Annotated in this window: 118 protein-coding genes and 1 pseudogene (1 of these 119 running past the window's edge); 52 read left to right on the top strand and 67 right to left on the bottom strand. The window is 67.6% G+C overall.

From position 1 onward, the window contains the following. Positions 1-1,127 carry the 5' portion of a CaiB/BaiF CoA transferase family protein gene (locus BST44_RS04820; protein ID WP_083175326.1) on the bottom strand. The gene continues 79 nt to the left of window position 1, outside the view, so only the first 1,127 of its 1,206 coding nucleotides appear in the window; the start codon lies at positions 1,125-1,127; its stop codon lies beyond the left edge, outside the window. Then, positions 1,124-2,650 (bottom strand): aldehyde dehydrogenase family protein, encoded by a 1,527-nt coding sequence (locus BST44_RS04815; protein ID WP_083175324.1) that lies wholly within the window; start codon positions 2,648-2,650, stop codon positions 1,124-1,126. The genes BST44_RS04820 and BST44_RS04815 overlap by 4 nt, the downstream gene beginning before the upstream one ends. Before the next feature lie 279 nt (positions 2,651-2,929). Here BST44_RS04815 and BST44_RS04810 point away from each other — a divergent pair, with 279 nt between their 5' ends. The 6 genes from BST44_RS04810 (at position 2,930) to BST44_RS04785 (ending at position 7,228) form a co-directional block, all read left to right on the top strand. Beyond that, positions 2,930-3,631 carry an SDR family NAD(P)-dependent oxidoreductase gene (locus BST44_RS04810; protein WP_083175322.1) on the top strand — a complete coding sequence of 234 codons (702 nt, stop codon included), beginning with the start codon at positions 2,930-2,932 and terminating at the stop codon, positions 3,629-3,631. A 30-nt stretch (positions 3,632-3,661) separates the two neighbouring features. Further along, a complete protein-coding gene (locus BST44_RS04805; protein WP_065446173.1) occupies positions 3,662-3,856 on the top strand; it encodes a ferredoxin in 195 nt (64 codons plus the stop codon). A 21-nt stretch (positions 3,857-3,877) separates the two neighbouring features. Further along, on the top strand, positions 3,878-5,242 hold the full coding sequence (locus BST44_RS04800) for a cytochrome P450 (RefSeq protein ID WP_083175320.1): 1,365 nt from the start codon (positions 3,878-3,880) through the stop codon (positions 5,240-5,242). A 125-nt stretch (positions 5,243-5,367) separates the two neighbouring features. Beyond that, positions 5,368-5,814, top strand: coding sequence for a hypothetical protein (locus BST44_RS04795; RefSeq protein ID WP_083175319.1), 447 nt, complete (start codon positions 5,368-5,370; stop codon positions 5,812-5,814). A gap of 50 nt (positions 5,815-5,864) precedes the next feature. Further along, positions 5,865-6,659 (top strand): Rv1363c family protein, encoded by a 795-nt coding sequence (locus tag BST44_RS04790; RefSeq protein WP_083175318.1) that lies wholly within the window; start codon positions 5,865-5,867, stop codon positions 6,657-6,659. Further along, positions 6,656-7,228, top strand: a complete 573-nt coding sequence (locus tag BST44_RS04785; protein ID WP_083175316.1) for a hypothetical protein — start codon at positions 6,656-6,658, stop codon at positions 7,226-7,228. The genes BST44_RS04790 and BST44_RS04785 overlap by 4 nt, the downstream gene beginning before the upstream one ends. Positions 7,229-7,249: 21 nt before the next feature. Here BST44_RS04785 and BST44_RS04780 read toward each other — a convergent pair whose 3' ends face one another. Next, complete coding sequence (locus BST44_RS04780) at positions 7,250-8,425, bottom strand: acyl-CoA dehydrogenase family protein (protein WP_083175315.1); 1,176 nt, start codon at positions 8,423-8,425, stop codon at positions 7,250-7,252. Continuing rightward, positions 8,409-9,407: an acyl-CoA dehydrogenase family protein gene (locus tag BST44_RS04775; protein WP_083175415.1), complete on the bottom strand. Its 999-nt coding sequence runs from the start codon at positions 9,405-9,407 to the stop codon at positions 8,409-8,411. Before BST44_RS04775 ends, BST44_RS04780 begins: the two co-directional genes overlap by 17 nt. A gap of 212 nt (positions 9,408-9,619) precedes the next feature. On the opposite strand from BST44_RS04775, the gene BST44_RS04770 reads away from it, so the two are divergent. From BST44_RS04770 to BST44_RS04745, 6 genes are all read left to right on the top strand, one after another. After that, a complete protein-coding gene (locus BST44_RS04770; RefSeq protein ID WP_083175314.1) occupies positions 9,620-10,000 on the top strand; it encodes a carboxymuconolactone decarboxylase family protein in 381 nt (126 codons plus the stop codon). 9 nt (positions 10,001-10,009) lie between these two features. After that, complete coding sequence (locus BST44_RS04765) at positions 10,010-10,903, top strand: NAD(P)-dependent oxidoreductase (RefSeq protein WP_083175312.1); 894 nt, start codon at positions 10,010-10,012, stop codon at positions 10,901-10,903. A gap of 238 nt (positions 10,904-11,141) precedes the next feature. Further along, positions 11,142-12,233, top strand: a complete 1,092-nt coding sequence (locus BST44_RS04760; RefSeq protein ID WP_083175413.1) for an amidohydrolase family protein — start codon at positions 11,142-11,144, stop codon at positions 12,231-12,233. A 29-nt stretch (positions 12,234-12,262) separates the two neighbouring features. Next, a complete protein-coding gene (locus BST44_RS04755; RefSeq protein WP_083175311.1) occupies positions 12,263-13,408 on the top strand; it encodes an amidohydrolase family protein in 1,146 nt (381 codons plus the stop codon). 1 nt (position 13,409) lies between these two features. After that, on the top strand, positions 13,410-13,808 hold the full coding sequence (locus tag BST44_RS04750) for a Rieske (2Fe-2S) protein (protein WP_083175309.1): 399 nt from the start codon (positions 13,410-13,412) through the stop codon (positions 13,806-13,808). Between the two features lie 16 nt (positions 13,809-13,824). After that, positions 13,825-14,691, top strand: coding sequence for an alpha/beta fold hydrolase (locus tag BST44_RS04745; RefSeq protein ID WP_083175308.1), 867 nt, complete (start codon positions 13,825-13,827; stop codon positions 14,689-14,691). A 5-nt stretch (positions 14,692-14,696) separates the two neighbouring features. Here the strand turns inward: BST44_RS04745 and BST44_RS04740 are convergent, their stop codons facing one another. After that, on the bottom strand, positions 14,697-15,170 hold the full coding sequence (locus BST44_RS04740; RefSeq protein WP_083175306.1) for a hypothetical protein: 474 nt from the start codon (positions 15,168-15,170) through the stop codon (positions 14,697-14,699). Between the two features lie 36 nt (positions 15,171-15,206). Between BST44_RS04740 and BST44_RS04735 the strand changes: the two genes are divergently transcribed. Continuing rightward, positions 15,207-16,514 carry an NADH-ubiquinone oxidoreductase-F iron-sulfur binding region domain-containing protein gene (locus BST44_RS04735; RefSeq protein ID WP_083175412.1) on the top strand — a complete coding sequence of 436 codons (1,308 nt, stop codon included), beginning with the start codon at positions 15,207-15,209 and terminating at the stop codon, positions 16,512-16,514. Further along, positions 16,511-16,807, top strand: coding sequence for a ferredoxin (locus BST44_RS04730; protein WP_083175305.1), 297 nt, complete (start codon positions 16,511-16,513; stop codon positions 16,805-16,807). Before BST44_RS04735 ends, BST44_RS04730 begins: the two co-directional genes overlap by 4 nt. Before the next feature lie 14 nt (positions 16,808-16,821). Here the strand turns inward: BST44_RS04730 and BST44_RS04725 are convergent, their stop codons facing one another. From BST44_RS04725 to BST44_RS04715, 3 genes are read right to left on the bottom strand one after another with little or no spacing between them, the layout of a single operon-like run. Continuing rightward, on the bottom strand, positions 16,822-17,778 hold the full coding sequence (locus tag BST44_RS04725) for a TIGR03564 family F420-dependent LLM class oxidoreductase (protein ID WP_083175304.1): 957 nt from the start codon (positions 17,776-17,778) through the stop codon (positions 16,822-16,824). 12 nt (positions 17,779-17,790) lie between these two features. Beyond that, positions 17,791-18,534, bottom strand: coding sequence for a hypothetical protein (locus BST44_RS04720; RefSeq protein WP_083175303.1), 744 nt, complete (start codon positions 18,532-18,534; stop codon positions 17,791-17,793). A gap of 11 nt (positions 18,535-18,545) precedes the next feature. Continuing rightward, complete coding sequence (locus BST44_RS04715; RefSeq protein WP_083175301.1) at positions 18,546-19,463, bottom strand: NAD-dependent epimerase/dehydratase family protein; 918 nt, start codon at positions 19,461-19,463, stop codon at positions 18,546-18,548. Between the two features lie 186 nt (positions 19,464-19,649). Here BST44_RS04715 and BST44_RS04710 point away from each other — a divergent pair, with 186 nt between their 5' ends. From BST44_RS04710 to BST44_RS04685, 6 genes are all read left to right on the top strand, one after another. Then, entirely contained in the window at positions 19,650-19,970 is a 321-nt protein-coding gene (locus BST44_RS04710; RefSeq protein ID WP_083175300.1) for a hypothetical protein, read from the top strand. A gap of 106 nt (positions 19,971-20,076) precedes the next feature. Then, positions 20,077-21,732 carry a thiolase C-terminal domain-containing protein gene (locus BST44_RS04705; RefSeq protein ID WP_083175298.1) on the top strand — a complete coding sequence of 552 codons (1,656 nt, stop codon included), beginning with the start codon at positions 20,077-20,079 and terminating at the stop codon, positions 21,730-21,732. Continuing rightward, a complete protein-coding gene (locus tag BST44_RS04700; protein WP_083175297.1) occupies positions 21,729-22,628 on the top strand; it encodes an alpha/beta hydrolase in 900 nt (299 codons plus the stop codon). The genes BST44_RS04705 and BST44_RS04700 overlap by 4 nt, the downstream gene beginning before the upstream one ends. Next, entirely contained in the window at positions 22,625-23,431 is an 807-nt protein-coding gene (locus tag BST44_RS04695; protein ID WP_083175295.1) for an NAD(P)-dependent oxidoreductase, read from the top strand. The genes BST44_RS04700 and BST44_RS04695 overlap by 4 nt, the downstream gene beginning before the upstream one ends. A 112-nt stretch (positions 23,432-23,543) precedes the next feature. Continuing rightward, positions 23,544-24,749, top strand: a complete 1,206-nt coding sequence (locus tag BST44_RS04690; protein ID WP_083175294.1) for a cytochrome P450 — start codon at positions 23,544-23,546, stop codon at positions 24,747-24,749. A gap of 8 nt (positions 24,750-24,757) precedes the next feature. After that, a complete protein-coding gene (locus tag BST44_RS04685) occupies positions 24,758-24,958 on the top strand; it encodes a ferredoxin (RefSeq protein WP_007168596.1) in 201 nt (66 codons plus the stop codon). A gap of 3 nt (positions 24,959-24,961) precedes the next feature. Here BST44_RS04685 and BST44_RS04680 read toward each other — a convergent pair whose 3' ends face one another. The 9 genes from BST44_RS04680 to BST44_RS04640 form a co-directional block, all read right to left on the bottom strand. Next, positions 24,962-25,195: a DUF1330 domain-containing protein gene (locus BST44_RS04680; protein ID WP_244184728.1), complete on the bottom strand. Its 234-nt coding sequence runs from the start codon at positions 25,193-25,195 to the stop codon at positions 24,962-24,964. A gap of 69 nt (positions 25,196-25,264) precedes the next feature. After that, positions 25,265-25,453, bottom strand: a complete 189-nt coding sequence (locus BST44_RS04675) for a ferredoxin (RefSeq protein ID WP_083175291.1) — start codon at positions 25,451-25,453, stop codon at positions 25,265-25,267. Further along, positions 25,450-26,721 carry a cytochrome P450 gene (locus BST44_RS04670; protein ID WP_083175289.1) on the bottom strand — a complete coding sequence of 424 codons (1,272 nt, stop codon included), beginning with the start codon at positions 26,719-26,721 and terminating at the stop codon, positions 25,450-25,452. Before BST44_RS04670 ends, BST44_RS04675 begins: the two co-directional genes overlap by 4 nt. A 120-nt stretch (positions 26,722-26,841) precedes the next feature. Further along, the gene (locus BST44_RS04665; RefSeq protein WP_083175288.1) at positions 26,842-27,357 is read right to left on the bottom strand and encodes a hypothetical protein; all 516 of its coding nucleotides are present in this window, start codon (positions 27,355-27,357) and stop codon (positions 26,842-26,844) included. Between the two features lie 17 nt (positions 27,358-27,374). Next, positions 27,375-27,968 carry a TetR/AcrR family transcriptional regulator gene (locus BST44_RS04660; RefSeq protein WP_083175286.1) on the bottom strand — a complete coding sequence of 198 codons (594 nt, stop codon included), beginning with the start codon at positions 27,966-27,968 and terminating at the stop codon, positions 27,375-27,377. A 121-nt stretch (positions 27,969-28,089) separates the two neighbouring features. Next, positions 28,090-29,238 carry a thiolase family protein gene (locus tag BST44_RS04655; protein WP_083175285.1) on the bottom strand — a complete coding sequence of 383 codons (1,149 nt, stop codon included), beginning with the start codon at positions 29,236-29,238 and terminating at the stop codon, positions 28,090-28,092. 4 nt (positions 29,239-29,242) lie between these two features. Then, on the bottom strand, positions 29,243-30,052 hold the full coding sequence (locus BST44_RS04650; RefSeq protein ID WP_083175283.1) for an enoyl-CoA hydratase/isomerase family protein: 810 nt from the start codon (positions 30,050-30,052) through the stop codon (positions 29,243-29,245). Next, complete coding sequence (locus BST44_RS04645; protein WP_083175410.1) at positions 30,049-31,215, bottom strand: acyl-CoA dehydrogenase family protein; 1,167 nt, start codon at positions 31,213-31,215, stop codon at positions 30,049-30,051. Before BST44_RS04645 ends, BST44_RS04650 begins: the two co-directional genes overlap by 4 nt. A gap of 108 nt (positions 31,216-31,323) precedes the next feature. Further along, positions 31,324-32,622, bottom strand: a complete 1,299-nt coding sequence (locus tag BST44_RS04640) for an amidohydrolase family protein (RefSeq protein ID WP_083175282.1) — start codon at positions 32,620-32,622, stop codon at positions 31,324-31,326. Positions 32,623-33,055: 433 nt separating this feature from the next. Between BST44_RS04640 and BST44_RS04635 the strand changes: the two genes are divergently transcribed. From BST44_RS04635 to BST44_RS04600, 8 genes are all read left to right on the top strand, one after another. Beyond that, complete coding sequence (locus BST44_RS04635; RefSeq protein WP_083175280.1) at positions 33,056-33,592, top strand: carboxymuconolactone decarboxylase family protein; 537 nt, start codon at positions 33,056-33,058, stop codon at positions 33,590-33,592. Positions 33,593-33,605: 13 nt separating this feature from the next. After that, positions 33,606-34,898: an aromatic ring-hydroxylating oxygenase subunit alpha gene (locus tag BST44_RS04630; RefSeq protein ID WP_083175278.1), complete on the top strand. Its 1,293-nt coding sequence runs from the start codon at positions 33,606-33,608 to the stop codon at positions 34,896-34,898. Next, entirely contained in the window at positions 34,879-35,205 is a 327-nt protein-coding gene (locus tag BST44_RS04625; RefSeq protein WP_083175277.1) for a hypothetical protein, read from the top strand. Before BST44_RS04630 ends, BST44_RS04625 begins: the two co-directional genes overlap by 20 nt. A 3-nt stretch (positions 35,206-35,208) precedes the next feature. After that, complete coding sequence (locus BST44_RS04620) at positions 35,209-36,441, top strand: metal-dependent hydrolase family protein (protein ID WP_083175275.1); 1,233 nt, start codon at positions 35,209-35,211, stop codon at positions 36,439-36,441. Next, a complete protein-coding gene (locus tag BST44_RS04615; RefSeq protein ID WP_083175274.1) occupies positions 36,413-36,847 on the top strand; it encodes a nuclear transport factor 2 family protein in 435 nt (144 codons plus the stop codon). Before BST44_RS04620 ends, BST44_RS04615 begins: the two co-directional genes overlap by 29 nt. Continuing rightward, positions 36,844-37,941, top strand: coding sequence for an acyl-CoA dehydrogenase family protein (locus tag BST44_RS04610; RefSeq protein WP_083175272.1), 1,098 nt, complete (start codon positions 36,844-36,846; stop codon positions 37,939-37,941). Before BST44_RS04615 ends, BST44_RS04610 begins: the two co-directional genes overlap by 4 nt. Positions 37,942-38,004: 63 nt before the next feature. Then, on the top strand, positions 38,005-38,763 hold the full coding sequence (locus BST44_RS04605; protein WP_439330693.1) for an acyl-CoA dehydrogenase family protein: 759 nt from the start codon (positions 38,005-38,007) through the stop codon (positions 38,761-38,763). Positions 38,764-38,848: 85 nt separating this feature from the next. Continuing rightward, positions 38,849-39,112, top strand: a complete 264-nt coding sequence (locus BST44_RS04600) for a DUF4190 domain-containing protein (RefSeq protein WP_083175409.1) — start codon at positions 38,849-38,851, stop codon at positions 39,110-39,112. Here BST44_RS04600 and BST44_RS04595 read toward each other — a convergent pair. Continuing rightward, positions 39,109-40,284 carry an acyl-CoA dehydrogenase family protein gene (locus tag BST44_RS04595; RefSeq protein ID WP_083175269.1) on the bottom strand — a complete coding sequence of 392 codons (1,176 nt, stop codon included), beginning with the start codon at positions 40,282-40,284 and terminating at the stop codon, positions 39,109-39,111. The genes BST44_RS04600 and BST44_RS04595 overlap by 4 nt on opposite strands. Positions 40,285-40,526: 242 nt before the next feature. Here BST44_RS04595 and BST44_RS04590 point away from each other — a divergent pair, with 242 nt between their 5' ends. The 3 genes from BST44_RS04590 to BST44_RS04580 all read left to right on the top strand — a co-directional run bounded on the left by BST44_RS04590 (position 40,527) and on the right by BST44_RS04580 (position 43,107). Next, positions 40,527-41,177, top strand: coding sequence for a TetR/AcrR family transcriptional regulator (locus BST44_RS04590; protein WP_083175268.1), 651 nt, complete (start codon positions 40,527-40,529; stop codon positions 41,175-41,177). A 239-nt stretch (positions 41,178-41,416) separates the two neighbouring features. Then, positions 41,417-42,265: a mycofactocin-coupled SDR family oxidoreductase gene (locus BST44_RS04585; RefSeq protein WP_083175266.1), complete on the top strand. Its 849-nt coding sequence runs from the start codon at positions 41,417-41,419 to the stop codon at positions 42,263-42,265. Positions 42,266-42,276: 11 nt separating this feature from the next. Next, on the top strand, positions 42,277-43,107 hold the full coding sequence (locus tag BST44_RS04580; protein ID WP_083175265.1) for an SDR family NAD(P)-dependent oxidoreductase: 831 nt from the start codon (positions 42,277-42,279) through the stop codon (positions 43,105-43,107). Here BST44_RS04580 and BST44_RS04575 read toward each other — a convergent pair. The 9 genes from BST44_RS04575 to BST44_RS04535 all read right to left on the bottom strand — a co-directional run bounded on the left by BST44_RS04575 (position 43,104) and on the right by BST44_RS04535 (position 53,061). Beyond that, positions 43,104-43,913, bottom strand: coding sequence for an SDR family NAD(P)-dependent oxidoreductase (locus BST44_RS04575; RefSeq protein ID WP_083175263.1), 810 nt, complete (start codon positions 43,911-43,913; stop codon positions 43,104-43,106). The genes BST44_RS04580 and BST44_RS04575 overlap by 4 nt on opposite strands. Before the next feature lie 7 nt (positions 43,914-43,920). Further along, on the bottom strand, positions 43,921-46,344 hold the full coding sequence (locus BST44_RS04570) for a CaiB/BaiF CoA transferase family protein (protein ID WP_083175261.1): 2,424 nt from the start codon (positions 46,342-46,344) through the stop codon (positions 43,921-43,923). Continuing rightward, positions 46,344-47,336, bottom strand: a complete 993-nt coding sequence (locus BST44_RS04565) for an enoyl-CoA hydratase/isomerase family protein (protein WP_083175260.1) — start codon at positions 47,334-47,336, stop codon at positions 46,344-46,346. The genes BST44_RS04570 and BST44_RS04565 overlap by 1 nt, the downstream gene beginning before the upstream one ends. Positions 47,337-47,338: 2 nt before the next feature. After that, positions 47,339-48,469 (bottom strand): M24 family metallopeptidase, encoded by a 1,131-nt coding sequence (locus BST44_RS04560; protein ID WP_083175258.1) that lies wholly within the window; start codon positions 48,467-48,469, stop codon positions 47,339-47,341. Continuing rightward, positions 48,459-49,709: a M24 family metallopeptidase gene (locus BST44_RS04555; protein WP_083175256.1), complete on the bottom strand. Its 1,251-nt coding sequence runs from the start codon at positions 49,707-49,709 to the stop codon at positions 48,459-48,461. Before BST44_RS04555 ends, BST44_RS04560 begins: the two co-directional genes overlap by 11 nt. 10 nt (positions 49,710-49,719) lie before the next feature. Continuing rightward, the gene (locus BST44_RS04550) at positions 49,720-50,781 is read right to left on the bottom strand and encodes an amidohydrolase family protein (protein WP_208619726.1); all 1,062 of its coding nucleotides are present in this window, start codon (positions 50,779-50,781) and stop codon (positions 49,720-49,722) included. A gap of 159 nt (positions 50,782-50,940) precedes the next feature. Further along, positions 50,941-52,188, bottom strand: coding sequence for a cytochrome P450 (locus tag BST44_RS04545; protein WP_083175253.1), 1,248 nt, complete (start codon positions 52,186-52,188; stop codon positions 50,941-50,943). A 1-nt stretch (position 52,189) separates the two neighbouring features. After that, positions 52,190-52,384, bottom strand: coding sequence for a ferredoxin (locus BST44_RS04540; protein WP_083175407.1), 195 nt, complete (start codon positions 52,382-52,384; stop codon positions 52,190-52,192). A gap of 11 nt (positions 52,385-52,395) precedes the next feature. Continuing rightward, entirely contained in the window at positions 52,396-53,061 is a 666-nt protein-coding gene (locus tag BST44_RS04535) for a TetR/AcrR family transcriptional regulator (protein ID WP_083175252.1), read from the bottom strand. A gap of 198 nt (positions 53,062-53,259) precedes the next feature. Between BST44_RS04535 and BST44_RS04530 the strand changes: the two genes are divergently transcribed. Next, positions 53,260-53,904 (top strand): PAS domain-containing protein, encoded by a 645-nt coding sequence (locus BST44_RS04530; protein WP_083175250.1) that lies wholly within the window; start codon positions 53,260-53,262, stop codon positions 53,902-53,904. 8 nt (positions 53,905-53,912) lie between these two features. Here the strand turns inward: BST44_RS04530 and BST44_RS04525 are convergent, their stop codons facing one another. After that, positions 53,913-54,731: an SDR family NAD(P)-dependent oxidoreductase gene (locus tag BST44_RS04525; protein WP_083175248.1), complete on the bottom strand. Its 819-nt coding sequence runs from the start codon at positions 54,729-54,731 to the stop codon at positions 53,913-53,915. A 168-nt stretch (positions 54,732-54,899) separates the two neighbouring features. Between BST44_RS04525 and BST44_RS04520 the strand changes: the two genes are divergently transcribed. After that, on the top strand, positions 54,900-55,655 hold the full coding sequence (locus BST44_RS04520) for an SDR family oxidoreductase (protein ID WP_083175247.1): 756 nt from the start codon (positions 54,900-54,902) through the stop codon (positions 55,653-55,655). A 160-nt stretch (positions 55,656-55,815) separates the two neighbouring features. Continuing rightward, positions 55,816-57,465, top strand: a complete 1,650-nt coding sequence (locus tag BST44_RS04515) for a multicopper oxidase family protein (RefSeq protein WP_083175245.1) — start codon at positions 55,816-55,818, stop codon at positions 57,463-57,465. Here the strand turns inward: BST44_RS04515 and BST44_RS04510 are convergent. From BST44_RS04510 to BST44_RS04475, 8 genes are read right to left on the bottom strand one after another with little or no spacing between them, the layout of a single operon-like run. Continuing rightward, complete coding sequence (locus BST44_RS04510; protein WP_083175244.1) at positions 57,462-58,286, bottom strand: alpha/beta fold hydrolase; 825 nt, start codon at positions 58,284-58,286, stop codon at positions 57,462-57,464. The two genes, BST44_RS04515 and BST44_RS04510, sit on opposite strands and share 4 nt — an antisense overlap. Beyond that, positions 58,286-59,275, bottom strand: coding sequence for a cyclase family protein (locus tag BST44_RS04505; protein ID WP_083175242.1), 990 nt, complete (start codon positions 59,273-59,275; stop codon positions 58,286-58,288). The genes BST44_RS04510 and BST44_RS04505 overlap by 1 nt, the downstream gene beginning before the upstream one ends. Beyond that, positions 59,263-60,090 (bottom strand): coniferyl-alcohol dehydrogenase, encoded by an 828-nt coding sequence (locus BST44_RS04500; RefSeq protein ID WP_083175241.1) that lies wholly within the window; start codon positions 60,088-60,090, stop codon positions 59,263-59,265. Before BST44_RS04500 ends, BST44_RS04505 begins: the two co-directional genes overlap by 13 nt. Before the next feature lie 20 nt (positions 60,091-60,110). Further along, the gene (locus BST44_RS04495) at positions 60,111-61,415 is read right to left on the bottom strand and encodes an LLM class flavin-dependent oxidoreductase (protein ID WP_083175239.1); all 1,305 of its coding nucleotides are present in this window, start codon (positions 61,413-61,415) and stop codon (positions 60,111-60,113) included. Between the two features lie 2 nt (positions 61,416-61,417). Beyond that, a complete protein-coding gene (locus BST44_RS04490; protein WP_083175238.1) occupies positions 61,418-63,157 on the bottom strand; it encodes an FAD-binding protein in 1,740 nt (579 codons plus the stop codon). Next, entirely contained in the window at positions 63,154-64,071 is a 918-nt protein-coding gene (locus tag BST44_RS04485; RefSeq protein WP_244184723.1) for a 3-carboxyethylcatechol 2,3-dioxygenase, read from the bottom strand. The genes BST44_RS04490 and BST44_RS04485 overlap by 4 nt, the downstream gene beginning before the upstream one ends. Continuing rightward, positions 64,019-65,737, bottom strand: a complete 1,719-nt coding sequence (locus tag BST44_RS04480) for a bifunctional 3-(3-hydroxy-phenyl)propionate/3-hydroxycinnamic acid hydroxylase (RefSeq protein WP_083175234.1) — start codon at positions 65,735-65,737, stop codon at positions 64,019-64,021. Before BST44_RS04480 ends, BST44_RS04485 begins: the two co-directional genes overlap by 53 nt. Further along, complete coding sequence (locus tag BST44_RS04475; protein WP_083175232.1) at positions 65,737-66,600, bottom strand: alpha/beta fold hydrolase; 864 nt, start codon at positions 66,598-66,600, stop codon at positions 65,737-65,739. Before BST44_RS04475 ends, BST44_RS04480 begins: the two co-directional genes overlap by 1 nt. A gap of 124 nt (positions 66,601-66,724) precedes the next feature. Here BST44_RS04475 and BST44_RS04470 point away from each other — a divergent pair, with 124 nt between their 5' ends. Then, entirely contained in the window at positions 66,725-67,402 is a 678-nt protein-coding gene (locus tag BST44_RS04470; protein WP_083175231.1) for an IclR family transcriptional regulator, read from the top strand. A gap of 14 nt (positions 67,403-67,416) precedes the next feature. Then, positions 67,417-69,033 carry an FAD-dependent oxidoreductase gene (locus tag BST44_RS04465; RefSeq protein WP_083175229.1) on the top strand — a complete coding sequence of 539 codons (1,617 nt, stop codon included), beginning with the start codon at positions 67,417-67,419 and terminating at the stop codon, positions 69,031-69,033. Between the two features lie 52 nt (positions 69,034-69,085). Here BST44_RS04465 and BST44_RS04460 read toward each other — a convergent pair whose 3' ends face one another. Together BST44_RS04460 and BST44_RS04455 are read right to left on the bottom strand one after the other, a co-directional pair. Then, the gene (locus tag BST44_RS04460) at positions 69,086-69,517 is read right to left on the bottom strand and encodes an ester cyclase (RefSeq protein WP_083175228.1); all 432 of its coding nucleotides are present in this window, start codon (positions 69,515-69,517) and stop codon (positions 69,086-69,088) included. Between the two features lie 28 nt (positions 69,518-69,545). Next, on the bottom strand, positions 69,546-70,790 hold the full coding sequence (locus BST44_RS04455; protein ID WP_208619721.1) for a sensor histidine kinase: 1,245 nt from the start codon (positions 70,788-70,790) through the stop codon (positions 69,546-69,548). Positions 70,791-70,897: 107 nt separating this feature from the next. Between BST44_RS04455 and BST44_RS04450 the strand changes: the two genes are divergently transcribed. Beyond that, positions 70,898-71,551, top strand: a complete 654-nt coding sequence (locus BST44_RS04450) for a response regulator (protein ID WP_083175225.1) — start codon at positions 70,898-70,900, stop codon at positions 71,549-71,551. Here BST44_RS04450 and BST44_RS04445 read toward each other — a convergent pair. The 3 genes from BST44_RS04445 to BST44_RS04435 all read right to left on the bottom strand — a co-directional run bounded on the left by BST44_RS04445 (position 71,544) and on the right by BST44_RS04435 (position 74,620). Next, entirely contained in the window at positions 71,544-72,458 is a 915-nt protein-coding gene (locus BST44_RS04445) for a thiamine pyrophosphate-dependent enzyme (protein ID WP_208619720.1), read from the bottom strand. The two genes, BST44_RS04450 and BST44_RS04445, sit on opposite strands and share 8 nt — an antisense overlap. Positions 72,459-72,601: 143 nt before the next feature. Beyond that, positions 72,602-73,480: a methylmalonyl Co-A mutase-associated GTPase MeaB gene (gene meaB, locus BST44_RS04440; RefSeq protein WP_083175224.1), complete on the bottom strand. Its 879-nt coding sequence runs from the start codon at positions 73,478-73,480 to the stop codon at positions 72,602-72,604. After that, entirely contained in the window at positions 73,481-74,620 is a 1,140-nt protein-coding gene (locus BST44_RS04435) for a thiolase family protein (RefSeq protein ID WP_083175222.1), read from the bottom strand. 195 nt (positions 74,621-74,815) lie between these two features. On the opposite strand from BST44_RS04435, the gene BST44_RS04430 reads away from it, so the two are divergent. Beyond that, entirely contained in the window at positions 74,816-75,673 is an 858-nt protein-coding gene (locus BST44_RS04430) for a proline iminopeptidase-family hydrolase (RefSeq protein WP_083175220.1), read from the top strand. Positions 75,674-75,703: 30 nt separating this feature from the next. Here the strand turns inward: BST44_RS04430 and BST44_RS04425 are convergent, their stop codons facing one another. From BST44_RS04425 to BST44_RS04410, 4 genes are all read right to left on the bottom strand, one after another. Further along, the gene (locus BST44_RS04425) at positions 75,704-76,471 is read right to left on the bottom strand and encodes an enoyl-CoA hydratase/isomerase family protein (protein WP_083175219.1); all 768 of its coding nucleotides are present in this window, start codon (positions 76,469-76,471) and stop codon (positions 75,704-75,706) included. A gap of 111 nt (positions 76,472-76,582) precedes the next feature. Next, entirely contained in the window at positions 76,583-77,671 is a 1,089-nt protein-coding gene (locus BST44_RS04420; RefSeq protein ID WP_083175217.1) for an acyl-CoA dehydrogenase family protein, read from the bottom strand. Next, positions 77,658-78,563: an acyl-CoA dehydrogenase family protein gene (locus BST44_RS04415; protein ID WP_083175216.1), complete on the bottom strand. Its 906-nt coding sequence runs from the start codon at positions 78,561-78,563 to the stop codon at positions 77,658-77,660. Before BST44_RS04415 ends, BST44_RS04420 begins: the two co-directional genes overlap by 14 nt. Beyond that, positions 78,541-79,944 carry a class I adenylate-forming enzyme family protein gene (locus BST44_RS04410; protein ID WP_083175214.1) on the bottom strand — a complete coding sequence of 468 codons (1,404 nt, stop codon included), beginning with the start codon at positions 79,942-79,944 and terminating at the stop codon, positions 78,541-78,543. The genes BST44_RS04415 and BST44_RS04410 overlap by 23 nt, the downstream gene beginning before the upstream one ends. Before the next feature lie 122 nt (positions 79,945-80,066). Here BST44_RS04410 and BST44_RS04405 point away from each other — a divergent pair, with 122 nt between their 5' ends. The 3 genes from BST44_RS04405 to BST44_RS04395 are packed head-to-tail and all read left to right on the top strand — an operon-like array spanning position 80,067 to position 82,005. After that, complete coding sequence (locus BST44_RS04405; RefSeq protein WP_083175213.1) at positions 80,067-80,402, top strand: 2Fe-2S iron-sulfur cluster-binding protein; 336 nt, start codon at positions 80,067-80,069, stop codon at positions 80,400-80,402. A gap of 23 nt (positions 80,403-80,425) precedes the next feature. After that, a complete protein-coding gene (locus tag BST44_RS04400; RefSeq protein ID WP_083175211.1) occupies positions 80,426-80,743 on the top strand; it encodes a DUF4286 family protein in 318 nt (105 codons plus the stop codon). After that, positions 80,740-82,005: an amidohydrolase family protein gene (locus BST44_RS04395; RefSeq protein WP_083175210.1), complete on the top strand. Its 1,266-nt coding sequence runs from the start codon at positions 80,740-80,742 to the stop codon at positions 82,003-82,005. The genes BST44_RS04400 and BST44_RS04395 overlap by 4 nt, the downstream gene beginning before the upstream one ends. A gap of 59 nt (positions 82,006-82,064) precedes the next feature. Here BST44_RS04395 and BST44_RS04390 read toward each other — a convergent pair whose 3' ends face one another. The 6 genes from BST44_RS04390 to BST44_RS04365 are packed head-to-tail and all read right to left on the bottom strand — an operon-like array spanning position 82,065 to position 87,068. Then, positions 82,065-82,667 (bottom strand): carboxymuconolactone decarboxylase family protein, encoded by a 603-nt coding sequence (locus tag BST44_RS04390; protein ID WP_142274350.1) that lies wholly within the window; start codon positions 82,665-82,667, stop codon positions 82,065-82,067. Further along, entirely contained in the window at positions 82,664-83,419 is a 756-nt protein-coding gene (locus BST44_RS04385) for an SDR family NAD(P)-dependent oxidoreductase (protein ID WP_083175209.1), read from the bottom strand. Before BST44_RS04385 ends, BST44_RS04390 begins: the two co-directional genes overlap by 4 nt. A gap of 5 nt (positions 83,420-83,424) precedes the next feature. Next, a complete protein-coding gene (locus BST44_RS04380; protein ID WP_083175207.1) occupies positions 83,425-84,702 on the bottom strand; it encodes a cytochrome P450 in 1,278 nt (425 codons plus the stop codon). Then, complete coding sequence (locus BST44_RS04375) at positions 84,699-85,172, bottom strand: hypothetical protein (protein WP_083175206.1); 474 nt, start codon at positions 85,170-85,172, stop codon at positions 84,699-84,701. Before BST44_RS04375 ends, BST44_RS04380 begins: the two co-directional genes overlap by 4 nt. After that, entirely contained in the window at positions 85,169-85,693 is a 525-nt protein-coding gene (locus BST44_RS04370) for a hypothetical protein (RefSeq protein WP_083175205.1), read from the bottom strand. Before BST44_RS04370 ends, BST44_RS04375 begins: the two co-directional genes overlap by 4 nt. Positions 85,694-85,709: 16 nt before the next feature. Then, complete coding sequence (locus tag BST44_RS04365; protein ID WP_083175204.1) at positions 85,710-87,068, bottom strand: aromatic ring-hydroxylating oxygenase subunit alpha; 1,359 nt, start codon at positions 87,066-87,068, stop codon at positions 85,710-85,712. A 273-nt stretch (positions 87,069-87,341) separates the two neighbouring features. On the opposite strand from BST44_RS04365, the gene BST44_RS04360 reads away from it, so the two are divergent. Beyond that, positions 87,342-87,950, top strand: a complete 609-nt coding sequence (locus BST44_RS04360; RefSeq protein ID WP_083175403.1) for a TetR/AcrR family transcriptional regulator — start codon at positions 87,342-87,344, stop codon at positions 87,948-87,950. On the opposite strand, the gene BST44_RS04355 is transcribed toward BST44_RS04360, so the two are convergent. Both BST44_RS04355 and BST44_RS04350 read right to left on the bottom strand, forming a co-directional pair. After that, positions 87,951-88,856 carry an LLM class flavin-dependent oxidoreductase gene (locus BST44_RS04355; RefSeq protein WP_083175202.1) on the bottom strand — a complete coding sequence of 302 codons (906 nt, stop codon included), beginning with the start codon at positions 88,854-88,856 and terminating at the stop codon, positions 87,951-87,953. It abuts the gene before it with no gap. After that, positions 88,853-89,746, bottom strand: a complete 894-nt coding sequence (locus BST44_RS04350) for an SDR family oxidoreductase (RefSeq protein ID WP_083175201.1) — start codon at positions 89,744-89,746, stop codon at positions 88,853-88,855. The genes BST44_RS04355 and BST44_RS04350 overlap by 4 nt, the downstream gene beginning before the upstream one ends. A gap of 165 nt (positions 89,747-89,911) precedes the next feature. On the opposite strand from BST44_RS04350, the gene BST44_RS04345 reads away from it, so the two are divergent. After that, on the top strand, positions 89,912-90,814 hold the full coding sequence (locus BST44_RS04345) for a LysR family transcriptional regulator (protein WP_083175200.1): 903 nt from the start codon (positions 89,912-89,914) through the stop codon (positions 90,812-90,814). 29 nt (positions 90,815-90,843) lie between these two features. Here BST44_RS04345 and BST44_RS04340 read toward each other — a convergent pair whose 3' ends face one another. From BST44_RS04340 to BST44_RS04325, 4 genes are read right to left on the bottom strand one after another with little or no spacing between them, the layout of a single operon-like run. Next, on the bottom strand, positions 90,844-91,827 hold the full coding sequence (locus BST44_RS04340) for a CaiB/BaiF CoA transferase family protein (protein WP_244184726.1): 984 nt from the start codon (positions 91,825-91,827) through the stop codon (positions 90,844-90,846). Positions 91,828-91,874: 47 nt separating this feature from the next. After that, the gene (locus tag BST44_RS04335) at positions 91,875-92,831 is read right to left on the bottom strand and encodes an LLM class F420-dependent oxidoreductase (RefSeq protein WP_083175197.1); all 957 of its coding nucleotides are present in this window, start codon (positions 92,829-92,831) and stop codon (positions 91,875-91,877) included. Then, positions 92,816-93,238, bottom strand: a complete 423-nt coding sequence (locus BST44_RS04330; protein ID WP_007168511.1) for a cobalamin-dependent protein — start codon at positions 93,236-93,238, stop codon at positions 92,816-92,818. Before BST44_RS04330 ends, BST44_RS04335 begins: the two co-directional genes overlap by 16 nt. Beyond that, entirely contained in the window at positions 93,238-94,827 is a 1,590-nt protein-coding gene (locus BST44_RS04325; RefSeq protein WP_083175196.1) for a methylmalonyl-CoA mutase family protein, read from the bottom strand. The genes BST44_RS04330 and BST44_RS04325 overlap by 1 nt, the downstream gene beginning before the upstream one ends. 146 nt (positions 94,828-94,973) lie before the next feature. Between BST44_RS04325 and BST44_RS04320 the strand changes: the two genes are divergently transcribed. Then, on the top strand, positions 94,974-96,518 hold the full coding sequence (locus BST44_RS04320) for an amidase (RefSeq protein ID WP_083175401.1): 1,545 nt from the start codon (positions 94,974-94,976) through the stop codon (positions 96,516-96,518). A 12-nt stretch (positions 96,519-96,530) separates the two neighbouring features. Here the strand turns inward: BST44_RS04320 and BST44_RS04315 are convergent, their stop codons facing one another. Genes BST44_RS04315 through BST44_RS04305 form a run of 3 tightly spaced genes read right to left on the bottom strand, consistent with a single transcriptional unit; the run spans position 96,531 to position 98,742 of the window. Then, a complete protein-coding gene (locus BST44_RS04315; RefSeq protein WP_083175195.1) occupies positions 96,531-97,343 on the bottom strand; it encodes a class I SAM-dependent methyltransferase in 813 nt (270 codons plus the stop codon). A gap of 55 nt (positions 97,344-97,398) precedes the next feature. Continuing rightward, on the bottom strand, positions 97,399-98,100 hold the full coding sequence (locus tag BST44_RS04310) for a M15 family metallopeptidase (protein WP_083175193.1): 702 nt from the start codon (positions 98,098-98,100) through the stop codon (positions 97,399-97,401). A 42-nt stretch (positions 98,101-98,142) separates the two neighbouring features. Next, positions 98,143-98,742 (bottom strand): TetR/AcrR family transcriptional regulator, encoded by a 600-nt coding sequence (locus tag BST44_RS04305; RefSeq protein WP_142274349.1) that lies wholly within the window; start codon positions 98,740-98,742, stop codon positions 98,143-98,145. Positions 98,743-98,803: 61 nt separating this feature from the next. Here BST44_RS04305 and BST44_RS04300 point away from each other — a divergent pair, with 61 nt between their 5' ends. Further along, positions 98,804-100,513 carry a CocE/NonD family hydrolase gene (locus BST44_RS04300; RefSeq protein WP_083175192.1) on the top strand — a complete coding sequence of 570 codons (1,710 nt, stop codon included), beginning with the start codon at positions 98,804-98,806 and terminating at the stop codon, positions 100,511-100,513. Positions 100,514-100,535: 22 nt separating this feature from the next. Here BST44_RS04300 and BST44_RS04295 read toward each other — a convergent pair whose 3' ends face one another. Continuing rightward, positions 100,536-101,816, bottom strand: a complete 1,281-nt coding sequence (locus BST44_RS04295; protein WP_083175191.1) for a cytochrome P450 — start codon at positions 101,814-101,816, stop codon at positions 100,536-100,538. 186 nt (positions 101,817-102,002) lie between these two features. Between BST44_RS04295 and BST44_RS04290 the strand changes: the two genes are divergently transcribed. Both BST44_RS04290 and BST44_RS04285 read left to right on the top strand, forming a co-directional pair. Beyond that, on the top strand, positions 102,003-102,557 hold the full coding sequence (locus tag BST44_RS04290; RefSeq protein WP_083175398.1) for a TetR/AcrR family transcriptional regulator: 555 nt from the start codon (positions 102,003-102,005) through the stop codon (positions 102,555-102,557). Positions 102,558-102,740: 183 nt separating this feature from the next. Further along, the gene (locus BST44_RS04285) at positions 102,741-103,580 is read left to right on the top strand and encodes a mycofactocin-coupled SDR family oxidoreductase (RefSeq protein WP_083175190.1); all 840 of its coding nucleotides are present in this window, start codon (positions 102,741-102,743) and stop codon (positions 103,578-103,580) included. On the opposite strand, the gene BST44_RS04280 is transcribed toward BST44_RS04285, so the two are convergent. Genes BST44_RS04280 through BST44_RS04270 form a run of 3 tightly spaced genes read right to left on the bottom strand, consistent with a single transcriptional unit; the run spans position 103,573 to position 106,033 of the window. Then, on the bottom strand, positions 103,573-104,343 hold the full coding sequence (locus BST44_RS04280) for a carboxymuconolactone decarboxylase family protein (protein ID WP_083175396.1): 771 nt from the start codon (positions 104,341-104,343) through the stop codon (positions 103,573-103,575). The genes BST44_RS04285 and BST44_RS04280 overlap by 8 nt on opposite strands. A 32-nt stretch (positions 104,344-104,375) precedes the next feature. After that, the gene (locus BST44_RS04275; RefSeq protein ID WP_083175395.1) at positions 104,376-105,197 is read right to left on the bottom strand and encodes a mycofactocin-coupled SDR family oxidoreductase; all 822 of its coding nucleotides are present in this window, start codon (positions 105,195-105,197) and stop codon (positions 104,376-104,378) included. A 5-nt stretch (positions 105,198-105,202) separates the two neighbouring features. Then, positions 105,203-106,033, bottom strand: a complete 831-nt coding sequence (locus BST44_RS04270) for a mycofactocin-coupled SDR family oxidoreductase (protein WP_083175393.1) — start codon at positions 106,031-106,033, stop codon at positions 105,203-105,205. Between the two features lie 85 nt (positions 106,034-106,118). Between BST44_RS04270 and BST44_RS04265 the strand changes: the two genes are divergently transcribed. Continuing rightward, positions 106,119-106,727: a TetR/AcrR family transcriptional regulator gene (locus BST44_RS04265; protein WP_083175188.1), complete on the top strand. Its 609-nt coding sequence runs from the start codon at positions 106,119-106,121 to the stop codon at positions 106,725-106,727. Positions 106,728-106,873: 146 nt separating this feature from the next. Beyond that, complete coding sequence (locus tag BST44_RS04260; RefSeq protein WP_083175187.1) at positions 106,874-107,521, top strand: class I SAM-dependent methyltransferase; 648 nt, start codon at positions 106,874-106,876, stop codon at positions 107,519-107,521. Positions 107,522-108,010: 489 nt separating this feature from the next. Here the strand turns inward: BST44_RS04260 and BST44_RS04250 are convergent, their stop codons facing one another. Next, positions 108,011-108,682 carry an RES family NAD+ phosphorylase gene (locus tag BST44_RS04250; RefSeq protein WP_007168496.1) on the bottom strand — a complete coding sequence of 224 codons (672 nt, stop codon included), beginning with the start codon at positions 108,680-108,682 and terminating at the stop codon, positions 108,011-108,013. Continuing rightward, complete coding sequence (locus BST44_RS04245) at positions 108,679-109,074, bottom strand: hypothetical protein (protein WP_007168495.1); 396 nt, start codon at positions 109,072-109,074, stop codon at positions 108,679-108,681. The genes BST44_RS04250 and BST44_RS04245 overlap by 4 nt, the downstream gene beginning before the upstream one ends. A gap of 801 nt (positions 109,075-109,875) precedes the next feature. Here BST44_RS04245 and BST44_RS04235 point away from each other — a divergent pair. Together BST44_RS04235 and BST44_RS04230 are read left to right on the top strand one after the other, a co-directional pair. Further along, positions 109,876-110,127 carry a FitA-like ribbon-helix-helix domain-containing protein gene (locus BST44_RS04235; RefSeq protein ID WP_007168493.1) on the top strand — a complete coding sequence of 84 codons (252 nt, stop codon included), beginning with the start codon at positions 109,876-109,878 and terminating at the stop codon, positions 110,125-110,127. Beyond that, the gene (locus BST44_RS04230; protein WP_007168492.1) at positions 110,124-110,540 is read left to right on the top strand and encodes a type II toxin-antitoxin system VapC family toxin; all 417 of its coding nucleotides are present in this window, start codon (positions 110,124-110,126) and stop codon (positions 110,538-110,540) included. The genes BST44_RS04235 and BST44_RS04230 overlap by 4 nt, the downstream gene beginning before the upstream one ends. Before the next feature lie 73 nt (positions 110,541-110,613). Here BST44_RS04230 and BST44_RS29405 read toward each other — a convergent pair whose 3' ends face one another. After that, entirely contained in the window at positions 110,614-110,799 is a 186-nt protein-coding gene (locus BST44_RS29405; RefSeq protein WP_132160383.1) for a hypothetical protein, read from the bottom strand. A gap of 641 nt (positions 110,800-111,440) precedes the next feature. On the opposite strand from BST44_RS29405, the pseudogene BST44_RS04225 reads away from it, so the two are divergent. After that, a pseudogene (locus BST44_RS04225) lies at positions 111,441-112,454 on the top strand (IS256 family transposase); the annotation flags it as partial. Positions 112,455-112,532 lie beyond the last annotated feature (78 nt).

Here is a 112,532-nt window from a genome sequence, read left to right as displayed (position 1 = left end):
TGCTCGGCGAATCCGGGCGCCGGACCAGTGCGCGGCGCCGCGACGTCGAACTGGACCGGGTTGGCAACCAGCTCGAGTTCGCCCGCGCGCACCATGTACTCGTTTGCCCGAATCTGCGCGTCGTCGACGGCCTGGAGGGTGTCCTGGACCGGCGCCCACGGCCCCGCCAGCGTGGCGAAGCGTTCGCTCCACTCGGCAAGCGTGCGGGTTGCGATGGCCTTGGTCAAGAGCTCCACGGCGTCCGCCGTGTTGGCGGCGATCTTTTCCACGGTGGCGAATCGCGGGTCGTCCGCGAGCTCGGGCAGGCCGACGTGGCGGCACACGTCGGCCCAGAACTTGGTGGGCTGCATCATCACAAAGGAGATGTAGCGCCCGTCGGACGTGGTGTAGAGGCCCACCAACGGGTTGTTCGGGGCGCCGTGCACGCCCGGCGGTGGCGCTTGCAATCGCTGCCCCAGGTGCTTGGTCAGGGCGACCGTGTGCCCCATCGACCACAGCCCGCTGCCGAGCAGTGAAACGTCGACGACGGACGGTTCGCCGGTGCGTTCGCGCTTGAGCAAGGCCGCCGCGATCCCACCGGCGAGGTTGGTGCCGGAGATGGTGTCACCGTAGGCGGGACCGGGCGGCGCGATCATCCCGGGCATCCCCGCCGGGGTGATGGTCGCGGCGGTGCCGGCCCGGCACCAGAAGGCGGTCATGTCGTAGCCGCCCTTGGTGGCCTCTTCGCCGCGCGGGCCGAGCGCGCTGCCGCGCGCGTAGACGATGGTCGGGTTCACCGCGCGGATGTCGTCGACGTCGATCCCGAACTTCTGCCGGGCGCCGGGCAGGAAGCTGGTCAGGAACACATCCGACCGGCGGGCCAGCTCGTAGAGCACGTCCTTGCCCTCGGGCACCGACATGTCGAGCCCGATGCTGCGCTTGAGGCGGTTCGCATGTTCGATGTTCGGATTCGGGTCACCTTCGACCCGCAGCATGCCGGTCTGCCGCAGGCCGCGTTGCGGGTCGCCGGTGACCGCGTGCTCGACCTTGACGACGTCCGCGCCCCACTCGGCGAGCACGGCGCCCGCCGACGGGACGAACCCGTACATGGCGACTTCCAGGACGCGGATGCCCTCGAGCGGCCTCACCCGCGGGCCCCCGCCGCCGGCACCGCATAAGTCTTGCTCTCCAAGAACTCCTCCAGCCCGGCGACGCCCATCTCGCGGCCCACGCCCGACTGCTTGAAGCCCCCGAACGGGCTGTCCGCGCCGAAGTAGTTGCCGCCGTTGATGGAGAACGAACCGGTCCGGATGCGGCGCGCCACGGCGAGCGCCCGGTCCTGGTCGCGGCTGAAGACGGCGCCCGCCAGCCCGTAGATCGAGTTGTTGGCGATGCGCACCGCGTCGTCGTCATCGTCGAACGTGAGCACGACAAGCACCGGCCCGAAGATCTCGTCCTGCGCGATCTCGCTGTCGGGATCGACGTCGGTGAGCAGCGTCGGCGCATAGAAGTAGCCGGGATCCAACCGCTTGCCGCCGGTGACCAGGGTGGCTCCGGCGGCAACCGCCCGCTGGACCATGCCGTCGACCTTGTCCCGCTGGCGTTCGCTGATCAGCGGCCCCATGAAGGTTTTCGGGTCGGCCGGGTCACCGTGGCGCACCTTGGCGAAGTTATGCGCGATCAAATCGACGATCTCGTCGTGGTGCGACCTGGGCACCAGCAGCCGCGACGTCAGCGCGCACCCCTGCCCGGCGTGGGTCACCATGCTGAACGCCGCGAACATGGCCGCGCTGGTGAAGTCGGCGTCGTCGAGGACGATGGCTGCCGACTTGCCGCCCAATTCCAGGAAGACCCGCTTGACCGTGTCGCTCGCCGCGGCCATGATCTTGCGCCCGACGGCGGTCGATCCGGTGAAGGTGACGACGTCGACGTCGGCGCTGGTGGTCAGCGCCTCACCCGCTCCGGGACCCGACGAGCTCAGCACGTTGACCACGCCGGCGGGTATGTCGGTGTGGTCGGCGATCAGCTCACCGAGCGCCAGCGTGACCAACGGTGTGTCCGGCGCGCCCTTGAGGACGACGGTGCACCCGGCGGCCAGCGCCGGGGCCAGCTTCGCCAGCGCCAACTGGTTCGGGTAGTTGTAGGCGATGATCGCGGCAACCACCCCGGCCGCTTCCTTCTCCACCCAGCGGCGGTGGAGCATGCCCCGCGATTCCTTCTCGCCGAGGTCTTCGGAGAACGGATAGCCGCGAAGCAGATCCGCGTAGAAGCGCACGATGCCGATCGGTTCGTCGAGCTGAGCGCCCTGGGTCAGCGCCCGGGTGGCGCCGACCTCGGCGATGGTCAGCTCGCGCAACTCGTCGGCGTGGTCGGTCAGCACCCGGTGCAGCTGGTCGAGGCAGCGGATCCGCAACTCGACGTCGGTGGACCAACCGGTGGTGTCGAACGCACGCCGGGCCGCCGCGATCGCCGCTTCGGCCTCCCCGGCACCGGCGTCCGGAGCGTGTCCGATGACGGCTCCGGTGGCGGGGTTGACCGACGGAAATGTCTTGTCGGCGGTGACCAGGCGGCCACCGATCAACAGCCGGCGGTCGGCGTGTGACTCAGGCGCGGCGTCCGCGATGGCCGCTGTGGCTCCAGCGGCGGGCTCTGCCGTGTCCTGGGCAGGCATCCGACCCCCTAATGTGGTGACGGTCACGATAATTTGATTCTCTTCCCCGGCGAATCTTACATTCGTGTCTCGATAATTCAAGAAACTCTCAGGAATGAGGCCGGGCCCCTGACCAGCGAAGCAAACGCCCATCCGTCGCAGCGTAAGGCGCCCCGACGCAGGCCGAACAGGTTTTCCCGGGCGTGTTGCAACCCGCTCTTCCGCGAGAGTAAGGTTCTCATAATCGTAAGCGAGATTCTTTGTGGCTGAGACGGTCACCTTTGGAGTAGAGGTCTCAACGTGAAGACTGCGGTGGTCACCGGCGGCGGATCCGGTATCGGGCTTGCCGTGGCGCAGCGGTTGCGCGCCGACGGTCTGGACGTCGCCACGATCGACCTGCGACCGTCGGACGACGACCACTCGTTCACCGCGGACGTCACCGATCGGTCGCAGGTGGACGCCGCGGTCGCGGCCATCCGCGCCCAGCTGGGGCCGGTCACGGTTCTCGTCAATGCCGCGGGTCTGGACGGATTCAAGCGCTTCAACAACATCACGTTCGACGACTGGCAACGGGTGATCGACGTCAACCTCAACGGGGTCTTCCACACCATTCAGGCCGTGCTGCCCGACATGATCGCGGCGCAGTGGGGACGCATCGTCAACATCTCTTCGTCGAGCACGCACTCCGGCGCGCCGTACATGAGTCACTACGTGGCGGCCAAGTCCGCGGTCAACGGGCTCACCAAGTCCTTGGCCCTCGAGTACGGCCCCGCCGGCATCACGGTCAACGCGGTGCCGCCGGGCTTCATCGACACCCCGATGTTGCGCGCCGCGGAGAAGAACGGCTTCCTGGGCGACATCGAGGAGACCATCGCGCGGACCCCGGTGCGCCGGATGGGCAAGCCCGAAGACATCGCGGCGGCATGCGCTTTCCTGGTGTCCGAAGAGGCCGGCTACATCACTGGTCAGATCCTGGGCGTCAACGGCGGTCGCAACACCTGAGCCGGCAACGAACCACCGCAAGGAGACACCGTGAAGGTCTGGGTTGATCCAGAACGCTGTCAGGGCCACACCCTGTGCGCGATGATCGCGCCGGAGTCCTTTCAGCTCAGCGACATCGACGGCAGTTCGTCCGCGGTCGACGAAGTGGTGCCGGCCGAGCGTGAGGACCAGGTTCGCGAAGCCGCGCAGTCTTGCCCGGAGCAGGCCATCATCATCACCGAATGACACGTAAAGGGAGACAGAGCTTTGAGTGTCGGCGACGCGGTCAGCGATAGCGACCGCAAGAAGAAGCGGTATCAGTTCGAGCGGCATTCCCCGGAATACCGGTCGAACTTCAAGGCCATCACCGAAGAGATGCACGCCAAGTGCCCGATGGCCTGGAGCGACACCTACGGCGGCCATTGGGTGGCGGCCGGAAGCCACGAGGTGTTCGAACTGGCTCGCTGCCCCGCGGTGTCCAACGATCACGACGTCAACAACGAACGCCGCGGCTACAAAGGCATTTCGATTCCGACGGCCAGCCGGATCAACGGGGTGCGCGGCGGCATCCTGGAGATGGACGACCCCGAGCACCGCATCTACCGCAACGTGCTCAACCCGTACCTGTCACCGGCCGCCGTCAAACGCTGGAAGCCGTTCGTCGACGACGTGACCCGGGCCTGCCTCGACGAGAAGATCGGGGAAGGCCAGATCGACTTCGTCGACGACCTGGCCAATGTCGTGCCCGCGGTCCTGACACTGGCCATGCTGGGCATCCCACTGAAGAACTGGCAGATGTACAGCGAGCCCACCCACGCGGCCGTGTACACCCCCGAACATTCCCCGGACATCCAGCGAGTCACCGAGATGCATCGGCAGATGGGGCTCGACCTGGTCAACAACATGATCGAGATTCGCCAGAACCCGCGGCCCGGCATCGTCAACGCCCTGCTCGAGATGCGCATCGACGGCGAGCCCGCCCCCGACCTGGAGGTCCTCGGCAACCTCGGCCTGGTCATCGGTGGCGGCTTCGACACCACGACTGCGTTGACCGCGCATTCACTGGAATGGCTTTCGGAGCACCCCGATCAACGCGAGTTGCTCAGCAAGCAACGCGATACCCTGCTCGACCCGGCGACCGAGGAATTCCTGCGGTACTTCACCCCGGCCCCCGGCGACGGCCGAACCTTCTCCGACGACGTCGAACTCGACGGCACCCAGTTCAAGGAGGGGGAACGGCTGTGGATCTCGTGGGCCATGGCCAACCGGGACCCAGCGGTGTTCAAAGACCCGGACGAGATCGTGCTGGACCGAAAGGGTAATCGCCACTTCAGCTTTGGCCTCGGCGTCCACCGGTGCATCGGATCCAACGTGGCTCGCACCGTGTTCAAATCGATGCTGACGGCCGTTCTCGACCGGATGCCCGACTATCACTGCGACCCCGAGGGCACCATCCACTACGAGACCATCGGCGTCATCCAGGGCATGCGCAAGCTGCCGGCCGGCTTCACCCCCGGCCGCAAGATCGGGGCCGGCCTGGACGAGACGCTGGAGAAGCTGCAACGCATTTGCGACGAGCAAGAGCTGGCCAGACCGATCACCGAACGCAAGGAAGAGGCGGTCATCGACTGAGCCGCTCCCGGCCCGGGCCGGGTGAGTGCAGACACCGGAAGCGAGCCGTTGACTGCCGCAATTTTTCCGAGTAGGCCTGTGCAGCGTGGCGGCGCCCTATATTCAGGCCAGGCACGTGTGCAGAGATGGGAGACGCACCGGTGAAGACTGTTGCAGTGAGCCTTGCGCTCGCCACCGCCGCACTCACTCTTGAGCCGGTCGCCCACGCGGACATTCAGGTTGGCAACTACCGGCTGGACACGCCGCGCGACCCCGGCCACAGCTGGATCTGGGCGATCCGCCCGTGCCGGTACGACCAAGGACCGGAATGCCTCACCGTCCAAGCGATTGCGCAACCCAACGGGCAAGCGGCGCCGTGGAAGTCAGACGCACACCTGTCCAACGGCCGCTACACCATGGCGGTTGACGTGCCCGACGGTGTGCGCTGCGTGGTCCAGTTCTTTCCCTCGCACGACGTTTATTCGTGGGATGCGGCGACGATGGCGGGACAGGTCGATTCGACGTTCGACACCGGCTGCGGCGGCGGACCGGGGGGCACCAACAGCTGGCCGTTCTCGCTCGTGCGATGGTAGCCGCGTGACCCGCAGGCAGTCGATCCGGAAAGTGACGGGCAGTAAGCGCGATGGCTGAGGGCAAGGAACCGCCGCAAGATTCGGCTCCGTCGAAAGCCGACACGATGGCTTTGATCGCGGAAGCCGAGGCGGAAGCCGCCGAAGCCGAAGCACTCGCGGCCGCGGCGCGCGCCCGCGCACGTGCCGCCCGGCTCCGGCGCGAAGCGCAGGCCGCCGAAGCCCCCGGCGACGAATCTGCCGACGCCGACGCCGACGAGACCGCCGAAGCAACCGAGGACGCGGAGGCCGAAGAGGGCATCGCCGACGAGGCCGACGCCGAACCGGAAGCAGAGCCGGCCCGCTCCCGGCGCCGCGTGCCGCTGCCGCGGTTGTCCGTGGCGTGGAAGGCGGCGGTCATCGCCCTCATTTGCGCCTTCGTCGGGGCGAGCGGATTCATGGTGTGGCACCATCACGAAGCCACCGAGCGCAACCAGCGCGTCGCGAACTTCATCGCCGGGGCCCGACAAGGTGTCGTCAACATGTTCTCCATGGACTTCAACAGGGCCAAGGAGGACGTGCAGCGGGTGATCGACAGCTCGACCGGTCAGTTCAGGGACGACTTCCAGCAGCGCGCGAAGGACTTCACGACGGTCGTGGAGCAGTCCAAAGTGGTCACCCAGGGAACCGTGAACGCGGCGGCGGTGCAATCCATCGAGGGGGACTCCGCCTTGGTCCTCGTCGCGGCGTCGTCGCGGATCTCCAACGCCGCCGGTGCCAAAGACGAACCGCGCAACTGGCGGCTCAAGGTGACCGTCACCGACGACGGCGGGCAATACAAGATGTCCAAACTGGAGTTCGTTCCATGAGCGCGGTTGACCGGGACGCCGAGGCCGCCGACGACTCCGCCGAACGGACCGAGCGCACAAAGCGTAGTGCGGATCGCCCCGGACGCGGGGTGAAAGTCGTTCCGGTCGTGCTGATTTTGCTGCTGCTGATCTCCGGCGGCGCGGCGACGTGGTTGTACTTCAAGCAGTACCGGCCCGACAAACAAACCGACCCCGGCGTCGCGAACGCGGTCGTCGCTGCGGCGTCCGACGGAACGGTCGCGTTGCTGTCCTACTCGCCCGAGTCGCTCGACAAGGACTTCGCCGCCGCGAAGTCACACCTGTCCGGGGATTTCCTGTCGTACTACAACCAGTTCACCGAGCAGATCGTCGCTCCGGCGGCCAAACAGAAGTCGCTGAAGACCAGCGCCCGAGTGATCGGGGCCGCGGTCTCGGAGTTGCATCCGAATTCCGCCGTGGTGCTGGTGCTGGTCGACCAGAGCACCACCAGCAAGGACAACCCGGACCCCGCGATGGCGTCCAGCAGCGTGCTGGTGAGTCTGGCCCGGGTCAACGGCACCTGGCTGATCACCAAATTCGACCCGGTCTAGCGACTCCCGCCGCACAGCGAGCTAACCGCGCGGCAGACCGAGCACCCGCTGGGCGATGATGTTGCGCTGGATCTCCGACGTGCCCCCGGCGATCGTCCCCGAGAAGCTGCGGGCGTAGCGCTCGAACCAGCTGGCGAAATAGTGGTCGAGGTTCATGTGCGCGTACGGCCCGGTCTGTCCGGGGTGGACGAGCCCGTCGGATCCCGCCGACGTCAGCGCCAGCTCCATGCCGCGCAGCTCGGCCTCGGACCCGAGCAGCTTGAGCACCGAGATCGCGGCCACGTCGTCCTCGCCGCGCGAAGCACGCGCCAAGGCGGCCGAACCCAACAGGCGCAGCGCCTGCTTGTCCATGATGGTGCTCGCGTACCGGTCGCGCTCGACGTCGGTGCGTGGGTGGAAGTCGTCGATCATGTTCTCGAGCCGATCGGCGAAGCCCAGCCACATCATCGTGCGTTCGTGGCCCAGCGACCCGTTGGCCACCCGCCAGCCCTGGTCGATCTCGCCGACCAGGTTCTCGGCCGGCACCCGCACGTCGGTGAAGAAGACCTCGTTGAAATCCAGGTCCTCGGCGCCGCAGATCGACGGGAACGGCCGGCGCACGAGGCCCGGGCTGTCGGTGGGGATGACCAACGCGCTGATTCCCTTGTGCTTCGGCGCATCCGGGTTGGTGCGGACGAAGGTCAGCAGCACGTCGGCGTCGTGCGCTCCCGACGTCCACACCTTCTGGCCGTTGACCACGAAGTGATCGCCGTCCAGCACCGCGCGCGTGCGCAGCGACGCCAGGTCGGAGCCCGCGCTGGGCTCGCTCATCCCGAGCGACGCGGTGATCTCGGCCCGCAGGATCGGCACCGCCCAGCGCCGCTTCTGTTCGTCGCTGCCGAACGACAACAGCGACGCCGCAACGATATTCACGCCCTGCGGGTTGAAGCTGTGGTAGATGCGACGGCGGCTGAGTTCCTCGAGGTAGACGAACTGCTGAATCACCGTCGCGCTGCGACCGCCGAACTCGGGCGGCTGGCTCGGCAGGAGCCAGCCGTTGTCGAACAGCAGCCGCTGCCAGTCGCGCGCCCATTGCGGCATGTGCGATACCGACCGTGGGCGCTCGAACGTTTCGCTTGCGGGAGGGAGATTCTCGTCGAGGAAGGCCGCGAACTGCGCCCGGAACTCCTCGACGTCGGAATCAAAAGTCAGCTGCACGGTATTCCTCCGCGATGCGCGCCCGGTGCTCGGCCGCACCACCGAGCATCAGCTCGCCGGCTTTGGCGCGCTTCAGCGCGAACTGCAGATCGTTCTCCCACGTGAATCCCATTGCGCCATGGAGCTGTAACCCGTGGCGGAACACCAGCGACTGGCACTCCCCCGCCGACGCCTTGGCCATCGCCGCCGCCAGCCGGCGCCGCGGATCGTCGGCGGCAATCGTCAGCGCCGCGAAGTACGCGAGCGCCCGGGCCCGCTCCACCGCGACGTGCATGTCCGCGGCCTTGTGCTGAACGGCCTGGAACGAGCCGATCGGCACACCGAATTGCCGACGGCTGCGGACGTGTTCGAGCACCAGGTCGAGAATGCGTTGGCAGGCACCGACCATGGTGATCGCCATGCCGGTGAGCGCGACGTGGTGCGCGCGTTCGGAATCGACCGCGAGCCGGGCGGCATCGGGCACCCGGACCTCGCAGAACGACAGGTCGGCGACGTGCAGGACGGGGTCGAAGACCGCGGTCCGGCGCGCCGACACCTGGTTCGACGCGGTGAGGAACACCCCGGCGTCGGTCACCACCGCCAGCCGGTCGACGCGGTCACCGTCGAGCACGTGGCGGGCCGTACCGTCCAGCACCCAACCGTCGGCGTCCCGATGTGCGGCCACCCCGGCGTACACGGCGGTACCCGACTCGTGCGGGTCGAAGTGCGCGGCCGCCAACGGGGCGAACTGGCTCATCGTCGCCAGGAATGGGGTGGGGTCGGTCGCGCGTCCCAGCTCCTCGAGCACGACGGCCAGCTCGACGGCGCTTTCGGGATCGCTCAGCTCGGTCCAGCCCTGGTCCACGTAGGACTTCCACAACGGGCTGGGATCGACGCCGTCCTCGGCCACGCCGCGCACCAGCGAGGGCGGGCACTGCTTGGCGACGGCGTCGCGAACGGTCTTCTGCCACAGCCGCTGATCGGCATCGAACTCCAACAGCATGAAGGCCGCCTCCTGTCGTCACCGCCGCTGCGAGAATATCATTCTCCTCGACGGAAGTAATAATCTCGAAAACGGATTATGGGGTGACCGAGGCGGACGAGCGGATCACCGGAACATGGCACGTCGGGGCGCGGGTGCAGACCGCGCGGACGATGCAAGACTGCGGTCACGGCAATTCCGGCCGCCGATCTCCACGACGAAGGAGTAGACCATTGGAGCGCGAAACCTACCAGCGGGGCCTGCACATTCGCTCCGAAGTGCTCGGCGAGGACTACGTCAAACGCGCGCTGGCCGACGCGGACGAATTCACCGGACCCCTGCAGGATCTCGTCACCGAATACTGCTGGGGCGCGGTGTGGGGCCGCGAGGAGCTGCCCCGGAAAACGCGCAGCATGCTCAACCTGGCGATGATCTCGGTGCTCAATCGGCCGAACGAATTGCGGACGCACGTCAAGGCCGCGCTGACGAACGGCGTCACCCGTGAGGAGATCCGCGAGGTCTTCCTGCAGGTGGCTATCTACGCCGGTGTGCCCGCCGCGGTCGACAGCTTCCGCATCGCGCGTGAGGCGTTCGCCGAAGCCGACCGGGACTAGGGCCCCGTCGTGGAGGTCGGATTCATCGGGTTGGGCAACATGGGATTTCCCATGGCGCGCCGCCTGATTCAGGAAGGCCACGATGTCGTCGCCTTCGACACGCGCGCGGGGGCGCTCGAGCGCATCGTCGCCGTGGGGGCGCGCCCCGCGTCGTCGCCGAAAGAGGTCGCCGACCGCACCGAAACCGTCCTGGCGAGCCTGCCGACACCGCTCGCATCGCTCGAGGTGGCCGCCGGTGCGGCCGGCGTGATCGGGGGCGCCCGAGTCAAGCGCTATGTCGACCTGTCCACCGTCGGCAGCCGAGTGGCGGTGCAGATCCATGACCGGCTCGCCGAGCGGGGCATCGCGACGATCGACAGCCCGGTCAGCGGCGGGGTCGCTGGGGCCGAGCGGGGCGCGCTCGCGGTCATGGTGTCCGGTCCGCGCGCCGAATTCGACGCCGTCCGGACCGCGCTCGAGGCGATCGGCCGGCCCCTCTACGTCGGGGCCAAACCCGGTTCGGCGCAGACGATGAAGCTCGCCAACAACATCCTGGCGGCCAACGTGCTGGCCGCCACCGCCGAGGTTGTCGTCATGGGCGTCAAGGCCGGCCTCGACCCCGACGTGATGATCGAGGTGCTCAACGCCGGGTCGGGCGCCACCAGCGCGAGCAGGGACAAATTTCCCCGCGCGATCCTCAACCGGAGCTTCGACTACGGGTTCGCCACCGGCCTGATGGTCAAGGACGTGCGTCTGTACCTCGACGAGGCGGAAGCGCTCGCCGTGCCCACCGACGTCGCCGCAACGATCGGACGGCTCTGGGCGAAGGTCGCGGACGACCAGGGCCCCGATTCGGACTTCACGACGGTGATCAAACCACTGGAGAAGGCCGCCGGCGTGACCGTGGGCCGTCCCACCTCCTGACCGAGGACGCCAGCCCGTCCCGGCCGGTGACGACCCTGCCCAAGTCGCGAGAATGGTATTATCCGCATTTAAGAACGATATTGGCGCCGGCGGCCGGAAAACCGCGATGACCAGTGACGATGACTAAACGAAACGCTTACCGAAAACCCGTTGATTGACCACCGAGACGAATGTTAGGTTATCTATCATATGACCCGGCTGGGCGCGCGTCGGCGGTCCGAGTCGAAGGATGGCTTTCGTGATCGAACACGCTGACGGAACCCGCACCCCGCTCATCGACGCGAGCGTGCACATTTTCTTTCCGTCCAACAAGGCGCTGCGGAAGACGCTGCGCGAGCCGTTCAAAAGCCGCGGCTTCCCCGATTACGAGATGGATTGGTACGGCGCTCCGGGCGGTGAGTACGCGCCCAACACCGAGGGCCCGGACGGTCAGTATCCGGGTTCGGATCCGGAATTCGTTGCCCATGAGCTCTTTTCGAAGCGCGGGGTCGACGTGGCGGTTCTGCATCCGATGGGCCGCGGCATCATGCCGGACCGGCACCTGGGCAGCGCGCTGCACGCCGCCCACAACGAGATGATGGTGACGAACTGGCTGGAGTCGCGCGAGCACGGCGAGCGATTCCGCGGCACCATCCGGGTGAACCCCGACGACATCCCCGGCGCCTTGCGCGAGATCGAGCGGTGGCGGGCGCATCCCCGCGTGGTCCAGATCGGTGTGCCGCTGCAATCCCGCGAGCTCTACGGCAAGCCGCAATTCTGGCCGCTGTGGGAGGCCGCGGTCGACGCGGGACTTGCGGTGGCCGCGCACATCGAGGTGGGCAACGGGATCATGTTCCCGCCGACCCCGTCCGGGAACACCCGCACGTACGAGCAGTACGTGAGCTTCATGGCGCTGAACTACATCTACCACCAGATGAACATGATCGCCGAGGGAGTGTTCGAGCGCTTCGCCGGCCTGAAGTTCGTCTGGGCCGACGGCGCCGCCGACTTCCTGACGCCGTTCATCTGGCGGATGGACACCTTCGGCCGGCCGCACCTGGAACAGACGCCGTGGGCACCGCGGATTCCGAGCGACTACCTGCCCGGTCACGTGTATTTCGTTCAGGGCAGCCTCGACGGTCCCGGTGACGTCGAGTTCGCCGGCGAGTGGTTCGGCTTCACCGGCAAGGACGACATGGTGATGTTCGGCTCGAGCTATCCGCACTGGCAGTTCGGTGACGCCGGCAAACTCCCCCGGGCGCTGTCGGCCGCCCAGCGCGAGAAGGTGTGCTGGCGCAACGCGGCGCGGCTGTACGGGATAGACATCCCCGCCGAAGTGGGCGCACAGTAGGAGTAAGACGTGAGACCGAGGAGTTCAACATGACGTTGACCCATTCGCAGGAGCGGGTTCCCGCTGCCGAGCGCATCGCCGTCCGGTGCGTCGATTCGGACGTTCACCCGGCGCCCAAGCGGGGTGAGCTCGTTCCCTACATCCCCGAGCCGTGGCGCAGCAAGTACTTCCTCAACCGCAACGTGGGCGAGCTGATCTACTACGACGCTCCCGACTACGCGCACTCCTACGCGATGCGTGTGGACTCGTTCCCCGCCAATGGCGAGTTCCCTTGCAGCGACCCGGATATGGCGTTCCGCCAGCTCATCATGGAGGCGGGATCCGACATCGCGATCCTGGAACCCGCCGCCTACCCGGCCCGCCTTCCCGAGGCGCAGCACGCGATGTCGTACGCGCTCAACGACTGGCAGGCCAATCACTGGCTCGACAGCCACAACAACTGGCACGAACGCTGGCGGGGCTCGATCTGCCTGGCCATCGAGGAGCCGGAGGCGTCCGTGCGCGAAATCGAGCGCTGGGCCGGGCATCCCTTCATGGCGCAGATCCTGATCAAGGCGGAACCGAAGCCGTCCTGGGGCCATCCCAAATACGACCCCATCTGGGCCGCCGCCACCAAGCACGACATCACCGTCAGCTGTCACCTGTCGCGCAGCCAGTACGACGAGCTACCGATCCCGCCGGTCGGCTTCCCCAGCTACAACCACGACTTCATGGTCACCTACTCACTGCTGGCCGCCAACCAGGTGATGAGCCTGATCTTCGACGGCGTGTTCGACCGGTTCCCGACGCTGCGGATCGTGTTCGTCGAGCACGCGTTCACCTGGATCCTGCCGCTGATGTGGCGCATGGATGCGATCTACGAGGCGCGCAAGTCGTGGGTGGACATCAAGCGCAAGCCGTCGGATTACGTCAAGGACCACATCAAGTTCACCACCCAGCCGCTGGACTACCCCGAGGACAAGACCGAGCTGACCCGCGCGCTGGAATGGATGGAGTGCGAGAAGATCCTGCTCTTCTCCTCGGACTACCCACACTGGACGTTCGACGATCCGCGCTGGCTGGTCAAGCACCTGCCCAAGCACGCGCGGGACGCCGTGATGTACAAGAACGGCATTGCGACCTACCACCTTCCCGAGACGGTTCCCGTCCTCGAGGGCCAGGTCCGGGTGCTCTGAGTTGACGGAAGAGACGAAGCGGCCCGAGCCTCGCCTCGCCCAGGGCCGCGAACATGTAGTGGCGACGGTCGACGAAATCCCGCCGGGCACACACAAATTGGTGCCGATCGGACGCCACGGCGTCGGCGTCTACAACGTCAACGGCAGCTTCTATGCCATCGCGAACTATTGCCCGCACCAGGGCGGTCCGCTCTGCTCGGGCCGCGCGCGCGGGCGCACGATCGTCGATGAGACCGCCCCGGGCGACTCGGTCATGGTGCGCGATCGGGAGTACATCTATTGCCCTTGGCACCAGTGGGGTTTCGAACTGGCGACCGGGACCACCGCGGTCAAGCCCGAATGGAGTATCCGTACCTATCCGGTGCGCGTCGTCGGCAACGACGTTTTGGTGCAGGCCTAAACAACAGGAGAATCGGGTGCCTTCAATCGAGATCAACGGGGGAAACGTCGTCTACGAAATCCTCGGTGACTCCGGCGATCTCATCGCCCTGACGCCGGGCGGCCGGTTCAGCAAGGAGATCGAGGGCCTGCGCCCGCTCGCCGACGCGCTGGCCGCCGGCGGCTATCGCGTGTTGCTGTGGGACCGGCCCAACTGCGGCGCCTCCGACGTTCAGTTTTACGGCCAGAGCGAATCGCACATGCGCGCCGAGACGCTGCACAAGCTGGTGACCGGGCTGGGCTTCGAGCGCTGCATCCTCGCCGGCGGGTCCGGCGGCGCAAGGGATTCCATGCTGACCACGATGCTCTACCCCGAAATGGTGACCAAACTCGTGGTGTGGAACATCGTCGGCGGCATCTACGGCACCTTCGTGCTGGGCTCCTTCTACATCATCCCCAGCATCCTCGCGGTGCGCGGCACCGGGATGGACGGCGTGGTGAAGGTGGCCGAGTGGCGGGACCGCATCGAGGAGAACCCGAACAACAAGCAGCGGTTCCTCGACTTCGACTCTGGCGAGTTCCTCAAGGTGATGCTGCGCTGGCTGAACGCGTTCGTGTCCAAGCCGGGACAGACGATCCCGGGCGTCGAGGACGAGATGTTCGATCGGATCAAGGTGCCCACGTTGATCATTCGCGGCGGCGAGAACGACATGGATCACCCCAAGCGGACGTCGCTCGAGGTCAGTTGCCTGATCAAGGGGTCGAAGCTCATCGACCCGCCCTGGCCCGAGGACGCGTGGGAGCGCGCCGCCGAAGACCGCGCCGCGGGCCGGGTGCAGCACTTCAACATGTTCGACACCTGGGTGCAGGCCGCGCCCGCCATCCTCGAGTTCCTGGGGGCGTGATGGTCCTACCTGATCCGAATGTGGACCTCGCAGTTGAGCGAGGCCTCCAGCGCCGTGTGGACCCGGCTCTCCGGGATCCGTTCGAGGTCTTCCTCCCGCAGCGTCACGTAGACGATGTCGAAGCCGTCGCCGCCGGGCACCCGCTCGATGTCACCGGTCAGCCCGAAGCCGGCCAGCACGCCCTGGGCGTCGTCGTCGGTTCCCCGGCTGATGAAGGTGACCACCCCCGGGACCGGGTCGCCGCCGAACACTTTGGCGCACAAGTTCATTGCGGCGCCCTTGGCGGTGTCGCCGTCCTGGGCCGCGACAAGCAATTCGACCTCACGGCGGCCCGTGGGCATGGCCGCGAGGTCGTTCGCCACCAGGCCGGCGCCCACCCGCCCCGCGAGTTCGAGGAGCGCCGCCATGCCGTCTCGTAGCTGCGCGGGCGTGAGAACGCTTTGCGGGTCGACGTTGACGCGCACCACCGCAGTTCGCATGTGCCCAAGCCTAACCACGACGATGGCGGTCGAGCCGTGAGCACCGCGCAATCCACAACGATCACCACCGCCACCGCCCCGGGTTGTGAACCCCGGCTGCTCTTCGAACGGGCCGGCCGGGCCCGCGAGGACCTCGCGGCCTACCGGCGGCCCGGCGGGTACCGCCCGCTCGCCGACGCCGACGCGCTGCTGGGCGAGGTGGAAGCCGGCGGGCTGGTCGGCCGCGGGGGAGCGGCCTTCCCGCTGGCGGTCAAGCTGCGGGCGGTGCGCGACAACGGACGCGGCGCGGGGGGCGCCGTGGTCGTCGCGAATGGCGAAGAGGGCGAACCGGCTTCGATCAAAGACCGCTGGCTGCTGCGTAACCGGCCGCACCTGATCCTGGACGGACTCCGGTTGGCCGCGGCGATGGTCGGCGCCGATCGCGCCCACGTCTACGTGTCCGACCCGGAGTCGGCGCACAGCGTCGAGACCGCGCTCGGGGAGCTCGAGCCCGGGATCCTCGGCCGTGTCACGGTCGCGATGTCGGCCGTGCAGCCCGGATACGTGGCCGGCGAGGAAACGGCCGCCGTCCGCGCGATCAACGGCGGCCCGGCCAAGCCGACCGACAAGCCGCCCCGCCCGTTCGAGGAGGGCGTCGACGAACTGCCGACCCTGGTCAGCAATGTCGAGACGCTGGCCAACCTGCCCTTCCTGCAGTTCCGTGGGTCGGCGGCATTCCGCGCGCAGGGCACGTCGCTGTCTCCGGGCACCTTCCTGGCCACCATCACCGGTGCCGGCCGGCCGCCCGTTCTCTACGAGCTTCCGCACGGCATGCTGTTCACCGAACTCCTTGCCCTGCATGGTGTTTCGCCGGAGTCGGTGCGCGGGGCGCTGCTTGGCGGCTACTTCGCCGGCCTGCTGGACCGCACCGTGCTCGAGGCGACGCTGGACCATGAGACGATGCGGCGGCTCGGCGCCGGTTTGGGTTGCGGCGCGATCTCGGTGATCACCGACGACTGCCCCGTCGCGGTCGCCGCGTCGGTGCTGGCCTACTTCGACCGCGAGAACGCCGGGCAATGCGGGTCCTGCTTCAACGGGACGGCCGCGATGGCCGCCGCCGCCTGCGCGCTGCGCGACGGCGCCGCGACGACGGAAGACGTGGAGCGGTTGCGGCGCTGGTCGGTTCTGCTGCGCGGACGCGGCGCGTGCGCGACGTTGGACGCGGCCACCAACGTGGCGGCCAGCCTGCTCGGCCGGTTTCCGGGCGAAGTCACCGCGCACCTCGGCGGTACGTGCCCGGACTGCGCCCGCGGCGCATTCCGCGCCGACCGGCCCTACGAGGCGGAAGTGCTGGGGCTCGCGTGAAGATCCGGTTGGACCGCACGGTATGCGACGGCTTCGGCATCTGCGCGAAGTACGCGCCGGGATACTTCTCGCTGGACGACTGGGGTTACGCGTCCCTCATCGGCGATGGCACCGTGGCGGAGGGGGACCGCGACGCGGTCATGCGCGCGCTGATGGACTGCCCGGTGCACGCCATCGCCGAGCTCGGCGAGCGCACCTCCCCCTCCGCGCACCCGCCGCTCACCGACGCGGACGACCCGGCCGAGCGCCTCAAAACCGAAGAGAACGAGGCGGAGTGGGGATTCACGCGTTGAGTCCGCCGCGCTGATCACAACGCCGGACACAGCGACGACAGGAACTCCTGGGTACGGCGTCGCGACGCGGCGCGTTCGGTTGCGTCCCTACCCACGGGGACGATTCGCGCCGCGAGGTCCGTGACGCCCGCGTCGCGGTAGCGGAGCAGCCGGGCGAGGACGGCCGATTCGTCACCGGCCGCCATCGTGTCGCCGACGTCGGCTGAGTCACCGTGCTCGAGCAGTCGCACATAGTTCGGCGAGAAATCCGCGTGCCCGAGCACCTCACTGGCGTAGGCGCGGGCGGCTTCCGTCTCGTCGCTCGCGCACAGCGCCACCGGAACGCCGGCGACGATCCGCGGTGCGGGGTGACCGGCCCGGCCGGCCGCCGCGGTGATGCGCGGCACGACGTGGTCGCCGATCGCCCGCTCGTCGGCCATCCACAAGATCGTGCCGCCGGCCCGCTCACCGGCGAGGCGCAGCATCGCCGGACCGAGCGCGGCCAACAGGACCGGAACCCGGTACCTGTCGGTGACATCCACCGGGGCGTGCACGCGGTAGGTGCCGTTGACGACATCGACGGTCCCCGGACCCGCGAAGGACGCGTCGAGCACGTCGAGATAGTCGCGCATCAGGCCCGCCGGGCGATCGTAGGGCAACCCGAGTTGGCCGTCGATGATCCAGTGGTGCGAGGGCCCGACGCCGAGTGTGAACCGCCCGCCGCACGCGACCTGGGTGGTCAACGCCTGTTGCGCCATGATCATCGGATGGCGGGTTTGAATCGGGACGACCGCCGTGCCGGCCTCGATGCGATGGGTGGCCTGCCCGATCAGCGATACGACGGTCAACGCGTCGAGGTAGCCGGGCACCTGCGGCATCCAAAAGGTCTCGAAACCAGCACTTTCGGCCGCGGTGGCGTCGGCGATCACCCCGGCCAGCCGGTCGGCCCGCGGACGCTCCTTGTCGGACCCGGCCATTATGCCGACGCGCATGCGACCCCGCGGCTAGGGGACATACCGATCCCATTCGTACGGAACCACGGCGAAAAACGGTGCGGCAAAAAGAGGTTCGATGCCCGCCCGCTCCCAGCGCGCCGACAGCGCCGGGCGCAGCCGTTCGGCGGCGTCGACCGGGTCGTCGTCGAGGAAGCAATACGTGATCGACTGGCCCGCCGGGGCGCTCGCCAGGCTCGCGTCGGCCTGACGCGAAACGGCGGACCAGACGCCGGCCACGCCGGCGACGTCCGCCAGCGGGTCGGTCGCCGCCGATCCCCGCTCGACCAACAGGAAGGCGCCGCGCACGGGAAGCCAGGGCAGGACGTCCGATCCCACCCTGACCCGGGGCGCGGCCGCCTTGGTCTGCACCTCGTAGACGCCGCGCTCCACCGGTGGCAGCAGCGGGACTTTGCGGCCGGCCCCGCCGAGCGCCGTGGACAGGTCGTTGAAACCGCGCAGGCCCGCCCGATCGGTGAAGAAGTACGTCATGACGTGGTCGACACGGTCCAACGGCCCGCCGCCGACCGCCCGGGCGGAGCGGCAGGCCGGTGTCGACACCAACCGCAACGAGGCCCGCACCGCGGCCAACCGGTGTTGTTCCGGCCGATGGTCGAGGGTGTGCCAGCGCAGGTACTCGGCGTCCAGCCCGTCGGGATGGCGGGTCGCCATCGACACGAACAGCGTGGTGATCTCGCCCCGGCCGGCGGCGAGGACCTCGGCCACCTGGTCCGACGGCGTTCCGGGAAGCTGCACGGGGAGCCTCCTCATCTCGCCGAATCGCGTTCGGACAGCGCAATTTCGGGGTGCCGGGCCGCGATCATGCGCCGAAATCCCTCGCGCCAGGGCACTTTCGTGCGTCCCAGCACCTCGTGCATGCGGGTGACATCCGGCCATAGCGGGGTGTGTGCGTCGGGCGCGTACTCGAAGATCGGGTCCACTCCGATCAACCGGCCCATGAAGCCGCAGTAATCCTCGGCGCTGACCGTTTCGCTACCGGCCCAGTTGACCACGACCGGCGGCACCGAGGCGACCTCCATCGCGCGGATGCCGAGTCGGACGTAGTCGTCTTCGTAGATCGGGTTGTAGTTGTTCGGCGTGTCGGGATGCAGCCGGATTGGCTTGCCCGCCAGCATCGCCTCGAGCCGGTCGGCGGGGGCGCCGCCCTCGGGTCCATAGGTCGAGCAGATCCGGATGATGGTCAGCGGGATCCGATGATGCCGGGCGACCCAGGTGCACGCCTGCTCCGCCGCGACCTTGGCGAAGCTGTAGTTCGCGCGCAGCGGTACCCCCGGCGGATCGGCCTCGGTCAACGGCCGCCGCCCTTGGTATGCGTAGATCGAGCCGGTTGAACAGAAGACGAAACCCTTGGCGGCGCGGCAGTGGTGGAGCAGGTCGCCGGACCTTTGCGCGTTCGTTTCGACGCAGCGGGTCCAGTCGTCCGCGCCGGGGTCCACCGCCGCGTGGAAGACATAGCCGAAATCGCCCGGGAGGCCGAAAAAGTCCCCCGCACCGATGTCCAGGGCCACCGGTTTGATGCCGGCGTCGACGAGCCGTTGCCGGTCCGCGGGGTCTCTGAGGCGCGCGGCGCCCCATACTTCGTTCGTCGCCGCCAGCGCCCGTGCGAGGGGAAACGCGATCTTGCCCGTCGCGCCGGTGATCAGGATCTTTTCCGCGTCGAGCAACCAGGCCTCCGAATGTGAAGTACTTGATATCCCGCACGAGAGCATAGCGCCAGGGCGGACGGCGACCCCACGGCAGGCGCCGGCGCCGCGTTGCGCCACCACGGACGTTCTTCGCCCTGGTCAGGGCGGTAGTGACGGAATAAGCTGTACGGGCCGAGGTCAGGATGGCCCAATGGGAGGCCCACCATGGAGTGGTTTGTTCGTCGTCTGGCCGCCGTCGTCGCGGTCGCCTTCGCGGCGACGGCCGTCGCGGTGATCGCGACGCCGGGAATCGGCTCGGCGCAGTGCGAGTCCAACATGGCGTTCAATCCGGCGACGCGCGAGTGCAAACCGCCGCCGCCACCACCGCCCTGGTACACACCCCCGCCGCCGTACGCGCCGTCCTTCGCCGGGCAGGACGTGCCGCCTCCCCCGCCGCAGCCGGGGTGGACATCGGCCCCTCCGATGTGGAGCGTCCGCTTCCACCAGTGGGGTGTTTATGTGGGCGGCGCCTGGGTGCCGCTTTGACCAATACCGTCTCGATCGCGCCTGCCTGCGAGTGATAACGTAATTCTCCGATTCGTATAACGGGCCTACCAAGCCACACCGGGCCCGTTCGGCTCGCGGAGGTGACGTGTCAGCAGCACCGGGACGACCGCTGCCCCTGATCACGCAGGACAACGAATTCTTCTGGACCTCGGGCGCCGACGGCACGCTGCGGCTGCAGGAATGTAAGAACTGCGACGCGTTGATCCACCCCCCGGCGCCGGTGTGCCGGTACTGCCGATCGCGCGATATGGGTGTGCGGGCGGTCTCCGGCAAGGCGACGCTGGCCGGCTTCACCGTGAATCACCGGTTCAGCCTGCCGGGCATGCCGGCGCCCTACGTGATCGCCCAGGTCGCCATCGCCGAGGACCCGCGCGTTCGGCTGACCACCAACATCGTGGAGGCCGATCCCGATCGCCTCGAACTCGGCCAACAGGTGGAGGTCGTCTTCGAGCAGGCCGAAGACGTCTGGCTGCCGCTGTTTCGGCCGACCGCGGACACCGAGCGGGCAGCCCTGCCGGACGACGAGATCGCGCCGGAGCGCTTCGGCGATTACGTCCGGCCGATGCTGACCACCGACAAGTTCGAGGACAAGGTCGCGCTGAGCGGCATCGGGATGTCGCCCATCGGTCGCCGGTTGATGCAACCGCCGCTCGCGCTGACCGTGCAGGCGTGTGAGGCGGCGGTCGCCGATGCCGGCCTGACGTTCGCCGACATCGACGGCTTGTCGACCTATCCCGGCGCGATAAATGTCGGCGGCTTCGGAGAGGGCGGCGTCACCGCTCTCGAGGCGGCACTCGGCATCCGGCCGACATGGCACAACGGCGCCATGGAAACGTTCGGTCCGGGCGGATCGCTGATCGCCGCCATGCAGGCGGTCGCCTGCGGCCTCGCCCGCCACGTGCTTTGCTTCCGCACGCTGTGGGAGGCCACCAACGGCGAACTGATGAAGCAGGGCAAGATCATCCCGTCGATGGGCCGGATGTCCGGCTGGCAGATGCCATTTGGCGCAACATCCGCGGCACACACCTTGGCGATGAACGCGCAGCGGCACTTTCACCGATACGGCACCACGAAGGAGACGCTGGGCTGGATCGCGTTGAACCAGCGGGCCAACGCGGAGCTCAATCCGACCGCCGTCTACCGGTCGCCGATGACGATGGACGACTACCTGAACGCGCGGCCCATCACCACGCCCTTCGGTCTCTACGACTGCGACGTGCCGTGCGACGGCGCCATCGCGGTGATCGTCTCGGCCGTCGACGCCGCGCGTGACCTCGCCAAACCGCCCGTGCTGGTGGAGGCGGTGGGCACGCAGATCATCGAGCGAATCGATTGGGACCAAAGCACTTTGACCCATGAGCCGCAGGTACTGGGCCAGGCCGCACACGTGTGGACCCGCACCTCGCTGCGGCCGGCCGACGTCGATATCGCCGAGCTCTACGACGGCTTCACCATGAACTGCCTGTCCTGGATCGAGGCGCTGGGATTCTGCGGAATCGGGGAGGCCAAAGACTTCCTCGACGGCGGCAAGAACATCGCCCGCGACGGCCAGCTGCCGCTCAACACGCACGGCGGCCAGCTTTCGCACGGGCGCACCCACGGCATGGGCCTCGTCCACGAGGCCGTCACCCAGCTCCGCGGGGAGGCCGGTGACCGCCAGGTCGCCGACGCCCGGGTCGGCGTGGTCAGCAGCGGCGGCCTCACGCCCAGCGGTGTGCTGCTGCTGCGGACGGACACATGAGCCAAGCCGCGCCCCGGCCCCGGCTGGTGATCGTCGACGGCGTGCCGATCTCGGCACTGGTCGCCGAGGCCCCCGACCCCAAGGCCGTGATCGTCGCCGTTCACGGCGGAGGCACCACCGCAATCTATTTCGATTGCCCCGGCCACCCGTCGCTGTCCCTGCTGCGGACCGGCGCGGCGGCCGGATTCACCGTGGTGGCGCTCGACCGCCCCGGCTACGGCAGCTCCGCGCCCTACCCGGAGGCGATGGCCCGGCCCGAGCAGCGGGTCGACCTCGCCTACGGGGCGGTGGATCGCATCCTCGGGGACCGACCGCGCGGCGCGGGACTGTTCCTGATGGGCCATTCCGGCGGGTGCGAGCTCGTGCTGCGGATGGGCGCCGACCAGCGTGGAGCCGACCTGCTGGGCATCGAACTGGCCGGCACCGGCCGGCACTATCACGCTGCGGCCCGGGAGATCCTGAAGACGGCGACGCGCGAACGCCGGCCTGCCGGCCTGCGTGAGCTGCTCTGGCATCCGGAACGTCTGTATCCGCCCGAGGTGCTCACCGGCGCCACCGTCTCGCCGACCGCACCGTCCTACGAGGACCAAATGGTGTCCAACTGGGCCCGCCAGGACTTTCCAGCGCTCGCCCCCGCCGTGCGCGTCCCGGTGCAATTCAGCATTGCCGAGCACGAAAAGGTTTGGCAGAACGACGGTTCCGCGATGGAGGAGATCGAAAAGCTGTTCTCCGGTTCGCCGTCGTTCACCGTGCACCGCCAGCCCGACGCGGGACACAACATGAGCCTCGGTCACACCGCGGCCGCCTACCACGCGAGGGTATTCGCGTTCGCCGACGACTGCCTGGCCGCCCGCGCGAAACCCGTCGACACCGAGGGCGACCTGGAGGCGGGATGAGGGTCGGATTCATCGGTCTGGGCAGCCAGGGCGGCCCCATGGCCCGCCGGATCGTCGACGGCGGCTACCAGACGACGCTGTGGGCGCGCAGACCCGCGACCCTCGAGCCGTTCGCCGGCACCGCGGCGGCGATCGCCGAGTCCCCGGCCGCGCTCGCCGCCGCCAGTGACCTGGTCTGCCTGTGCGTCGTGGGCGACGCCGACGTCGACCAGATCGCCGGCGGGCTGTTGGCGGCGATGAAGCCGGGCGGAGTGATCGCGGTGCACAGCACCGTGCACCCCAACACCTGCCGGGAACTCGCGAAGAAGGCCGCCGCCAAGGGTATTTCGGTCGTCGACGCGCCGGTGAGCGGCGGTGGACCGGCGGCCTCCGAGGGGCGCCTGCTGGTGATGGTCGGCGGCGACGCCGACGTCGTCGAGCGTTGCCGCCCCGTCTTCGCCACCTATGCCGACCCGGTCGTGCACCTCGGTGAGCTGGGATCCGGTCAAACCACCAAGCTGCTCAACAACCTGCTCTTCACCGCCCACCTGGGGACCGCGGCCTCCGCGCTGTCGCTTGCCGGCGCGCTCGGCATCGACCTCGACCGTCTCAACGAAGTCGTCTCGCGCAGCAGCGGGAACAGTTTCGCACTCAACGCCCTTGGCGGCATCGGCGGATTGGACCGGCTCGCCGGCGTGGCCGGATCGCTGCTGCAAAAGGACGTCCGCCTGCTGGTCGACCTGGCCGACCGGGCCGGGGTCGGCGGTGGCGCCGTGCTGGAAGCGGCCGACGCCGCGCTGACCTTGATGGGTCACCCACGGTGAGATGTCGGCGTTTCGGTCTTTCCGGTTCGTCACGAAAGTATTACCGTTACCGTTACAGTCAACGACTCGGCTGTAACGGTTTCAGCCCGCCCTCGCCGCTGAGGAGGATTCAGTGACAAAACCGAAGGTCGTCTTCGATCCGTATTCCGAGGACTACTTCAACAATCCGTTCGACATCTACCGGCGGATGCGCGAGGAATCGCCGCTGTATTACGACGAGAAGGAAGACTTCTACGCGCTGACCCGCCACGAAGACGTCGCGGCCGCGTTCAAGGATTTCGAGACGTATTCCTCGGCGCGCGGTTGCGACCTGGCGATGGTGCGCCGCGGGGTGTCGCCCGAGCAGAAGTCCATCATCTTCATGGACCCGCCGGAGCACCGCCACATGCGCAGCCTGCTCAACAAGGCGTTCACCCCGCGCGCGATCCAATCGCAGCGCGAGACCATCGTCGAGGTGATCGACAAATACCTCGGTGCCGCCGACCCCGAAAACTTCGACGTGGTCCAGGACTTCTCCGGGCCGTTCCCGGTGGAAGTCATCACCCGGATGGCCGGGGTGCCCGAGGAATACCGCCAGCAGGTGCGCCACTGGATCGACACCAGCCTGTCCCACGAGCCGGGTCAGATCGAGATCAGCGAAGCCGGCATGCAGGCCAACATCGACACCGCGATGTACTACTTCGGCCTCGTCCAGGAGCGGCGCGTGGAACCGCAGGACGATATGATCAGCCGGTTGATCGCGGCCGAGATCCCCGGCGAAGACGGCCAGCTGCGCAAGCTCGACGACATCGAGATCTGTGGTTTCGCAACGCTTTTGGGTGGCGCTGGCGCCGAGACGGTCACGAAGCTGATGGGCAACGCGGCGGTGATCTTCGCCCGCCACCCCGACCAGTGGCAGAGGCTGCAGGACGACCGCGACAAGATCCCCGGGGCGGTGGAAGAGCTGCTGCGCTACGAGGGGCCGGTGCAGTACAACGTCCGCTACACCCTGAAGGAGGCACACGTCAGCGGCGGGGTGATTCCCCCCGGCAAACCGGTGTTTCTGTGCGGGGCCGCGGCGAACCGCGATCCGGAGGCCTTCACCGACGCCGACACCTTCGACATCGAGCGCGACCAGACCGAGGCGCAGCACCTCGGGCTCGGGTACGGAATTCACAGCTGCCTGGGCGCCGCGCTGGCCCGCCTGGAAAGCCGGATCGCGCTGGAGCGGCTCCTCGACTTCATGCCCCGCTACGAGGTGGACTGGGACGGGTGCAGTCGGGTGAACATGCAAAACGTCGCGGGCTGGAAGAACGTGCCCGTCAAGGTGCTTCGGTAGGGGTCGCCGTGACCAAGAAAATCGAAGTCGACTGGGGCCTGTGCGAGAGCAACGGCGTCTGCATGGGCATCAACCCGGAGATCTTCCTCCTGGGCGACGACGACATGTTGACGGTGCTCCAAGAAGAGGTCACCCCGGAGAACGAGCACGACGTGCGCGAGGCCGTACGTCAGTGCCCCCGGCAGGCCATCTCGATCGTGGGCGAGTAACGATCAGAATCCCGCGAGAATGACGGCGTTGCAGTCGGCCGCCGCCTGGCGGAGTTTCGCCGCCTTCTGATACCCCTCGGACTCGTACCACGCCCGGGCCGCGTCCACCGATTCGAATTCCAGCACGACGGTCTGGTCGCCGTGCCAGCTGCCCTCGATCACCTTGGGAGCGGTGTCCACCGCGAGAATGGTTGCGCCGGCCATCGCCGAACCGGCGGCCCGCGCATAGGCTTTCATGCCCTCCGGGTCCTTGATGGCCTCGGTGAGGATGACGTACCCTTTCGCCACTGAATCTCCTTAACTGGATCAGATTTTGCTGATGGCCTGCTCGGGACAGCACTCGATGGCCTCCCGGGTGGCGGCCTCGAATTCCGTTGGCACGTCGGAGGTTATCGCCTCCGCATAACCGTCGTCGGTGAGGCTGAACACCTCCGGGCACAAGGTGGTGCAGACACCGTGGCCGCGGCAGCGCTGGTCGTCGACTGTCACCTTCATGCCGGCGTGAACTCCAGGTGCAGCTCCGTCAGGCCGCGCAGGATGTAGGTCGGAACGTACTGGTAGCGGCGGTCGTTCGCCGGGCCGTGCGCGCGCTCGTCGATCCTGATGTCGGACGTCCGGTCGAGCAGGCGTTCGATCGCCACCCGCGTTTCGGCGCGCGCCAGCGGCGCGCCCGGGCAGCTGTGGATGCCGCGCCCGAACGAGATGTGCTGGCGGGCGTTCTTGCGGGCGGGGTCGAAGGTGGTGGGGTCCTCGAACCGGCGGGGGTCGCGGTTCGCGGCGGCCTGCACGACCATCACAGTGGTGCCAGCGGGCAGGTCCACCCCACCGACGTTGGCGGGCACCCGATTCAGCCGGAAGTCACCCTTCACCGGGCTCTCGTGGCGCAACGACTCCTCGATGAAGTTGGGAATCAGGCTGCGGTCCTTGCGCAGCTGCGCCTGGATGTCGGGCCGCTCCCCGAGCGTCTGCAGGGCCGCGCCCAGCAGCCGCACCGTCGTCTCCTGGCCCGCCGAGAAGACGTTGCTGGCGACGCGGGCCACGTCCTCGACGTCGGGAATCGAGCCGTCCGGATAGGTGGCGGTGGCCAGGCCGGTGAGCACGTCGTCGCGCGGCCCACGGCGGCGGTCGGAGACGTAGTCGGAGAACAGACCGTAGAGGAACTCCAGCGGGCTGTGCGCCAGCGAGCCCTTGGTGCCGCCGACGCCGCCACCCGAGTGGTCGCGGATGCCCTCGACGAACTTGTCGCGATCTTCCTCCGGTACGCCGAGCAGGTCGGCGATCACCAGCAGGGTGAACGGGCCGGCGAAGCCCTTGATGAACTCGCCGCGGCCGGGCGCGAGGAAGGTGTCGAGCGCCTGGTCGGCGAGCGACCACATCGCGTCCTCGTTCTCCTTGAGGCGCTTGGGGGTGATGAGCCGCATCAGCAGCGAGCGGTGGTTGGTGTGGGTCGGCGGGTCGAGCGTGGGCAGCTGGTCGCTGAACGGCAATTCGTCGCGGTGCTTCTCGATCAAGTCGGTGACGTCGTCACCTTCCAGCGGCACCGGAAAGCCGGGGAACGGACCGGTCACCGAGACGCACGAGGACCACGTCTCGGCGTCGTTGAGCACCGCGCAGGCCTCGTCCCAGCCGGTGATCATCGTGACGCCGTGATGGCCCTCGCGCGTGACGGGGCACTGCCGGCGCAGCGCCTCGTAGTAGGGATACGGGTCTTCGATCAGCTCGCTGCCGCGGAAGAAGTCCAACTCGGAGAATTCGCTCGCCATCTCCTGCTCCTTGAATCTCGGCTAGCGAGAACGCGCCTCTCGCAGATGAGTATTACATTTCCATACGGCAAGGTGGTCGTCAACGAGGGGCGGCGTCCTCGAAGACGCCGATCCGCGGCCTCAGCCGGCGGGAATCAGGTCGGCGGCGACCGACGGCCATGCCAGCAGCCCGCTACGGAAGGTCTCGACGTGACCGATCGCGCCGTGCGGGAGGGCGGCGGCCGCCAGGGCGTGGGCTTTGAACGTGTGGGCGGCCATGCTCAGCCGGTGCTGCACCACGCCGACGCTGTCGTGCAGCTCGGCGGGCCAGTTCTCCCCCCACAGCGTCACCTCGGTGACGCCGTGGTCGAGGGCCCGCAGCACTCCTCGCCGCACCCGGGCGTCGCACCCGAACAGGTCCGCCGCGGCGGCGAGGGCCTGGGGCCGGGGGCGCGATTGCACCGACGCCAGGGCGTCTTCGAGGTCGACCACGCGGGCGCCGAGGATCTGCAGCGGCCGATCGTCGGGATGGTCGGCCAGGTCCATCAGGAGCACGGTGACGTCCCACCCCGCCATCGCCCGGTCGAAGAGCCAACCGCCGGCGAACCGCACCACGTCGTGGACGGTGGCGGCGACCACGTCGAGCCGGTATCTCATGTCCTCCCGCGCCCCTTCTACGGGGCGAAGTCCCGCGCCAGTGCTTCGGCGTACTGCTTGAACGCCTCGGTTAGCGGTATCGATGGATCGAGCAACCATGTGGTTTCCATTCCGTGGACGAAGGCGAGAATTTCCACTGCCTTGACGGCGGGGTCGATGTCCGAGCGGTACCGGCCATCCGCCTGACCGCGGCGGATGAGGTCGGCGACGATGTCGGTGGCGGCGCGGTGCCGCGCCAGCATCCGGTCGTGCAGCGGGGCGTCGGGAAGGATGTTTTCGACGAGCAACACCGTGAACGTGCCGACGAGTTCGGGCGCCCGGCTGAACCGGTCGGCGACCTGAGCGATCTGGTCGAACAGATCGCCCGTCCGGTCGGCGTGGAGGTCGTCGTCGAGGTCGCGGGCGTCGAGGACCGCGTGCAGCAGCTGTTCTTTCGACTCGAAATGATGCAGCAGCCCCGCGGGGGTGACCCCGGCCTCGCCGGCGATCTGGGCGAGGGTGGTGCTGCGCCAGCCGTTGCGCGTGAGCAGCCGTTGCGCGACGTCGAGGATCCGCTGCTTGCGGTCCTCGCCTTTGGCGAGCAGCGTGTCGTATCGCCGTGCGTCGGGCACCGGACTCCTTCGGCCGATTAGCGGGCTGAACCAACCTAGTGAACACACAGTAGGTTAGTTTCCGCCGCTGTGACAAGGGTCACGCGGGGTGTGGCTTTTCGGCTTGCGGGGTGGGCGCGCCTCAGCGCACGAGCTCGACCAGGGTGGCGTTGGCGGTGCCGCCGCCCTCGCACATGGTCTGCAGCCCGTAGCGAATCCCGTTGTCACGCATGTGGTTCGCCATCCGTGTCATCAACACCGCGCCGGACGCGCCCAGCGGGTGCCCCAGCGCGATCGCGCCGCCGAGCGGGTTGACCCGCCCCGGGTCCGCCCCGGTCTCGGCGATCCACGCCAGCGGCACCGGCGCGAAGGCCTCGTTCACTTCGAACGCGCCCACCTCGGCCAGTGCCACGCCGGCCTTCTTCAACACCTTCTCCGTGGCGGGGATCGGCCCGGTGAGCATCAGCACCGGATCCGCCCCGGTCACCGCGCCCGCCAGGTAGCGCACCAGCGGGGTCAGCCCCAACTCGACCGCCATTTCGGCCGTCGTCACCAGCAGCGCGGCCGCGCCGTCGGAGATCTGCGAGGAGTTGCCCGCGTGGATCACCCCGTCATCGGTGAAGGCCGGCTTGAGTCCGCTCAGCTTCTCGACCGTGGTCCCCCGCCGGATGCCCTCGTCGACGGCGACGACGGTGCCGTCGTCGGTGAAGACCGGCACGATCTGGCCGGCGAACGCGCCGCCATCCTGCGCCGCGGCGGCCCGTGCGTGGGACTGGGCGGAGTACTCGTCGAGCCGGGTCCGCGAGAATCCCCATTTCTTGGCGATCATCTCCGCCGACAGCCCCTGGTTGAACGAGAAGTCGTCATACCGGGCCAGGACCTTCGGTCCGTACGGCATGCCGGTCGCCCGCGCCGAACCGAGCGGAACGCGGCTCATCACCTCGACGCCGCCGGCGACGACGACGTCCTGCTGGCCGGACATCACCGCCTGCACCGCGAAGTCGAGCGCCTGCTGGCTCGAACCGCACGCGCGGTTGACGGTGGTCCCCGGGATCGTCTCCGGCCAGCCGGCGGCCAGCACCGCGTAGCGGCCGATGTTGCTGGACTGGTCACCGACCTGGGACACGCAGCCCCAGATCACGTCGTCGACGATCTCCGGGCCCACTCCGGCGCGCTGCAACAGTTCGTTGAGGACGACGGCGGACAGGTCGGCCGCGTGCATCCCGGACAGGCCGCCGTTGCGCTTGCCCACGGCGGTGCGCACGGCTTCGACGATGACTGTTTCCCGCATATCCCTACTCCGCTTCCCTGGATTTCGACAACGCCCACCGGCCAGTAAACGACGGCTCCCGCCGCTCCGCGAAGGCGGCATACGCGGCGGCCGCGTCGGCCGTCGCGAAATTGCCCACCTGGGCACGGGCCTCGTTGGCCAGCGCCTCGCGCATGGTGCTGTCGGCGCCCTCGTTCAGCAGGGCCTTGGTGTGGGCGAGGGCGACGGGCGGACCGGCCGCCAGCCGGCCGGCGAGCTCGTCGACGAAGGCGTCGATCTCCGCACCCGGCACCACCCACGTCACCAGGTCGAGGGCGTACGCCTCTCCGGCATCGATCGTCTCGGCCAGCAGCGCCAGCCGCTTGGCCTGTTGCAGACCGACGAGTTTGGGCAGCAACCACGATCCGCCGAGATCGATCGACAGGCCGCGCTTGGAGAAGATCTGGCAGAACGTGGCTTCCGGTGTGGCGACCACCAAGTCGCAGCCGAGCGCGAGGTTCCAGCCCGCCCCCACGGCCACCCCGGTGACCTTGGCGACGGTCGGTATCGCGAGCTCGTGCAGGGCCAGCGCCACGTCGGTCAGCCGCTGCAGCTTGTGGTTCGGGTGGATGTCTTCCGGGATCGAGATGTCGGCCCCGGAACAGAAGCTGCCGCCGGCGCCGGTGAGCACGAGGGCGCGCACGCCGCGGTCGCGACCGGTGGCGTGCAGGGCATCGCGCAGCGCGATCCACAATTCGGGGTTGATCGCATTCTTGCGGCGCGGACGGTTGAGGGTCAGCGTGCGCACTCCGTCGCGGTCGTGCGACAGCAGCACGGGACCGTCGGTCGCGGTCAATAGCTCCTCGGCAATTTCAGCACGTTGGATCCCAGGAAGTTCAGGATCATCTCCTGGCTGACCGGCGCGATTTTCATCAGCCGGGCCTCGCGGAAGTAGCGGGTGATGTGGTACTCCTCCGCGTAACCCATGCCGCCGTGGGTCTGCAACGCCCGGTCCGCGGCGGCGAAGCCCGCGTCGGCGCACAGGTATTTCGCGGTATTCGCCTCGCGCCCACAGGGTTTGCCGTTGTCGTATAGCCAGGTGGCCTTGCGCAACATCAGCTCGGCGGCGTCGAGGCGTGCCAGCGAGTCGGCGAGCGGGAACTGCAGGCCCTGGTTCATACCGATGGGCCGGCCGAAGACCTCACGCTCGTTGCCGTATTTGACCGCCTTGTCCAGCGCCACCCGGCCGATGCCGAGCGCCTCGGCGGCGATCAGCATCCGCTCCGGGTTGAGGCCGTCGAGGATGTACTGAAAGCCCTTGCCTTCCTCGCCGATTCGGTCCTCGACCGGGACCTCGAGATTGTCGATGAACAACTCGTTGGAGCTGACGGCGTTGCGTCCCATCTTGCGGATGGGGCGGACGTCGACGCGGCTGCGGTCGAGATCGGTGATGAACAGCGTCATCCCGTCGGTCTTCTTGGTGACTTCGTCATAGCTTTGGGTGCGGGTGAGCAGCAGGATCTTGTCGGACTCCATGGCTTTGGAGATCCACACCTTGCGCCCGTTGACGATGTAGCGGTCACCGTCGCGTTTGGCGAAGGTGGTGATCCGCGAGGTGTCCAGCCCGGCACCGGGTTCGGTCACGCCGAAGCAGACATGCACCTCGCCGGTCGCGACCTTGGGCAGCGTGCGCGCCTTGAGGTCGTCCGACCCGTGGACGACCACGGGTTGCATGCCGAAGATCGACAGGTGAATCGAGCTGGCGGCGTTCATGGCGCCGCCGGATTTCGCGACCTCCTCGAGCAGGATGGTGGCTTCGGTGATGCCCAGGCCGTGACCGCCGTACTCGGTGGGGATCGTCATGCCCAGCCACCCGCCCCGGGCTATGGCGTCGTAGAACTCGGTGGGAAATTCGTGCGCCTGGTCCTTTTCCATCCAGTATTGGTCGTCGAATTTCCCCGCCAACTCGGCGACCGACCTGCGGATCAATTCCTGGTCGTCCGTCAGCTCGAAGTTCATGCCCTCGCCGGGCATCGGCGCCTCCTTATTCAGCGCGAGCAGACGCAAACTCGCGCAGCGTCGGCCCGAATTACGCGAGTTTGCGTCTGCTCGCGGGACTGGGGACCCTTAGTCCTTGTTGCCGGACAGGGCCTTCGCGTTTGCCGCGAATTCCGCGAAGGACGAGCCGCCCCGGCTGTCCTTGTCGTGGCCCTTCGCCTTGATGGACACGTCGTGCCCCTCGGCGGCCTTGCGCAGCGCGCCGACCGTCGCCTGCTCGCGCGAAATATGGGTGAACGGGTCGAACGAGTACCAGCGCATGGCGTTCTCGTGCGTCATCTTGTTGATCTCATCGTCGGGAACGTTGTTCAGCGACAACACATCCCACAGCTCTTCCGGCGCCCCCGGCCACATCGAGTCGCTGTGCGGGTAGTCAGCCTCCCAGCAGATGTTGTCGATGCCGATCATGTTCCGCAGCGCCACTCCGACCTTGTCGCTGATGAAGCAGGTCAGGAAGTGGTCGCGGAACACCTCGCTGGGCAGCTTGCCGTTGAAGTTCTGGTGCGTCCAGGCCGAGTGCATCTCGTAGGTCCGGTCGGCGCGCTCCAGGAAGTAGGGAATCCAGCCGGTTCCGCCCTCGGACAGGGCGATCTTGAGGTCCGGATACTCCTTGATCGGCCGCGACCACAACAGGTCCGCGGCGGCCTGCACGATGTTCATCGGCTGCAGCGTGATCATCACGTCCATCGGCGCGTCCGGCGCGGTGATGGCCAACCGGCCCGAGGAACCGATGTGCACGTTCATCACGGTGTCGGTGTCCACCAACGCCTCCCACAGCGGGTTCCAGTACGCGTCGTGGAAGCTGGGATAGCCCATCGCCGCGGGGTTTTCGGTGAAGGTCAGCGCGTGCACGCCCTTCTTCGACACTCGGCGCACCTCGGCGGCGCACGCCTCGGCGTCCCAGATCACCGGGATCGCCATCGGGATGAACCGCGCGGGGTAGGCGCCGCACCACTCGTCGATGTGCCAGTCGTTGTAGGCCTGCACCAGGGCGATCGAGAAGTCGTTGTCGTCGGTGGCGAACAGCCGCCCGGCGAAGCCCGGGAAGGACGGGAAGCAGATCGAGGCCAGGATGCCGCCGGCGTTCATGTCCTTGACGCGCTCGTCGACGTTGTAGCAACCCGGCCGGATCTCGTCGAGCCCCGTCGGCTCGATGCCGTACTCCTCCTTCGGCCGGCCGGCGACCGCGTTGAGCGCGACGTTGGGGATGACCGTGTCTCGGAACTTCCACATGTCCGAACCGTCGGCGTTGTGCACCAGCCGCGGCGCGTCGTCCTGGTACTTCTTCGGCAAGTGGTTCTTGAACATATCCGGCGGCTCGACGGTGTGGTCGTCGACGCTGATCAGGATCATGTCTTCTTTGTTCATGGCCGTTGCCCTTCCATCGGGTCCGTCTATTCGATTCCGCTCCCACGCAGCCTCGGCGAATCGCTGTCCCGTGCCAAGATCACTAAAATGAAAACTATCTTCTCGCCATGCGAGAATCAACATCCAGCGGAGGCGGCGACCGGCCTTGATCGCCTGACCGGGGACGGAACGAACCGATTGGTTGGCTACCCCGGAGCGCTGATCCGTCCGGGTAGCCGACGTCGTTGCGGACGGGCCGGGCGCGGCCGTCGACGTCTTCGCTGCAAGGCGGCCGTTTCGGTGGTCGGGTGCGCGCGCGGCGCCCCGACCGTGCGCGCCACCGCCCGCCGGCATTGACCGGCCGGGCGATTCGTGCAACTCTATTGGTTAGAAATGAGAATACGATTCTCCGTGGCCGAGAGGTAGCCGGGAGGATGGCGAGAGGAGAGCACGGATGCGGTTGCCGCCGCTGCCGGCCGACCAGTGGGACGAAGCGACCCACAAGGCGCTCTCGGCAATGCGTGACCCGGCCGCCAACAACGCGCTCAGCACCCTGGCCCACCACCCGGCGCTGGCCAAGGCATTTCTGCGGTTCAACGTTCACCTCTTGACCTCGTCCACCCTGCCGGCGCGCGTCCGCGAACTGGCCATCCTGCGGGTGGCGCATCGTCGAGAATGCGCCTACGAGTGGTTTCACCACGTCAGCATGGCCAAGGCCGAGGGAATCACGGAAGACCAGATCGCCGCCGTACGTGGTGATGCCCGCGAGGACGCCGGCCACGTCGACGAGTTCGATCGCGCAGTGATCACCGCCGTCGACGAACTCGACGACAAATCGCGACTGTCCGACGAGACCTGGGCCGCACTCGGCGGGCGCCTCGATGACCGACAGCGGATGGATTTCGTCTTCACGGTCGGCTGCTACGCCACTCTGGCCATGGCCTTCAACACTTTTGGCGTACAGCCCGAGAACGCCGATCGCAACCACTAAGAGAGGTAGAAAGGTGCCCCACTTCCCCAAGCCGGCTGCAGGCAGCTGGACACAGAACTACCCCGAACTCGGCACGGCGCCTGTCGACTACACCGACTCGATCGACCCGGCGTTCTTCGAGGCCGAGCGCGAAGCGATCTTCCGGAAGACCTGGCTCAACGTCGGCCGGGTCGAGCGACTGCCCCGCGCCGGCAGCTACTTCACCAGGGAACTGCCGTCGGCCGGCAAGGGCACGTCGGTGATCATCGTCAAGACTAAGGACGGCTCGGTCAAGGCGTTTCACAACGTCTGCCGCCACCGCGGAAACAAGTTGGTGTGGAACGACTTTCCCAACGAGGAGACCTCCGGCACCTGCCGCCAGTTCACCTGCAAGTACCACGCCTGGCGCTACAGCCTCGACGGTGACCTCACCTTCGTCCAACAGGAAGAGGAGTTCTTCGACCTCGACAAGGACAACTTCGGCCTGGCGCCGGTCCGATGCGAGGTGTGGGAAGGCTTCATCTTCATCAACTTCGACCACAATGCGGCGCCGCTGACCGACTACCTCGGGCCGCTGGCCAAGAGCATCGAGGGCTACCCCTTCGGGGAGATGACGGAGACCTACTCTTACCGCGCCGAGGTCGGCAGCAACTGGAAGCTGTTCATCGACGCGTTCGTCGAGTTCTACCACGCGCCGATCCTGCACCAGGGGCAGTACACCAAGGAGGAAGCCGCCAAGATCCAGAAGTTCGGTTATGAGGCGCTGCACTACGAGTTGGCCGGCCCGCACAGCCTGCAGTCGACCTGGGGTGGTCAGGCGCCGCCGCCGGACATGTCCATGGTCAAGCCGATGGACCAGGTGTTGCGCAGCGGTTTGTTCGGTCCCTGGGACAAGCCGGAGGTCATCGAGAAGCTGGAGCTGCCACCGGGTGTCAACGTGAAGCGGGTGCCGCAGTGGGGCATCGACTCGTGGCTCTTCTACCCGAACTTCATGCTGCTGATCTGGGAGCCGGGCTGGTTCCTGACCTACCACTACTGGCCCACGGCGGTGGACAAGCACGTCTTCGAGTGCACGCTGTATTTCGTCCCGCCGCGCAATGCGCGGGAGCGCCTGGCCCAGGAGCTGGCCGCCGTGACATTCAAGGAGTACGCGCTGCAGGATGCCAACACGCTGGAAGCGACCCAGACCATGATCGGCACGCGGGCCGTCAAGGAGTTCCTGCTGTGCGACCAGGAAGTCTTGATCCGCCATCTGCACAAGACGACCGGCGACTTTGTAGCTAATTGGGCGAAGGAGTACCAGGGCAATGGCAAAATTACCGTCTGAATTCGCGGACCTGGAGCCCTATTTGGATTGGAACCTGGCGACCGAGCCCGAGCGCTACGCCAAGCGGCTGTCCTCGACGATGGCCGAGATGCAGGCCTTCTACGACGTGGCCTTTCCCCGCCTCAACGACGTGATCGCCTACTGTGACAAATACCCACTCGACGATCTTCCCGATGACGCAAGGGCTCTCATGCACATCATGCAGTCACTGGTCATGGTGTCGTTCCCGATCGAGGCGTGGAAGCAGCCGCGGGTGCCGGACAGCGGCGCCGCCTGGGTCGAGTGCATCCGGGAGCCGGTGATCTGACCGGTGTTCACGCTCAAGGCCGCCGGGCTGCTCGACATCGACGCCGGCGAGATCGTGTCTCCCGGTGTCGTGCAGGTCGAGGGCGACCGGATCACGGGTGTGGGAGGTGAGCCCGCCGGTGACGTGATCGACCTCGGCGACCACATCCTGCTGCCGGGCCTGATGGACATGGAGGTCAACCTGTTGATGGGTGGCCGTGGCGAAAAGCCCGGGCTGTCCCAGGTTCAAGACGATCCGCCGACGCGGGTGCTGCGCGCGGTCGGCAACTCTCGGCGCACGCTGCGTGCCGGGTTCACGACCGTGCGCAACCTCGGCCTGTTCGTCAAGACCGGCGGGTACCTGTTGGACGTCGCGCTGGGCAAGGCGATTGACGCCGGCTGGATCGACGGACCCCACGTGGTGCCCGCCGGGCACGCGATCACGCCGACGGGGGGCCACCTGGACCCGACGATGTTCGCGGCGTTCGCGCCCCATGCGCTGGAGCTCACCGTCGAGGAGGGCATCGCCAACGGCATCGACGAGATCCGCAAAGCGGTGCGCTACCAGATCAAACACGGCGCCGAGCTGATCAAGGTCTGCTGCTCGGGCGGGGTGATGTCACTGACCGGTCCGCCTGGCGCGCAACACTATTCGGACGAGGAGTTGCGCGCGATCGTGGACGAGGCGCACCGCCGTGGGCTGCGCGTCGCCGCGCACACGCACGGCGCCGACGCGGTCATGCACGCCGTCGACGCCGGTATCGACTGCATCGAGCACGGCTTCTTGATCGACGACGAAGCCATCGCGTCCATGGTCGAGCACGGCACCTTCCTGGTGAGCACCCGGCGCCTGGCCGACGGCGATGCGATGGACGTCTCCCACGCCCCGCCCGAGCTGCAGGCCAAGGCCGCCGAGATGTTCCCCAAGGCGCGGACCTCCATACTGGCCGCTTACGAAGCCGGGGTGAAGATCGCGGTCGGCACCGACGCACCCGCGATCCCGCACGGACGCAACGCCGACGAGCTGGTCACCCTGGTCAACTGGGGGCTGCCGCCGCTGGCGGTGCTGCGGGCGGCGACGGTGACCGCGGCCGAGCTGATCAACTCGACCGACCGCGGCCGGCTCGCGCCGGGCCAGCGCGCCGACATCATCGCGGTCTCCGGAAACCCGTTGGAAGACATCACCGTTACCCAGAACGTGCGCTTTGTCATGAAAGGCGGCAAGGTCTATGTCAATAAGTCAGCCAACCCGAACTGACGACCTGGTCGAGATCCAGCAGCTGCTGGCCCGCTACGCGGTCACCATCACCCAGGAAGACATCGACGGCCTCATCGGGGTGTTCACACCGGACGGCACCTACAGCGCCTTCGGCTCCACCTACACCTTGGACCGGTTCCCCGAGCTGGTGGCGGCGGCCCCGAAGGGCTTGTTCCTCACCGGGACCGCCTTGATCGACGACCTCGACGAAAATTCCGCGAGCGGCACGCAGCCGCTGTGCTTCATCGACCATGCGACCCACGACATGCGGATCGGCTACTACCGCGACACCTACGCCCGCACTTCCGACGGGTGGCGGCTGAAAACCCGTGCCATGACGTTCATCCGCCGCAGCGGCGTGCACGACTCCGGGCGCCCGCACGCCGTCGGCCGCCCCACGCCGTGAATGTCGAGGAGTTCCGGGCGGGTTTACGCTCGTGGCTCGACGACAATGACCTGACCCCCGGGCCCGATCACTCGCTGCAGGCCCACATGCGGCAGTTCGCCCGGGTCAGCCGCGCCCTCTACGACGCCGACTGGATGCGCTACGGCTGGCCCACCGAGGTCGGCGGGTTGGGCGGTCCCGCCGTGTTGCGCGCGATCGTCGGCGAGGAGGTCGTCGGTCGCCGTCTCGCCGAACCCGGCCCGTATTCGATGCTCGAGGTGCTCGCGCCCACCATGATCGATTACGCCCCACCGGGGCTCGCCGCCGAAATGGTGCCGCGGCTGCTGCGCGGCGAAGAGCAATGGTGCCAGGGCTTTTCCGAGCCGGGGTCCGGCAGCGACCTGGCCTCGCTGACCACCCGCGCGACGCGGCAAGGCGACGACTGGATCGTCAACGGGCAGAAGGTGTGGACCAGCTTCGCGCAGTTCTCGACGCGCTGCGTGCTGCTCACCCGCACCGCGCCCGGCCACGACGGGATCACCGCCTTCTTCGTCGACCTCGACACTCCCGGTATCACCATCCGGCCGCTGCGGACCATGCACGGGGTCGACGAATTCTGCGAGGTCTATTACGACGACGTGGTGATCCCGGGGAGCCGGATGCTCGGCAAGCCGGGAGACGGCTGGCGACTCGCGATGGACCTGCTGCCCTACGAGCGGTCCACCTGCTTCTGGCAGCGCATCGCTTACCTGTACTCCCGCTTCGACGACCTCATCGCGCAGGCCTCCGATGCCGGCGAACCGGACGAATCCGCTCTTGGCGCAGCCTATCTGGCGCTGCACACGCTGCGTTGCCGATCCCGCGACACCCAGCACCGGCTGCGCGACGGCGCCCGGCTGGGGCCGGACACCTCCATTGACAAGGTGCTGCTCGCCGGCGCCGAGCAACGGCTCTACGACACCGTCCGCGACCTGCTGCCCGGAACGATCGAGCTCGACGGCACCCCCTGGCGCGCGGAATACCTGTATTCGCGCGCGGCGACCATCTACGGCGGTACCGCCGAGATCCAGCGCAACATCATCGCTCGGCGGCTGCTCGACCTAGGGAAGGAGTGAACCGTGGACGACAGCACGGATCCCGAGTCGCTGCGCCTGCTGGAGGGTTCGCTGCGGACGACGATGGCGGCCGCGTCGGGCGCCAAGCTCGACGCGGCGCTGACCGAGCTGGGCTGGCACGACATGCTCGACGAGATGCCCGGGGTCGCCGCGCCTCTGGTCTTCCGGCTGCTCGGCGAGACCGGTGCCCACGCACCGGTGCTCAACGACGTGCTGGCGCGTGCGGCCGGTGCGCCGCCCGGCGGGGCCATGCCGCTCCCGTTCGCCGGCGGCTCCTGGGTGATCTGGGAGCGCGGCGAGGGCGCCGACGCGGCGATCGACGAGTCGCTACCGATCCGCCTTGTGCCGCAGGGCAATCCGCTGCCGGGGCCCGCGCTGGCGGCCGGGCGGCGGGCACTGGGCTGGTGGTTGGTCGGCGCCGGCCGGGCCATGCTCTGGCTGGCGCGCCGGCACGCCCTCGACCGCGTTCAATTCGGGCGGCACATCAGCTCGTTCCAGGCGATCCGGCACCGGCTGGCCGAGACACTGGTCGCGATCGAGGGTGCCGAGGCGACGCTGCACACCGCCGAGCAGGTCGACGCTCACGACGGGCTGGCCTCGCTGCTGGCGAAAGCCGCCGCCGGCCAGGCCGCGCTGACCGCCGCCCGGCACTGCCAGCAGGTGCTCGGAGGCTTCGGCTTCACCGCCGAGCACCCGCTGCACCACCATGTCAAACGGTCGCTGATCCTGGACGGGCTGCTCGGCAGCGCCCGCGAGTTGACCCGCGAAGCCGGAAAGGCTCTCGTGGACAAGCGGTCTGCGCCTCGCCTGGCGCAGTTGTAGTCGGGCGCGCCCCGGAATTCTTGTCGCGGAGGAGACCGACGATCCTGCGCGTAGACTTCGGCTGGCCGACAAGAGGATGGAACTGATGAGCCAACCGGAGCAACCCCGAAACGAGATGGGGGTCGCTTCGCTGCTCGTGGGGCTGATCGCGCTCGTCACGTGCTCGCTGCTGGTCGGGGTGCCCTTCGGGATCGCGGCGGTGATCACGGGCGACATCGCGCGCAGGCGGGTGCAGCGAGGCGAAGCGGACAACCCGCGAATGGCGTTGGCCGGCATGCTGTTAGGCGCCGTGTCGATCGCGGCCGGGCTCGTCGCGATCGGTTACTACGCCCGGTTGGATGCCCGCTAGTTGCGCGGCAGTCCGAGCACCCGTTCGGCGACGATGTTCCGCTGGATTTCCGAGGTGCCGCCGGCAATCGTCGCGGCGAAGCTGCGCGCGTATCGGTCGAACCAGCTGCGGTAGTGGCTGTCGAGGTTCAGCGGGGCGAACGGGGCGGTCACCGCCCGGTACACGAGCCCGTCCGCGCGCGCGGCGTCCAGCGCGTCCTCCGAGGCCCGCTGCAGGGCCTCGGAACCGAGCAGCTTGAGCACCGACTGGGCGGGCACGTCCTCTTCGCCGCGGGCGGCCCGCGACAACGCCGCGGATCCCAGGAGCCGCAGCGCGTAGGCGTCCATCACCAGGGACGCGTAGCGATCCCGCTGCAGCGGGCCTGCCGGGCGGAAATCGATGCTCAGTTCGTGCAATAGGTCGACGTAGCCCATCCAGAGCATGACGCGTTCGTGCCCCAGGGAACCGGTGGCCACCCGCCAACCCTCGTTGAGCTGACCCACCAGGTTTTCCGCCGGCACGCGCACGTCGGTGAAGAACACCTCGTTGAAGTCGACTTCGTCGCCGTCGCACATCGACGCGAACGGGCGGCGCACCACGCCGGGCGCATCGGTCGGGATCAGCAGCACGCTGATCCCCTTGTGCTTCGGTGCCTTTGGGTCGGTGCGCACGAAGGTCAGCAGCACGTCGGCATCGTGGGCGCCCGACGTCCACACCTTCTGCCCGTTGACGACGAAGTGGTCACCGTCGAGCACCGCCCGAGTTTTGAGCGACGCGAGGTCGGAGCCCGCGCCGGGTTCGCTCATTCCCAGCGAGGCGGTCAGCTCCGCTCGCAGGATCGGCACCGCCCAGCGTTGCTTTTGTTCGGGCGTACCGAAGCTCAGCAATGACGCCGCAATGATGCCCACCCCTTGCGGATTGAAGCTTTGATAGATGCGCCGCCGCCCCAGTTCCTCCAAGTAGACGTATTGCTGCAACAGCGTGGCGTTGCGTCCGCCGAACTCGGGCGGATTGCCGGGGAGCAACCACCCGCTGTCGAACAGCAGCCGTTGCCAGCGGCGGGCCCATTCCGGCACGTGCGAGCTGGAGCGGGGCCGTTCGGACGCCTCGGCCTCGGAGGGCAGATGCGCCTGAAGGAAGGCGACGAATTCGGAGCGGAACGCCTCCACGTCGGCGTCGAAGGTGAGCTGCACGCGACTCCCCGAAACGGTCGTGAGCGCTGTCCGGCATCGGTAGATCATCGTTTCCGCCGACGGCGCGGTCCGCTCTTATGATTACGCTTCCATACACACGTCTAAGAGAATAGTATTCTCGTGACGAGAAAGTTACAATCTCCGACACATGATCCGTGAGGGGGTCGAGCGCACCGATGTCACGGCGTTCTCCGGTAGAGTCCAATCATGTTCTCCCCTCGCGGCAATCTGCTGAGCCGGCCGTGACCAGCCCCAGCGAAGAGCCCGCCTGGAAGCAACGCGCCGTCGAGAGGTCCATCAAGACGGCGAAACTGCGCGCCGCGCAACGCGTTCAGCGCTTCCTCGACGCGGCGCAGGCGATCATCATCGAGAAGGGCTCCACGGACTTTACCGTCCAGGAGGTCGTCGACCGGTCCCGCCAGTCGCTGCGCAGCTTCTACCTGCAGTTCGACGGCAAACACGAGCTGTTGCTGGCGCTGTTCGAGGACGCCCTGAGCCGGTCCGCCGACCAGATCCGCGCCGCGACGGAAAGCCAAGCGGACCCGCTGGAACGGCTGAAGGTCGCCGTCCAACTCCTCTACGAGGCCTCGCGTCCGGACCCGACCGCCAAGCGCCCGCTGTTCACCGACTTCGCGCCGCGGTTGCTGGTGACACACCCTGCCGAGGTCAAGGTGGCACACGCGCCTCTACTCGCTTTGCTGACCGAACTGATGGAAGCGGCCAGCGATGCCGGCAAGTTGCGCGCGGGCGTCAACCCGAAGCGGATGGCCGCGATGACCATGCAGACGGTCATGTTCATCGCGCAATCCAGTGGCGGCTCCGACGACGCGACCGTGCACCCGATCACCAGCGAAGAGGTGTGGGACTTCTGCTCCCGCGGATTCGTCGGTTAGACCACAATCCCGGTACCGCCACCCCGTGCTCGATCCGATCGACTACCGCACGTCATTTGCTGCCGAGAATGACATTCTCTAATATCTAGAACCGCAAATAGCCAAAACGGATTCGTCGTTGACACCCGCGACGGGGTGGTGACAGAGTGCAAAGGCGGCGAGAATCGCGATCCTCGGGAACGCGGTTACGGCTGTTCCGCGCTGAGGCGTGCGATCAATAGTCAGGAGTTGAGGTAGCCATGACCGGACGTGTTGAGGGCAAGGTCGCTTTCGTCACCGGAGCGGCGCGCGGTCAGGGCCGCAGCCACGCTGTCCGGTTGGCGCAAGAGGGTGCCGACATCATCGCCGTCGACATCTGCCGGCCCATCCGCGAGGGCGTCACCGACACCGCCATCCCGGCATCCACACCCGAGGACCTGGCGGAGACGGCCGACCTGGTCAAGGGATACGACCGCAGGATCGTCACCGCCGAAGTCGATGTGCGCGACTACGAGGCGCTGAAAGCCGCGGTGGACAGTGGCGTCGAGCAACTCGGCCGGCTCGACATCATCGTGGCCAACGCCGGTATCGGCAACGGCGGTGACACGCTCGACAAGACCAGCGAAGAAGACTGGACGGAGATGATCGACATCAACCTGGCCGGCGTATGGAAGACCGTGAAAGCCGGTGTGCCACATCTCCTGTCGGGCGGCCGGGGCGGGTCGATCATTCTGACCAGTTCGGTCGGCGGGCTCAAGGCCTACCCGCACACCGGCCACTACGTCGCCGCCAAGCACGGGGTCGTCGGGCTGATGCGCGCCTTCGGAGTCGAGTTGGGGCAGCACATGATTCGGGTCAACTCGGTGCACCCGACGCACGTCAAGACGCCGATGCTGCACAACGAGGGCACCTTCAAGATGTTCCGCCCCGACCTGGAGAACCCGGGTCCCGACGACATGGCGCCGATCTGCCAGCTGTTCCACACCCTGCCCATCCCGTGGGTCGAACCCATCGACATCAGCAATGCGGTGCTGTTCTTCGCCTCGGACGAGTCTCGCTACATCACCGGGGTGACCCTGCCCATCGATGCGGGTAGCTGTTTGAAATAGAGTTCCGTCCCATGGACGGATTCGAAGGTCGCGGAACGGTCGTCACCGGCGGTGCGAGTGGTATCGGTTTGGCCACGGCCACCGAATTCGCCCGGCGGGGGGCCCGCGTGGTGTTGTCCGACGTCGATCAGCCCGGCCTGGAACAGGCGGTAAATCACCTGCGCGCCCAGGGATTCGACGCGCACGGCGTGATATGCGACGTCCGGCATCTCCACGAAATGGTTCACCTCGCGAAGGAATCCTTCCGGCTGCTCGGCCGCGTCGACGTGGTCTTCAGCAATGCCGGCATCGTGGTCGCGGGCCCGATCGCGCAGATGACCCACGACGACTGGCGCTGGGTCATCGATATCGACCTGTGGGGCAACATCCACGCCGTCGAGGCGTTCCTGCCGAGGCTGCTCGAGCAGGGCACGGGCGGACACCTCGCCTTCACCGCCTCCTTCGCCGGCCTGGTTCCCAACGCCGGCCTCGGGGCGTACGGCGTCGCGAAATACGGTGTGGTGGGCCTGGCGGAAACCCTTGCCCGCGAGCTCAAGGACCACGGTATCGGGGTGTCCGTGCTGTGCCCGATGGTCGTTGAGACCAAGCTGGTCTCCAACTCGGAACGGATCCGCGGTGCGGACTACGGGCTGACGTCTTCGCCGAAGGCGGCGGACGGGACGCTACCGACTCAGGACGAGGGCGTCGGCGTAGAAGATGTCGCCCGGTTGACGGCGGAGGCGATCCTGGCCAATCGCCTGTACGTGCTGCCGCACGAAGCGTCCCGCGCCTCGATCCACCGCAGGTTCGAGCGCATCGACCGCACCTTCGAGGCCCAGGCCGCCGAGGGGTGGACCCACTAGCCGGACGGGCCGAGCCGGTAGGCGCCCGTTTTCGGGTCGTGATACCAACCGCTCGCCGCATGGGTGCCGCCGTCGACGTGCAGGGTCTGTCCGGTCAGGTAGGCCGACATGCCCGACGCCAGAAACACCGCCACGCTGGCGATCTCGTCGACCTTCCCGGGACGTCCCAGCGGTACGACGTGGCCGATGCCGGCCAGTGCCGCCTCGCCGCCGAGCCGCGCCAGCCCTTCGGTGAGCGTGATGTCGGGTGCGATCGCGTTCACGCGAATGCCGTGGGGTGCCAGCTCTAGCGCCGCGGTTTGGGTGTAGTTGACGACGCCGGCCTTGGCCGCGGCGTACGCCGCATATCCCGGTGCGGCGCGCACGCCCTCGATCGATGTCACCGAGATGATGCTGCCGCCGATTCCCGCCGACACCAGCTGCCTCGCGATGCGCTGAGTGCACAGCAGCACGTGGCGCAGGTTGGCCCGGTAGAGCGCATCCCAACCGTTCTCACTCGTCTCCAGCAGCGGCGACGAGAACACCCCTCCGGCGTTGTTCACCAGGATCGTCGGCGTGCCGAGTTCGGTGGTCGTGCGCTGCAGCGCATCGTCGACCTGTCCGCTGTCCCGTACATCCGCCGTGATACCCAGGGCCCCAATGGACTCCGCCGCATCAGCACAGCTTTGCGCGTCACGCTCCCAGATCGCGACCGACGCACCGAAGGCGGCGAGCCCGGCCGCGACGCCGCGACCGATGCCCCCTCCCCCGCCGGTGACCACGGCGACGCGGCCGGTGAGCATGATGTCCGAGGGAGCGATCGCCATCGTCTCGTCACATCGCCGGTGCGCGGCCGATGACGCCGTCGGCCTCCAGGGCCGCGATCTCCGAGTCGCCCAACCCCAGCTCGCTCAGCAGTTCACGGTTGTGCTGCCCCAGCAGCGGCGCGTGCTGGGTGTGGAACTTGGACGGTCCGGCGGACAGCCTCATCGGCACGGTGCTGAGCCTAGCCGGGCCGGCCACCGGGTGATCGACTTCTTCGAAGAAGCCGCGAAACGCCAGCTGGCCCAACTCGGTCTGCCGGTGCGGTTGCATCACCTTGGCCACCGGAACGCCCGCCGCCCAGAGACGCGCGACGATCTCGTCGCGGCCGCGCCGCCCGCACCACGCGGCCAACCGCTCGTCGATAGCGTCCGCGCGTTCTCTGCGGGCCGCTGCGCTGGCCAGGCCGGGATCCGTTGCCCACGAGGGCGACCCGATCGCCTCGGTCAAGGCTTTCCACTGTTCGTCGGTGCTCACGGCGATCGCTACCCAGCTGTCGGGCAGGCCGAACTCGTTGATGTCGGCGCTGCGGTAGAGGTTCTGCGGCGCCGCGGTGGGCCCTCGGTTACCCGCGCGGTCCAGCAGCGCCCCGTAGGCGGAGTATTCGATGACCTGCTCGGCGGCGACGCTGAGCGCGGCGTCGACCATCGCCGCTTCGACGAACACGCCCTGGCCGGTGTTGCGCCGGTGCTCCAGCGCGAGCAGCAGCGCGTTCACCGCGTGCATGCCCGCATTGGGGTCTCCGATCGAGTAGGGGTCGTAGGGCGCGCGGTCGGCGTACCCGGTCAGCCACGTCAGCCCCGCGGCGGCCTCGATGACGTAGGCGAATGCCGGGTTGTCGCGCCATGGTCCGTCCAGGCCGAAGCCCGGCATCCGCACCATCACGATGTCGGCCCTGATGGCTTGCAGCGCGGGGAAATCCAGACCCATCTGGTCGAGCACCCGCGGCGTGAAGTTTTCTACCACCACGTCGCAGGTCGCGATGAGCCGGCGCAGGAGCTCCCGGCCGCGGGGACTTTGCAGGTCCAGCGTGAGGCCCTTCTTGTTGGTGTTCAGCGCCGCGAAGATCGGCGACTTCTCCCACCACTGGCTCTCGCCGACGGGCACACCGGCGATCAGCCGGGTCCCGTCCGGCCGGCGGGTGGACTCCACGTGGATGACCTCGGCGCCCAGCATCGCCAGGAAGTGCGTGCAGCAGGGGCCGGCCCAGAACGTCGTCATGTCGAGCACCCGGATCCCGCTCAGCGGCAACCGGTTCGCGGATCCGGTGGGCCGGGGCCGGGGCCGGGGCCGGGGCGCCAGGGCGGCGGTCCGGTACTGCGCCGTGTGCTCGCCGAGCCGCGGCGCCCGTTGCGGCGGGCGCAGCCGCGCGGGTGTCATCCGGTAGGGATGGCTCGGCTGCTGGAACTCCCCGCCCGGCGCGTCGACGAACGAGCCACGTTCGCGGAAGTGGTCGAGCGAGGCGATGTTGGCCCCGTTGGCGACCGGGGCGTTGGGGATCCGGAAAGCGGTTGCCAGTTCGCGGATCTCGTCGACCGTGTTGCTTCCGAACCACTCGTAGATCTCGTCGGCGTGGAGGGTGGCCCGTTCGGTGATGGTCAGCGAAGAGTCCTCGTCGATCCATTCGGGGTGGCCGACCATCGCGCACAGGTCGAACCACTGCTGCGCGGTGCCGCAGCCGACGTCCACCAGCCCGTCCCTGGCCCGGGCGACACCCGGGACCGTGACGCGCCGCGCGTCCCGCCATGGCCGCCCGAGCATCTCGAAGTAGGTGACCGGATAGTACGTCAGGCACAGGATTTGCGTCTCCAGCATCGACAGGTCCAGGAGTTCGCCCGGGCCGCTTCGGCCGTATCGTGATGCGAGCATGGCCGCGCTCGCATATACCCCGGCCAGGTACTCGCCGACCTGCCCGCCCACGAACACCGGTGCGCGGTCCGGCTCGCCACGCCCGAGGCCGACGATGCCGCCCGACCACGCCTGCAGCGTGAATTCGGTCGCCGCCCGGTCCCGCCAGGGCCCCCGCAGCCCGAAGGGTGTGATCGACATGACCGTCAGGTGCGGATGGCGTCGGCGCATCTCTGCGGGCGCAAAATCCTTGTGGTCGGCCAGTTTTGAGCCGCTGGACCACACCACCGCGTCGGCGGACCCCAGCAACCTGTCGACCAGCTCGGCGTCGCCGTCGACGCCGGGATCCGCGACGACGCTGCGCTTGGACCCAGCCAGGAACCTGAACAGCGCACCGTCTGCGCCGCGCGGTATGACGGTGTCCGAGGCGGACCAGGAGCGCAGTGGATCACCTTCGGGTGGCTCGACCTTGACGACGCCCGCTCCGCCGTCGGCCAGCAACTTGGTGCAGTATGCGCCCGCTATCCCGGTGGACAGATCGACGACGGTGTAGCCGGTCAGTGGCGGCTCGGGGGCGTTTTCCGCCACTACTGCTTCCGCTTTCGGGCGGGCTCTTTCTTGGCGCCCTTGCCCTTACGGCCCTTCTTGCTCAGGCGCCACTCCGGGGGGAAGTTGTCGTCGTTGTCTTTGACCGCCCCGCCCAGTCCGCGATCGAGGGCGTCTCGGAGCAGGAAGTCGTCGCCGTCGGGCCGGACGGCGCCGCCCATCGATTCGAAGATCCCGCTCAACATGCTGCCCAGGTACTCGCCCTGGAACTGCTTCATGATCTCGAAGAAGACCTTCTGCATGAACACCGTGTCCGTCGGACGGTTGCGCGCGCAGGCCAGCGCGTACCGCTCCACCTCCGCTTCGAGCTCGTCCCTGGGCACCACGCTGTTGAGGAAGTTGCAGTCGTACATCTCCGCCGCCGTGAAAGCCCTTCCGGTGAAGACCATTTCCTGGAACTTGCGGATGCCTATCGTCTGCGCCCACCACCACATCCGCGGCCCCCACCCGTAATAGCGGAACGAGGGATGCCCGAACAGCGCGTCGTCGCTGGAGATCACCAGGTCCGCGTCGGCGGCCTGGTAGAAGTGCCAGCCGTAGCAGTAGCCCTTGGCCTCGAGGATGCTGATCTTCTTGAAGTCCTGCAGGCCGCGAATCCCCGAGTTGGGGTTGGCGTACCACTGGCCGAGGGTGGCGCCGTGCCGAAACGAACCCTCGGGGGGAAAGCTGACCTCGTCGTCGTCGATCCGATACTCGGCGAGCCGGTCCTTCTGGTCCGCCGAGTTCTGCGCCGCCATCTCCTCGACGAGATCCGCGCCCGAGCCCAGGTCCTCGCCCGCCCCGCGGACCACCAGTACCTTGACCTCGTCGTCGATCGAGGCGCGGTGCAAGAGGTCGGCGTAGCGCAGGCGGGCGGCGATCGTGGGCGCGTTGAGTTGTCCCGGCCGGTCGAAGGTGATGGTGGCGATGCGCGTCTCGGCGTCCCTGCGGTACCTGATGATCTCGTCGGCCGACGGGTCGGGCCTGGCGGGCATGGCTATTCGCGCCACGACGGGCTGGTGGTCAGCACCTCCGGGCCCTCGACGGTGAGCAGCACCGCTTCCCGTCCGAAGACCGCCCCGACTCCCCGCTCCCAGACGTAGCCGGTCACGGCCAGCACCATGCCCGGCTCCAACCGCTCCTCGGCCGCCGTGGCGGGCAGGTGGCTCGAGATCACCGGCGGGTCAAAGCCCATACCCAGCCCGCGGGCCACCGGCATCGGCGGTGCCGCCTCCCCCACGGCTTGGTAGGCGTCCAACAACCCGAGCGCGGATGCCCCGGGCCAACATGCGGATAAGAGCCTGTCCCACAGGTTTTCCCAGCGCCGGTACAGGGCGGCCGCGCCCCGGGCCGCACCCACCGGCCAGGTGCGGCCGACCTCACCGATGTAGCCCCCGGCCAGCACACCGGCCGAGAACGCCACCAGGTCACCGTCTTGGACGCGGCCTTGGACACGATCACGGCCGTTGGGCCGCCGCCACGGGTGGTCGGGCGACGTCACCCACGCGACGTCCTGATTCGACGGGGTGCTCACGCCGCCGGCCGCGACGGCCTCCAGCAGGGCGCCGGCGAGCGCCTGTTCGCTCGCCCCGGGCCGCAGCCCGGACACGGCGGCGGCCAAACCGGTTTCGGCCACCGAGATCGCTTCCCGCAGCGAAGCCACTTCTTCGGCCGTCTTGACGCGCCGCGCCGCGCGCATCGCCAGTTCGCCGTCCACGAGTTCCGCGTTCGGGAACGCCGTCAGCAGCAGTTGCGCGAAAACCGGTGAAACCGCGTCGGTTCCGACCCGCCGGGCGGTGGCGGCGCCGTCGATGCGCTGCAGCGCGGCCATGGTGTTCATCGGGTTCCACGAGATGCCGTACAGGTTGTCGTGCGGGATGTCGTCGGGAACGCCCTCGTCCCAGGTGCTGAGCAGGTGTATCGCCCCGGTCGCGCGCACCAGCACGCACGTCGGGCCGAACGGCCGGGTGCCGGCGACCCACAGCTGCGGCGCGCCACTGACATAGCGGACGTTGGCTTGGCGACCGAGGACCAACACGTCGAGGTCGTGCACCGCCATCTGTTCCAGGGCACGCCGGCGGCGGCCCGAACGCAGCGCGCGGTCGTCGGGGCAGACGTCAACTGACATGGGCGCCGTAGGGGTCATAGGGGTAATCGGTCAACCGAATCCAGCCCTCCTCGGTGATCACCAGGACCTCTTCGCTGCGGTAACCGCCGGTGCCGTCCTCCCACACCACCGGCTCCAAGACCAGCACCATGCCGGCCTGCAGGACGTACTTCTCGTCGAAGTCCTGACCGAGATCCGTTCCGATCATGGGCATCTCGGCCGCATTCACACCGATGCCGTGGCCCAGGTAGAAGTGCGGGAGCCACGGCTTGCTGCCGCCGTTGGCGGCGACGGCCGCCCGGCCGAGGTCCGCCGCCGTGGCCCCGGCCCTGGCGACGCCCAGGACGGCGGACATGATCTCGAACCATCTGTCGAACTGCGCCTGCTGGCGCGGCGAGGGATCCCGGCCCACGATCCAGGTGCGCCCGAAGTCCGAGCAATACCCGTGGAAGGTGATGCTGACGTCGGTCCACAGCACGTCGCCCTCGGCCAGCTCGCGCTCGGTGCTCAACAGCGGCAACGCCAGGTCGCCGTGCGTGGTCCACACGCCCTCGGCCTTGCTGGGCGGCATCACCTGCCAGATCGGTTCGAGCATGCTGGCCGTGGCGCCCAACTCGAAGGCCCGCCGCAAAAAGCTTGCGGACAGGTCGATTTGACGGATCCCCGGCGACAATCGCTTGTGCACCTCGACCATCGCCTCGTCGGTGATCCGGATGGCGGTACGCACGCAGGACAGCTCATCCGCCGTCTTCACCGCCTTGGCCGCGCCGACGATGGCCGCGGCGTCGACCGGGGGGCCGCCCGGGAACAACGACTTACCGGCGCGCGACATCGCACCGGTGCACTCGTCGACCGCGACCACCGCTCCGCGCGGGATCAACCCGGCCAACACGCGGGCGAAATCGTCGACGCCCTCGTCGAATTCGAGATACACCGGCCCGTGCACATGATCGGCTGGCAGATCCGACTCCTGGACGGCGCCCTCACGGAACGGCAGGAACAGATGCGGCCAGTCGTCCCCCGCGAGCACCACGGCGACTGGCCGCTCCACATAGGACAACCCCGCATCGCCCAGCGGCCAACTGGTGCCGGTGGCATAGACCACCGCGCTGTTGCCCAGCAGAACCAGTGCGTCGACGCCGCGGTCGGCCATCGCCGAGCGCAGTCGCTTCCCGGTCTCCCGGCGCATCCTACCCAGGTCGGGCGTTTCGGGGATCACCAGCGTGCCCGCACCCGTGCCGGCGTGCGCGAACGTCGTCATCGGGCCACCACTACAGGCCCAGGAACTTGGTGACGTTGCCGCTCACGATCTTCGCGGCGTCGGCCGGCCCGACGGCCTCGACGACGGCCGCCAAGGACTTCTCCGAGTAGCCGTAGGTGCTTTCGTTGTGCGGGTAGTCGCTGGACCACATGACCTTGTCCACACCGATCTTGTCGATCAGCTGCAGACCGAGCGGGTCCACCATGAACGACGCGCTCATATGGTTGTCCCAGTAGTAGCGCACGTCGTGCTGCAGCGGGCGGTTGAACATGTGCTGATAGGAGGCCACCAGGTGTTCGGCATCCTGCAGCGCCCACGGAACCCAGGCGATGCCACCCTCGAACCAACCGATCCGCAGCCCCGGGTGCTCGTCGAGGATGCCGCCAAAGATGTACTTGGCGAACGTCTCCCGGAAGCCGTCGATGTTGATCATCATCCCGACGACGACGCTGTTGAACTCGGTCGGGCTCTTCGGTGGCGTCTCCCCGATGTGGTGGGTGACGGGCAGGCCGGCGGCCTCGATCTCGTCCCACACCGGCCTCATGGACGTGCTGGAGTAGTCGATCGGGTTGCCGTCGTCGCCCTTGCCGGGATTCAGCGGCATCAGGAAGGTCTTGAGCCCCAAAGACTTCAGTTCTTCCAGAGTCGTGCGGGTACCGCGCGGGTCCCACCAGTTGATCAGCCCGGCGCCGTAGAAGTGCCCGTCCGAGCGTTCCTGCAGTTCGGCGATGTACTCGTTGTAGATGCGAAACGCCAGCTCGCGCAGGCTCTTGTCCGGGTAGTGGAACAGCGCGAGGATGGCGTTGGGGAAGGCCAGCTCCTTGTCGACGCCGTCGTCGTGCAATTCCTGGATGCGGGCCTCGATGTTGGTGCTCGCCGCGCCCGGCAGGTCGTCGTATTGCATCAGCACCGCGCTGAAGTCGCCGGGCAGGAACGACTGCCCCTTGCGACCCACCTGATAGGCGCCGTCCTCGTACCAGATCCGCGGCGCCTTGTCCTTGAGGTCCTCCGGAAAGCGTTGGTAGAAGATGTCGTCCGCCAGGGAAATGTGGTTGTCCGCCGAGAAGACCACTGTTCCCGCCGGCAGGCCGACATCCGCGCCCGCGGCGTGACCGCGCCGATCCTTCGGGGCGCCGAAGCCTTCCGGCGGATAGAGCGAAACGGTGCTTGTCTGAGTCGTCATCGTTGACCCTCCATTCGGATCGGCATTGTGAGACTAATGACCCGGGGGCTACCAGGTCACCGGAAGTTCGTAGACGCCGTACGCGAGCCGATCGTCCTTGAACGGCACGTCCTCGACCGGGATGGCCAATTCCAGCGTGGGAACACGGCGGAACAGGGTCCGGTAGACGATCTGCAACTCCGCGCGGGCGAGCTGCTGGCCGACGCACTGGTGCCGCCCGTAACCGAATGCGACGTTGCGGTCCGCCCCCGAGCGATGCAGGTAAAGCCGGTCGGGTTCGGGGAAGGCGTGCGGATCCCAATTGGCCGGCGCCAGGTCGATGATGATGCCTTCGCCGGCGCGGATCGTCTCCCCGGCGAGGTGGATGTCATCGAGCGCGACGCGGCGCTGCCCGTTCTGAATGATGCTGAGGTAGCGCAACAATTCCTCGACCGCGCTGGCGATTACCTTCGGATCCTCGGCGTCGCGGATGACGGCCAGCTGATCCCGGTTCACCAGAAGGGCGAGCACCCCGAGCCCGATCATGTTCGAGGTGGTCTCGTGCCCGGCGATCAGGAGTCCGGTGCCCAGCTGTGCGGCCTCTTTCACGCTGAGCTCGCCGGCCTTGACCCGTTCGGCCAGATCGGATACCGCGTCCTCCGCCGGGTCCTCGATCTTCGCCTCGACCAACTGGGCCAGATACTTGTGCAGGCTCATCGCGCCCTTGACGGTGTCATCACCCGTCGCGTACCGCGCCAGCCCGACGTTCGCGTGGTGCTGGAACATGTCGGCGTCTTCGTACGGCACGCCGAGCAGCTGGCTGATCACCAGCGAGGGGACCGGTAAAGCCAACGCGGTCACCACGTCGGCAGGCTTCGGCCGGGCCAGCATCGCGTCGATGTGGTCGTCGGTGATCTGCTGAATGGTCGGCCGCAGACCCTCGACGCGCTTGAAGGTGAAGGGCTTCGACAACATGCGCCGAAATCGGGTGTGCTCTTCCCCGTCGGCGGTGAACACCGACCGCGGACGCTTGTGCACCGTTGACAACATGCCCGCGTTCCAGTGTGGGAAGCCGGGCAGCCGGTCGTCGACGCTGACCCGCGAATCCGAAAAGAGTTCCCGCACTTCTTCGTAGCCGGTGACGAGCCACGGTGTGCTGCCGTCCCAGATCCGGACCCGGGACAGCGGCCGCGCTTCGGCCAGCGCCATGACCCCCGGCGGCGGGGCGAAAGGGCAGCCCGCCCGCCTCGGCATCGGATAGTCCGGTATCTCGGCGGCCGCCCCGGCCGCGGCAGCGTTCGTCAGCGTCTCTGACATCTCATTCCTCGATCCGGATGGCCAGTGCGGGGCATGCCGCGGCCGCGCGCCGCGCGCCCTCGGCCTGTTCCGGCGCCGGGTTCGGGTTGAGCAGGACGACGACGCCGTCGTCGTCCCGCTGGTCGAACACCTCGGGCGCGTTCGGTACACAATTCCCCGACGAAGCGCAAAGGTCTTGGTCGACAGTGACTTTCATCCGCGAATCTTTCATTCGTACAGCGTCACGGGCGCCAGCCACAGGCCCACGATCGCGTCGATCAGGCCCGATGCGGCCGCCCGCCAGGAACGCTGGGGCTGCGCGGCACCCGCGGCGAGCGCACGTTCACGATCGGCGCAGGTGTGCATCAGAAGGTTGCGGGCCATGATGTTTCGCTCGAAGTGCACTTCGGCCGGCAGGTCCGGCAAACACCGGTTGATGCCATCGACAACCTGGACCAGCGACGGCGAGCTGAGTGCGCCTTTGACGATGATGTTGTAGTACGCGGGATCGGTCATCGCCTGCGCCGCGAAACGCGCGTACCAGGTGGGATTGCCCAGTTCCTCGAGGTGGTCGGTGAGCGGCCGCACCAGACAGGCGACCCAATCCCTCATCTCGATGGATCCACCCGATTCGAGCAGCTCGGCCACCATCTGCTCGCGCAACTGCTCGACCGGCCCGCGGTGCTTGTATTCGATCGCGCGCACCAGGTCGGCCTTCGTCCCGAAGTGGTAGCCCACCGCGGCATTGTTGCCCTGGCCGGCGGCCTCGCTCACCTGCCGGTTGGACACCGCGAACATGCCGTGCTCGGCGTACAACCGCTCGGCCGCAACCAGGATCGCCTCCTGGGTCGAGCTGGCCCGCTCGGTGCGGACGGTCCGGCCGATGGTGGTCACCCGGTTAGTCAACCGCGATCCCGTGATTAAGTCAAGCGATTGATTTAAAAGCCGGGCCCCTCGAAACACATCGGTGCCACAAAGCCCGCAACGGGTGACAAAGGTCCCTCGCCCCGGTCGGTCCCGCTGGGTCACGATGGCTTCTTGCGCGGCGGCGACGTGCCGGTGTCGGGACGGTGAACCATTGCGGGGGTATTCATGTTGTCAGCCAGCCGGGTGTCCGCGATCGAGGAATCCGCGTGGTTCCAGTCGAAGTGGGCACCATACCTGCTGACCGACGGCGACTGGCGGATCCGCGCGGTGAACTCCGCCTGTGAACGCGTGTCGGGGCATCCGCGGGACGACCTGCTGGGCCACCAGCTGTTCGACGTCTTCCCGGACAACCCGTCCGACCCGGACGCGGACGGCGTGGCCAACGTCTCGGCGTCACTCGAGCTGGTGTTTCGCCGTGGGGTCCGGCACTGGATGGGGGTCCAGCGCTACGACCTTCCCGACCGGCAGCATCCGGGCGAGTTCGTCTACCGGGTATGGACACCGATGAACTCCCCGATCAAGGACGGCAAGAAGACCGTCGCAGTGCTGCAGCACGCCCAGGACGTCACCCGTGTCGTGCCGCCTACGCCGGAGGAACGGGCGTATCCCAAACTCTTCGAGTTGAGGAGGGCGGCCGACGCGCTCGGGCGTCAGTTCCCCGATCTCTCGCCCGAGGCGGTGCTCGGCGTGCTGGCGCATTCGCACAGCGTGATCACGGAAAGCGCTGGCAACGAAGATCTTTCGCGCGCCGCGGCGCTGGCCAAGCTGCGGCTGGAAACGCACGCCGGACACCCCGCGCACGGGGACTGACACCGGCCTCAATCCCCCTTGCGCGACTCGTTGCGGGGACGAGTCACCTTGCCGGCGGACGTCCCCCCGTCGACCGGCAACACCGCCCCGGTGACATAGCGGGACCGATCGGTGGCGAAGTACAGCGCCGCCTCGGCGACGTCTTCGGGCGTCCCCTCGCGCTTCAGTGGCCGGTCGTCACGCATCCCCTGGCGAATCCGCGCTTCGAACCGCGCCAGCTCATCGGGGTCCACGTCGACCGCCGACGACGCGAGGATCGGGGTGGGGATGCTGCCCGGTGCGATCGCGTTGACCCGAACCTCGTGACGCGCCAGTTCGATCGCGGCGGACTTGGTGAACTGGATGACGGCGGCTTTCGATGCCCGGTAGACCATCACCCCGCCGCCCGCCTGGATCCCTCCGATCGACGTCAGGTTGATGATCGATCCACCGCCGGCTTCGGCCATGTGGCGGGCCGCATCTCGGGTGCCGGCCATCACCCCGAGGACGTTGACCCCCATCACCCGGTGGAAATCGGCCAGGTCGTCGTCCAGCAATCGGCGCAGGGGGCTCGAGATCCCGGCGTTGTTGACCATGACGTGCAGGCCGCCGAACATCTCGACGGTGGCGGCGACCAGCGCCCCGACCTGTTCGGGATCCGAGACGTCGGTCCGCCGGAACGCGGCGGCGGTGCCCAACGCGCGCGCGAGCTGCTCTCCCCTGTCCGCCTCGACGTCGGCGATGACGACGCGCGATCCCTCGGCCACGAACCGTTCCACGATTCCGCGCCCGATGCCGGACGCACCGCCGGTGACGACGGCGACCTTGCCGTCCAATTCGTTGACCACCCGACGAGTTAATCGGCGCCGGGCGCGTTAAGTCAAGCAATTGATTTAAGGCGCTGCCCGGATACCCACGATCGCAGCGTCCGCCCCGTCGATACTTTGGGGGTTCCGGCCGGCCCCCGCACGCACCATGCTGAAGACGTCTCGTCGGGAACTTGGAAAGAGGTAATCATGAAGGTTCTGGTGGTCGGTGGCAGCGGACTGATCGGCAGGCAGGTCGTCGCCCAGCTGACACAGCTCGGACATGAGGCCGTCTCGGCCTCGCCGAGTTCGGGGGTCAACACCGTTACCGGCGAAGGAGTCGCCGAGGCCGTCGCCGGGGTCGACACGGTCGTCGACGTCTCCAACTCGCCGTCCTGGGCCGACGACGACGTGCTGAACTTCTTCACCACCTCTACCCGCAACCTCCTCGACGCGGAGCGGGCGGCCGACGTGCGACACCACGTCGCACTCTCGATCGTGGGAGCCGACCGGACGGCCGAAAGCGGCTACATGCGCGCCAAAATCGCCCAGGAAAAGGAGATCGTGGAATCGGGCGCCCCGTATTCGATTGTGCGGGCGACACAGTTCTTCGAATTCGTTGACGGCATTGCCGATTCGATGGCCGACGGTGACACGGTGCGTGCGCCGCACGGGGCGTTCCAGCCGATTGCCGCCGCCGATGTCGCCACCGCCGTGACCCGCGCGGCGGCCGCCGACCCGGTCAACGGGGTGGTCAACATCGCCGGCCCGGAAAGGCAAGGCATGGACGACTTCATCCGGACCCGCTTCGCCGCGACCGGCGACGGCCGCCGGGTGGTCACCGACGATGACGCCCGCTACTACGGCGCGATCCTCGACGACCGCAGCATCGTTCCCGTCGACGGGGAAGACGTCGTCGTCTACCCCACCACCTTCGGCGAGTGGATGGCCCGCCAGGGGGCGTAGCGACGCCGGGTGCGCGCCGAGATCGCCGTAAGGGCCGTGGTTGGCGTCACCGGCGCGACCCGGGCGGCAATCTCGACATCAGCCGCGTGAATAGTTGCGCTGAGCCCCGCGGCCGAGCACGGTATAAGACGCCGGAGATCGACGACGACGAGGAGCGGTGATGGCTGTGCCTCCCACGAGCGGAATCACCGTCCCGGGTGCGCAGTTGACCAGGCGCGGATTCCTGGCTGCCGGCGTCGCCGGCGGATTCGCGCTGGCGGCGTGCAGCCAGGACAAGGCCGCGCCGTCCGGCAGTGCCCAGATGGCCGCCGCCATCGCCGCGGCCGAGGCCGCCCGGCCGCACAGTGGCCGCACCGTCACCGCCAGCCTGACGGCCCAGCAGGTCCAGGTCGACCTGGGCGGACCGGTCGTCCGGACGCTGGCCTACGGCAACACCATTCCGGGCTCGCCGATCCGCGCGCGCATCGGTGACGAACTCGTGGTGACGGTGGCCAACCGGCTCGACCATCCGACGTCGGTGCACTGGCACGGCATCGCGCTGCGCAACGACATGGATGGCGCCCCTCCCGCCACCCCGGACATCCCCGCCGGCCAGGACTTCACCTATCGCTTCTCCGTACCGAACTCGGGCACCTACTGGGCCCATCCGCACACCGGCCTGGACGCCGACACGGGCCTGTACCTGCCGGTGATCGTCGACGACCCCACCGAGGGCAATTACGACGCCGAATGGGTTGTGGTTCTCGATGATTGGACCGACGGCATCGGGAAATCCCCGCAGCAGCTCTTTCGGGAACTGTCCAGCCCGAACAAGCCCGCCCCGCCAAGCGAGCCGGTGAGTACGACGACGACGCCCACTGCGTCGACGACCACGACGACCACGACGACCGGTGAGACCTCGACGACAACGTCGAGCACTGAGACCTCGGCAACGTCGACCAGCCCGACCAGCTCCGGTAGTCCGACGGCCGCCGCGACGGGCGGACCCGCAGGCAGAAGCGACCTGCTCGGCGGGGACGCCGGGGAGATCGCATACCCGTACTATTTGATCAACGGCCGAATCCCCGCCGCCCCCATGACCTTCAGCGCGAAGCCGGGCCAGCGCATCCGGATCCGCTTCATCAACAGCGGCTCGGACACCACGTTTCGCGTCGCGCTGGCCGGGCATTCGATGACCGTCACCCACACCGACGGCTACCCCGTGGTGCCGACCCAGGTCGACGCCCTGCTGGTCGGCATGGCCGAGCGCTACGACGTCATCGTGACCGCCGCGGACGGCGTCTTCCCACTGGTCGCGCTCGCGGAGGGCAAGAACGCACTGGCGCGCGCCGTGCTGTCGACCGGAGCCGGCAGCGCACCCGACCCGGGTTTTCAGCCGGCCGAGCTCAACCGGCGGGTGGGCACGGTGGAAATGTTCACGGCGACAACGCCGGTCAACCTGGGCCGGCCGCAGCCCGGCCTGAACCTCCCGGTCGTGCTGGGTGGCAACATGGTCCGGTACGACTGGACGATCAACGGAAAGCCCTACAGAGACACGCAACCGTTGCACGTCCGGCAGGGCGAGCGGCCCACCCTCACGTTCGACAACCCCACGATGATGTATCACCCGATTCATTTGCACGGTCACACCTTCCAGCTGATCAAGGCCGACGGCAGTCCCGGTGCGCGCAAAGACACCCTCATGGTGCTGCCCGGGCAGAAACTGCTCGCCGTGCTGGTGGCCGACAACCCGGGTGTGTGGATGTTGCACTGCCACAACACGTATCACCAAGAGGCTGGCATGCAAACCCGGCTGGATTACGTGTTCTAGGGGCCCGCGGCGAAGAAGTCGAGCAGCAGCTCGTTCACCGTCGCCGACTGCTCGATCTGGGGGCAGTGGCCCGCCTCGCCGACCACGACCGAGCGGGCACCGTCGATCTCCTTGGCGATCTGTGCGGCCCAGCCGGCCGGAAGGAGCTTGTCCTCTGCCCCTTCGACGACGAGCACCGGCACGGTGATGCGCTCGTACGGCCGAGCGCTCGACGGTGTGCCGGACGGCGTCGTGCCCGGGCGACGAAAGCGGGCCGCGGCGACAGCCTCCCACGCTCCGGGCGCCGTGCTCGACTCGTAGCGGCGCCGCACGTAGTCGTCGTCGGCGGGGTAGGCAGGGTCGTGAAACAGGGCCTCGACGATGCGCCGCATCCCGGGCAGCGTTGCGTCGTATTGCTGTAGGGCTTCGAAGTGCCGGTTCTGTTGGATTTCCCCGCCCCCGCAGATGATCGCCAGGCTGCGGGCGGGCAGCAGCGGTGTGTCGGAGGTGGCGTCGACGAGCAGGTTGATCGCCCCCATCGAGTTGCCCACGAAGTGCGCCGAGTCGACGCCGAGCTGCTGACAGAATCGCGCCACATGCCGGATCCGCATCCCGCGCCCGTCGACGAAATCGATGACCTTCGCCGACTGCCCGAAACCGAGCTGGTCGGGCGCCAGCACCCGGTAGCGAGCGGCGAGCGCGGCGATGTTGCGTTCCCAGCCGAGTTCGGCGCCGGCGCCGAACTCGCCGCCGTGCAGCAGCACCACCGGATCGCCTTCACCGGCGTCCAGGTAGCCGGTGACCAGGCCATCGACCAGCATGGTCCTGTGGTGGAAGTCCATCACTTGATCGCGATCGGGTTGACCGGAGAGCCAACTGCCCCAATGAATCTCAGGGGCGGTGCAATGAGTTGGAACTCGTAGACGCCGTCGGCGGCGCAATCGTCTGCGAGCGCGGTCAGGTCCCAGTACTCGCCGAGCATGAGCCCCATGTCGCGCAGGCACAGCAGATGCAAGGGTAGAAATGCGCCCTCGACATCGGATACCAGGTCCTCGACCTGGAGGTTGTCCGAGGCGACCGCCGCGACCTCGTGGTCGTGCAGCCACGAGGCGCAGCGCCAGTGCAGGCCGGAGAATGGCTCCGTCCTGTTGCCGGTCTGCAAGAACCTGGTCCACCAACCGGTCCGGATCAGAACGATGTCGCCGCTCTCGATCGTCACGCCCTGCGCACGAACGACGTCATCGAGTTCTGCGGGGGTGATCGGATTGCCTTGTTCGAGGAAGACTTCCGCGTTGCGGTGGCGGACGAGGTCCAGCAGCACGCCACGCGAGGTGATGCCCTTGACGTCGACCTTGTCAATGCTGCAGCGGTAGGCCCCCATACTCGTCACGGAGTCCGAGGAGAAGCCGTTGTAGAGCTTGCCTTCGTAGTAGACGTGTGAGAACGCATCCCACTGGGTGGCCGCCTGCAGCGGCATGATGATCATGTCTTCGTTGAACCGAAACAGATTGTCGACGAAGTAGTTACCCAACTGCTGCGCCGTCGCGTTTTGCGTCCACCCGGGACCATATTGGGGAAGCGAGCTCGCATCCCCACCGTCCACGGTCATAAGGAGCATGGGGTTGTGCCGAAAGCCGAAGGCGCCCTGCGGTCCCGACGAGCCGAAGTCGACCCCGAGCGGAAACACCTTGCCATGCCGGACGAGACTCGCGGCCCGGGCGATCTTTTCCTCGCGGATAAAATTCAGTGTGCCGAGCTCGTCGTCGTCTCCCCACCGCCCCCAGTTGGAGACGTCGCGCGCGACCCGGCGAAAATCAGTCAAGCCGGCCACGGGGCTCCTTCCTCGAGTTCACGAGCGATCGCGGCTCCCACATTTCCGCCGTCGACCCAGATGACCTGTGCCGTCATGTAGCTCGCCGCAGCACTATTCAAGAAGAGCAACACCGCGGCTTGCTCGGCGGGATCGGAAACGCGCCCCAAGGGCTTGGGTATGTCGTCGAGATAGCCCTGTCCGTAGGCGGTCCGCAGCTGGTCGAGGATCGGGGTTTCGGTGACCCCGGGACCGGTGCAGTTGATGCGGATCCCCCGCCCGCCGAGTGCGGCGGCGTTCCGCATGGTGTAGAGGATGATTGCTTCCTTGGACAACCGGTATCCGCCGCCGGTCAGCGCGCCGGGATGGGCGTGGCACCAGTCGATGCCGTCTTCCATCGAAGCGGTGTTCAGCAGCGGCGCCACCGAACGGAGATGTTCCCGGTATGCCGCGGCCGCGAGCGAGGACACGCTCACGATCGACGAACCAGCCGGCATCTGGGGAATCAGCGCCTCGGTGATATGCCGCAGCCCAAGGAAGTTGATCGTGACGACGAGTGCGGGATTCTCGATTCCCGACGAGACGCCCGCGACGTTGAACAGCGCGTCGACCGGCCCTTCGATGGACGCGACCGCGGCGTCGATGGACGGCTGATCGGCCAGGTCGACGCCGCGGAAGTCGCTGATCTCGAACCCCGGCCGTCGCTTGTCCAGTCCGATCACTTCGGCGCCCAACTCGGTGAGTTGCCGGACCACCTGTTCCCCGATGCCCGACGCGCACCCCGTCACCACCGCGCGCCGGCCGTCGTAGCGCCACAACTCGTCGACTCGTCCCAAGACTCAACCGGCTTTCGGTGTCACTTGCCCTGCTGTTCCCTCAACCGCTGAGCCGCCTGGACACGGCCCTCGTTGATCTCGGCCATGGCTTCGGGGATCTCGCTGGCGGTGAACTTACCGCCCCGGCCGGTGGGCAGGCCGCCGAACGAGTATTCCTCGTCGAACTTCGGCGCGGTGGATTGCGGCCGCCGCGCCTCCACCTTCTCGATCACCGGTTCGAGCCGCTTCGCCTTTTCGGCGACCGCTTTGGCGTCCCGCTCGATGAATTCGGGCAGCACGTGGGAGCCCATCAGCTCGATCGATTCCATGGTGCCCTCGTGGCTGCGCGGGTTGAGCAACAGGATGATCTCGTCGACACCGCTTTCCTCGTAGCCGCGCAGGAATTCCCGCACGGTGGCGGGCGATCCGATCGCGCCCCGGCCGGGGCCGTACGCCAGCGTCGGATCCTTGCCGACCTCTTCGAGATACCGCTGCCACACCCCGGTCCGCCCGGGGGTGTGCACCCCGGTCATGTAGTAATGCATGATTCCGAACGAGAAGAATCCGCCGCCCTGACCCAGCCGTTGCAGGGCCTGCTCGTCGGTCTTGGCGACCATCATGGACAGGTCACCGCCGATGGCCAGGATGTTCGGGTTGATTCGCGGTGTGACGGGGACGCCGTTCTCCTCGAATTCCTTGTAGTAGCCGTTGACCCGCTCGGTCAGCGGCCCGGGTCCGGTGTAGGCGAAACTCAGTGCGCCGATCGCCTTTTGGGCGGCCATCTGAACGCTCGCGGGACGGGTACAGGCGACCCAGACCGGCGGATGCGGCCTCTGCAGCGGCTTGGGCACGACGTTGCGCGCCGGCATCTGGACGTGCTCTCCTTCGAAGCCGGAGAACGGCTCCTCGATCATGCAGCGGATCGAGACCTCGAGTGCCTCCTCCCATTGGGCCCGCTTGTCGGCGGGATCGATGTTGAATCCACCGAGTTCACCGACGGAGGACGATTCGCCGGTGCCGAACTCGACGCGGCCGTTGGACAGCAGGTCGAGGGTGGCGATGCGTTCGGCGACCCGGGCGGGGTGATTGACCACGGGCGGCAGGTGCATGATGCCGAAGCCCAGCCGGATGTCCTTGGTCCGCTGGCTGGCGGCGGCCAGGAAGATTTCCGGTGCCGTCGAGTGGCAGTATTCCTCGAGGAAGTGGTGCTCGGTCAGCCAGACGGTGGAGAACCCCGCCTTGTCCGCGGCCTCGACCTCGTCGAGGCAGTCCTGCATCATCACGTGCTCGTCGTCGGGCGCCCAGGGTCGCGGCAGGGCGAATTCGTAGAACAGCGAGATCTTCATTGCTACCTCCTATGAGAATTAAGGGTTCGGTTGGGCGCATGCGCGGCAATGTGATTCGCCGCGACGAAGCCGAAGGTCATCGCGGGGCCGATCGTCGCGCCCGCGCCCGCGTAGCTGCGCCCCATCACCGGCGCGGAGGTGTTACCCACCGCGTACAGGCCCGGCACCACGGTGTCGTCGGCCCTCAACACCCGCGCGTATTCGTCGGTGCGCAGGCCGCCGGACGTGCCGAGGTCGCCGAGGACGATGCGAAAGGCGTAGTACGGCGGATCGCCCAGCGGATAGAGGTTCGGATTCGGCAGAGTGGGATCGCCGTAGTAGTTGTCGTAGACGCTGTCGCCGCGGTTGAAGTCGTCGTCGTGACCGGCGCGGGCCAGTTCGTTGAAGCGGCGGGCGGTTTCAACCAGGTTCTCCGCCGGCACCCCGATCCGGCTGGCCATTTCCTCCCACGTCATCGCCGCCTTGACGACACCGGACTCGAGCCATGCCGCGGGGACCTTACGACCGGTGGGCACCGGCGCGCCCGGGATCTTGGGTATGGGCAGGTGGCCGCCGACGACGTAACGGGTCCACGACCTGTGGTCGGTGAGCAGCCAGCAGGGAATGTGGGTCACCCCGGATTTCTGTCCCTCGATCATGGCGTGGCCGAAGTCCATGTAGGGCGCCGCCTCGTTGATGAAGCGCTTGCCGTCCCCGTTGACGATGAACTGCGCCGGCATCATGCGCTCGTTGAGCATGAATTGCATCCGGCCGTCGGGCCACTGGATGGCCGGAAACCACCACGCCTCGTCGAGCAACTCGGTTGCGGCACCGAGTTTTTGGGCCGCGCGGATGCCGTCGCCCATGGCGGCGGGGTTGCCGAAGCTCCAGTCCTGGTCCACCTCGGGTAACAATTCCTTGCGCCAGGCCAGGTCGTGGTCGAAGCCGCCGGAGGCCAGGACGACCCCGAGGCGCGCACCGATGCGCTGCGTCGTGCCGTCCCGTTCCACCGACACGCCGGTGACCGATCCTTCGGCGTCGGTCAACAGTCCGGTCATCGGCGAGTCCAGCCACAGCGGAACGCCGCATTCGGTCATGGCCAGCCTGAGGCGGGCCGCCAGTGACTGCCCGATCGCGGCCATCCGCTCGCCGAACAGCCGTGCCCGCACCATCCGCGCGATCAGCTTGAGCAACACGCCCTTGCCGGCCCAGGATTGCCGGATTCGGTAGAAGGCCCGAAGCTCCCTGGGCCCCAGCCAGATTCCCCTGGGAGCCAACGCCAGCGGCTGCAGCAGCCCGTGCTCGTCGGGCCCCAGCTCGCGCAGGTCGATGGGCGGCACGTTGATCGTGCTGCCCAATCCGGACCCACCGGGAAGTTCCGGGTAATAGTCGGCGTAGCCCGGCTTCCAGACGAACTCACACCATCCGGAGAGCCGTTCGAGGAACTCGAGCATTTTCGGGGCGGACTCGACGTATTGGCGGATGCGCGCCTCGCTGACCAGTCCGTCGGTGATCTGGCGCAGGTATTCGACGACGCGTTCGGGCGACGGGGCGTAGCCCTCCCTGCGCTGCGCGGGCGCCCCGGGCACCCAGATGCCGCCGCCGGACAGTGCGGTCGAGCCACCGAAGAACGAGGACTTCTCCACGACCAGCGCGTCCAGCCCGGCGGCGCGGGCGGTCAGGGCGGCCGTCATGCCGCCGCCGCCCGACCCGACGACCAGTACGTCGACGGTGTGGTCGAAGCCGTCCGGCGCGGCCGTCACGTGAGCACGGCCGTTCTGATGGCGAAGCCGGCGATGAGTTCCGCGGCCGGTCGGTAGTAGCGCCCGACGGTTGCGTAGGGGCCTGCGCTGGCCAGCGCCGCGAACGCGGCGACCCACGTTCTGATTTCCTGGGCGGAGCTTCCGCCCTCGTGGGCCACGAACGAGTTGGACCACTGGTCGAGTTCGGCCAGCCGCCCGCCGTCGATGATTTCGAGGAACCGCCGGTCCCACACCGGGTTCAGCGGTTGCAGCCCGCTGTCACCGGCTGCGAAGCTCTTGGCCGCGTCGATGACGGCGGCCTGCCGGGCTTGGCGCTGCTCGGGCGTCATCGGCCGGCCGTGCACGATGCGCTCCAGCACCGGCGGCGGCGCGGTCGTCGGCGTGGGTACCGGCGGGCTGTGCGAAAGCCCACCGGATCCCAGCACGAGGACCCGCTTGTCCAGGGTGGCCAGGTAGCCGCCGACGGCGGTGCCGAGCGCCCGGCAGCGATCTAATGGCCCCAGCGGCAAACCGATCGCGTTGATGAAGACGGGGATCACCGGCCGGGCGGTCGCCTTGCCGAACAATTTCTCCAGCGGCTGGACGGTGCCGTGATCGACGTCCATGCAGGCCGAAACCGCCACGTCGACGCCCGCGTCGAGCACCGCTTGCGCGCACTCGGTGGCAAGCCGTTCCGGAACGTCGAGCGGACCGGCATGGGTGCCGTAATCCCCGACGCCGCTGGCGCGCGTGCCGATGCAGAAGGGCGGCATCGTCTTGTAGAAGAACCCGTTGTAGTGGTCCGGGGCGAAGACGACGACGAGTTCGGGGTCGTAGTCGGCGACGAAGTGTCGCGCGTCGGCGATCGCGCCTTCGACCTCGTCAAGCAGGCCCCGCGACGGCCCCGGAAGATTCAGGAGCGGGCTGTGCGACATACAGCACAGAGCCAGTGCCACTTTGCGGATCACCCCCTCTCGGCGTCAGCGTCAGCGCGTCGAGGAGCGCGGCGCTCAGCTCGGGGGCGCGCTGGGCGATGCAGGCGCCGGCGATGCACCGGTCGGGACGCAGGAACAACACCGATTCTTGGTGGGTGTCGAACCAGGCCTTGACGGCGCCGGACCGATCACCCACGACCGCGACGTCGGGATCGTCGTGACCGGTCCAATGCAGTTGAGTGGCGGGCCGCAGCGCAAAGAACCGCGCGCCCAGCGCCTTCCAGTTGGCGAAGGCCATGTCACCGAGGATCTTGCGCGGGTTGTTGTTCCAGCACAGCACGGCGAACCAGTCACCGAGCACGTCGTCCAACAGCACATCGTGGCGCTCGCGGGTGTCGACCCGGGGCTGGATGAACAGCGTCCCCACCGGCGAACCGTCCCGGCCGGGTTCACCATGTACCACGGCCCCCTGTTCGTAGCGCGGCATCGGCTTGAACCGCATCTCGAGGACATACCGCTTGAGCGACGGCACAATTGACGCCGACCGCACGAGCAGATCGCGCGCGCCGGCCACCCGGCGGTTGGTCGGCGAGATCACCCGGCCCACCATGGTGGACAGGTCGATCATCGCCCGCGCGTGCTTGCGGCGCTCCATGTCGTAGGTGTCCAGCAACCTGTCGTCGGCGCGCCCGCTCACGACGGCGGCGAGCTTCCAACCCAGATTGGCGGCGTCCCGGATTCCGCTGTTGTAGCCCTGGCCCTGCCAGACGGGCATGAGGTGCGCGGCGTCGCCGGCCAGCAGCAGCCGACCCTTGCGGAACGCGCCGGCGATCCGCGAGTGATGGGTGTAGAGGCGCCGCCGGATCACGTCGACGCGGTCCGGGTGCGGCACCATCCGGGCGAGCATCCGTGTCAGGAACGCGGGATCCTCCGCCTGTTCGTCGGTCTCGTCGGCGTGGATCATGAACTCGAAGCGCCGGATCCCGTGTGCGATCGAGATCGAGGCGTACGGGCGTTCGGGGTCGGCGCCGACCTCGCTGTTGGGATGGCCGAGCGGGTCGTTGGCGACGTCGACCACCAGCCAGCGGGTCGACGACGTCGTCCCGTCGAAAGACACGCCCATCATGCGGCGGGTCATGCTGCGACCGCCGTCGCAGCCGACCACGTAACGCGCGCGCACGCTTGACGTCTCGTGGTCGCGCCCGCCTCCCAGATCGACCCGCACCCCGTCGGCGTCCTCGGAACAACCCGTCATCGGGCGTCCCCACCACACCTCGACATGCTCGAATCGGTCCAGACCGGCCAGCAGCTCGGCATCCACCAGCGGTTGCACGAAGCCGTTGCGCTTCGGCCACCCGAAACGCGCGTCGGGCGGCGCCATTTCGGCGAGCACGCGCCGCTTGGCGTCGACGAACCGCAGGATCTGGTTGGGCACCGTGTGCGGCACCACCCGATCCGCGAGCCCGATCGACTGAAATGTGCGCAGCGCCTCGTCGTCGAGCCCCACGCCGCGCGGGTAGTCGATCAGCGTGTCGCGTTCGTCGACTACCACCGTGCGGATGCCCTGCAGGCCAAGGATGTTGGCCAACGTCAGACCGACGGGGCCGGCGCCGACCACGACGACGTCGGTCTCGATTCCCGCCGGCTCGCGCCCCTGCTCTACCATCACCGCCCCAGCAGGAAGTCGAGATGCAAACGATTGAAGGTCTTGGGGTCCTCGTACTGGGGCCAGTGACCGCAGCCGGGCATCACCTCGAACCGCGCGCCGGGGATCATCGACGCGATGCGGCGGCCCTCGGTCACGTCGGCGGTGGGGTCGTCACTGGTCCACAGCACCAGCGTCGGCGCGGTGATCGCACCGTAGTCGTCCGGTCCGATGATGTTGCGCGCCCGAATCTCCGGGTCCTGCAACGCCATGATGTCGCGCATGGCGTCGACGAATCCCGGCTGGCGATAGACGCGTTGGCGGCTGGCGACCAGGTCGTCGTAGCCCTTGGACTTGTCGGCCATCAACCACTTGATCCGCGCCTGCACCGTTTCCCAGGTCGGGTCCTCGGCGGCCGCCATGGACAGCGTGATGATGCGCTTCATCACCACCGGGTCGGCCTGGGAGCCGCCCGCGGTGTTGAGGACGAGCCGGTCGACCACGTCGGGATGATCGATGGCGGCGCGGGTGGCCACCCAGCCGCCCAGCGATTCGCCGCTGATGCAGGCGCGGTTCACGCCGATGGTGCGCAGGACGGCCATCAGGTGCTCGACGTAGTGGCGGACTTCCAGCGGGTGGCCCGGCTTGCCGGTGTAGCCGTGGCCCAGCATGTCGATCGACCAGGTCCAGAAATGCTCGGCGTGCGCCCCCAGGTTGCGGACGTACGCCTCGGCGTGACCACCGGAACCGTGCAGCAGCACCAGCACCGGCCTGCCCGGGTCGCCTGCCCGCAGGTAACGCGTCCGCACCCCGCCGGCGTCGAGGTAGCCCTGCTCGAACGCCACACCCTGCAGATCGCTCCAGATGCTCTCGAACTCCGCCACGATTCCTCTCCGGCCGACAGTCGGAAATCTCGTTCTCGTTTTCGACATATCCTGTGTGCTAATATCGCACACTGATGTGCGTTATATATAGAGCTTCGCTCTCCGATGTGGGTCTGTCAAGGCTGTGACGGGTTCGGGAACGGGTTCGCAGACGCTGGCCAGGGGGCTGACGGCGCTGCAAATGGTCGCCGACTCCCCCGGCGGGCTCACCGTGCAACAGCTGGCCGACCAGGTCGGGGTGCACCGCACCATCGCCTATCGACTGCTGACGACGCTGGCGGAGTTCCGGCTGGTGGCCAAGGGCGAGGACGGGCGCTACCGGCCCGCGTCCGGGCTGGCCGTGCTCGGCGCATCGTTCGACCGCAACGTCCGCCAGGTCAGCCTTCCGACGCTGCGGGCGCTGGCCGACGAGCTCGCCACCACGGTGTCGCTGCTCGTCGCCGAGGGCGACCAGCAGGTGGCCATCGCGGTGATCGTGCCGAGCCATGTGGCCTACCAGCTGTCCTTTCACGAGGGCAGTCGATACCCGCTGACCCGCGGCGCCGCCGGCATCGCCCTGCTCGCGAGCATGCCGCCGCGTCCGGGGGAACGAGACCTGGTCACCCGCGCACGGGAACGCGGCTGGGTGACCACGTACGGCGAGATCGAGCCGAACACCTACGGCCTCGCCGTCGCGGTGCACCGCCCGGCCCCATCCCCGCCGACCTGCATCAACCTCATCTCGCACCGCGAAGACGTGGTGATGCGCGGAAAAGACGCTGTCGTCAAAGCCGCGAAGCAGTTGTCCGAGCTGCTGAGCTGAAGGGATATCAATCCATGTCGTGGGACATGCAAGTCGACGTCGTCGTGCTCGGCAGTGGTGGCGCCGGGCTCACCGCCGCGCTCGCCGCGGCGGCGGCAGGGGCCTCGGTGGAGGTCTTCGAGAAGGCACCGACCGTCGGCGGGACCACCGCGGTGTCGGGCGGCGTCGTGTGGATTCCCGCCCACAACCGTTGCGCCGACGGCGAACTGACGCCCGCCGATGCGTTGCGCTACCTGCGCGCGCAGTCCCTCGGGTCGATGGACGACGAGCTGGTCGAGACCTTTGTGCACACCGGCCCGGCGATGCTGGACTTCGTCGAGACACACAGTGGTCTGCGCTTCGAGGTCGCCACGGGCTTTCCCGACTATCGCCCCGAACTGCCGGGTGGACAACCGGCCGGTGGCCGATCGCTCAGCGCGGCGCCCTTCGACCTGGCGCAGCTCGGCGAATGGGCTACCCAGATCACGTCGTTTCCTGCCGACTGGTCCAACGTCGGCTTCGACGCCGAGACCAGGGCCCGGCTGCACGCGGCGATCGACGAACGCACCGGCCGGCTGTGCGTCGCCGGCACCGCGCTGATCGCGGGGCTGCTCAAGGGGCTGCTGGATGCCGGCGTGACCCCGCACACCAACGCGCGCGCCGAACGACTCATCGGCGAGGACGGGGACATCACCGGGGTGCGGATCGGACTCGCGGACCGCACGATCCGCGTCGGCGCGCGGCGCGGTGTCGTCCTGGGCACGGGCGGTTTCGAATGGGATCCCGCTCTGACACAAGCCTTTTTGCGTGGGCCGATGCACGGCGCGGTGTCCCCGCCCAACAACACCGGGGACGGCCTGCGGATGGCGATGGCGCACGGAGCCGACCTGGCCAACATGGGCGAGGCCTGGTGGGTTCCGATCGTCCAGATCCCCGGCGACACCATCGAAGGCAGGCCGCGCAGCCGCAGCGTACGGCTGGAACGGACGCGGCCGCGGAGCATCATCGTCAACTCGGCCGGGCGCCGCTTCGTCAACGAGGCGTGCGATTACAACTCCATGGCCGGCGCATTTCACTACCTCGATCCCCGCGGCGGGTACGTCAACGACCGGGGGTGGATGGTCTTCGACTCAATTCACCTGCAGCGCTACGGATTCCTGGGCGTCGGACCCGGGCAGCCCGTTCCGGACTGGTTCTGCGAGTCGGCGGACCTCGCCGAGCTGGCGGCCAAGACCGGGATCGACGCGGACGGGTTGATCGCCACCGTCGAGGCCTGGAACCGCCACGTGGCCGCCGGCGCCGACCCCGACTTCGGGCGCGGCTCGAGCGCCTACGACGGCTACTGGGGCGACGACAGCGCGACCACACTCGCCGGCAAGACCCTCGGCCCGATCGATACCGCCCCCTACTATGCGGTGCCGGTGTCCATCGGCGCGATGGGCACCAAGGGCGGCCCGCGCACCGACCGCGACGGGCGCGTGCTGCACGTCGGCGGGGAACCCATCCCGGGCCTGTTCGCCGCCGGCAACGCGATGGGCGGTGTCACCGGACGGGCCTACGGCGGTGCGGGCGGGACGCTCGGGCCCGCAATGGTTTTCGGCTACCGCGCCGGATACGCGGCCGCCACCGGGAAATCCGTGGACCTGAAGTAGCGGGCCACCTGCTCGCCGAGCGATCAGCTGGCGGCGGCCGATTCCCCCGCGGTCAGGCACTCTTCCGCAGGCCAGCCCAGCTGTTCCCACATCGATAACTTGTTCCACTCCTTGATGAATTCGACGAGTTTCCCGTCCCGCACTGGAAGAGGGCGGCCGCCGACCAACGGGCCGTTCGGCCGGTCGGCTGAATATCCCCGTGCGGTTTCCCACGGTGTGCCCCCTCGGCCGTGTAGCGCAAGCAAACTCGATCCGCGTCGGCGAACAGTACGTCGAAGCTGACGATGTGCAGGTCGTTCACCTGCTCCATGAGCCGACCGTGGTCTTCGGCGTACGCCTCGAGCGTGTGGATGCCGGGGAACGTGGTGGGTGCGATGAAGCGGTTGTTCGGGCCGCACAGGTGCGACACGGCCTGCGCGCTGGCGCGGCCGGGGGCGTAGGAGATCTCCATGTACTCGCGGACGAGGTCGATGTTGGGTTGCATCCCATGGGCTTACCCACAAGATCGTGATCTATTTCGCGATCGGCAACTCGACGCAGATGTGCGTTCCCACCGTGCTGTCGAGGATGACGAACGTTCCCCCGGCGGCTTCCACGCGCGCCCGGTGCGACGCCAATCCGATGTGTCCCTCGCCCAGGCGGCGGGCCACCGCCTCGTCGTTGAAACCCACACCATCGTCGACCACATGCAGGACGCAGGTGTCACCGGTGATCCCGAGCATCACCGAGGCGCTGCGGGCCCGCGAATGCTGCACGACGTTGGACAACAACTCGCGCACCACACCGAACACCACCGGATCGATGTCCCCACGAGTCGGGTAGTCGATGTCGGTGGTGATCTCGATGCCCGATCGCTGGGCGGAAAATGTCGCCAACTGCTGGACCGCGGCGGCCAGGCCCACCTGCTCGAGAACGGCCGGGTGCAGCTCGAAGGTCGCCTGCCGCAACCGTTCTGATGCCGTCTGCAGACCGGCCAGCGCACGTCTTATTCGGTCGTCGTCATCGGGCAGCGCCGCGCCCAGTTCGACGAGTTCCTGGCGCACGACCAGGATGTCCTGAAGCGGTCCATCGTGGATGGATTCCGAGATCCGGCGCTGCTCCGCGTCCGACGCGGTCATCGTCTGCGCAAGCAATTCCTCGCGCAGCGCGCTCAACCCCGCGACCGACCGCACGTGTCGCTCCTCGGTACGGACAATGACGAACGCCGTGGCACATAGGAAGGTGTAGAGCCCGACGAGGAAGACGGTGTCGGACCAGTTCAACGAGTCCATCAGCAGCTGATCACGAACCACCAACAAATGATCGTGAACTCCGGCGACCGTGAAACCCACGAGCGTGAAGGCCAGCACTCCCGCCGCGCGGCGCGACGACACATCGAAGCCGACCAGAACCGGCAGCAGAACCATGATGAGGTACGGATAGATCCCCACGGCGGACAGCAGTTGGAAGCCCGTCAGCGCCGCGACGTCGATCATGGTGAAAGCGAACGGCTCGAGACGGCCGACCGTGGCCCATGAGCGGGGCCCGAATCGCTGGCGAAGCCGAGGAGTTGCCAGCGCCAGGGCACAGAGCGCGACGATTCCGTACCCCGCGACCAAGGCGGTTTGCTGTGCCCACTCTCGCTTCGGGGTGCCCACGACCATGGCGGCCACCATCAGGCCCACCACACCCAATCGAAGCACCGACGCGACTCGATAGGAACGCAGCTGGTGGGCTCTGCGCACTCGACCCAGTTCCGCGTCGCTAGCGACCGCCACGCGAACACAGTACTCATCCCCGGCGGTTCCGTCGGGGCAACGCCCACCGAGCCGCATCAGCGTTTCCGCAGATTGCCGCCGACGCTTTGCGGTCTAGACTCATCGCCATGGCCAGCCCAGCGACGCCGGAAAAGGTGCGGGTGGTTGTTGGCGACGATCACCCCCTGTTTCGCGAAGGCGTGGTGCGCGCCCTGTCGTCGAGCGGCTCGGTGACCGTGATCGGCGAGGCTGACGACGGCTCGGCGGCGCTGGAGTTGATCAAGGAACACCTGCCGGACGTCGCGTTGCTCGACTACCGGATGCCCGGCATGGATGGTGGGCAGGTCGCGGCGGCGGTGCGGAGCCGGGACTTGCCGACCCGGGTGCTGCTCATCTCGGCGCACGACGAGCCCGCCATCGTGTACCAGGCACTGCAGCAGGGCGCCGCCGGGTTCGTGCTGAAGGACTCGACGCGCAGCGAGATAGTCAAGGCGGTGCTGGACTGTGCGCAGGGGCGCGACGTGGTGGCACCGGCGCTCGTCGGAGGCCTCACCGCGGAGATCCGCCACCGGGCGGCACCGACCGGCCCCGTGCTCAGCGCGCGAGAACGAGAGGTACTCAACCGGATTGCGCGTGGGCAAAGCATTCCGGTGATCGCCGGCGAGCTGTATGTGGCGCCGTCGACGGTCAAGACCCACGTCCAACGCCTCTACGAGAAGCTGGGCGTCAGCGATCGCGCCGCCGCCGTCGCCGAGGCGATGCGGCAAGGTCTGCTCAGCTAGCGGCCGACCAGTGGTCCGGTTCGCTGACCGGCGCCGGTCCGCCGCAGCGCAGCAGTGCGTTGGCCACGGCCGCGGCCTCGGCCACCAGGTGGCGAGCCCGGCGTTCCACCTCGTAGAGGTGGCCGGCGCTCACACCGGCGCGGGTCAGCTCTCGCCTGGCAAAGACCAACGGGTCGGCCCCGGCGGGGTGGTTGGTGCGGTAGGTGACCGCCTCGACCATGGTGGGACCCTCGCCGACGCTCGCCCGCCGCACCGCCCGAGTAACCGAGTCATTAACTGCGCCAACGTCTTTGCCGTCGGCCAAGAGCACGGGTAATCCGTGCCGCTCACGCGGGCCGCGGCGCACACCCGAACCGTCGCGGATGTTTTCCACCAGGAATACCACCGGAAGCCGCCACGACAGCGCGATTGATGCGGCCGACTTGAACTCGGCGGAGTCCACGGCGTCGGTTCCTACCACGCACAGCGTGACCCCACCCGCACCGGCCAGTCGCTGCGCGTAGGCGTCTCCGAGCGCGAACAGGATCGACTTCCGCATCGGGTCGGACGTCGCGAAGATCTCCTTCCATTCCGTCGCGAAGGGGCTCTCCTTCGCATCGGCGACGGCGCAGCGGCTCGGCACGATCGTTTCGGCGATCGCCGGGCCCAACGGAAGGACAAGGCCGACCTGCCGTGCGTGCTCGAAATGGCGGATCGCGGTGCTCATGATGTCGCCGGGCCGAAGCGCCGCGGTAGCGCCGACGGCCACGGCCTCTTGGCCGAATGCGGCCACCATTGGCCCGTCGAGCAGGCCGTCGATGCGCGACTCTTCCAGCGCCATGTCGAGCAGACGCAGCACCCACATCCGGCGGTACAGCTCCAGCTGCTCGCCAACGTGTGCGGCCGACAGTTCGGGTGTGTGAGCCATGTGCCAGGTCTCCTAACTCGTCGCGAGATCGTGCCGTTTCAGCACGAGATCAACGTAAGGAGATTCACCCGGCCCGACCTCCGCCGATCGGTCCGCAAACGGGATGAATGGCCGTTCCCCCAATCGGGGGACAATCGCCGTCGCTAGTCCTGCTCCCCGATGGTCGGCGCGAGCAGGTGTTCGGCCGCCGAGTAGGGGTCCTGGTCGCCGTCGGCGACCGCTTCGGCGAGCCGATCGAGATCCGGGCTGCTGCGCAGCCGGGATTGCGCGAGCGAGAGGATCTGCGCTCGCGCGCGGGCCAGCCGGCGGGCACGACTGTCGGCGCGGCGATGGTCCTCGATGGCGGCCATCAGCTCGGTAACCCCTTCGCCGCGGTCGGCGACGAGGCGAAGGATCGGGGCGTCGGTTTCGGCCCGCAGGTCCCGCACGGTCTGTTCGGCGCCGTCGCGGTCGGCCTTGTTCACCGCCACGATGTCGGCCACTTCGAGCACCCCCGCCTTGGCGGCCTGAACCGCGTCGCCCGCACCCGGGTTGAGGATGACGACGGTGGGATCCGCGACCGCGGCGATTTCGATCTCGGACTGTCCCACCCCCACCGTCTCCAGCAGGACGATGCGGTAGCCGATGGCGCCGAGCAGCCGGATGGCCGCGGGGACGGCGGCGGCCAGTCCGCCCAGATGGCCGCGGGTTGCCACCGACCTGATCAGCACATCGGAGTCGTTGATATGCGCGGCCATTCGTATTCGATCGCCCAGCAGCGCACCACCGCTGAACGGTGACGACGGGTCCACCGCCAAGACCGCCACCCGGCACCCGCGCTCCCGGTAGGCGCCGACCAGGGCGGCGATCGTCGTCGACTTGCCCGCCCCCGGCGGCCCGGTGATGCCGACCACGGCCACCGGGGAGGGCTCGATGCTTGCCAGCACCTCCTCGCGGCGCTCGCCCTCGACCAGGGAGAGGAGCCGGCCCGCCGCACGCGGAGATCCGTTGCGAGCACTCGCGAGCAGGTCGGCGATCTCCATTTAGGGGGCCGGAACCTCGATCACCGTCGCGGACCCCATGCCGCCACCCGCGCACATGGCAGCGACGCCCATTCCGCCACCGCGGCGGCGCAATTCGTGGACGAGGGTCACCAGCATCCTGGCACCGGTCGCTGCGACCGGGTGCCCCAATGAGCAGCCGCTGCCGCTCACATTGACCTTGTCCGGTTCCAGGTCGAGCAGCTTGACGGTCGCCACGCACATGGCGGCGAAGGCCTCGTTGATCTCGAACAGGTCCACATCTGACAGCGAGAGCCCTGCCCGGGCAAGGGCTTTGGGGATCGCCCGCACCGGCGCCAAGCCGGTGACGGCGGGATCGACGCCGACGGAGGCCCAGGACCGCACGGTGGCCAACGCAGGCAGCCCCAGCTGGTCACTCGCGATCGTCAGCACGGCGGCACCGTCGTTGGCGCCGCAGGCGTTGCCCGCCGTGATGGAGAAGCCCTCGATCTCCGGGTGCAGCGGCTTGAGCGCGGCCAACTTCTCCATGGTGGTGTCGCGACGCGGGTGTTCGTCGACCGCGAACAACCCGTGTGGCGTCTCGATCGGGACGATCTCTTCCTTGAAGCGACCCTCGTCGATCGCGGCGATGGCGTTGCGGTGGGACCGCAGCGCCCACGCGTCCATCTCTTCGCGGCTCACACCGGCCTCGACCGCCGCGTTCCAGCCGACGGTGATCGACATGTCCATGTTCGGCGCCTCGGGACTGTCCGGGTGCGTCGGGGGGAACCAGTCGACCCATTCGCCGTCCACCTGAATCCGCGACCGGGGCGACGTGGAGGCGGAATTCACGCCCCCGGCGATGACGAGCTGGTCCATGCCGGCGCGCACGCTCGCCGCCGCGCTCTGCACCGCCGCCTGGCCGGCCGCGCAGTGGCGATTGTTGGCGAGGCCGGGCGCCTGGGTCAGGCCGGCGGTGATCGCCGCGTGGCGTGCGATGACGCCGCCGCCGTAGAGCCCCTCGCCCAGGATCACATCGTCCACCTGCGCCGGGTCCACATCCTTCACGGCTTCGGAGACGACATGGTGCGCCAGGTCGAAGGCGCTGGTGTCGCGGAGGGTGCCCTTCCGGGCGGTGCCAATCGGGGTGCGCAGGGCGGACACGATGACGGCTTCGGGCACGGGTCTTCTCCACTTCGGCGAGCGCGGCGCGGGTGCCGGAAGAGCCCCCGCAGCGATGAGAACACTATTCTCTCATTCTGAGAGTCAGCGTTGCAAGGAGCGGTGGACTCGCGAGCAGTCGCAAAATCGCATATACCGGCACCGCGGGGCGCGACTTTGCGTCTGCTCGCCAAAGCTAGGGAGGCATCGTCGGCCATGGAGGGAACGATCGCGGTCCCGGGCGGCAACGTGTGGTTCAAGCGCATCGGCGGCGGGCCGGGTCTTCCCCTGCTGGTGGTGCACGGCGGGCCCGGTCTGCCCCATAGCTATCTGCGTTCGTTGGAACGGCTGGCCGACGAGCGTGAAGTCGTCTTCTGGGATCAGCTGGGCTGCGGCGAGTCCGATCGCCCGTCGAACCGCGAACTGTGGACGATGCAGCGGTCGGTCGCCGAAATGGACGCGGTGGTACAGGGTCTCGGCCTGAATCGTTTCCACGTCTTCGGCAACTCGTGGGGCGGGATGCTGGCGCAGCAGTACGCGCTCGACGTGACGTCCGGGGCGGTCAGCCTGACCATTTCCAACAGCATCGCGTCCATTCCGCAGTTCTCGGAGATGGTGGCGCGCCTGAAAGGCGAACTCGATCCGGCGACGCAATCGGCCATCGACCGCCACGAGGCCGCCGGGACGACGCACCTGGCCGAATACCAGGACGCGATCCGGACCTGGAACGAAACCTACCTGTGCCGCGTGCACCCCTGGCCCCCAGAGCTCTTGGCGGCCTTCGCCGATATGGGAACCGAGATCTTCGAGACCATGTTCGGGCCGAGCGACTTTCACATCGTCGGGACGATCCGCGACTGGGACGTGTTCGACCGGCTACCCGAAATCGCGCTGCCCACCCTCATCCTCGCCGGCAGGTTCGACGAATGCGTGCCCGAACACATGTGGGCCATGCACCGGCGCATCGTCGGGTCGCGGTTCGAGTTCTTCGAGTCGAGCGCCCACATGCCCTTCATCGAGGAGCCGAACAAGTTCGACTCCGTGATGCGCGACTTCCTGCGCCCGCACGACTGATCCCGAACCCGGGCCGCATGGCCCGCGAGCTCAGTTCTTGCCCTCCGCCAGCTTGGTGACGATCGACCGGAAATCCTCGGTCGTGAACGACTGCTGCTCGGCCGAGAGCGCGTAGTCCAGACTGGCCAGCACCGCCCGCTCCAGATGAATGTTGAGCACCCGTTTGGTGCTTTCGACCGCCTGCTGGGGCAGCTCCAGAATCTTTTTGGCGCAGGCGATCGCGTCCGCGAGCGGGTCGTCCGCTATGTGGTTGGCCAATCCGAGCTCGACGGCGCGCTGCGCGCCGATGCGGGTGCCCGTCAACGCGAACTCCTTGGCCAGCAGCAGGCTGATGTGCAGCGGCCAGGTCAGCGGGCCGCCGTCGGCGGCAACCAAACCCACCTGTACGTGCGGATCGGCGAGGTAGGCCGCTTCGGCGATGTAGACGATGTCACTGAGCGCCACCAGGCTGCACCCCAGCCCGACGGCGGGCCCATTCACCGCGGCCACCACGGGAATTCGGCATCGCGCCATGCCGAGCACGATCTCCCGCCCGTCCCGGATGGTCTTGGCGCGCAAATCGGCGTCGGCCGACAGCTCCTTGAGGTAGGAGAAGTCCCCGCCGGCCGAAAACGCCCTGCCTGCCCCGGTGATGACGGCCGCGCGGGCCGTGGGGTCGTCGGTCAGTCGCTGCCACAGCCGCGCGAGCCCGACGTGCAGGTCGTCGTTGACCGAGTTGAGCGACTCCGGCCGGTTCAGGGTGATGATCCGCAGCGGCCCGTCGGCCTGTACGTCGATTTCGGCAGGCATGTCGTACACGTCAGACTCCTTTTATAGTCGTGACCCGCTTCACCCGGGCATCGCCCGCGTTCGCGATCACTCCACCTATAGTCGTGACCCGCTTCACCCGGGCATCGCCCGCGTTCGCGATCACTCCGACAATCCCAAGATGCGTGAAGCGATGATGTTCTTCTGTATCTGTGATGTCCCGCCCATCACGCTCTGCGCGCGGCTGTACAGGTAGGCGCTGAGCAGGTCCGGATCGCGGGTCCCGCTGACCGCCAGTGCGGCGTGCCCGACGGATTGCTCGACCCAGGTCATCAGCAGCTTGTCGAGCGACCCCTCGGGGCCGTGCGAGACGCCGTCGAGTTGTTCGGACAGCCGCCGCCGGACGTGGTGGGTCAGCATCTCGGACTGGACCGCCGCCCACGCGAGCTCCTCGGACACCGGTCCGTCGTTGCGCGCGTACAGGCTTCGCACCAGCTTGCCGTAGCGGGCCGCGTACCCGAGCGTGGACGGTTCGCGCTCGTGCCCGACGACGGTCATCGCGACCGCCCAGCCGTCGCCGGGCGCCCCGACCATCCGGTCCGCCGGTACCTTCGCATCGTCGAAGAACACCTGACCGAATTCGTTGGTCACCCCGTTGATCATCTTCAGCGGGCGCTGTTGCACGCCATGCTGTTTCATCTCCAGCACGAACGCCGACAGCCCGCGGTGGCGCTTGGCCGCGGGGTCGGTGCGCGCCAGCAACAGGCACCAGTCCGCCACATCCGAGTAGCTGGTCCAGATCTTGTGCCCGTTCACCACATAGGTGTCGCCCTCGAGGCGGGCGGTGGTGGTCAGCGAGGCGAGATCCGAGCCGGCCCCGGGCTCGCTGAAGCCCTGGCACCATCGCTCGGTGCCGTTGATGATGCCCGGGAGGAACCGTTGTCGCACTTCGTCGTTGGCATGCCGGCCGATTCCGTAGATCAGATAGCCGACGCTGGGACGCGGTGGGGCGCCGGCGCGGGCGAGCTCCTCGTCGACGATGACGTCATAGACCGGCGGCAGCTCCTGCCCGCCGTATTCGCGGGGGAACGACAGCCCGAAGAACCCCTCGCGATACAGGGCCTGGTGCCATTGGGCTTGGCGGGCCCAGTATTCGTCGCCAGATCCGGAGAATTCTCCCGCGTGCACTAAGAGCCAGGACCGGAGCCGTTCACGGAAGGCGGCTTCGTCCGGTGAGTCACGAAAGTCCAAGATCGATCTCCTTCAGCGCGACGGGCCACAGTTCGGTCGATGTCAGGGCGCGGCGCAGATAGACGTGCACCAGGCAGTCCCAGGTGTTGCCGATACCGCCGTGCACCTGAATGGCCGTCTCGCAGACGGTTCGTGCGGCGCGCGCGCAGTAGACCTTCGCGAACTGCGCGGCACGGACGGCCTCGGCGGTCGGCAGCTCGTCGACCGCCCACGCGGCATGGCGGGACACGCTGATCGAACCTTCGATCAGCGCAAGGCTTTCGGCGAGCAGGTGCGCGATGGCTTGGTAGGACCCGATCGGTTTTCCGTACTGTTCGCGGATTTTGGCGTAGTCGCAGGCGACCGCGTGCGCGCCCCGGGCGATCCCCACCAGGTCCGCCGTCGTGGTGACCAGCGCGAGCGCGCGCCACTGCCCCGCGACGTCAGGGGAGACTTCGCCCAGCGTCACCGGCGTGCCCGCAACCTTGGCATCGGCCCGGGTCAAATCCGGGCCGTCGGTCAGGTCGCGCACATCGTCGGCGAGAACCTTTCCGTCCGAAAGGCTCAGGGCCCGCCGGGCGCCCCGCGCGTCGACGGCGCGACCGTCGACCGCGATCGTCGAGTCCGCGCCGTCCGCGCCGACGTGACGAGTCAGCTCGTCGGCGAGCACCGGACCCAGAAACGGAGTGTCAACCAGTCGACGCCCGAATTCCTCGGCCACGATGGCGACTTCGACGCCCGATGCCCCGTCGGAGCGCAGCGACCGCCAGCCCGTCGCCGCGATCTGCTTGTCCAGGCGCGCAATTCGGCTCTGTTCGTCGAGGTCCTGGACCGCCGCGGGCCCAAGGTCGTCGGCCAGCTTGGCGGCGGCGTCACGCAACTGGTGTTGTTCAGCTGTCAGACGTACATCCATAGCGCTCCTTCAGCACTCGGCGCAGTACCTTGCCCGAGGGCAGGCGGGGAATGTCGGGCACGAACACGACCCGGCTCACGTGTTTGTAGGAAGCCAGCCGCCGATCGACCCGGGCGGTCAGCTCACCGGCGTCGACGGGTGCGCAGGTGGCGACCGCGGCGACGACCGCCTCCCCGTTGATGCCGTCGGGTACGCCGAACACCGCGCAGTCCTTGACGCCCGGATGGCCGTGCAGCACCCTCTCGATCTCGGCGGGCGCGACCTGAAAACCGCGCACTTTGATCATCTCTTTGAGGCGATCGGTGATCCGCAGCCAACCGTCGGCGTCGAGCCAGCCGACGTCCCCGGTGCGGTACCAGCCGTCGCGAATCACCTCGGCGGTGGCTTCGGCCGGCAGGTACCCAACCATCATTGACGAAGACCGGGCCTGGATCTCGCCGACCTCGCCCGGACCGGCCGGCTCCCCCGTCTCCAGTGAGACCACCCGCACCTGCACGCCCGGCACCGCGCGCCCGACGGCGTCCAGCCGGGCGCCCCGGATCGGATTGCAGGCGATGACAGGCAGTTCCGTGGTTCCGTAGGCGGGGACCCAGCCGACGCCGGTGCGCCGGGTGACCGTCTCCGCGACGTCGGCGCTGACCGGCGTCGCCCCCCACATGATGTAGCGCAGGGACGACAGGTCGTAGGACTCGAGCGCCGGATGCGAGGCGAGCGCGAGCGCGATGGGTGCGACCGCCATTTCGACTGTGATGCGGTCGTTTTCGATGTGTTGCAGCATCTGGTCGACGTCGAAGCGGGGATGAAGCCGCACGCTCGCCCCAGTGCGCAGCGCCGTAAGGATGTTGAGCAGGCCGAGGATGTGCGACGGCGGCGTGGCAATTTGGATCCGGTCACGCGGGGTCAGCCGCAGCGCTTCGCGCCAGTGCCGGACGGCCTCGTCCAACGCGGCGTGCGTGTGGCGGACGGCCTTCGGCAGGCCGGTGGTGCCGGAACTGAACACCAGCACCGCGTCGGACCGCGGCGAGGGCGCCGCGGTCACGGGCCGCCCCGCGCCGACGGGCTCGTCGAGGTGCAACATGGGCATCATGCGCGCCAGCACCGGATGATCTCCGACGGCGCGGGCGGGTTGGGTCAGCGCGAGCGCGTGGTCGACCTCGTCACGCTTCCATGCCGGGCTGAGCAGCACCGCCGTTGCCGCCAGCCGCCAGATGCCCAGCACGGCGGCGACGAATTCCGGCCGGTTGGACGCCATCACCGCGACGCGCTGACCTGCCGCGACACCGTTGGCGGCCAACGTCGCGGCCCAGCCGTCGGCGAGCGCGTCGAGTTCGGGCAGGCGCAATCGCCGTTCCTCGAACACGACCGCAGCCGGCTCGGTCACGTCCCGTCCTTCCCTGACAGGCCGGGCCGACCTGACATCCGCGCAAGCTTGAGAAGATCCTATCGCTCTGTGAGAATAGTATTCTCTATAGTGAAGAATGCAAGTACGGGAGGGCGGTCGAGGTGACAGTCGCCCGAAGCATCGAGGAGACCCCACGGGTGACAAATCCGTCAAACGGCTCCGGGGCGGGCACGGTGACCATTCACATGGACCGCAAGAAGGTCTCGGTGCCGATGGTCCCCGGCGAGACGTTGTTGCAGAGCGCGCGGCGGGCCGGCCTGGAACCACCCTTCAGCTGCGAGGCCGGCAACTGCGGCACCTGCATGGCCAAGCTCGAAGACGGCCATGTGACCATGCGGGTCAACGACGCGCTCGACGATGACGAGGTCGCCGAGGGCTACGTTCTGACCTGCCAGGGCGTGCCCGACACCGAATCGGTCACGGTGCGCTATGAATAGCGACCCGAAGAGAGGTGGCATCAATGGCCAAGGGAATCATGTTCGTCGAAAGCCGGCCCAGTTCGCCGGAACGCGAACAGGAATACAACACCTGGTACGACGAGGTGCACATACCCGAACTGCTGACGCTCGACGGAATCGTCGGAGCGCGCCGGCTGCGCCCGGTTGACGGGCAGGGCCCGTATGTCGCCATCTACGAACTCGAGGGCGACGACCTGCAGGCCATCTTGGACAACATGATCGCCAACGCCGGACAGCTGCACATGTCGGACGCCCTGCAGCTGGATCCCGCTCCCATCCCGCGACTGTTCGAGACGACCACCGAGCGCGTCGGCTCATGAACGTCGACGACCTGATCCTGGTGAGCATCGACGACCACGTGGTCGAGCCGCCGGACATGTTCCTGCGCCATGTCCCCGCCAGGTACAAGGACGAGGCACCGGTCGTGGTGACGGACGACAAGGGCGTCGACCAGTGGATGTACCAGGGCAGGCCACAGGGCGTCAGCGGGCTCAATGCCGTGGTGTCGTGGCCGGCCGAGGAATGGGGACGGGACCCGGCCGGTTTCGCCGAAATGCGCCCGGGCGTCTATGACGTCCACGAACGCGTTCGGGACATGAACCGCAACGGCATCCTCGCCTCGATGTGCTTTCCCACCTTCACCGGCTTCTCCGCGCGGCACCTCAACATGACGCGCGAGGACGTCACCCTGGTCATGGTGTCGGCCTACAACGACTGGCACATCGACGAGTGGGCCGGGGCCTACCCGGACCGGTTCATCCCGATCGCCATCCTGCCGACCTGGACCCCCGAGGGCATGTGCGCCGAGATCCGCCGGGTCGCGGCCAAGGGCTGCCGGGCGGTCACGATGCCGGAATTGCCTCACCTGGAAGGGCTTCCGAGCTACCACGACGACGACTACTGGGGCCCGGTCTTCCGCACGCTGTCCGAGCAGAACGTGGTGATGTGCCTGCACATCGGCACCGGATTCGGGGCGATCAGCATGGCCCCCAACGCGCCGATCGACAACCTGATCATCCTGGCCACCCAGGTCTCCGCGATGTGCGCCCAAGATCTGTTGTGGGGCCCCGCCATGCGCAACTACCCCGACCTGAGGTTCGCCTTCTCCGAAGGCGGCATCGGTTGGATCCCGTTCTACCTCGACCGCAGCGACCGCCACTACACCAACCAGAAGTGGCTGCGCCGCGACTTCGGGGACAAGCTGCCCAGCGAGGTCTTCCGCGAGCACTCGCTGGCCTGCTACGTCACCGACAAGACGTCGTTGAAGCTGCGCCACGAGATCGGCATCGACATCATCGCCTGGGAGTGCGACTACCCGCACTCGGATTGCTTCTGGCCGGACGCGCCCGAGCGGGTGCTGGCCGAGTTGGGCGCCGCCGGCGCCGACGACTCCGACATCGACAAGATCACCTGGGGCAACGCCTGCCGGTTCTTCAGTTGGGACCCTTTCGCGCGGACGGACCGCGAACGGGCAACCGTGAAAGCCCTGCGCGCCAACGCCGTCGACGTGGACGTGTCGATCCGGACGCGCGCCGAGTGGGCGCGGCTCTATCAGGAAAGGCAGCTCGCCGAGCTGCCGTAGCGTGTGGCGCGCCGAGTGTGCGGCCAGCCGCACACTCGCGCGTCGGCGGCCTTCCGAGTTCAGGGCAACGGCGCGCTGCCGGGGGGAGGCGCCAGGCCCCAGGTCCGGAAGGCCATGGCCAACATCGTGTAGGTGCCGACCACGAAGATCAACTCCATCGCCGCGTGGGTGTCGAGTGCGGCGACCAGCCGCTCCCAGGTCTCGGCCTGCGCGCGGCCGTCGGCGAGCATCTCGTCGGTTGCCTCGAGGACCAGCAGGTCGGCGCCGGAGAACCCCTCGTTGCCCTCGGCGAGCCGCGTGATGTCCTCCTGCGGCACACCGCTTTCGACGGCGACTTTGGAGTGCTCGCCCCAGAAGAAGGCCGAGCGCCGGGTCTTGGCGACACGCAGGATCGCCAATTCGCGCAGGCGCGGCGACAGTTCGCCGCGCCGCAACAGAAAGCCGTTGAAGGTCAGGAAGGCCCCGGCCATTTCGGGGTGGCGGGCAAGCAGGCCGATGATGTCGAACTTCAACGGGTCCATGGCGTGTCCCGAGCCGGCGCGAGGCACCTTTTCACCCGGAATGCCCAGCAGCACTCCGAAGGCCGCATACTCGGCATCCCCCCATTGGTCGGCGGTCAGGGGGGTCAGCCTCTGCCGCGGGGCGCTGTCGTCGTCGATCATGTTCTCCGTCCTCCGTTGACGCCGATGACTTGCCCTGTGATGTAGGACGATTCGTCCTGACATAGGAATACCGCCGCGTTGGCGATGTCCTCCGGCCGGCCGGCCCGGCGCACCGGCGTGATGCCGGCGAAGTGCTCTAGGCTGGCCGTAAACCTGCCTTCGGCGATCGCCTTCTCCAGCATCGGAGTCACCACCATGCCGGGCGGGATCGTGTTGGCGGTGATGCCTTTTGGACCCAGCTCCAGCGCCAGACTCTTGGTCAACCCGATCACTCCCGCCTTGGAACTGACGTACGCGGCCATGCGCGCCTGACCACCCTGGGCGCTGGACGACGAGATGTTGACGATACGGCCCCAACCAGCGTCGAGCATGTCCGGCAGCACCGCCTGTGTGCAGGTGAAGGGGCCCCGCAGGTTCACCGCCATGACGCGGTCCCACTGCTCGTCGGTGATCTCGGCGAACTTGCCGAACTGCTCGATGCCGGCGTTGTTCACCAAAATCAGCACCGGGCCCAGCTCGCCGCGCACCCGTGCCACCGCGGCCTCGACCTCCGCGCGGTCCGACACGTCGACGACGTAGCCGCTGACGGTGGCGCCGCTTTCGCTCAGCCGAGCCACTTGCGTCCGCACCGCTTCGGCGGCGATGTCGAACACCGCGACCTTGGTGCCGCGCGCGGCGAGCGCCTCGGTGATGGCCAGGCCCAGTCCCATCGCCCCGCCGGTCACGATGGCGGTGGTCCCCCGAAACGGCATCCGAGTTACTCGAATCGGATGTGTAGCCGGCTGAGCCCCCGCAAGATGAAGGTGGGCAGGTACCGGTAGTGGCGGTCGCCGGGAGGACCGTGCTTATCCTCGTCGACGCGAATGTCGCTGGTGCGGGCGAGCATTCGCTCCAGACTGACCCGCGCCTCGGTGCGCGCCAGCGGCGCGCCCGGGCAGGCATGCGGGCCGCGGCCGAACGCGACATGGCTGCGCGCGTTGGGGCGGTGGATGTCGAAGGTATCGGGCTCGGGAAACTTGCGAGGGTCGCGGTTGAGCGCGGCGTTGACGAGCATCACCGTGGTGCCCGCCGGAAGATCGGCCCCGCCCACAGTCACCGGGCACTTGGACAGTCGGAAGTCACCGCGCACCGGGCTCTCGTAGCGCAACGTCTCCTCGATGAAATCGGGGATGAGTTCGCGGTGGGCGCGCAGTTTGCCTTGCAATTGCGGGCTTTCGGCGAGCATCAGCACGGCGGCACTGAGCAGGCGCACCGTCGTCTCCTGCCCGGCGGCGAACAGGTTGGCCGCCACGCGCACCGCGTCGATGACTTCGGGCGTGCTGCCGTCCGGGAAGGTGGCTGACGCGACCCCGGTGAGCACGTCGCCGCGCGGATGGCGCCGCCTGTCCTCGATGTAAGCGGTGAATTTGCCATACAGGTATTCCAGCGGCGAATGACGCATGGTGTCGCCTTCGCTGCTCCCGATGGTGCCCGCCTCGTTGAGCAGCGCGGAACGAAATTCCTCGTGATCCGACTCGGGAACGCCCAACAGGTCGGCGATCACCAGCATCGCGAACGGCGACGCGAAATCTCCGATGAATTCGCACCCTTCACCGCTCAGCGCGACGTCCAGCTGCCGATCGGCGAGGCGCCACATGAACTCTTCGTTTTCCTTGAGTCGCTTGGGGGTGATCATCCGGGACAGCAAGGCCCGGTGGGCGGTGTGCACCGGTGGATCGAAGGTCGGCAACTGGTCGTTGAACGGTAGCTCCCCGCGCCGCGCCGCGATCAGCTCGGTGATGTCGTCGTCACCGTGGTGGTCCGGCGCCACCGGGAAGCCCGGGAACGGCCCGGTCACCGAGAGGCAGGAGGAGAACCTCTTGGTGTCGTTGTAGATTGCGACACCCTCGTCGTAACCGGTGACCATCACGACGTCATGGTGCGGCTCGCGCCGCACCGGGCATTCTTCCCGCATCGCGGCGAGATAGTCGTATGGATCGGCCAGCAGCTCGTTGTCGGTGAAGAAATCACTGTTGTCGATGTCGTCGGCCTTCACTGCGGCAGTTCCACTCCCTCAAAGCTTTTGAGCATTTCCGGCTGTGGCGGCGTCATCTGCAGGTAGAGGTCGATGTGGCGGATCTTGCCGTCGTGGGTGAAGTCGTATACCGACAGCGAGTTGACCACGCTGCGGAAATCGCCTACCTCGCTGCGCTCTTCCAGCTCGAGGAACACACGGCCGCCGGACTCCGTGATGTGCTTGAACGAGCACTCCCATTGCGAGGAGGTGGCCCAGTGGGTGAGGAACTCGACATAGTCCGGCCACCTCATCACCTCTTTGAAGGCACCGACCCGCTCGAACTCGCCGACGGCGACCAACTCCGCCAGCGGCGCCCAGCTGTCCACCGAGAAGCCGGGCTTCTTCGTCGCGTCGACCAGACGTTTGGTGTTGTCGCAGTACTGCAGCACTGTGCGCGTGCGGCCGGTGTGCGAGCCGATGACATCCTCGACCTTGTGCAGCAACGTCATACCGACACCCCGGCTTTCGCCAGGCAGCGTTCAAGCGCCTCGACGTACTCTCCGGTGCCGTGGAACGGACCATGCACCCCGATGGCCACGTCCAGGAAGGCGTTGTACTCGTCGTTGACGTGAGTCTCCCAGCGCGTCAATTCTCCGGCGTCGTTCGTCTCGATGAAACTGTAGGAGTAGAAGCCCATCCGGACGCCGTCCTTGGTGTGGCCTTCCCAGCGGGTCTTCATGACGACGCCGTTTTCCGCAGGCCAGTATTTGAAGTCGGCGGGCTTCCAGTCCGGGAAGGTCAGCGAGTAGGCCTTCGCCTCCATCGTCGAAGCCCGGGCCGTGTCCTCGGGGAACTCGCTGAACTTGAACACCTGGTCACCGGTGAAGTAGGGCGAGACGTAGATGCCGTCCTCGGCGAATTTCCAAGCGTCGGCGAATGCTTCGCCGTCCTGCACCCCCTGGCGCAGGTAGGCGTCGCGGTAGGCCTCGGCCATGCGGCGGTGGTGGGCGATGCGTTCGTCGATATTCATTGGACCTCTTTCCGGCTCATGCACCGTTGGCCATGTAGCGGTCCACGACCGAATGGTAGTGGCCGATGACGACTTCCTCTTTGACCAGCGACATGTGGTCGAGCCTGCTGTTACGCAGACCGAGCTGTTGTCGAGGCATCTGCTCGTAGTCCTGTTGCAGCGCCTCGAAGTATTTGTAGCTGCCCGGCTCGTCCACTTCGGTCAGCGGGACCCGGAAGGCGTCGCGGTGTTCCGGCGGCAGGTACATGTAGCTGCTTACGTGCCAGATGCAGCGGTTCGGGTCGCCGTCCGGGTGGGGCGCCGCCATGATGACGTGACATTCGCCGGCACGGATCGTCATGAAGTAGTTGGGGAACAACACCCAGCCCTGGTTGTCGCTCATCTGGTCCTCGGTGAGGCCACTGACGTCCAAACCCATGCCGGTCAGGGTGTCGCGGGTGGCCCGCTGAAGCAGCTTGCGTGCGGTCACGCCCTCGGGGAATTGGACCGCGCCGTCCGGCGACTGATACTCGGCGAGAAGCTCCTGGAAGCGCGGGATGACCGCGACGGTCGAGGGGAAGGTGTCCGGCAGGTTCAGGATGCCCTCGATCTGCTTCTCCGCACTGGCGCCTTTGACTTCGAACGGGGCCACCGCGACGCTGTGGTTTTCGAAGAACCGGTACCGGGCCGTCGTGGGGTCGATCACGAGCACGGTGAGCAGTTGCGGGTGGATGCCGTTGATGTGATAGCCCTCCTCGAAGGCGTCCATGACGACTTTCCAGTTGCAGTCCAAGGGTTCTCGGACGTTCATCACGGTGACCATGTCGTCGAGGTGGTACGGGGCGAGCAGTTCGATGACGTCGGGGCCGAGAAAGTCGCGCAGGGGCTGCGCGTTCGGGTCGGGGTTGAGGAAGAGGAATCCGGCGAAGGTGTCGACCGGCACTTCCAGGAGCGAGTTCTCGCTCTTGTCGACCGGGCCGGCGAGGTTTTCCCGCAGCATCCCGCGCAGCTTGCCGTCCAGGTCGTATGACCAGAGGTGGTACTGGCACAGGAAGCCGCGCTTGGCGTTGCCGGCGGTCGCATTGCACAGGATGTTGCCGCGATGGCGACAGGCATTGACGAATCCGCGTAGCTTCTGGTCCTTCCCGCGCACGATCACGAACGATTGATCCAGAATGCGGTACTGCTTCCAGTCGCCGACGTTCGGCAGCTCATCGACGCGGCCGGCAATCTGCCACACCCGCATCCAGATGCGCTCGCGCTCCCGCCCCGCGTATTCGCGCGAGGTGTAGCGGTCGGTCGTGATCTGCATGTTGAAGGAATCGAGGTCTTGTTGGTCGAGGCCCAGGCCGGCGTCCCGCTCCACCCACTGTCCCGGTTGTGTCACTTGGCTCATGCCGATCTCCTGATCGTGGTGATAGTCGGACGCGAGCGGACATCACAGCCGCTTCGTGTGACGGGTGTCACCATATACATCCATGTATCAGATATACAATAATGTATTAAAGTGGTTCATGTCACATTGGACGCGCATCCCGTCAGGCGACTGAGCAGCCCCCCCGAGATGCTCTGCGGCAGGCGTGGCGCGGATCAATGCGCTTGCGCGACGGGTCATTTCGATGGTTGATATGGGGACCCGGAACGGGCTGCGATGTGGGAGGATGGGCCGGTGGCGGAACGGTGGACCAGGGAGCGGCGCCTCGAGCACACGCGCGGCCTCTTGTTGGACGCCGCCGAGGAAATCTTCGCGCGCAAGGGCCTGAGCGGGGCTGCGCTCGAGGACATCGCGGACGCGGCCGGGTACACCCGCGGTGCGATCTACTCCCACTTCGGCGCCAAGGAAGAGTTGTTCCTAGCGGTGACCGACCGCCAACGACAACGGTTCCTCGACGGCTTCACCGAGATCATTCATTCGTTCCATCGGCTCGGCGACATCGACATCGACGAACTCGCCGATCGGTGGAGCCAAGCGAGCAACGACCCGAACCGAGCCGCACTCAACTATGAGCTCACGTTGTTTTTGCTCCGCAGCCCCGAGGCCCGCGACAGGCTGGCCGCGCAGCGGGTGGAGACGATTCGCTCACTGGCCGAATTCATCGCCAAAAACGTTGCGAGGCTGGGCGCGTCGCTCACCATCCCGGCCGATGAGCTGGCCCGCGTCATCCTTGCCGTCAACGACGGAGTCACGCTCGGCAGCCAACTCGACGGAGTCAATCTTTACCGCCCGTACCTGCAATTGGTGGTGTCGGCCGTCGTGCCCGCCGGCGATGCGCCGTAATCAAAGCTCGGCCAGCACCGGTCCCAGCTCTTCGAGGTGGCCGACGCCGGCGCCGAATTCACCGCCGACCGGCGGGAGCAGTGCAACGTGGTCGGCACCGGCGGCCAGGTGCGTGCGCACCTTGGCCGCCACACCCGTCGAATCACCGTAGGCCACAAGCGCATCGACCAGCCGGTCGCTCACCTCGTCGGTATCGCGGGCCGAGTAGCCCAACTCCGCAAGCCCGGACGCGTAGGCCCCAACGGCGAGCCGCGCGGACACCGCCTCCCGTGCGGCCTCGATGCCTCGCGCCAGCGATAGGCCGACGACCAGAAGTTTGTCCGGTCCGAGCGCCCGCCGGGCGCGCGCGGTGAACTCCGCAGGCATGCCGGCCGGAAACGCCCCGTCGGCATGATCACCTGCCAGCACAAGCATTCTCGGTCCGTTGGCGGCGACGATCCTGGCGTACGCCGCGTCGGGCGCCGGTGGCCAAGTCGGGCTGTCCATCCGCTCGAGGTAGTCGCGCATCGTCGCCAGCGGCCTGCCGAACGTCTGACCCACCGCGGCAGCCTGCTCGGGATAACCCACGCCGAGCCCGAGCACGAGCCTGTCCGGATACGCCTGTGCCAGTTGGGCGGCCGCGGCATGCATGGTCTGAGCCGGCCGGGCCCAGATGTTGGCGATGCAGGTGCCGAACACCATTCGCCTGCTGCCGGCCAGCAGCATGGCGAGCTGTACCAGGGCGTCTTTGCCGATGACCTCGTTGGTCCACGCGGTCCGGTACCCGGCCCGTTCCATGCGGTCGACCGCCTCGCGTTGCAGGTGGATGGACGGTGCACCCGTGAAGGACACCGGCAGGCAGGCCCCCACCGGCCCCAGCGCCTTCCGGGCGGCGTCCACCACGGCGTCGGCCACGACGTCGCTCACCGGCCGAAGTAATGGCCGGCGTCGAGATCCTCGAGCAGCCCGGCGCGTTCGGGTTTCCAGTCGAGCATCTTCTGGGTCAGCGCACTCGACGTCGGGTTGTCCAAGGCGGCGAAGAGCGCGAGAAAGCCGAAATGGCCCCCCTCTTCGGGTGGAATGCTCTTCGCCGGCACGCCCAGGTGGCGCCCGATCATGGCGGCGATGTCGCGGAACGGCACCCCCTCGTCGGCCACGCCGTGCAAACGCGTTCCCGCGGGCGCCTTTTCGAGAGCGAGGCGATACAGGTGGGCGGCGTCGAGCGTGTGGACCGCGGGCCAACGGTTGGCACCGTCGCCGATGTAGGCGGACACGCCCGTCTCGCGGGCGGTGTCGATCAGGTGGTGGGCGAAGCCATGGTGGTCCAAGTCGCTGTGCACCAAGGGGGACAGCCGGATCACCGAAGATCGCACCCCGCGTTCGGCCAGCGCGATCACCGCGTTCTCCGAGTCGACGCGCGGCCCACCTGCGAGCGTGTCCTGTTCGGTGGCAAAGCCATCCCGCCCCATGAGGGATAGCAGCAGGGTCCCCGACGTGCTGACGAAGGGCCGGTCGGACCCGACCAGCCCCTCCCCGATGGCCTGAACGGCGCGCAGGTCCGTCTCGGCGGCGCCCACGAAGTCGTCGAAGTCGTGTTTGAAGGCGAGGTGGATGACTCCGTCGGACGCGGCGGCGGCGGACCGCAGGCCGTCGAGGTCGTCGAGGTCGCCGCGGTGCACCCGAACACCCTTCGCCGCCAGCGCGGCGGCCGATTCGTCGGAGCGGGCCAGTCCGGTGACCTGATGCCCCGCGCGCACGAGTTCGTCGACCACGGCCGAACCGATGTGTCCGCTCGCGCCCGTCACAAAGACATCCATGACATCCCCTTTCGTCGTTTGCCTCTTCGCGACTTCCAGTCAACGGACCGGGCGGGCGGACTGTCCAAGACCCGTTTCACATGTCGCGATACCGAACCGACATGACCGCACGTCGCGCAACACTTCGGGGCCGGAAAGTACCGCGCGAGCCGTTACACTTTCCGCATGACCGAATCGGTATCGCCCGTTATCGACCTCGATCTGCGGCTGGTCGGATACTTCGTCGTGGTTGCGGAACACCGGCACTTCGGTCGCGCCGCGAGCGCGCTGCGGATCGCGCAGCCGTCGCTGAGCCGCCAGATCCGCCGCCTCGAACAGCAGCTGAGCGTCCGGTTGCTGGACCGCACGCCCCAGGGCACTCGGCTCACCGAGGCGGGGGAGGTGTTCCTGCCGCGGGCCAGGGCGCTGCTGCGCTCGGCCGCGCAGGCCACCGCCCAGGCCCGCGCCGCGGCCCAACCGAGCCGCATCACGATCGGGTACACGACGGGCATGATCGTCACCCCCGCGGTGCGCGAGATGCGCCGTGAGCACCCCGACGCCGAAGTGCAAGTCACGCACCTGGATTGGGATCGGGCCCTCGATGCGTTGCTCGGCCATCAGGTGGACGCGGTGGTGACCCGGCTGCCGTTCCCCACCGACGGGCTGCACGTGACGATCCTCTACGACGAGCCCCGGGTGCTGGCCATGTCAATCGACCACCGGCTCGCGGGCCGGGAATTCGTCACGCTCGACGACATCGCCGACGAACCGATGCCCCGGGTCCGCGACTCCGACACGGCGTGGAGCGCCTTCTGGCGCATCGATCCCCGGCCTGACGGACGCCGCGCACCCGATGGCCCGCTCATCAACGCGCTCGAGGACAAATTCGAGTTGATCGCCTCCGGGCAGGCGGTCGCCGTTGTGCCCGATTTGCGCGTCAACACCCTGCGCCCCGACATCACCACCGTCCCGTTGCGGGGCGTCGAGCCCTGCCACGTGGTGCTCGCCGCGCGCGCCGGTGACCGGAGCCGGTTGGTGGCGGCGTTCCGCAAGCTCGCCGAGGCGCACCTCACGGGCTCGCCGTTCTGAAGCCGTGCGGGCGCACCGAGGGGGCCGCTTCAGCCTTCGGTTAGCTCCGGCGGCGGGCGGTACTCCGGCTGATAGCCCGCAACGTGGATGGGGCTGCCGACGAGCCGGAAGTCCCCCGCGGTGACGACGGCTTGCGGGGTCGCCTCGAGCGCCTCGGGCAGCGTCCGGACCGCCGCGGCCGGCACCCCCAGCGGACGCAATCGCCGTTCCCATCCGGCGGCGGTGTCGGTCGCCAGCATGGCCGTGACTACCGCGAGCACCTCGTCGCGGCGGCTGACCCGCTCGGCCATCGTCTCGAAGCCGCCGACACCCGCCTCGGCCGCGAAGGATTTCCAGAACCCGTCATGGGTGATGAACAACGCCAGATACCCGTCGGCGGTCGGGAAGAGCTGCGCCGGAACATAATACGAATGGGCGCCATGCGGGCGGCGCTGCGGCTCGACCCCGTCGTTGAGGTAGGCGGAGGCGTGATAATTCAGCTGCGACAGCATGGCGTCGCGCAGCGACACGTCCACCTGCCCGCCGGTACCGGAGATGATCTTCGCCAGCAACCCGAGCGCCGCGATCATTCCGGTGGAGTTGTCGGCCGACGAATACCCGGGCAGCGTCGGCGGACCGTCCGGATCGCCGGTCAGAGCGGCGATGCCGTACCCGGCCTGCACCACGTAGTCGAAGGCCGGGTCGTCGCCGCCGTGCAGGCCGAACCCGGTGATCGCCACGCACACGATCCGCTCGTTGTGCGCTCGCAACCGCTCATAGGTAAGGCCCAGCCGGCGGATCGCCGATGGCTTCAGGTTGACCAGCAGCGCATGGGATTCCGCGACCAGGTCGCCGAGGCGGCGCTGTCCGGCATCGGAGTTGAGGTCAAGACAGACGCTCGACTTGTTGCGGTTCAGGCTCGCGAAATAGCTGGCCCCGACGCTGCGTGAGATCTCGCCGCCGCGGGGCTCGATCTTGGTCACCTCGGCGCCCAGATCGGCCAGCAGCATGGTCGCGTACGGACCGGCCAGCATGGTGCCGACCTCGAGGATGCGGATGCCCGCGAGCGGCGCGGTAGGCGTCACCGTAATTCCGTTGCCAGCGAGGCGATCATCTCGCGTGTGCGGCGTTTGGAGGCGATCAGCTCGTCCCGGTTCTCACCGATCGGCAGCAGCCGCACGGACAGGTCCGTGACGCCCGCGTCGGCGAAGCGCCGCATCCGTGCCAGGATCTGTTCCGAGTCACCGGCCGCGCACAGATCCCCGACGTCGCGGGCATCGCCGCGTTCCAGGAGGCGTTGATAGTTCGGCGACACCTCGGCCTCGCCCAGGATGCGGTTGGCGCGCTCCTTGGCCTCGTCGATTTGTGCGGGCGCACAAAGGCATACCGGGATGCCCGCGACGATTCGCGGTGCGGGCCGTCCGGCGTCGGCGGCGGCCTTGGTGATCTTGGGCGCGATGTGGTCGCCGATCGCGCGCTCGTCGGCCATCCACAACACGGTGCCGTCGGCGAGTTCGCCGGCGATCTGCAGCATCACCGGCCCCAGTGCGGCGACCAAAACCGGCATCGGGGTGTCGGCCCCGATCGCCAGCGGATTGTGCACCGTGAACGAATCGTTCTCGACGTCGACCGGTCCCGGACCGGAGATGGCGGCACCCAGCACCTGCAGGTAGTCGCGGGTGTAGGCGGCCGGCTTCTCGTACGGCAGGCCGAGCATGTCCCGGATGATCCAGTGGTGCGACGGCCCGACGCCCAGCGCCAACCGCCCACCGGCAACCGCGTGCGTCGAGAGTGCCTGGCGGGCAAGGGCGATCGGGTGCTGGGCCTGCAGCGGCACCACCGCGGTGCCCAACTCGATGCGCGAGCTGTGCGCGGCCATCAGCGACACCATCGTGAGGCAGTCGAAATCGTCGGGCACTTGCGGCATCCACGCCGTGTCCAGGCCCGCGGATTCGGCCCACTCGATATCCGAGGCCAGCCTGTCCACCTTGCGCGCCATGTCGCCGCGCTCGGCGCCGATCATCACTCCGACGCGCATTGGTCCTCCATGGGTTCGGGGGTGCCGGTCAGCGCGCGGATTTCGCGCACGAGCACGTCCAGCGATGTCCCGGTGGGAAACACCGCGGCGGCGCCCGCGGACAACAGCTTGGGGACGTCGGCGTGCGGGATCGTTCCCCCGACCACCACGGCGATGTCCGCGGCGTCGGCGGCCCGCAGTGCCTCGATGGTGCGCGCGGTCAGCGCCAGGTGAGCACCGGACAGGATGCTCAGGCCCACGACCGCGACGTCTTCCTGCACGGCAATCGAGGCGATGTCCTCGATGCGCTGCCGGATGCCGGTGTAGATCACCTCGAAACCCGCGTCGCGCAGCGTGCGGGCGACGATTTTGGCGCCGCGGTCGTGTCCGTCCAGGCCGGGTTTGGCTACCAGAATCCGGGCGGCCACTAGAACACCACCGGCTGCCGGAACTCGCCCCACACCGCCTTGAGCGCGGAGACCATTTCGCCGACCGTGCAGTACGCGTTGGCGCAGTCGATCAGCTTGTGCATCAAATTCTCGTCCCCCTCGGCGGCGCGGGATAGTGATGCGAGACTGAATTTCACGGCTTCCGAATCCCTTTCGGCCTTGACCTTGGAGAGGCGTTTGAGCTGGAGATCGCGCCCCTCGGCGTCGAGTTCGTAGGTGACGACATCGTGTTCCGGCTCCTCGGTCACGAACCGGTTGACCCCGACGACGGGCCGGGCGCCGGACTCGATGTCCTGGTGGACCTTGTACGCCTCATCGGCGATCAGGCCCTGCAGGTAGCCGTCTTCGATGGCATGGACCATGCCGCCGTGCCGCTCGAGGTCGTCCATGATCTCGACGATCCGGGCCTCGGTGGCGTCGGTCAGTGCCTCCACGAAGTAGGAGCCGCCGAGCGGGTCCGCGACGCTGGCGACGCCGGTCTCGTGGGCCAGGATCTGCTGGGTGCGCAGCGCCAGTGTCGTGGTTTCCTCGGTCGGCAGGGCGAACGGCTCGTCCCAGGCCGCCGTGAACATCGACTGGACGCCGCCCAGCACCGCGGCCATCGCCTCATAGGCCACCCGGACGATGTTGTTGTGGGCTTGCGGCGCGTACAGCGACGCGCCACCACAGACGCAGCCGAAGCGGAACATCGCCGCCTTGGCCGTCACTGGCTTATCCGGGGCCCCGTAGCGCTCCCGCACGATGGTCGCCCACCGGCGCCGTCCCGCACGGTATTTGGCGATCTCCTCGAAGAAGTCACCATGGGTGTAGAAGAAGAACGAGATCTGCGGCGCGAACTGGTCGATGGTCATCCGGCCGCGTTCCACCACGGTGTCGCAGTAGGTCACCCCGTCGGCCAGGGTGAACGCCATCTCTTGCACCGCGTTGGCGCCCGCGTCGCGAAAGTGCGCGCCCGCCACCGAGATCGCGTTGAACCGCGGCACCTCGGCCGCGCAGAACTCGATGGTGTCGGCGATCAGCCGCAGCGACGGCCCGGGGGGCCAGATCCACGTGCCTCGGGAGGCGTACTCCTTGAGGATGTCGTTCTGGATGGTGCCGGTCAGCTTCGCCCGCGGTATCCCCTTCTTTTCGGCGGCGGCGACGTAGAACGCCAGCAGGATCGCCGCCGTCCCGTTGATCGTCATGCTCGTGCTGAGTTTGTCCAAGGGAATGCCGTCGAACAGGATCTCGAAATCGGCCAGTGTGTCGACCGCGACGCCGACGCGGCCCACCTCCTCGCCGAACTCCGGGTCGTCGGAGTCGTATCCGCACTGGGTCGGTAGATCCAGCGCCACCGACAGGCCGGTCCCGCCCTGGTCGAGCAGGTAGCGGTAGCGGCGGTTGGACTCCTCGGCGGTGCCGAATCCCGAGTACTGGCGAAACGTCCACAGCTTGCCCCGGTACCCCGACGCGAAGTTGCCGCGGGTGAAGGGAAACTCCCCCGGCGGCGGCGGTGTCGCCGCGACATCCCCGGGGCCGTAGGCCGGGGAGAGCGGGATGCCGGACGGTGTCTGAGCAGCGTTATCCATCGGTGAATAACGTACTTGCAAAAAAAGAGAATGCCAATACCACGCGTCTGAACTGGGGAAATAGTGCGTCGGTCCGCCGGATGGGACAACTGCCGATGCGTGGGTATGCCTCTGGGGCTCCGATCAACACCATCGACGGGATCACCATGACAATTGTCCGGCCATCGGCGGAAGATCTTGCGAACGCCGCCGAGCACTTCGGGTTCCACCTCGACGCCGACGCCCAACGGCAGTACCTGGCCGCCGTCGGCCACACACTGAAGTCCTACGACGTGGTCGACGAGCTCTACGACAAGAACGTGCGCACTGCGCCCCCGGAACGGCGATACCGGTTCCCGGAGCCGGGCACGAACCCACTCGGCGCTTGGTATCTCCATGCCGACATCTCCTCCGGCGCCGAAGGGCCGCTGTCGGGAAGAAGGGTGGTGATCAAGGACAACATCGCGGTCGCCGGGATTCCCATGATGAACGGATCCCGCTCGGTAGAAGGTTTCGTCCCCGACCGCGACGCCACCGTCGTCGAGCGCCTGATGGCGGCGGGAGCCACCATCGCGGGCAAGAGCGTCTGCGAGGATCTGTGCTGCTCGGGCTCGAGCTTCACCTCGGCGTCCGGCCCGGTGCGCAACCCATGGGACATCACCCGCGAAACAGGCGGGTCCTCCAGCGGTAGCGGCGCGCTCGTTGCCGCCGGTGAAGTCGAGCTGGCCCTGGGCGGCGACCAGGGCGGATCGATCCGGGTCCCGGCGTCGCTGTGCGGCATCGTCGGCCACAAGCCCACTCACGGCCTGGTTCCCTACACCGGCGCATTCCCGATCGACCGAACGATCGATCACCTGGGACCCATGACCCGCACCGTCGCCGACGCCGCGCTGCTGCTCACGATTCTCGCCGGATCAGACGGGCGGGATCCGCGCCAGTCCTCGGAGAGCATCGGTGGTGATTACCGCACGGCGCTGACCGCCGACGTGTCGGGCCTGCGGGTGGGCATTCTGAGCGAAGGCTTCGCCCAGCCGGGTTCGATGCCGGAAGTCGACGAGCTGGTCCGTTCCGCGGTGCACCGGTTCACCGAATTGGGTTGCGCGGTCGAAGAAATCAGTGTGCCGTGGCATCGCGACGCGTGGCACGTCTTCACCGTCATCTTCACCGACGGACCCACCCATCAGATGCTGGACGGCAACGGCTACGGCGTCGGCGTCGAGGGTTTCTACGACCCCGAACTCATGGCGCACTTCGCCAAACAGCGCGCCCGCACGGCCGACCAGCTCGCCAGCACCGTCAAGGCGATGGCGCTGTGCGGCCATTACGACCTGAAAACCCGCGGCGGAGCGTCCTACGCCAAAGCGCGAGAATTGCTGCCGGAGGTGCGAGCCGCCTACGACGCGGCCCTCGGCCGATACGACGTGCTGGCGCTGCCCACCGTGCCCCGCACGGCCGAAAAGCTGCCGGACGGCGGCCGCGACAATGTCGAGCTGATACAGCGCGCCCTCGGCACCCTGGTCAATACCGGACCATTCGACATCACGGGCCATCCCGCGATCTCGGTACCCGCGGGCGTGGTGGACGGCTTGCCGGCAGGAATCATGTTCGTGGGCAAGCGATTCGATGACGCGACGGTTCTGCGGGTCGCCCACTCCTTCGAGTCGCTCCGTGGGGGCTTCCCGGTGGCGCCTCGCGCAACGGCAGCCAGCTGAGGCTCGCTGAACCTAAGCGCGGCAGAGGATCTCGCCGTGCGGGATCGACAGCCAGCCATCCGGCGCCGCGGCCCACGCGCGCCACGCCGCGGAGATCTCCTCGAGCTGCGCGGTGCTGGCCCAACCCAGCCGCAGCAGGTCCTCGGCGATCCGCGAGCCCACGATCCGCTCGGCCCACATGCCACCCCACCATTCCCGCGTGGCGGGAGTCGCGTAGCACCACACGCTGCCCGTCGGCGTCACGTCGCTGAAACCCGCCTGCTGAGCCCAGGACAGCAGCCGTCGTCCCGCATCGGGTTCGCCGCGGTTGGCGCGGGCGGCCCGCTGGTAAAGCTCGCGCCACAGGTCCAGCGCCGGCAACTGCGGAAACCAGATGAATCCCGCGTAGTCGGCGTCCCGGGCCGCCACGACCCCGCCGGGCGCGCACACCCGTCTCATCTCGCGCAGGGCCGCCACCGGGTCGCCGACGTGTTGCAACACCTGGTGGGCGTGCACGACGTCGAATGCGCCGTCCGCGAAGTCGAGCCGGTGCACGTCGGCGGTCGCGAACGTCACGTTCGACAGGCCCCGGTGCTCGACCTCGGCACGGGCCGCGCCGAGGACGTCAGGCGACTGATCGACGCCCGTCACCGGCCCGGGAGCGACGCGCGCGGCGAGGTCGGCGGTGATCGTCCCGGGTCCGCACCCGACGTCCAGAACCGACAAACCGGGCTTCAGCCGGGGGAGCAGGTAAGCCGCGGAGTCCTCGGCGCTGCGTCGCTGGTGGCTTCGGAGCACCGACTCGTGATGCCCATGGGTGTAGGTGGCCCCGCGTTCGTCGTTCATGACAGCAGCCTACCGGCCAACTCATATATCGAAACGCCCGTCTCATTATATGGGATCAATCCAGCGGGACGTCGAGGATCGGTCGGTCCACCCCGGCGCCGGGTCCGTCGAAGTGCCACCACTCCCCCGAGTACGGCGACAGCCCGCCGTACTTCATGGCATTCCGCAGCGACGCCCGGTTCGCCTGAGCGTCCACGCTCACGCGCTGGGTGGCGAAAGCGTGTGCGCGCGGGGAGAAGTCATCGAAGTCGGTGCCCATGTCGGCCAGGCAAAGCCCGTCGGCATGCAGCCCGGACGCGCAAGGCTGCTGCATCGTCGTGAACGTCACGTCGACCGATCGCCCCGACTCGTGGCTGCGCGCATACGGGCCGGGCCGCGCGACCCAGGCCGGGTTGGGGACGAGTTCGAACATCTTGACCTGGACGTCGTGGGGCCGGTAGCAGTCCCAGAACACCAGGAGGTGACCCTGCGGCCGCAGCGCCGTCGCGGCCGCCGCCAGCCCCGAGGCCATCGATTGATGAACCAGGCAACGGGCGTCGGAGGGATAGAGCTGCCGGTGGGTGAAGTTATTGGTCGTCGCGTAGCGCAGGTCGATGATGGCGTCGGAGACCACACTGCGGACGTCGACGAATCCGGCCGCGCGCGCCGCGTCGCTCACGGGCGGGACGTCGGGTCCGGCCTGCGCGGTCGCGGCGCCGGCCACCGCGACGAGACCCACGGCGACCGCGGCCGCGAGGACGGGGCACAAAACACGCATCCGGCCATTGTCGCCGCTGCTCCCCCCGGCTTGCGTTAGCTCCTAGGAGATGTCGCCCTCGGCGTACCGCTGCAGGTTCGGCCCGATCGCCGATACCAGCTCGTCCTCCGGCATCGAGGCGATCGGCTCGATCTTCCAGACGTAGCGCAACAAGGCGAAGCCGATCAGCTGGGTGGCGATCAGCCCGCTGCGCCGCAGTCGCTCGCCCTCGTCTTCCCCCAAGGTGGAACCGCCGATCAGCCCGCGCTCCACGATCAGCCGCAGTTTCTCTCGGGTCTTGTCCTCGTGAGCGGCCGTCAGCACCACCGCGCGCAGGATCGGACCGACCTCCTCGTCCGTCCAGGTGTCCAGCACGGTGCGGATCAACTGCCGGCCCAGGTCGGCCGTGGGCGTCGCCCACGTCTCGGCCACCGCGTCCAGCCACTTCTGCGGCGGAGTCGTGGCGGCGTCGAGCAACCCCTCCTTGGAGCCGAAGTAGTGATAGATGAGGGCCGGGTCGACGCCCGCGGTCCGGGCGACCGCGCGAATCGCCGTGCCGGCCCAGCCATGTTCGGCGAATTGGTCGCGGGCGGCGGCCAGAATGCGCGCCGCCAGGACGCCGCGTTCGTCGCGCGGTCCGGGGGCGATCGGTCGCTTCGGCACGAGCTCACCATACCGGAAGTTTCATCTTGCGTTGAGACTAGTTTCAACATAGCGTGAAACTATGACGACGCTCAACGGCCCACAGACCACCGGCCGGCCATACCGGAACCTCAGTGAGCCGCAGTATGCCTCGCGCACCGACATCAACACCACGGTCACGATGCGCGACGGCACAACGCTTTTGGCCGATGTTCACCGGCCGGACGCCGACGGGCGCTTCCCGGCGCTGCTGGCCGCCTCGCCCTACCCGCGGCAGATGCAAGACCTCGGCGCCCCCGCGGGATTCATCGAGGCCGGCCGCACGGACTTCTGGGTGCCGCGCGGGTACGTGCACGTCATCGCCAACCTCCGCGGCACCTGCGGCTCCGAGGGCCGCTTCAACTTCTTCAACGCGCAGGAACGCCGGGATGTGCACGACCTGGTCGAGTGGACCGCGGCGCAGCCGTGGTGCGACGGAAACGTCGGCATGATCGGCATCAGCTACTTCGCGATGACCCAGCTCGAGGCGGCCGTCGAGCGGCCGCCGCACCTCAAAGCGATCTTTCCCCTGGCCGTGACCAGCGACCTGTACGAGGGCGCCAACCACCACGGGCTGTTGAGTTCGTCTTTCATCACACCATTTCTCGCGATGATGGGCCTGACCTCCGACCGCAGCGACAAGCTATGGCGCAGCAAGCCGGTGGGGCTGGCGCGGCGCGTGCTGCACAGCCCCGGCGTGCACAAGAAATTCGAGACCATGAACGGCGAGGCGGCGGTCACCATGCTGCGCCAACTGCTCAAGCTGCCGCACAACCCCCACCCGTGGGACGAATTGTGGCAGGAGGCGGCGGTCAACCACCCGACGCGTGACGCCTGGTGGGACGAGCGAAACCTGGTGCCGCTGCTCAAGGAGATCGACATCCCGGTCTACCTCGGGTGCGACTGGCAGAACGTGCCGTTACACCTGCCGTCGACGTTCGCCACCTGGAAGGGGCTGTCCCACAACGCCTGTGTACGGATGGGGATGCTTGGCGAGTACGGGCTGACGTGGCCGTGGGAAAGCATGCACACCGAGGCGCTGGCCTGGTACGACCATTGGCTCAAGGGCCGCGACACGGGCATCACCGACGGGCCACCGATCCGCTACTTCCTGCCCGGCACCGACGAGTGGCGAACCGCCGACTCCTGGCCACCGGCGCAAGCCCGACACCGCGAGCTGGCGCTGCGCGCCGACGGTGTCTTGGACGCCGAGGAAGGGCAGCCGGGCGGGCGCGAATTCATGGTGTTGGGAGCCGGCCTGGGCCGGGTCAAGGCCAGCTCGATCGACCCGCCGTCGATGCTGGCCTGGACCAGCGCGCCGCTGAGCCAGGACGTCGATGTGGTCGGCGACATCGAGCTGCGGCTAGTTGCCTCGGCGACGGCGATCGACACCGCATGGATGGCTTCGCTGCACGACGTGGCGCCCGACGGGGAGGAGACCGCCGTGACCGCGGGCTGGTTGCGCGCCAGCTTGCGCGAGGTCGACGAAGCGGCCAGTCGGCCCGGCGCGCCGGTGCTGCCCTGCCGGACCCCGCAAGCCGTGCCGCTGGGCGAAGACGTCGAGTATCGAATCCCGTTGGTGCCCAACGCCCGCCGGTTCAAAGCCGGCCACCGCATTAGGCTGACGCTCACCAGCGACGACCAGGACGCGTCGACGCCGGCGATCATGAACTTCCGGCATGCCAGCGTCGGCACCTCGAGCCTGAACACGGTGCGCTCGTCGTCGCGGTTACTGCTTCCGGTCCTCGAATAGCTCCCGCCGCGAGCAACGCTCGTCAGTCCGCCGGGGTGAACTCGATGTGCAGCTCCGTGAGCCCGCGCAGCAGGAAGGTGGGCTCGTAGTGATACTGGCGACGGGCGGGCGCCCCGTGCTTGGCCTCGCTGATCACCAGGTCGCGTGTCCGGTCGAGGAGGCGGTTGACGGTGACCTGTCCCTCCACGCGCGCGAGGGGGGCGCCCGCGCAGGTGTGGATACCGCGTCCGAAGGCGATGTGCTCGCGCACGTTCTTGCGGTCGACCCGGAACTCGTTCGGACTATCGAACTTTCGCGGATCACGGTTGGCCGCCCCCAGGCACAGCATGATCACCGTGCCGGCCTGGATGCGCACACCGCCCAACGTGGCGGTCTTGCGCGCCAGCCGAAAGTCCACCTTGGTCGGGCTTTGCATGCGCAGCGCCTCTTCGATGAACGGGCCGATGAGATCGCGGTTGGCGCGCAGGCGCTCCTGTAGTTCGGGGTGGTCACCGAGGACCTGGACCGCCGAGCTGAGCAGCTTGGTCACGGTCTCCTGCCCGGCGGCGAACAAGAACGTCGCCGGGCGGACCACCTCCAACAGGGGCGGGGTCGAACCATCGGGGTAGGTGGCGGTGGCCAGGCCGGTGAGCACGTCCTCGCGAGGGCGCTGTCGCCGCTCGGCGATGTAGCCGCTGAAGAGGTCATCGAGGTACTGCAAGGGGTTGCTGCCCACCGGCTCGTGATCGAGCGCGCCCACCCTGGCGCCCGGCGCGTTGCCGGCCCCGAGATTGCGGCGGATCTCGGGCCGATCCTCGTCCGGAACGCCGAGCAGGTCGGCAATCGCCAGCGTCGCGAACGGCTTGCCGTAGTCGCCAAGGAACTCGCAGCGACCGTTGACGATGAACTCGTCGAACTGCCGGTCCGCCAATTGCCAGATGTAGTCCCTGTTTTCCTGCAGCCGGCGCGGCGTCAGCAGCCTGCCCAACAGGGAACGCGCCTTGTCGTGTTCGGGCGGGTCCATCACGACCATGTGCTCGAAAATCGGGAACTCGTGGCGATGCACTTCGATCTGCTCGCTGATGTCGTCGCCCTCGGGAACAAACGGTAGCGGCGGGAAAGGGCCCCCGATGGCGTTGACCGCGGAGAACGAATCGGCATCTTTGAAAGCGGCCAGGACTTCCTGATAGCCGGTGACCGCCACCACCCCATAGTGCGGCTCGCGGAATACCGGCCCCCGCTCGCGCAAGTAATCCCAATACGAATAGGGATCCTGCACGATGTCGGCATCGGTGAAGTAGTCGACGTCGGCCAGCTCCGTCATGGCTCGAATCCTCTCCCACCCGCTCGGGCGTATGCGCCCCGTTGCAAACTGATCGATCGACCAAATTGCTAGGATGCAGCAATGCCTACCACGCGCCGCGCAGACCGGTCAAGCACCCCGGGCGCGCCGAAGCCGCCGGCGAATCGGCGCAACCGGAGCAACGACGATGCCGGGGCGCGCGGCAAGCTGATCGAGGCGACCGCCCGCATCATGCGCGAGGAAGGTTATGCGGCGGCCACGTCACGGCGCGTCGCCGCCGAGGCGGGCGTCAGGCAGGCCCTGGTCTATTACTACTTCCCGACAATGGACGACCTGTTCGTGGAGGTCCTGCGCGCCGGTGCGGAGGCAGCCCTGACCCGGATGCGTGCCCTGCTGGGCGACGACGATCCCTTGGCGGCGCTCTGGCAGCTGAACAGCGATCCCGCGCTGACCGTCCTCAACGCCGAGTTCATGGCTCTGGCCAATCACCGCAAGGCAATCGGCGCCGAACTCAAGGCGTACGCCGAACGCGTCCGCGACATCGAGACGGCGGCCGTGACGATGGTGCTCCGCGCGAACGGCGTCGATCTGGAGGCGTATCCCCCGGTGGCGATCTCCATGCTCATCGCGCAGACGGCGCGCAGCCTCTGCAACGAAAGTGCCGTCGGTGTCACCCAGGGACACGAGAAATTGCGGGCGTTCGTCCAACGCCGGCTGAACCTGATGAAAGCGCCTCCGGCGACGCCGGCGCCACGCGACTAGTACGCGCGGTGCCCCCGCCGCGCTGACGCCGGCGCGGGCACCGATCCACCGGACGCGTCGGCCGGACGCGTATTGACACTCGCGCGGATCGATGCCAAGCTTCCTGATCGATCGACCAACTTGGCGGTGCAGGCGCGCCGGGCAGTGCCACTACCCGGCGCCTCGGAACAGTGAGGTGCAATCGTGGGCGGACGGGTCGAGGGCAAGGTCGCGTTCATCACCGGTGCGGCGCGCGGGCAGGGCCGCAGTCACGCCGTCCGCCTGGCGCAGGAAGGCGCGGACATCATCGCCGTCGACATCTGCCAACCGATCAGCAGCAGCAGCGAGATTCCGCCGTCGACGCCCGACGACCTCGCCGAGACCGCCGACCTGATCAAGGGCCTCGACCGCCGCGTCGTGACGGCCGAGGTCGACGTGCGCGACTACGACGCTCTCAAGGCGGCGGTGGACGGCGGCGTCGAGCAGCTGGGCCGGCTGGACATCATCTGCGCGAACGCGGGCATCGGCAACGGCGGCCAGACGCTCGACAAGACCAGCGAAGAGGATTGGCGCGACATGATCGACGTGAACCTCTCCGGCGTCTGGAAGACCGTCAAAGCCGGCGTGCCACATCTTATTTCGCAGGGCGACGGCGGGTCGGTCATCCTCACCAGCTCGGTTGGTGGGCTCAAGGCCTACCCGCACACCGGCCACTACATCGCCGCCAAGCACGGCGTCGTCGGCCTGATGCGCACGTTCGCCGTCGAGCTGGGCCAGCACTTCATCCGGGTCAACTCCGTCCACCCCACCAACGTGAACACGCCGATGTTCATGAACGAGGGAACGATGAAGCTGTTTCGCCCCGACCTGAAGAACCCCGGGCCCGAGGACCTCAAGGTCGCGGCGCAGTTCATGCACGTGCTGCCGGTCGGGTGGGTCGAACCCGTGGACATCAGCAACGCGGTGCTGTTCCTGGCGTCGGACGAATCCCGTTACATCACCGGCCTTCCCGTCACCGTCGACGCGGGGAGCATGCTCAAGTGACCGCGGAGCCGGCTTCGTCGAGGACGCGTTGCTTCTGCTCGGCGATGACCTGGTTGAGATACGAGCCTTTGGGCCACCCGTAGTACGCGGCGAAATGCAGCGCCAGCTCGTCCATTTCCTCGAACGAGACGTCACCGCTCTTCAATGCGGCATAGACGTGCGACATGATCGGATATTGGGTGTCCTGGAACCCCACGCACGCCAACGTGATCAGGCGCCGTTCCTTCATTCCCAGCCCGGGCCGCAGCCACATCTCGCCGAAGACGAAGTTGAGAATGCCCGCGCCCGAGTACGGGTTGTCCCGCGCCGGCGCGAATGGCAGGCAGTTGATCTCCCGGAACGCGGCCTCCCCCCCGCGCAGGCGTGCGTCCGGGTCGCTCGGGGTGGCCAGTGGCAGCAACGGCGCCGGCGGCGGCACGCTGTCGCCGCGTTCGCGCGCGATCCGTTCCCACTGCGCGTCGACCACCATGTTGAACTGCGAGGCTTTCGGCCATCCGGCATACACCGCGAAATGCAGTACCGCTTCCCGCATTTCGGTGATGGTCAGATCGCCGCTGTTGAGGGCGGCGTAGACGTGCTGCTCGAGCGCGGGCGTGGCATCGGCGCCGGCGACACACGCCAGCGTGACGAACCGCCGGTCGCGGCGGCTCAGGCCCGGACGGGTCCATACCTCGGCGAACACAAAATCGATGAGCCCGTCGGCGATTGCCGGGCTGCTATCCGCCGGCGCATCGACGGTCATCACCTCGGCGAACGCGCGCATCCCGCGCTCGCGCCGCTGATTCTGGCTACTCATCATCTGATGGTCACCCCCGCGTCGACGGTGAACTGCAGACCCGTCACGTGCCGGGCCTCGTCGGACACCAGGAACAGCACCGCGTTGCTCACGTCGACCGCCTCCGTCATCAGAACGGGCAGCGCGTTCATGAAGATGGGACCCAGGTCGGGTCGCTTCTCGGCGATCAGCTGGTGCATCGACGGCGGTGCCATGCCGGTGGGCACTCCCGTGGGGTGCACGGTGTTGACCCGGACATTTTGTGCGGCAAGCTCGTTGGCGAGCGCCAGACTCATTCCCACGATTCCGTGCTTGGCCGCCGTGTAGGGCGTGTGCAGCGGGGTGCCCTTGATGCCCGCCGACGAGCTGATGTTGACCAGACTGCCGCCGCCGGCGGCGAGCACGTGCGGCAGCGCCGCCGCACACGTGTTCCAGGCGCCGATCAGGTTGACGTCCACCACCAGCCGCCACTGCTCGGGCGTGGTGGTGTCCCAGGTGCCCACCGTCAACACGCCGGCGTTGGCCACCGCGGCGTCCAAACCGCCGAGTTCGGCCGCGCCCTCGTCGACCGCGGCCTTGAGCGCTTGCACATCCCGCACGTCCACGACCTTGCAGACGGCCGACCGGCCCAGCTCACCGACGAGTTGGGCCGTCTGGCGCAGATCGTCCTCGGTCGCCAGCGCATACTCCAAGCCTTCGGGGGTGTCGCAGATGTCGACCAGCAGGCAGTCCGCTCCTTCTTCGGCCAACCGCACCGCGTGGCTGCGCCCCATCCCGCGGGCCGCGCCGGTGATCAAAACCCGCTTGCCGGCCACCCGGCCCGTCGTCGAAGGGTGCGTCATGGCGGTCACAGTTTGTTGCAGAAGCCGGCGTCCACGGGGAACGTCACCCCGGTGACGTACTTGGCCTCATCCGAGACGAGGTAGGCGATCGCGGCGCTGATGTCTTCGGGCTCCAGCATCTCCACCGGCATCGGATTCTGCAGGTGCGCCCCGCCTTCCGGGAAGCTTTCCAAAAACTCCGTCATCGCCGGATTGACGGCCATCATCGTGCGCACCGCCGTCGGGTGGACGGTGTTCACTCGAATGTTGAACGGCGCCAACGAATTCGCCAGCACGCGCATCAGCCCCACCACGCCGTGTTTGGAGGCGGCATACCCCAGCCCGCCTCCCTGCAGGCCACCGAAACCACGCAGCCCGGCCGTCGAACTGGTGAACACGATCGCCCCGCCGCGCTGCCCGGCGAGCAGATGCGGGACGGCCGCCCACGCCGTGTGATAGGCGCCGTCCAGGTTGACCCCGAGCGCGGCCCGCCACTGCGCCAGCTCCTCCTCGATGCTCAGCTCACGGAAGGCCACCGGCGCGATCCCCGCGTTGGCGCACACGATGTCGAGCCGACCGAAATGCTCCACCCCGGCGTCCAGCGCCGCCTTCACCTGACCGAAGTCGCGCACGTCGGCCACCGTCCCGAGCATCTTGCCGCCCTCGGCCTCCACCAAGCCGATCGTCTCGTCAAGCTCCTCGCGAGCGGCCATCGCGTAACCGTTCGCCGGGATATCGGCACAGATATCGATGCCGATGATGACGGCGCCCTCACGGGCCAACCGGACCGCATGGCTGCGGCCCTGCCCACGCGCGACCCCGGTGATGAAAGCCACCTTGCCCTCTAGACCACCCACCAAGCCCTCGCTCGCCGCGCCCGCCGGCGCATCGCCTTGTGCCAAGTAACCGCGTTACTTAGAGACGCACAGTAACATCGTTACCGTGGTCGGTAAAGGTCAACGCGGCAACACCTCGTCGGCGGCCCGGGAAGCCGCCCCCGATCCCCTGATCGACATCGTCGTCGACCTGATCGACACGCAGGGCTACGACGCCGTGCAGCTGCGGGAGGTGGCGCGCCGGGCTCGCATGTCGCTCACCACGATCTACAAGCGCTACCCCACCCGGGACGACCTGATCGTCGCGGCCCTGCGGTGGTGGATGGACACCCACCGTTACGCCGCGGTCGCCGCGCACTCTGCCGACGACGAGTCGCTCTACGACGGGCTGATGTGGATCTTCCGGACCATCTTCCAGCCCTGGGAGAAACACCCGCGCGTGCTGCAGGCCTACGTGCGCGCGCAAGCGGGACCCGGCGGCGACGAACTCACCCAGCACGGTTTCGACGTGGTCGTGCCCGCGGCCAGATCGGTCATGCGCGAATGCGACGAACGTTTCGCCGACGACCTGGGCCGGATCCTGTCGGGCGTCGTCTACGGAGCTTTGAGCCAGTTCGCGACCGCGTCCATCGAGATCACCGACATCGTGCCGACGATCGAGCGGGCCGTGTACTGGCTGACCAAGGCGCACGAGGGCGCCTGCCGTCACCAATAGCGCGAGCGGGTATCAAACGTCATCCGTTGCATCACTTCTGGTGCGCGGCAAGCCGGGGGAAACTATGGATCGGTTGACAGTGCACGGCGGCCAGGCCGGCGGGACCCAACCGTCGACCTTCCGCATTTCAGGTGAGAGGACAACCCGTGGCGCTTACCTTGAGCCAAGCCCGCTCGGTCTACGACCGGATCGGCCGGATGCAAGATTGGCAAGGATTCTATGAGGACGCGACCACCGAACGCCTGGTGGCCGGGGCGGCACTCGCCGGGGGCCAGACAATTTTCGAGTTCGGTTGCGGCACTGGCCGGTTCGCTGCGCGCTTACTGAACTCGCTGCCTGACAGCGTCAATTACCTCGGCGTGGACATCAGCCCGGTGATGATCAACCTGGCCATCCGTCGACTCGCGGCCTGGGCTGAGCGGGCCAAGGTGGTGCTGGTCGAGGGCACATTGCCGTTGCCGGCTGATGACGGGTCCGCCGACCGGGTGATCTCCACGTTCGTATTCGACCTCCTCGACGTCGACTACGCCCGCGAAGTGCTCGATGATCTGCGACGCATCCTCGCCCCCGACGGCCGGCTGTGCCTTGCCAGCCTCGCCCACGGCGATCGGCCGCTCGAACGCGCCGTGTCACAAGTCTGGACCAGCCTCTGGCGCGTTGCACCGCAACTCGTCGGCGGGTGTCGCCCCGTCAGCCTGACCGCGCTGCTGGGCGACGACTGGCAGGTCCACCAGCACTCGCGTGTGCACCGCTTCGGCCTCGTCACCGAAGTCGTGATCGCGACGCCCAACTAGCGACACCCGTGAGCGCGTGTCACCCGCGGTGAAGGCGACTTCGTGTGACGCAGGATTGGGGCTCGGCTACCCGCTTGTTGCGGCCGAAATAGTGCCGTGCAGCTCAAGACTGGTGGCCAGGGGCGGGATCGAACCGCCGACCTTCCGCTTTTCAGGCGGAGTTCTGGCCTACACCAATGTGTTTCAGCCGGTCAGACCAGAAGCGCAACCGGCATTCGGACGTGTTGGATCAGTCGGTCTGGCTCGTTGGCCCCATGTTGGCCCCATGAGATAACCCAATCTGCGTGGCAAGCCGATCGGGTTACTTGGTCGGTAGAAGCGGACTTGGGCGAAGTCTTAGTGCGATGGTTTTCGCTTACCGAACAGAGCGCGGCGGTCCCGGCGGATCTCATAGAGACGCCAACTGAACTATCGACCGCAACTGAAAGGCTGGATGCAGTCCAATTTGCTTGCGTGTGGTCCGATGGGCACCACCGCGCGCATCCCAATCTAGAGCAGTTTCACCGGCGCTGGCTCAAGCACTAGGCCCCACGGCGTGGTGACGTTGAGGAGCGGTTCGGGCGGCGGGTCGGTGAGCGCGATGGGGTCTCCGGCCAAGCTCGCGGTGCCGCGCCCCTCGAAGAGTGCGACGCAAGCGTTGCCGTCCAGGCGGGACGGGAACCGGACGGCGCCGGCGCCTCGGTCAAAAAGGTCCGCGGCGATCGTCTGCGTGATGGCGCGGCGACTGGTGGTGATCTCGCGCAGATCGAGGTGCTGCAGGTCGTGCTCGAGCAGCAGTTCGACGTGGCGATCCTCGATCTCCTGGCGTGTGGGCACGTCGGTGAGATCGATCAAGGGGCCATCGAGCTTCAGGACTGTGGGAACGAGGGCGTGCTGTATGCGCCACTGCGCAGTGACCGGCTTCTCAGTGAAGTCTTGGGCAGCCTCAGGTCCGTAGCGCTCAACATGGCGGCGCAGCGCGCCGAGGTTCGGCCGGAAGTCGGCTAGCACCTCGCGAAGACACGTTTCCGCCAAGTCAGCACAATAGAGCGTGCGGAACCGGCGGTAGACGTCGTCGAAACGGTGACTGAACTGGTACAGCTCCAGCGGAGTGAAGCCGAGCGGGTCAGCGTAATAGCCGACCCGCCACAGGGTTCGCCCCTGCTCGGGCGCCGCGATCACGACTGGAAGCTGGCGACCTGCCGTGCAGCCCGGACAACCATCGCGAACTCCGCGGTGTCGACCGCCGCACCGAGCACCTCGATCGGCGCGCGATCGTCCAAGCGCGTGTTGGTGCCAAACAGCCACGCCCGCGCCGTCTTGTCGTCGTAAGCATCGACGAGCATCCTGACGACCTTGTAGCCCTCACGTAACCGGCGCTCGGTCGCGCCGTGAGGTTCCGGGCCGCCCTTGCGCGCGTAGCGGCCGATTTGCTTGGCGTCAGCCAAGCCCGCCATCGCCGCCGCGACGCGCTGGCCGACGGCCTCTTGCAGATACGCGGCGATCTCGCGGATCGAAAGCGTCGCTGCCTCATCATCAAGCCGCTGCGCCGCAGAGACGGTCAAGACTGGCATATCGCACCTCCACGTTGATCTACCTGAGACGCTACCACATAAACACCTGAGAACACACCCTGAAGCTACACCTGATAGCCACCAGGCCTGGCCTACGGTTCGCGGTTGGAGCCGTTGAATCAGCATGTTCGCGCAAAAATGCCGCCAACGACGCCGCTCACTGGCCACGATTCGACCTCTAAGGTATGAGCTAACCGGTCACCGTCTCCTCCAGTGCGCACGGTCTCATAGCTGCACGTCAGCGAGGTTCAGCCGTTCCCGCTGTGACGCTCCGTCCCTCTTGTTCGCATCGGTTCCACCGTGTTCTGTGGCCAAATCCGTGGCCATTCCAACAGCCATAAGTGGGCCCATGCGCAACCCGCGGCGCGAGCCGTCGCGGGTGACACGATTACAGATAAGCCGCGAACGTCACCACGAGAAGATCGGCGAGCGCGTCCGAGCCACCTAGGCGTAGAGACTCATCCACCGTGCGATGGTCGGCTCCATGCGCTCGGGCACGAGCGAATCCGCGTCCCGTTGATCCCGCCGTACGTTCCTGTCGGGGTCGCTGAGCAACCAGATGGTTCGCGCCGATGTCTCCATCGCCGAACGGCATAGTTGCATTATGGACGACGCGTAGAGGTTCCTCGTCGTCGTCCGTTGATCTACGAGCAACGCGGCCGCGTACAGGTTCTCCGTGGCGCTCATCATCGGAATCAAACACTCCTCGGTGACCGCTGTCCGTTATAACCGGATCTGGGGCATTCTCAATGAAGGCGAGGTCAACGCACTATCTGAACGATATCGTGATAGCATCGCTCTGTGGCGCAGATTCTCATCCGTCAACTTGAGGACGACACCAAGGCCAAATTGCAGCGACTAGCCCGTCAACACGGTCGCAGCACCGAGGAGGAGGTGCGCGAGATCTTACGGAACGCAGTCCGGCACGTCGATAATCCGCCTGGGCGGCTCGGGTCTCGTATCGCGTCACGCTTCAAAGGCGTGGGCCTGACCGAGGACATACCCGAACTGCGGGGACAGCCCGTCCAGCCGGCACAGTTCAACGAATCATGATCGTGCTGGACACCAATGTGCTCTCCGCGTTGATGCGGGACACACCCGATCCGGCCGTCGTGGAATGGCTCGATAATCAGCCCACCGAATCAATCTGGACGACATCGGTAACAGTATTCGAGATACGCACTGGTATTGAACTTTTGACGCCAAGCCGCCGACGCAAGCGGCTCGACGAGATCTTTTCTCAACTCCTCGACGAAGACCTTGATGGTCGTGTGCAATCCTTCGACCTGACGGCTGCGTTTGCCGCTGGGACCATCGCCGCCACCCAACAACGAGGTGGGCGTGCGGTGGAAATTCGTGATGTGCAGATCGCCGGCATCGCCGCGTCCCGGCACGCAACTGTGGCTACCCGCAATACTCGCCACTTCGACGGAACGGGCGTCGACCTGGTCAACCCCTGGGACTGACGTCGTGCCCCAGATTCATTGAGAATGCCCCAGATCCAGTGATAACGGACAACCGCCGCATCCCCCGCCGGCACTAAGGGATACGCCTCCTTAAAAGCGGCGTCGTCGCCGACAAACGGGCTCCCCGGCTCAGGATGGTGCGGGTGCAGTCCCCACTGCCGCAATTCCGCGCACGCTTGGCACGGTTGCCGATGCGGTCCAGCACGCCGTTCGTCGCCAAATTGACCAGTGCTTCTATCATCTGCTGATCCGGCTGCATAACGAGTCTCCTATTACAACACCAAACACGCCCTGGCTGCGCGGTACGTTCACAATGCACCTGTCCAACGACAAGTCCGGGGTGTTCAAGGGCGCGCCGGCCATTGAGTAACAATTGCGACGTTGCATTTCGTAAGGCGGACGCCCGCGTTGGAGTCTGGGACCTAAGGGGACAATCGGCTTCCCACGCAGCGACTTCCACGTCAGGCAGCGGATTATCGAAGGTGTCGGAAACTGAGAGATTCTGTAGCTGGCCGAATTGACGCGGTGTGTTTGTTGAAGCTTGCATATCGGGCGGCGGTGGCTCGTCCCAAGCCTTCGCCATCAACGTCGGATCGTCGAGGTCTCGGCAAGCGTCGGCTGCTCGGCGGAGCTGTTCCGCTGTCATCCGTTCTGCAGGCTTGTGCCGCGGTGCCTTATCGGACATTGGTGACCCTGAAGATCTCTGATCGTAAGCGGATGGGCGTAGGTTGAACTCTATCTTGGTGGTCAATTCGTCACGGTGCCAGTTCTCCCCAGTTGCGTCCAGCAGAGTGGTGTACGAGCCGGTGATGACCGGCGTGTCGTAGCCGGATGAATGAAGGTCATCGCGTGATTCTTCGAGGGACCGACCAAAGTCACTCGAGCAAAGGAATCAACGCGATGACCATTGCCCACGATATCGACCTGTCTGCCGTGCTGGCCGAACGACTCACCACCACGCACCCTGATGTGCTGCGCGAGTTGTTGGCCGCCTTCATTCACGCCCTGATGGGCGCCGAAGCCGACGCGGTGTGCGGTGCCGGCTACGGCCAGCGCAGCAGCGAGCGCACCAATTCCCGCAACGGGTATCGGCACCGCGAGTTTGACACCCGCGCAGGCACATTGGATCTGGCGATTCCCAAGCTAAGGCAAGGTTCGTACTTCCCGGACTGGCTGCTGGAACGGCGCAAACGCGCCGAGCGGGCCCTGACCACGGTGGTGGCTACCTGCTACCTGCTGGGCGTTTCGACGCGGCGGATGGACAAACTCGTCGAGACTCTGGGCATCACCAGCTTGTCGAAGTCCCAGGTCAGCGTGATGGCCAAAGAGCTCGACGCCGCGGTCGAGGCGTTCCGGACCCGGCCACTGGATGCAGGCCCGTACACGTTCATGGCTGCTGACGCCCTGGTGCTCAAGGTTCGCGAAGCAGGCCGGGTGGTCAACGTGCACGCGCTGATCGCCACCGGGGTCAACGCCGAGGGCTACCGCGAAATCCTGGGCATCGACGTCACCACCGCCGAGGACGGGGCCGGCTGGCTGACCTTCCTGCGGTCGCTGACCGCCCGCGGCCTATCAGGGGTCCGTCTGGTCACTTCCGACGCCCACGCCGGTCTGGTGGCCGCGATCGGCGCCACCCTGCCTGGGGCATCGTGGCAACGGTGTCGCACCCACTACGCCACCAACCTGATGGCCATCACTCCGAAATCATCGTGGCCGTGGGTACGCACACTACTGCATTCGGTCTTCGATCAACCTGACGCCGGTTCCGTTGCAGCCCAATATGACCGCATCATCGACGCACTGGCCGACAAGCTCCCCAAGGTCGCCGACCACCTCGAAGACGCCCGCGCCGACCTGCTCGCCTTCACCGCCTTCCCCAAACAAATTTGGCGGCAGATCTGGTCCAACAACCCACTATCCGTTAACCGGCTCTCCGGGGACACGGTTCGGGCTGCAGCGTGAGGTTCACGCACAAGCGCTGAGCACGGATGG

The sequence above is a fragment of the Mycobacterium scrofulaceum genome, assembly GCF_002086735.1.
GTDB classification, from domain to species: domain Bacteria; phylum Actinomycetota; class Actinomycetes; order Mycobacteriales; family Mycobacteriaceae; genus Mycobacterium; species Mycobacterium scrofulaceum.
The sequence above is the reverse complement of the archived record's forward strand: the minus strand, read 5'-3'. Positions and strand labels throughout refer to the sequence as shown.

Excerpts from the sequence above, each read along its gene's own strand:
- BST44_RS04580 (WP_083175265.1), top strand. The coding sequence starts at position 42,277 with ATGGACGGATTCGAAGGTCGCGGAACGGTCGTCACCGGCGGTGCGAGT.
- BST44_RS04795 (WP_083175319.1), top strand. The coding sequence starts at position 5,368 with ATGGGAGACGCACCGGTGAAGACTGTTGCAGTGAGCCTTGCGCTCGCC.
- BST44_RS04510 (WP_083175244.1), bottom strand. The coding sequence starts at position 58,286 with ATGGACTTCCACCACAGGACCATGCTGGTCGATGGCCTGGTCACCGGC.
- BST44_RS04340 (WP_244184726.1), bottom strand. The coding sequence starts at position 91,827 with ATGCTGGCCGGTCCGTACGCGACCATGCTGCTGGCCGATCTGGGCGCC.
- BST44_RS04785 (WP_083175316.1), top strand. The coding sequence starts at position 6,656 with ATGAGCGCGGTTGACCGGGACGCCGAGGCCGCCGACGACTCCGCCGAA.
- BST44_RS04815 (WP_083175324.1), bottom strand. The coding sequence starts at position 2,650 with ATGCCTGCCCAGGACACGGCAGAGCCCGCCGCTGGAGCCACAGCGGCC.
- BST44_RS04585 (WP_083175266.1), top strand. The coding sequence starts at position 41,417 with ATGACCGGACGTGTTGAGGGCAAGGTCGCTTTCGTCACCGGAGCGGCG.
- BST44_RS04275 (WP_083175395.1), bottom strand. The coding sequence starts at position 105,197 with ATGACGCACCCTTCGACGACGGGCCGGGTGGCCGGCAAGCGGGTTTTG.
- BST44_RS04400 (WP_083175211.1), top strand. The coding sequence starts at position 80,426 with ATGGCCAAGGGAATCATGTTCGTCGAAAGCCGGCCCAGTTCGCCGGAA.
- meaB (WP_083175224.1), bottom strand. The coding sequence starts at position 73,480 with ATGGAGATCGCCGACCTGCTCGCGAGTGCTCGCAACGGATCTCCGCGT.
- BST44_RS04600 (WP_083175409.1), top strand. The coding sequence starts at position 38,849 with ATGAGCCAACCGGAGCAACCCCGAAACGAGATGGGGGTCGCTTCGCTG.
- BST44_RS04345 (WP_083175200.1), top strand. The coding sequence starts at position 89,912 with ATGACCGAATCGGTATCGCCCGTTATCGACCTCGATCTGCGGCTGGTC.
- BST44_RS04725 (WP_083175304.1), bottom strand. The coding sequence starts at position 17,778 with ATGCGCGTCGGCATAATGGCCGGGTCCGACAAGGAGCGTCCGCGGGCC.
- BST44_RS04280 (WP_083175396.1), bottom strand. The coding sequence starts at position 104,343 with ATGCGCGCGTTCGCCGAGGTGATGACCGTCGATGCGCCGGCGGATAGC.
- BST44_RS04485 (WP_244184723.1), bottom strand. The coding sequence starts at position 64,071 with ATGTCGCACAGCCCGCTCCTGAATCTTCCGGGGCCGTCGCGGGGCCTG.
- BST44_RS04295 (WP_083175191.1), bottom strand. The coding sequence starts at position 101,816 with ATGACGGAGCTGGCCGACGTCGACTACTTCACCGATGCCGACATCGTG.
- BST44_RS04645 (WP_083175410.1), bottom strand. The coding sequence starts at position 31,215 with ATGAACTTCGAGCTGACGGACGACCAGGAATTGATCCGCAGGTCGGTC.
- BST44_RS04445 (WP_208619720.1), bottom strand. The coding sequence starts at position 72,458 with ATGGCTCACACACCCGAACTGTCGGCCGCACACGTTGGCGAGCAGCTG.
- BST44_RS04395 (WP_083175210.1), top strand. The coding sequence starts at position 80,740 with ATGAACGTCGACGACCTGATCCTGGTGAGCATCGACGACCACGTGGTC.
- BST44_RS04755 (WP_083175311.1), top strand. The coding sequence starts at position 12,263 with ATGACGTTGACCCATTCGCAGGAGCGGGTTCCCGCTGCCGAGCGCATC.
- BST44_RS04540 (WP_083175407.1), bottom strand. The coding sequence starts at position 52,384 with ATGAAAGTCACTGTCGACCAAGACCTTTGCGCTTCGTCGGGGAATTGT.
- BST44_RS04545 (WP_083175253.1), bottom strand. The coding sequence starts at position 52,188 with ATGTCAGAGACGCTGACGAACGCTGCCGCGGCCGGGGCGGCCGCCGAG.
- BST44_RS04700 (WP_083175297.1), top strand. The coding sequence starts at position 21,729 with ATGAGCCAAGCCGCGCCCCGGCCCCGGCTGGTGATCGTCGACGGCGTG.
- BST44_RS04495 (WP_083175239.1), bottom strand. The coding sequence starts at position 61,415 with ATGAAGATCTCGCTGTTCTACGAATTCGCCCTGCCGCGACCCTGGGCG.
- BST44_RS04575 (WP_083175263.1), bottom strand. The coding sequence starts at position 43,913 with ATGGCGATCGCTCCCTCGGACATCATGCTCACCGGCCGCGTCGCCGTG.
- BST44_RS04555 (WP_083175256.1), bottom strand. The coding sequence starts at position 49,709 with ATGACGACGTTCGCGCACGCCGGCACGGGTGCGGGCACGCTGGTGATC.
- BST44_RS04710 (WP_083175300.1), top strand. The coding sequence starts at position 19,650 with ATGGAGTGGTTTGTTCGTCGTCTGGCCGCCGTCGTCGCGGTCGCCTTC.
- BST44_RS04640 (WP_083175282.1), bottom strand. The coding sequence starts at position 32,622 with ATGAACAAAGAAGACATGATCCTGATCAGCGTCGACGACCACACCGTC.
- BST44_RS04625 (WP_083175277.1), top strand. The coding sequence starts at position 34,879 with ATGGCAAAATTACCGTCTGAATTCGCGGACCTGGAGCCCTATTTGGAT.
- BST44_RS04665 (WP_083175288.1), bottom strand. The coding sequence starts at position 27,357 with ATGAGATACCGGCTCGACGTGGTCGCCGCCACCGTCCACGACGTGGTG.
- BST44_RS04635 (WP_083175280.1), top strand. The coding sequence starts at position 33,056 with ATGCGGTTGCCGCCGCTGCCGGCCGACCAGTGGGACGAAGCGACCCAC.
- BST44_RS04655 (WP_083175285.1), bottom strand. The coding sequence starts at position 29,238 with ATGCGGGAAACAGTCATCGTCGAAGCCGTGCGCACCGCCGTGGGCAAG.
- BST44_RS04245 (WP_007168495.1), bottom strand. The coding sequence starts at position 109,074 with ATGCCAGTCTTGACCGTCTCTGCGGCGCAGCGGCTTGATGATGAGGCA.
- BST44_RS04350 (WP_083175201.1), bottom strand. The coding sequence starts at position 89,746 with ATGGATGTCTTTGTGACGGGCGCGAGCGGACACATCGGTTCGGCCGTG.
- BST44_RS04365 (WP_083175204.1), bottom strand. The coding sequence starts at position 87,068 with ATGAGCCAAGTGACACAACCGGGACAGTGGGTGGAGCGGGACGCCGGC.
- BST44_RS04615 (WP_083175274.1), top strand. The coding sequence starts at position 36,413 with ATGTCAATAAGTCAGCCAACCCGAACTGACGACCTGGTCGAGATCCAG.
- BST44_RS04670 (WP_083175289.1), bottom strand. The coding sequence starts at position 26,721 with ATGGCGAGCGAATTCTCCGAGTTGGACTTCTTCCGCGGCAGCGAGCTG.
- BST44_RS04740 (WP_083175306.1), bottom strand. The coding sequence starts at position 15,170 with ATGCGAACTGCGGTGGTGCGCGTCAACGTCGACCCGCAAAGCGTTCTC.
- BST44_RS04775 (WP_083175415.1), bottom strand. The coding sequence starts at position 9,407 with ATGCTGTTGGAGTTCGATGCCGATCAGCGGCTGTGGCAGAAGACCGTT.
- BST44_RS04415 (WP_083175216.1), bottom strand. The coding sequence starts at position 78,563 with ATGGATGTACGTCTGACAGCTGAACAACACCAGTTGCGTGACGCCGCC.
- BST44_RS04605 (WP_439330693.1), top strand. The coding sequence starts at position 38,005 with ATGGCGGCCGCGTCGGGCGCCAAGCTCGACGCGGCGCTGACCGAGCTG.
- BST44_RS04315 (WP_083175195.1), bottom strand. The coding sequence starts at position 97,343 with ATGAACGACGAACGCGGGGCCACCTACACCCATGGGCATCACGAGTCG.
- BST44_RS04390 (WP_142274350.1), bottom strand. The coding sequence starts at position 82,667 with ATGATCGACGACGACAGCGCCCCGCGGCAGAGGCTGACCCCCCTGACC.
- BST44_RS04680 (WP_244184728.1), bottom strand. The coding sequence starts at position 25,195 with ATGAAAGCCTATGCGCGGGCCGCCGGTTCGGCGATGGCCGGCGCAACC.
- BST44_RS04465 (WP_083175229.1), top strand. The coding sequence starts at position 67,417 with ATGTCGTGGGACATGCAAGTCGACGTCGTCGTGCTCGGCAGTGGTGGC.
- BST44_RS04335 (WP_083175197.1), bottom strand. The coding sequence starts at position 92,831 with ATGCGCGTCGGAGTGATGATCGGCGCCGAGCGCGGCGACATGGCGCGC.
- BST44_RS04560 (WP_083175258.1), bottom strand. The coding sequence starts at position 48,469 with ATGTCAGTTGACGTCTGCCCCGACGACCGCGCGCTGCGTTCGGGCCGC.
- BST44_RS04565 (WP_083175260.1), bottom strand. The coding sequence starts at position 47,336 with ATGCCCGCCAGGCCCGACCCGTCGGCCGACGAGATCATCAGGTACCGC.
- BST44_RS04515 (WP_083175245.1), top strand. The coding sequence starts at position 55,816 with ATGGCTGTGCCTCCCACGAGCGGAATCACCGTCCCGGGTGCGCAGTTG.
- BST44_RS04300 (WP_083175192.1), top strand. The coding sequence starts at position 98,804 with ATGACGACGCTCAACGGCCCACAGACCACCGGCCGGCCATACCGGAAC.
- BST44_RS04325 (WP_083175196.1), bottom strand. The coding sequence starts at position 94,827 with ATGGATAACGCTGCTCAGACACCGTCCGGCATCCCGCTCTCCCCGGCC.
- BST44_RS29405 (WP_132160383.1), bottom strand. The coding sequence starts at position 110,799 with ATGCAGCCGGATCAGCAGATGATAGAAGCACTGGTCAATTTGGCGACG.
- BST44_RS04530 (WP_083175250.1), top strand. The coding sequence starts at position 53,260 with ATGTTGTCAGCCAGCCGGGTGTCCGCGATCGAGGAATCCGCGTGGTTC.
- BST44_RS04230 (WP_007168492.1), top strand. The coding sequence starts at position 110,124 with ATGATCGTGCTGGACACCAATGTGCTCTCCGCGTTGATGCGGGACACA.
- BST44_RS04695 (WP_083175295.1), top strand. The coding sequence starts at position 22,625 with ATGAGGGTCGGATTCATCGGTCTGGGCAGCCAGGGCGGCCCCATGGCC.
- BST44_RS04310 (WP_083175193.1), bottom strand. The coding sequence starts at position 98,100 with ATGCGTGTTTTGTGCCCCGTCCTCGCGGCCGCGGTCGCCGTGGGTCTC.
- BST44_RS04450 (WP_083175225.1), top strand. The coding sequence starts at position 70,898 with ATGGCCAGCCCAGCGACGCCGGAAAAGGTGCGGGTGGTTGTTGGCGAC.
- BST44_RS04375 (WP_083175206.1), bottom strand. The coding sequence starts at position 85,172 with ATGACGTTGCTGCACAAGGTCGAGGATGTCATCGGCTCGCACACCGGC.
- BST44_RS04430 (WP_083175220.1), top strand. The coding sequence starts at position 74,816 with ATGGAGGGAACGATCGCGGTCCCGGGCGGCAACGTGTGGTTCAAGCGC.
- BST44_RS04320 (WP_083175401.1), top strand. The coding sequence starts at position 94,974 with ATGACAATTGTCCGGCCATCGGCGGAAGATCTTGCGAACGCCGCCGAG.
- BST44_RS04370 (WP_083175205.1), bottom strand. The coding sequence starts at position 85,693 with ATGAATATCGACGAACGCATCGCCCACCACCGCCGCATGGCCGAGGCC.
- BST44_RS04385 (WP_083175209.1), bottom strand. The coding sequence starts at position 83,419 with ATGCCGTTTCGGGGGACCACCGCCATCGTGACCGGCGGGGCGATGGGA.
- BST44_RS04675 (WP_083175291.1), bottom strand. The coding sequence starts at position 25,453 with ATGAAGGTGACAGTCGACGACCAGCGCTGCCGCGGCCACGGTGTCTGC.
- BST44_RS04460 (WP_083175228.1), bottom strand. The coding sequence starts at position 69,517 with ATGCAACCCAACATCGACCTCGTCCGCGAGTACATGGAGATCTCCTAC.
- BST44_RS04480 (WP_083175234.1), bottom strand. The coding sequence starts at position 65,737 with ATGGTAGAGCAGGGGCGCGAGCCGGCGGGAATCGAGACCGACGTCGTC.
- BST44_RS04790 (WP_083175318.1), top strand. The coding sequence starts at position 5,865 with ATGGCTGAGGGCAAGGAACCGCCGCAAGATTCGGCTCCGTCGAAAGCC.
- BST44_RS04520 (WP_083175247.1), top strand. The coding sequence starts at position 54,900 with ATGAAGGTTCTGGTGGTCGGTGGCAGCGGACTGATCGGCAGGCAGGTC.